Origin of the sequence: Lentzea sp. HUAS12 (assembly GCF_024125735.1) — a bacterium.
Classification (GTDB): Bacteria; Actinomycetota; Actinomycetes; order Mycobacteriales; family Pseudonocardiaceae; genus Lentzea; species Lentzea albida.
In genome coordinates this window covers 8,168,533-8,283,875 of the sequence record NZ_CP099738.1, presented here as the reverse complement: position 1 = coordinate 8,283,875, position 115,343 = coordinate 8,168,533, and the positions used below count along the sequence as shown (strand labels likewise).

100 protein-coding genes, 1 tRNA gene and 1 pseudogene (1 of these 102 running past the window's edge) are annotated in these 115,343 nt (G+C 69.2%); 45 read left to right on the top strand and 57 right to left on the bottom strand.

Translation table 11 applies throughout. From position 1 onward, the window contains the following. Positions 1–35 carry the end of a hypothetical protein gene (locus ND450_RS38800; protein WP_253323078.1) on the top strand. Its footprint begins 289 nt before the window's first position, so 35 of the gene's 324 nt are visible here — the last part of the coding sequence; its start codon lies beyond the left edge, outside the window; the stop codon is at positions 33–35. Positions 36–62: 27 nt separating this feature from the next. Here the strand turns inward: ND450_RS38800 and prmC are convergent, their stop codons facing one another. From prmC to rpmE, 5 genes are all read right to left on the bottom strand, one after another. Next, positions 63–935 carry a peptide chain release factor N(5)-glutamine methyltransferase gene (gene prmC / locus ND450_RS38795; protein WP_253328108.1) on the bottom strand — a complete coding sequence of 291 codons (873 nt, stop codon included), beginning with the start codon at positions 933–935 and terminating at the stop codon, positions 63–65. Positions 936–962: 27 nt separating this feature from the next. Further along, entirely contained in the window at positions 963–2,348 is a 1,386-nt protein-coding gene (lpdA, locus tag ND450_RS38790) for a dihydrolipoyl dehydrogenase (protein WP_089921599.1), read from the bottom strand. 9 nt (positions 2,349–2,357) lie between these two features. After that, positions 2,358–3,566: an acyl-CoA thioester hydrolase/BAAT C-terminal domain-containing protein gene (locus ND450_RS38785; protein ID WP_253323077.1), complete on the bottom strand. Its 1,209-nt coding sequence runs from the start codon at positions 3,564–3,566 to the stop codon at positions 2,358–2,360. Between the two features lie 22 nt (positions 3,567–3,588). Further along, positions 3,589–4,653: a peptide chain release factor 1 gene (prfA, locus tag ND450_RS38780; protein WP_089921601.1), complete on the bottom strand. Its 1,065-nt coding sequence runs from the start codon at positions 4,651–4,653 to the stop codon at positions 3,589–3,591. 87 nt (positions 4,654–4,740) lie between these two features. Further along, positions 4,741–4,953, bottom strand: coding sequence for a 50S ribosomal protein L31 (gene rpmE, locus ND450_RS38775; RefSeq protein ID WP_089921602.1), 213 nt, complete (start codon positions 4,951–4,953; stop codon positions 4,741–4,743). Positions 4,954–5,196: 243 nt separating this feature from the next. Between rpmE and ND450_RS38770 the strand changes: the two genes are divergently transcribed. Beyond that, on the top strand, positions 5,197–5,583 hold the full coding sequence (locus ND450_RS38770; protein WP_253323076.1) for a hypothetical protein: 387 nt from the start codon (positions 5,197–5,199) through the stop codon (positions 5,581–5,583). 110 nt (positions 5,584–5,693) lie between these two features. On the opposite strand, the gene rho is transcribed toward ND450_RS38770, so the two are convergent. The 6 genes from rho to argS all read right to left on the bottom strand — a co-directional run bounded on the left by rho (position 5,694) and on the right by argS (position 14,241). Then, a complete protein-coding gene (gene rho, locus ND450_RS38765) occupies positions 5,694–7,682 on the bottom strand; it encodes a transcription termination factor Rho (protein ID WP_253323075.1) in 1,989 nt (662 codons plus the stop codon). A 317-nt stretch (positions 7,683–7,999) separates the two neighbouring features. Then, positions 8,000–8,851, bottom strand: coding sequence for a homoserine kinase (thrB, locus tag ND450_RS38760; protein ID WP_253323074.1), 852 nt, complete (start codon positions 8,849–8,851; stop codon positions 8,000–8,002). Beyond that, the gene (thrC, locus tag ND450_RS38755; RefSeq protein WP_089921606.1) at positions 8,848–9,900 is read right to left on the bottom strand and encodes a threonine synthase; all 1,053 of its coding nucleotides are present in this window, start codon (positions 9,898–9,900) and stop codon (positions 8,848–8,850) included. The genes thrB and thrC overlap by 4 nt, the downstream gene beginning before the upstream one ends. Continuing rightward, the gene (locus ND450_RS38750) at positions 9,897–11,198 is read right to left on the bottom strand and encodes a homoserine dehydrogenase (protein ID WP_253323073.1); all 1,302 of its coding nucleotides are present in this window, start codon (positions 11,196–11,198) and stop codon (positions 9,897–9,899) included. Before ND450_RS38750 ends, thrC begins: the two co-directional genes overlap by 4 nt. Next, entirely contained in the window at positions 11,195–12,613 is a 1,419-nt protein-coding gene (lysA, locus tag ND450_RS38745; RefSeq protein ID WP_253323072.1) for a diaminopimelate decarboxylase, read from the bottom strand. The genes ND450_RS38750 and lysA overlap by 4 nt, the downstream gene beginning before the upstream one ends. Beyond that, on the bottom strand, positions 12,613–14,241 hold the full coding sequence (gene argS / locus ND450_RS38740; protein WP_253323071.1) for an arginine--tRNA ligase: 1,629 nt from the start codon (positions 14,239–14,241) through the stop codon (positions 12,613–12,615). Before argS ends, lysA begins: the two co-directional genes overlap by 1 nt. Positions 14,242–14,410: 169 nt before the next feature. On the opposite strand from argS, the gene ND450_RS38735 reads away from it, so the two are divergent. The 3 genes from ND450_RS38735 to ND450_RS38725 all read left to right on the top strand — a co-directional run bounded on the left by ND450_RS38735 (position 14,411) and on the right by ND450_RS38725 (position 18,252). After that, positions 14,411–15,235, top strand: coding sequence for a DUF3105 domain-containing protein (locus tag ND450_RS38735; RefSeq protein ID WP_253328107.1), 825 nt, complete (start codon positions 14,411–14,413; stop codon positions 15,233–15,235). Then, positions 15,235–15,936 (top strand): DUF305 domain-containing protein, encoded by a 702-nt coding sequence (locus tag ND450_RS38730; RefSeq protein WP_089921610.1) that lies wholly within the window; start codon positions 15,235–15,237, stop codon positions 15,934–15,936. The genes ND450_RS38735 and ND450_RS38730 overlap by 1 nt, the downstream gene beginning before the upstream one ends. A 441-nt stretch (positions 15,937–16,377) precedes the next feature. Continuing rightward, positions 16,378–18,252 (top strand): acyl-CoA dehydrogenase family protein, encoded by a 1,875-nt coding sequence (locus tag ND450_RS38725; RefSeq protein WP_253323070.1) that lies wholly within the window; start codon positions 16,378–16,380, stop codon positions 18,250–18,252. Between the two features lie 221 nt (positions 18,253–18,473). Here ND450_RS38725 and ND450_RS38720 read toward each other — a convergent pair whose 3' ends face one another. Further along, positions 18,474–19,598 (bottom strand): ROK family protein, encoded by a 1,125-nt coding sequence (locus ND450_RS38720; protein WP_371927805.1) that lies wholly within the window; start codon positions 19,596–19,598, stop codon positions 18,474–18,476. A gap of 189 nt (positions 19,599–19,787) precedes the next feature. On the opposite strand from ND450_RS38720, the gene ND450_RS38715 reads away from it, so the two are divergent. Continuing rightward, positions 19,788–24,020 (top strand): GH92 family glycosyl hydrolase, encoded by a 4,233-nt coding sequence (locus tag ND450_RS38715; RefSeq protein ID WP_253323068.1) that lies wholly within the window; start codon positions 19,788–19,790, stop codon positions 24,018–24,020. A gap of 259 nt (positions 24,021–24,279) precedes the next feature. Here ND450_RS38715 and ND450_RS38710 read toward each other — a convergent pair whose 3' ends face one another. Continuing rightward, the gene (locus ND450_RS38710) at positions 24,280–25,188 is read right to left on the bottom strand and encodes a cation diffusion facilitator family transporter (RefSeq protein ID WP_089921614.1); all 909 of its coding nucleotides are present in this window, start codon (positions 25,186–25,188) and stop codon (positions 24,280–24,282) included. A gap of 149 nt (positions 25,189–25,337) precedes the next feature. On the opposite strand from ND450_RS38710, the gene ND450_RS38705 reads away from it, so the two are divergent. Further along, a tRNA-Arg gene (locus tag ND450_RS38705) sits at positions 25,338–25,412 on the top strand. Between the two features lie 824 nt (positions 25,413–26,236). On the opposite strand, the pseudogene ND450_RS38700 reads toward ND450_RS38705, so the two are convergent. Together ND450_RS38700 and ND450_RS38695 are read right to left on the bottom strand one after the other, a co-directional pair. Beyond that, positions 26,237–27,112, bottom strand: a pseudogene (locus ND450_RS38700) (recombinase family protein); the annotation flags it as partial. A 218-nt stretch (positions 27,113–27,330) separates the two neighbouring features. Beyond that, positions 27,331–27,978 (bottom strand): hypothetical protein, encoded by a 648-nt coding sequence (locus ND450_RS38695; protein WP_253323067.1) that lies wholly within the window; start codon positions 27,976–27,978, stop codon positions 27,331–27,333. A gap of 535 nt (positions 27,979–28,513) precedes the next feature. Between ND450_RS38695 and cutA the strand changes: the two genes are divergently transcribed. Then, positions 28,514–28,852, top strand: a complete 339-nt coding sequence (cutA, locus tag ND450_RS38690) for a divalent-cation tolerance protein CutA (RefSeq protein ID WP_253323066.1) — start codon at positions 28,514–28,516, stop codon at positions 28,850–28,852. Here the strand turns inward: cutA and ND450_RS38685 are convergent. From ND450_RS38685 to ND450_RS38670, 4 genes are all read right to left on the bottom strand, one after another. Then, positions 28,849–30,330, bottom strand: coding sequence for a helix-turn-helix transcriptional regulator (locus tag ND450_RS38685; protein ID WP_253323065.1), 1,482 nt, complete (start codon positions 30,328–30,330; stop codon positions 28,849–28,851). The genes cutA and ND450_RS38685 overlap by 4 nt on opposite strands. A gap of 702 nt (positions 30,331–31,032) precedes the next feature. After that, a complete protein-coding gene (locus ND450_RS38680) occupies positions 31,033–32,022 on the bottom strand; it encodes a hypothetical protein (RefSeq protein ID WP_253323064.1) in 990 nt (329 codons plus the stop codon). An 855-nt stretch (positions 32,023–32,877) separates the two neighbouring features. Then, complete coding sequence (locus ND450_RS38675; RefSeq protein ID WP_253328106.1) at positions 32,878–33,534, bottom strand: response regulator transcription factor; 657 nt, start codon at positions 33,532–33,534, stop codon at positions 32,878–32,880. Next, complete coding sequence (locus ND450_RS38670) at positions 33,531–34,676, bottom strand: sensor histidine kinase (RefSeq protein ID WP_253323063.1); 1,146 nt, start codon at positions 34,674–34,676, stop codon at positions 33,531–33,533. Before ND450_RS38670 ends, ND450_RS38675 begins: the two co-directional genes overlap by 4 nt. 157 nt (positions 34,677–34,833) lie before the next feature. Here ND450_RS38670 and ND450_RS38665 point away from each other — a divergent pair, with 157 nt between their 5' ends. The 3 genes from ND450_RS38665 (at position 34,834) to ND450_RS38655 (ending at position 38,751) form a co-directional block, all read left to right on the top strand. Beyond that, positions 34,834–35,316: a DUF6326 family protein gene (locus ND450_RS38665; RefSeq protein ID WP_253323062.1), complete on the top strand. Its 483-nt coding sequence runs from the start codon at positions 34,834–34,836 to the stop codon at positions 35,314–35,316. A gap of 129 nt (positions 35,317–35,445) precedes the next feature. After that, positions 35,446–36,237 (top strand): hypothetical protein, encoded by a 792-nt coding sequence (locus tag ND450_RS38660; RefSeq protein WP_253323061.1) that lies wholly within the window; start codon positions 35,446–35,448, stop codon positions 36,235–36,237. Positions 36,238–36,327: 90 nt separating this feature from the next. Then, the gene (locus ND450_RS38655) at positions 36,328–38,751 is read left to right on the top strand and encodes an NB-ARC domain-containing protein (protein ID WP_253323060.1); all 2,424 of its coding nucleotides are present in this window, start codon (positions 36,328–36,330) and stop codon (positions 38,749–38,751) included. Between the two features lie 95 nt (positions 38,752–38,846). On the opposite strand, the gene ND450_RS38650 is transcribed toward ND450_RS38655, so the two are convergent. The 3 genes from ND450_RS38650 to ND450_RS38640 all read right to left on the bottom strand — a co-directional run bounded on the left by ND450_RS38650 (position 38,847) and on the right by ND450_RS38640 (position 42,284). Continuing rightward, positions 38,847–41,045: an SseB family protein gene (locus tag ND450_RS38650; RefSeq protein ID WP_253323059.1), complete on the bottom strand. Its 2,199-nt coding sequence runs from the start codon at positions 41,043–41,045 to the stop codon at positions 38,847–38,849. Positions 41,046–41,079: 34 nt separating this feature from the next. Then, positions 41,080–41,637, bottom strand: a complete 558-nt coding sequence (locus ND450_RS38645) for an SMI1/KNR4 family protein (RefSeq protein ID WP_253323058.1) — start codon at positions 41,635–41,637, stop codon at positions 41,080–41,082. A 257-nt stretch (positions 41,638–41,894) separates the two neighbouring features. Beyond that, entirely contained in the window at positions 41,895–42,284 is a 390-nt protein-coding gene (locus ND450_RS38640; protein ID WP_253323057.1) for a hypothetical protein, read from the bottom strand. A 1,489-nt stretch (positions 42,285–43,773) separates the two neighbouring features. On the opposite strand from ND450_RS38640, the gene ND450_RS38635 reads away from it, so the two are divergent. Genes ND450_RS38635 through ND450_RS38625 form a run of 3 tightly spaced genes read left to right on the top strand, consistent with a single transcriptional unit; the run spans position 43,774 to position 49,540 of the window. Then, a complete protein-coding gene (locus tag ND450_RS38635) occupies positions 43,774–46,431 on the top strand; it encodes a toxin glutamine deamidase domain-containing protein (protein WP_253323056.1) in 2,658 nt (885 codons plus the stop codon). Continuing rightward, positions 46,428–47,393 carry a nucleoside hydrolase gene (locus tag ND450_RS38630; protein ID WP_253323055.1) on the top strand — a complete coding sequence of 322 codons (966 nt, stop codon included), beginning with the start codon at positions 46,428–46,430 and terminating at the stop codon, positions 47,391–47,393. The genes ND450_RS38635 and ND450_RS38630 overlap by 4 nt, the downstream gene beginning before the upstream one ends. Beyond that, positions 47,390–49,540 carry a hypothetical protein gene (locus ND450_RS38625; RefSeq protein WP_253323054.1) on the top strand — a complete coding sequence of 717 codons (2,151 nt, stop codon included), beginning with the start codon at positions 47,390–47,392 and terminating at the stop codon, positions 49,538–49,540. Before ND450_RS38630 ends, ND450_RS38625 begins: the two co-directional genes overlap by 4 nt. 4 nt (positions 49,541–49,544) lie before the next feature. Here the strand turns inward: ND450_RS38625 and ND450_RS38620 are convergent, their stop codons facing one another. After that, complete coding sequence (locus tag ND450_RS38620) at positions 49,545–50,378, bottom strand: hypothetical protein (RefSeq protein ID WP_089921624.1); 834 nt, start codon at positions 50,376–50,378, stop codon at positions 49,545–49,547. 11 nt (positions 50,379–50,389) lie between these two features. Then, entirely contained in the window at positions 50,390–50,893 is a 504-nt protein-coding gene (locus tag ND450_RS38615) for a YbaB/EbfC family nucleoid-associated protein (protein WP_143091738.1), read from the bottom strand. A gap of 110 nt (positions 50,894–51,003) precedes the next feature. Here ND450_RS38615 and ND450_RS38610 point away from each other — a divergent pair, with 110 nt between their 5' ends. Then, positions 51,004–51,699, top strand: a complete 696-nt coding sequence (locus ND450_RS38610) for a hypothetical protein (RefSeq protein WP_253323053.1) — start codon at positions 51,004–51,006, stop codon at positions 51,697–51,699. On the opposite strand, the gene ND450_RS38605 is transcribed toward ND450_RS38610, so the two are convergent. Then, a complete protein-coding gene (locus ND450_RS38605; RefSeq protein WP_253323052.1) occupies positions 51,696–52,178 on the bottom strand; it encodes a MarR family winged helix-turn-helix transcriptional regulator in 483 nt (160 codons plus the stop codon). The two genes, ND450_RS38610 and ND450_RS38605, sit on opposite strands and share 4 nt — an antisense overlap. A gap of 64 nt (positions 52,179–52,242) precedes the next feature. Between ND450_RS38605 and ND450_RS38600 the strand changes: the two genes are divergently transcribed. Together ND450_RS38600 and ND450_RS38595 are read left to right on the top strand one after the other, a co-directional pair. After that, a complete protein-coding gene (locus tag ND450_RS38600) occupies positions 52,243–53,637 on the top strand; it encodes an LLM class flavin-dependent oxidoreductase (RefSeq protein ID WP_253323051.1) in 1,395 nt (464 codons plus the stop codon). 57 nt (positions 53,638–53,694) lie between these two features. Next, entirely contained in the window at positions 53,695–54,171 is a 477-nt protein-coding gene (locus tag ND450_RS38595; protein WP_253323050.1) for a hypothetical protein, read from the top strand. Here ND450_RS38595 and ND450_RS38590 read toward each other — a convergent pair. The 3 genes from ND450_RS38590 to ND450_RS38580 are packed head-to-tail and all read right to left on the bottom strand — an operon-like array spanning position 54,168 to position 58,279. After that, complete coding sequence (locus tag ND450_RS38590) at positions 54,168–56,249, bottom strand: M6 family metalloprotease domain-containing protein (RefSeq protein ID WP_253323049.1); 2,082 nt, start codon at positions 56,247–56,249, stop codon at positions 54,168–54,170. The two genes, ND450_RS38595 and ND450_RS38590, sit on opposite strands and share 4 nt — an antisense overlap. A 54-nt stretch (positions 56,250–56,303) precedes the next feature. Then, positions 56,304–57,617 carry a HAMP domain-containing sensor histidine kinase gene (locus ND450_RS38585; protein WP_253323048.1) on the bottom strand — a complete coding sequence of 438 codons (1,314 nt, stop codon included), beginning with the start codon at positions 57,615–57,617 and terminating at the stop codon, positions 56,304–56,306. Then, a complete protein-coding gene (locus tag ND450_RS38580; RefSeq protein WP_253323047.1) occupies positions 57,614–58,279 on the bottom strand; it encodes a response regulator transcription factor in 666 nt (221 codons plus the stop codon). Before ND450_RS38580 ends, ND450_RS38585 begins: the two co-directional genes overlap by 4 nt. A 151-nt stretch (positions 58,280–58,430) precedes the next feature. Between ND450_RS38580 and ND450_RS38575 the strand changes: the two genes are divergently transcribed. Both ND450_RS38575 and ND450_RS38570 read left to right on the top strand, forming a co-directional pair. After that, a complete protein-coding gene (locus ND450_RS38575) occupies positions 58,431–59,651 on the top strand; it encodes a bifunctional glycosyltransferase family 2/GtrA family protein (RefSeq protein ID WP_253323046.1) in 1,221 nt (406 codons plus the stop codon). After that, positions 59,648–61,639 (top strand): glycosyltransferase family 39 protein, encoded by a 1,992-nt coding sequence (locus ND450_RS38570; RefSeq protein ID WP_253323045.1) that lies wholly within the window; start codon positions 59,648–59,650, stop codon positions 61,637–61,639. Before ND450_RS38575 ends, ND450_RS38570 begins: the two co-directional genes overlap by 4 nt. A gap of 3 nt (positions 61,640–61,642) precedes the next feature. On the opposite strand, the gene ND450_RS38565 is transcribed toward ND450_RS38570, so the two are convergent. Then, positions 61,643–62,422: a hypothetical protein gene (locus ND450_RS38565; RefSeq protein ID WP_253323044.1), complete on the bottom strand. Its 780-nt coding sequence runs from the start codon at positions 62,420–62,422 to the stop codon at positions 61,643–61,645. Between the two features lie 245 nt (positions 62,423–62,667). On the opposite strand from ND450_RS38565, the gene ND450_RS38560 reads away from it, so the two are divergent. Then, positions 62,668–63,978, top strand: coding sequence for a DUF2252 domain-containing protein (locus ND450_RS38560; RefSeq protein ID WP_253323043.1), 1,311 nt, complete (start codon positions 62,668–62,670; stop codon positions 63,976–63,978). A 10-nt stretch (positions 63,979–63,988) separates the two neighbouring features. Here the strand turns inward: ND450_RS38560 and ND450_RS38555 are convergent, their stop codons facing one another. Together ND450_RS38555 and ND450_RS38550 are read right to left on the bottom strand one after the other, a co-directional pair. Beyond that, complete coding sequence (locus ND450_RS38555; protein ID WP_371927759.1) at positions 63,989–65,029, bottom strand: IS630 family transposase; 1,041 nt, start codon at positions 65,027–65,029, stop codon at positions 63,989–63,991. A gap of 120 nt (positions 65,030–65,149) precedes the next feature. After that, entirely contained in the window at positions 65,150–66,076 is a 927-nt protein-coding gene (locus ND450_RS38550) for a GGDEF domain-containing protein (RefSeq protein ID WP_253323041.1), read from the bottom strand. A gap of 212 nt (positions 66,077–66,288) precedes the next feature. On the opposite strand from ND450_RS38550, the gene ND450_RS38545 reads away from it, so the two are divergent. Genes ND450_RS38545 through ND450_RS38530 form a run of 4 tightly spaced genes read left to right on the top strand, consistent with a single transcriptional unit; the run spans position 66,289 to position 70,177 of the window. After that, positions 66,289–66,984 carry a hypothetical protein gene (locus tag ND450_RS38545; protein ID WP_253323040.1) on the top strand — a complete coding sequence of 232 codons (696 nt, stop codon included), beginning with the start codon at positions 66,289–66,291 and terminating at the stop codon, positions 66,982–66,984. Between the two features lie 58 nt (positions 66,985–67,042). After that, positions 67,043–67,600 carry a hypothetical protein gene (locus ND450_RS38540; protein ID WP_253323039.1) on the top strand — a complete coding sequence of 186 codons (558 nt, stop codon included), beginning with the start codon at positions 67,043–67,045 and terminating at the stop codon, positions 67,598–67,600. Continuing rightward, positions 67,587–68,804 (top strand): MAB_1171c family putative transporter, encoded by a 1,218-nt coding sequence (locus ND450_RS38535; RefSeq protein WP_253323038.1) that lies wholly within the window; start codon positions 67,587–67,589, stop codon positions 68,802–68,804. Before ND450_RS38540 ends, ND450_RS38535 begins: the two co-directional genes overlap by 14 nt. After that, a complete protein-coding gene (locus ND450_RS38530) occupies positions 68,804–70,177 on the top strand; it encodes an NAD(P)/FAD-dependent oxidoreductase (RefSeq protein ID WP_253323037.1) in 1,374 nt (457 codons plus the stop codon). The genes ND450_RS38535 and ND450_RS38530 overlap by 1 nt, the downstream gene beginning before the upstream one ends. Here ND450_RS38530 and ND450_RS38525 read toward each other — a convergent pair. Both ND450_RS38525 and ND450_RS38520 read right to left on the bottom strand, forming a co-directional pair. Then, positions 70,161–70,460, bottom strand: a complete 300-nt coding sequence (locus ND450_RS38525) for a VOC family protein (RefSeq protein ID WP_253328105.1) — start codon at positions 70,458–70,460, stop codon at positions 70,161–70,163. The genes ND450_RS38530 and ND450_RS38525 overlap by 17 nt on opposite strands. After that, positions 70,460–70,636, bottom strand: coding sequence for a hypothetical protein (locus ND450_RS38520; protein WP_253323036.1), 177 nt, complete (start codon positions 70,634–70,636; stop codon positions 70,460–70,462). Before ND450_RS38520 ends, ND450_RS38525 begins: the two co-directional genes overlap by 1 nt. 80 nt (positions 70,637–70,716) lie before the next feature. On the opposite strand from ND450_RS38520, the gene ND450_RS38515 reads away from it, so the two are divergent. Beyond that, positions 70,717–71,673 (top strand): YafY family protein, encoded by a 957-nt coding sequence (locus ND450_RS38515; RefSeq protein WP_253323035.1) that lies wholly within the window; start codon positions 70,717–70,719, stop codon positions 71,671–71,673. A gap of 204 nt (positions 71,674–71,877) precedes the next feature. Here ND450_RS38515 and ND450_RS38510 read toward each other — a convergent pair whose 3' ends face one another. Next, positions 71,878–72,357, bottom strand: a complete 480-nt coding sequence (locus tag ND450_RS38510; protein WP_253323034.1) for a DUF4262 domain-containing protein — start codon at positions 72,355–72,357, stop codon at positions 71,878–71,880. Positions 72,358–72,557: 200 nt separating this feature from the next. Here ND450_RS38510 and ND450_RS38505 point away from each other — a divergent pair, with 200 nt between their 5' ends. From ND450_RS38505 to ND450_RS38490, 4 genes are all read left to right on the top strand, one after another. Further along, a complete protein-coding gene (locus tag ND450_RS38505) occupies positions 72,558–75,620 on the top strand; it encodes a CHAT domain-containing protein (protein WP_253323033.1) in 3,063 nt (1,020 codons plus the stop codon). Positions 75,621–75,738: 118 nt separating this feature from the next. Then, positions 75,739–76,212, top strand: a complete 474-nt coding sequence (locus ND450_RS38500) for a sigma-70 family RNA polymerase sigma factor (protein WP_253323032.1) — start codon at positions 75,739–75,741, stop codon at positions 76,210–76,212. After that, a complete protein-coding gene (locus tag ND450_RS38495) occupies positions 76,205–77,239 on the top strand; it encodes a hypothetical protein (protein WP_253323031.1) in 1,035 nt (344 codons plus the stop codon). Before ND450_RS38500 ends, ND450_RS38495 begins: the two co-directional genes overlap by 8 nt. A 58-nt stretch (positions 77,240–77,297) precedes the next feature. Next, entirely contained in the window at positions 77,298–78,101 is an 804-nt protein-coding gene (locus tag ND450_RS38490) for an SAM-dependent methyltransferase (RefSeq protein ID WP_253323030.1), read from the top strand. On the opposite strand, the gene ND450_RS38485 is transcribed toward ND450_RS38490, so the two are convergent. Further along, complete coding sequence (locus tag ND450_RS38485; protein WP_253323029.1) at positions 78,098–79,705, bottom strand: ricin-type beta-trefoil lectin domain protein; 1,608 nt, start codon at positions 79,703–79,705, stop codon at positions 78,098–78,100. The two genes, ND450_RS38490 and ND450_RS38485, sit on opposite strands and share 4 nt — an antisense overlap. 162 nt (positions 79,706–79,867) lie before the next feature. Here ND450_RS38485 and ND450_RS38480 point away from each other — a divergent pair, with 162 nt between their 5' ends. From ND450_RS38480 to ND450_RS38460, 5 genes are all read left to right on the top strand, one after another. Next, the gene (locus ND450_RS38480; RefSeq protein ID WP_253323028.1) at positions 79,868–80,374 is read left to right on the top strand and encodes a SigE family RNA polymerase sigma factor; all 507 of its coding nucleotides are present in this window, start codon (positions 79,868–79,870) and stop codon (positions 80,372–80,374) included. Then, positions 80,371–81,300 (top strand): LCP family protein, encoded by a 930-nt coding sequence (locus ND450_RS38475; RefSeq protein ID WP_253323027.1) that lies wholly within the window; start codon positions 80,371–80,373, stop codon positions 81,298–81,300. Before ND450_RS38480 ends, ND450_RS38475 begins: the two co-directional genes overlap by 4 nt. Positions 81,301–81,466: 166 nt before the next feature. Beyond that, positions 81,467–81,985 carry a TetR family transcriptional regulator gene (locus ND450_RS38470; RefSeq protein WP_253323026.1) on the top strand — a complete coding sequence of 173 codons (519 nt, stop codon included), beginning with the start codon at positions 81,467–81,469 and terminating at the stop codon, positions 81,983–81,985. 9 nt (positions 81,986–81,994) lie between these two features. Continuing rightward, positions 81,995–83,068, top strand: a complete 1,074-nt coding sequence (locus ND450_RS38465; RefSeq protein WP_253323025.1) for a nucleotide disphospho-sugar-binding domain-containing protein — start codon at positions 81,995–81,997, stop codon at positions 83,066–83,068. Positions 83,069–83,103: 35 nt separating this feature from the next. Next, positions 83,104–84,249 carry a glycosyltransferase gene (locus ND450_RS38460; protein ID WP_253323024.1) on the top strand — a complete coding sequence of 382 codons (1,146 nt, stop codon included), beginning with the start codon at positions 83,104–83,106 and terminating at the stop codon, positions 84,247–84,249. Between the two features lie 18 nt (positions 84,250–84,267). On the opposite strand, the gene ND450_RS38455 is transcribed toward ND450_RS38460, so the two are convergent. Further along, positions 84,268–84,651, bottom strand: a complete 384-nt coding sequence (locus ND450_RS38455) for an STAS domain-containing protein (RefSeq protein WP_253323023.1) — start codon at positions 84,649–84,651, stop codon at positions 84,268–84,270. A 102-nt stretch (positions 84,652–84,753) separates the two neighbouring features. Next, complete coding sequence (locus ND450_RS38450) at positions 84,754–85,749, bottom strand: FAD-binding oxidoreductase (RefSeq protein ID WP_253323022.1); 996 nt, start codon at positions 85,747–85,749, stop codon at positions 84,754–84,756. Between the two features lie 70 nt (positions 85,750–85,819). On the opposite strand from ND450_RS38450, the gene ND450_RS38445 reads away from it, so the two are divergent. Further along, positions 85,820–86,689 carry a LysR family transcriptional regulator gene (locus tag ND450_RS38445; RefSeq protein WP_253323021.1) on the top strand — a complete coding sequence of 290 codons (870 nt, stop codon included), beginning with the start codon at positions 85,820–85,822 and terminating at the stop codon, positions 86,687–86,689. 71 nt (positions 86,690–86,760) lie between these two features. Here ND450_RS38445 and ND450_RS38440 read toward each other — a convergent pair whose 3' ends face one another. Beyond that, entirely contained in the window at positions 86,761–87,396 is a 636-nt protein-coding gene (locus ND450_RS38440; protein WP_253323020.1) for a bifunctional 2-polyprenyl-6-hydroxyphenol methylase/3-demethylubiquinol 3-O-methyltransferase UbiG, read from the bottom strand. An 88-nt stretch (positions 87,397–87,484) separates the two neighbouring features. Then, positions 87,485–87,934 carry a hypothetical protein gene (locus ND450_RS38435; protein WP_253323019.1) on the bottom strand — a complete coding sequence of 150 codons (450 nt, stop codon included), beginning with the start codon at positions 87,932–87,934 and terminating at the stop codon, positions 87,485–87,487. Between the two features lie 158 nt (positions 87,935–88,092). Between ND450_RS38435 and ND450_RS38430 the strand changes: the two genes are divergently transcribed. Next, positions 88,093–88,455, top strand: coding sequence for a flavoprotein (locus ND450_RS38430; protein WP_253323018.1), 363 nt, complete (start codon positions 88,093–88,095; stop codon positions 88,453–88,455). A gap of 337 nt (positions 88,456–88,792) precedes the next feature. Continuing rightward, positions 88,793–89,974 carry an elongation factor Tu gene (gene tuf, locus ND450_RS38425; RefSeq protein ID WP_253323017.1) on the top strand — a complete coding sequence of 394 codons (1,182 nt, stop codon included), beginning with the start codon at positions 88,793–88,795 and terminating at the stop codon, positions 89,972–89,974. A gap of 117 nt (positions 89,975–90,091) precedes the next feature. Here the strand turns inward: tuf and ND450_RS38420 are convergent, their stop codons facing one another. From ND450_RS38420 to ND450_RS38390, 7 genes are read right to left on the bottom strand one after another with little or no spacing between them, the layout of a single operon-like run. After that, positions 90,092–90,757, bottom strand: a complete 666-nt coding sequence (locus tag ND450_RS38420; RefSeq protein WP_253323016.1) for a DUF6766 family protein — start codon at positions 90,755–90,757, stop codon at positions 90,092–90,094. Positions 90,758–90,784: 27 nt separating this feature from the next. Beyond that, positions 90,785–91,735, bottom strand: coding sequence for a TIGR03557 family F420-dependent LLM class oxidoreductase (locus ND450_RS38415; RefSeq protein ID WP_089921666.1), 951 nt, complete (start codon positions 91,733–91,735; stop codon positions 90,785–90,787). Then, the gene (locus tag ND450_RS38410; RefSeq protein WP_253323015.1) at positions 91,732–93,489 is read right to left on the bottom strand and encodes a thiamine pyrophosphate-requiring protein; all 1,758 of its coding nucleotides are present in this window, start codon (positions 93,487–93,489) and stop codon (positions 91,732–91,734) included. Before ND450_RS38410 ends, ND450_RS38415 begins: the two co-directional genes overlap by 4 nt. Then, entirely contained in the window at positions 93,486–94,208 is a 723-nt protein-coding gene (locus ND450_RS38405) for a metallophosphoesterase (protein WP_253323014.1), read from the bottom strand. Before ND450_RS38405 ends, ND450_RS38410 begins: the two co-directional genes overlap by 4 nt. Next, complete coding sequence (locus ND450_RS38400) at positions 94,205–94,453, bottom strand: BON domain-containing protein (RefSeq protein ID WP_089921671.1); 249 nt, start codon at positions 94,451–94,453, stop codon at positions 94,205–94,207. Before ND450_RS38400 ends, ND450_RS38405 begins: the two co-directional genes overlap by 4 nt. Then, positions 94,416–95,006, bottom strand: coding sequence for a hypothetical protein (locus ND450_RS38395; RefSeq protein ID WP_089921673.1), 591 nt, complete (start codon positions 95,004–95,006; stop codon positions 94,416–94,418). Before ND450_RS38395 ends, ND450_RS38400 begins: the two co-directional genes overlap by 38 nt. 36 nt (positions 95,007–95,042) lie before the next feature. Beyond that, positions 95,043–95,543 (bottom strand): GNAT family N-acetyltransferase, encoded by a 501-nt coding sequence (locus ND450_RS38390; protein WP_253323013.1) that lies wholly within the window; start codon positions 95,541–95,543, stop codon positions 95,043–95,045. An 84-nt stretch (positions 95,544–95,627) separates the two neighbouring features. On the opposite strand from ND450_RS38390, the gene ND450_RS38385 reads away from it, so the two are divergent. Beyond that, entirely contained in the window at positions 95,628–95,852 is a 225-nt protein-coding gene (locus ND450_RS38385; RefSeq protein ID WP_089921678.1) for a zinc-ribbon domain-containing protein, read from the top strand. Between the two features lie 58 nt (positions 95,853–95,910). Here the strand turns inward: ND450_RS38385 and ND450_RS38380 are convergent, their stop codons facing one another. Further along, positions 95,911–96,495 (bottom strand): DUF998 domain-containing protein, encoded by a 585-nt coding sequence (locus ND450_RS38380; RefSeq protein WP_253323012.1) that lies wholly within the window; start codon positions 96,493–96,495, stop codon positions 95,911–95,913. 135 nt (positions 96,496–96,630) lie between these two features. On the opposite strand from ND450_RS38380, the gene ND450_RS38375 reads away from it, so the two are divergent. Further along, the gene (locus ND450_RS38375) at positions 96,631–97,314 is read left to right on the top strand and encodes an SRPBCC domain-containing protein (RefSeq protein ID WP_253323011.1); all 684 of its coding nucleotides are present in this window, start codon (positions 96,631–96,633) and stop codon (positions 97,312–97,314) included. Further along, positions 97,311–98,132: an alpha/beta fold hydrolase gene (locus tag ND450_RS38370; RefSeq protein ID WP_253323010.1), complete on the top strand. Its 822-nt coding sequence runs from the start codon at positions 97,311–97,313 to the stop codon at positions 98,130–98,132. Before ND450_RS38375 ends, ND450_RS38370 begins: the two co-directional genes overlap by 4 nt. Here ND450_RS38370 and ND450_RS38365 read toward each other — a convergent pair. The 4 genes from ND450_RS38365 to ND450_RS38350 form a co-directional block, all read right to left on the bottom strand. After that, positions 98,042–99,247 (bottom strand): MFS transporter, encoded by a 1,206-nt coding sequence (locus ND450_RS38365; protein WP_253323009.1) that lies wholly within the window; start codon positions 99,245–99,247, stop codon positions 98,042–98,044. The two genes, ND450_RS38370 and ND450_RS38365, sit on opposite strands and share 91 nt — an antisense overlap. Positions 99,248–99,299: 52 nt before the next feature. Beyond that, positions 99,300–100,193: an IS982 family transposase gene (locus tag ND450_RS38360; protein WP_253323008.1), complete on the bottom strand. Its 894-nt coding sequence runs from the start codon at positions 100,191–100,193 to the stop codon at positions 99,300–99,302. Between the two features lie 62 nt (positions 100,194–100,255). Beyond that, on the bottom strand, positions 100,256–100,834 hold the full coding sequence (locus ND450_RS38355; RefSeq protein ID WP_253323007.1) for a Pr6Pr family membrane protein: 579 nt from the start codon (positions 100,832–100,834) through the stop codon (positions 100,256–100,258). Between the two features lie 23 nt (positions 100,835–100,857). Continuing rightward, positions 100,858–101,256, bottom strand: a complete 399-nt coding sequence (locus ND450_RS38350; protein WP_253323006.1) for a DUF2000 domain-containing protein — start codon at positions 101,254–101,256, stop codon at positions 100,858–100,860. Between the two features lie 50 nt (positions 101,257–101,306). Here ND450_RS38350 and ND450_RS38345 point away from each other — a divergent pair, with 50 nt between their 5' ends. Continuing rightward, positions 101,307–102,068, top strand: a complete 762-nt coding sequence (locus tag ND450_RS38345; protein WP_253323005.1) for an AraC family transcriptional regulator — start codon at positions 101,307–101,309, stop codon at positions 102,066–102,068. Positions 102,069–102,072: 4 nt separating this feature from the next. After that, positions 102,073–104,670 (top strand): BTAD domain-containing putative transcriptional regulator, encoded by a 2,598-nt coding sequence (locus ND450_RS38340; RefSeq protein WP_253323004.1) that lies wholly within the window; start codon positions 102,073–102,075, stop codon positions 104,668–104,670. On the opposite strand, the gene ND450_RS38335 is transcribed toward ND450_RS38340, so the two are convergent. Genes ND450_RS38335 through ND450_RS38325 form a run of 3 tightly spaced genes read right to left on the bottom strand, consistent with a single transcriptional unit; the run spans position 104,639 to position 107,053 of the window. Then, the gene (locus ND450_RS38335) at positions 104,639–105,661 is read right to left on the bottom strand and encodes an FAD-dependent monooxygenase (RefSeq protein ID WP_253323003.1); all 1,023 of its coding nucleotides are present in this window, start codon (positions 105,659–105,661) and stop codon (positions 104,639–104,641) included. The two genes, ND450_RS38340 and ND450_RS38335, sit on opposite strands and share 32 nt — an antisense overlap. Before the next feature lie 35 nt (positions 105,662–105,696). Next, on the bottom strand, positions 105,697–106,293 hold the full coding sequence (locus ND450_RS38330; RefSeq protein WP_253323002.1) for a DUF305 domain-containing protein: 597 nt from the start codon (positions 106,291–106,293) through the stop codon (positions 105,697–105,699). Positions 106,294–106,297: 4 nt separating this feature from the next. Continuing rightward, positions 106,298–107,053 (bottom strand): lytic polysaccharide monooxygenase, encoded by a 756-nt coding sequence (locus ND450_RS38325; protein WP_253323001.1) that lies wholly within the window; start codon positions 107,051–107,053, stop codon positions 106,298–106,300. A 282-nt stretch (positions 107,054–107,335) separates the two neighbouring features. Between ND450_RS38325 and ND450_RS38320 the strand changes: the two genes are divergently transcribed. The 3 genes from ND450_RS38320 (at position 107,336) to pip (ending at position 109,433) form a co-directional block, all read left to right on the top strand. After that, complete coding sequence (locus tag ND450_RS38320) at positions 107,336–107,818, top strand: hypothetical protein (protein WP_253323000.1); 483 nt, start codon at positions 107,336–107,338, stop codon at positions 107,816–107,818. Between the two features lie 81 nt (positions 107,819–107,899). Continuing rightward, entirely contained in the window at positions 107,900–108,445 is a 546-nt protein-coding gene (locus ND450_RS38315) for a DUF305 domain-containing protein (RefSeq protein ID WP_253322999.1), read from the top strand. Between the two features lie 40 nt (positions 108,446–108,485). Continuing rightward, the gene (gene pip / locus ND450_RS38310) at positions 108,486–109,433 is read left to right on the top strand and encodes a prolyl aminopeptidase (RefSeq protein WP_253322998.1); all 948 of its coding nucleotides are present in this window, start codon (positions 108,486–108,488) and stop codon (positions 109,431–109,433) included. A 10-nt stretch (positions 109,434–109,443) separates the two neighbouring features. Here pip and ND450_RS38305 read toward each other — a convergent pair whose 3' ends face one another. From ND450_RS38305 to ND450_RS38295, 3 genes are read right to left on the bottom strand one after another with little or no spacing between them, the layout of a single operon-like run. Beyond that, on the bottom strand, positions 109,444–110,988 hold the full coding sequence (locus tag ND450_RS38305; protein WP_253322997.1) for a tannase/feruloyl esterase family alpha/beta hydrolase: 1,545 nt from the start codon (positions 110,986–110,988) through the stop codon (positions 109,444–109,446). A gap of 47 nt (positions 110,989–111,035) precedes the next feature. After that, a complete protein-coding gene (locus ND450_RS38300; protein WP_253322996.1) occupies positions 111,036–113,009 on the bottom strand; it encodes an amino acid transporter in 1,974 nt (657 codons plus the stop codon). Between the two features lie 24 nt (positions 113,010–113,033). After that, positions 113,034–115,166, bottom strand: a complete 2,133-nt coding sequence (locus tag ND450_RS38295; protein ID WP_253322995.1) for a diguanylate cyclase — start codon at positions 115,164–115,166, stop codon at positions 113,034–113,036. Between the last annotated feature and the right edge of the window lie 177 nt (positions 115,167–115,343).

Genomic DNA, 115,343 nt, shown 5'->3' with positions numbered 1-115,343 from the left:
AGGACCTGTCGAAGGCCTTCGACGCGCTGTTCTAGAAACGCGCTGCTCGGAAACGCGCTGTTCTAGACCTGACCGGCTCGGCGGGCGGTCGCGAACCTCGGCCGTCCCGCCAGGTCGGCGTGGTCCGCCACGTCCGTGAGCGCACGACGTGCGGCCAGCAGCGCCGGCACGGACTCGCCCTGCGTGTCGTCGTGCTCGATGCCGACGGACCCGCCGGGCTTGAGCCACCGCGCGGCCGCCCACACGACGTGCCGGATCACGTCCAGCCCGTCGGCGCCCGAGAACACCGCGTGGTGCGGGTCGTGCTCGCCGACCTCGGGCTGCACCGGGGTTCCCTCCGGCACGTAGGGCGGGTTGCACACCAGCAGGTCCACCTGACCGTCCAGGTCGGACAGCAACGTCGGGTCGGTGGCGTCCCCGGAGTGCAGGCGGATCGGCGTGTCCCCCGCGGCCACCCGCGCGTCGGCGTTGCGGCGCGTCCAGGCAAGCGCTTGCGGATCGATCTCCACGGCGTGCACCTGGGCGTCTGGACGGGCGGCCGCGATGGACAACGCCAGCGCGCCCGTGCCCGTGCACAGGTCCACGACGACCGGCGAAGACACGCCGACCAGCGCTTTGAGACCCCACTCCATCAGCAGCTCGGTCTCGGGCCGCGGCACGAACACGCCGGGCCCGACCTCGACGGAGATGGCGCCCATCGGCGCCCAGCCGAGGATGTGCTGCAACGGGATCCGCGAGGCGCGGGTCCGGACGAGCTTGTGCAGCTGGTCGACCACCGACGGGTCGACCAGCGGGATGAGCGGCAGCCGCCCGCGCTCGACGCCGAGCACGTGGGCGGCCAGGTACTCCGCGTCGACGCGCGGACTGTCCACCCCCGCCTCGGCGAGGATCTTCGCCGCCTCGGAGATCGCGAGGCGCAGCGGCTGCCGGTTCATCATCGAGGACATCGAGGAGAAGCTATCTCAGAAGTTGATCATGTGCCCGGCCAGGCCGTGCACCGCTTCCTTGACCGCCTCGGACAGCGTCGGGTGCGCGTGGACGTTGCGCGCGACCTCGTGGACGGTGAGGTCCCACTGCTGCGCCAGCGTGAGCTCGGGCAGCAACTCGGTCGCCTCGGGGCCGATGATGTGGCCGCCGAGCAGCTCGCCGTGCTTGCCGTCGCTGATCAGCTTCACGAAGCCGCCGGGCTCGGCCAGGCCGTGCGCCTTGCCGTTCGCGGTGAACGGGAACTTCGCGACCTGGACGTCGAAGCCCTTCTCGCGCGCCTGCTTCTCGGTGTAGCCGAAGGAGGCGATCTGCGGCTGGCAGAACGTCGCCCGCGGGATCATCACGTAGTCGAGCTCCATGGTCTCGGCGCCCGCGATGGTCTCCGACGCGATGATGCCCATGGACTCGGCGGTGTGCGCGAGCATCAGCTTCGCGGTGACGTCACCGATCGCGAAGATGTGCGGCACGGACGTGCGGCCGCGGCCGTCGATGTCGATCGCGCCGCGGTCGGTCAGCTTCACGCCGGTGTTCTCGAGGCCGTAGCCCTCGACGCGCGGCACGAAACCGATGGCTTGCATGACCTTGTCGGCCTCGAGGACCTCTTCGGCACCGTTCTTCGAGACGGTGACGCGGACCTTCGGGCCCGACTCGTCGATCGACTCGACGCGGGTGCCGACGCGCACGTCGACGCCCAGCTTCTTGTAGCGCTTGAGCAGCTCGGCGGAGACCTCTTCGTCCTCGAGCGGCACCATGCGGTCGAGGAACTCGACGATGGTGACCTTCACGCCGTAGTTGTGCATGACGTACGCGAACTCGACGCCGATGGCTCCCGCGCCGGCGATGATGATCGACTCGGGCAGGTCCTCGGTCATGATCTGCTCTTCGTACGTCACGACGCGGTCGGACTTCTGCGTGTTCGGCAGCATCCGGGTCGTGGCGCCCACGGCGATGATCGCGTGGCCGAAGGTGATCGTCTCGTCCCCGACGGTCAGGGTGTGGTCGTCGGTGAAGTTGGCCCAGCCGTTGTACTCGGTGATGCCGTTCTTCTTCATGAGGAAGTGCACGCCCTTGACGCGCCCGTCCGCGACCTTGCGGCTGCGCTGCCAGGCAGCGCTGTAGTCGAAGCTCACGTTGCCGTCGACCTTGATGCCGAACGTCTTCTGCTCGTGCGTGAAGATGTGCGCCAGCTCGGCGTTGCGCAGCAGCGCCTTCGACGGGATGCAGCCGACGTTCAGGCAAACGCCGCCCCAGTACTTCTCCTCGACGATGGCGGTCTTCAGCCCGAGCTGAGCCGCACGGATCGCGGCGACGTACCCGCCGGGACCCGCACCCACGACCACGACATCAAAGTGTGCGCTCATAGGCACAACCTAGCTCTTGAGCTGCACCTGCAAGAACTCAACCGTCCGTTTCCAGGCGTCCGCGCGGGCGTGCGCCGTGGCCTGCGGAGAACCGCCACCCGAGAAGGTGACACCGGGTCCCGGATACGTCACGTCCGTGGCAGGGCGGTGCGGCGGGCCCGCGATCAGGTGTCCTGCCTCGGGATACACGACGTGCTCGTACGGGAACGCGTGCTCGTGGTCCTTCAACCGCCGCATCGCGACGTCGCTCAGTTCGGTGCTCGGCCAGCTGTCGTCCTGTCCGGACGAGATGAGCAACACACCCCCGGAGATCCGCTCGACCGCGATCTGGGTGTCCTCGGGGATGCCGTCCTCGGTGCTGAAGGCGAGCCGCAGCGGCACCGGTTCGTCGTTGACGATCTTCGCGCGCAGTTCGTCGCCGATGTCGTACGGCAGGTACGGCAGCGGCTCGCCCTTGTGCGTCCACGACGCGGCCTCGTAGGAGAGCTTCTGCAGCAGGTTGCGGCCGGGCCCGACGGCCTGGGTGACCACACCGCTGCCGACGACGCTCACGACCGCGCTGACCTCGGGGAACGTGGCGCCGACCAGCAGTGCCAGCTCGCCACCGCGTGATCCCCCGACGACACCGATCTCGCCGGCGTGACCGGAGAGGAACTCGATGGCGTCGCCGAAGTACTCGAGCGGGATGTCGACGAGGTTCTCGGGGAGGCCCTTCAGGCCGAAGTAGCCGAGCGCGAGCGTGACGAACCCGTGCGCGGCCAGGAGCGCCGCGTCAGTCTCGTGGAGGCCGCCTTCGGACCCGCTGAGCACGATCACGCCCGGCAGCACCGCTCCGTCGTCCTCAGGGGCGAACAGGGTGCCCACGAGGCCGTTCTCGCGGACCTCGAGGCGCTCGACGCCTTCGGGGACCTGCTGCCGTTCGAGGACCCGGTCGCCGACGCCCTCGACGGACAGCACCGTCTCGGTGGCCTTGCCGCCTGTGCGTTCCAACGACCAGAAGAGGCCCATCGGGTCAACGCCGCGATAGCTGCCTTCGAGTGGAGCGTGCCGTGTGAGATCAACGACACCATGGTCGTCGGCCTCGAACACGGCATGAGAAGCGCGATCACCCGTGGAGAGCTGCACGGTGATCGTCTGGCCGGGTTTGAGCCCCACGACCCGCGTCTCGACCGGCTGGTCGAGGGGCGCTGTCTGAGGATCTACCAGGATCTCGGCCACAACGCGCCCCTCTCACGTCGGTCTACCCGCCTGCGAGCCGTTCTGCCCGGTCAGCGGCGGCCAGAGCCTCGACCACCGCGTCCAGGTCACCGTCGAGCACCTGGTCCAGGTTATGCGCTTTGTACCCAACCCGGTGATCGGAGATGCGTGATTCGGGGAAGTTGTAGGTCCTCACCCGTTCGCTGCGGTCGACCGTGCGGATCTGGGTGCGCCGGGCGTCCGACTGCTCCTGCGCCTTCTGCTCCTCGGCGAGGGCGACCAGGCGGCTCTGCAGCACCTGCATGGCGCGGGCCTTGTTCTGGAGCTGGCTGCGCTCGTTCTGGCAGGACGTGACGATGCCGGTGGGCAGGTGGGTGATGCGGACCGCCGAGTCGGTGGTGTTGACCGACTGACCGCCCTTGCCGCTCGACCGGTAGACGTCGATGCGGAGGTCCTTCTCGTCGATCTCGATCGCGGCGGTCTCCTCGGTCTCGGGGAAGACCAGGACGCCGGCCGCGGAGGTGTGGATGCGGCCCTGGCTCTCGGTGACGGGCACGCGCTGCACGCGGTGCACGCCGCCCTCCCACTTCAGCCGGCTCCAGACGCCGTCCGGGGTCGTCGCCTTGGCCTTGATGGCCACCGTGACGTCCTTGAACCCGCCGAGGTCGGAGTCGGTGCCGTCTAGCATCTCGACCTTCCAGCCCTGACGCTCCGCGTACCGCGTGTACATGCGCAGCAGGTCTCCGGCGAACAGCGCGGACTCCTCGCCGCCCTCACCGGACTTGATCTCCAGCAGCACGTCGTCGCCGTCGTGCGGGTCGCGCGGCAGCAGCAGCTCGGTGAGGCGCTCCTCCAGCTTGGGGAGCTGCGCCTCGATGTCGTCGACCTCGCTCTGGAACGACCTGTCCTCGGCCGCAAGCTCCTTGGCCGCCTCGAGGTCGCTCTTCGCCTGCTCGATCTCCCTCGCGGTCTTCACGATGGGCCCGAGCGCGGCGTACCGCTTGCCGAGCTTGCGCGCCCCCGCCTGGTCAGCGTGCACGGAGGGGTCCGCGAGCTTCTTCTCCAGCTCGTCGTACTCGGCGAGCAAGCTGTCCAGCGACTGCGACACGTCTCCTGCTTTCGGTTCGGGTTGCCTGGAAACGGCGACGGCGCCCGCCCCGGCCGTGAAGGCCGAGGTCAGGCGCCGTGAAAGCAGCTACTTGTTGCGCTTGCCGTAACGCGCCTCGAAGCGCGCCACGCGACCGCCGGTGTCCAGGATGCGCTGCTTGCCCGTGTAGAACGGGTGGCAGTTCGAGCACATCTCGACGCGAACCTCGGACGCCGAGGTGGTGCTGCGCGTGGTGAACGCGTTGCCGCAGCTGCAGGTCACTTCGGTGACCGTGTACTCGGGGTGGATTCCACTCTTCAAGATCTTGTCCCTTTCAAGGATGGCCGCCGGGTCCCTGTTGGTGAACGGGTGAACCGGAGCCGGACTCGACCGTTTAGTTTGCCAGACCGTTCAACACGTGCAAAAACGTGGTTGTTCCCGCCGGTCGGTCGTGGCTCATGTCACAACCGCTTAACCTCCGTGATACGCCGTTCGGCGCAAGGTGTCGCCGTTGGGCCAGATGCGGCTGCGTGTTGTTGGTGAGTGTCCATCAGACTATCCCGCGTGTTCTGCACCCTTGAGCGGCCGATGGACCAGCGCGTGTGGCTGGTCCTGCCGTTCGTGTTCTCCTCGGCCGTGTTCGGGCTGATGGGGGCTGCTGGGCTGCTCACGGCCTCCTGGAGTTCCGTGCCGTTGTCGCCCGTGGTCTCCGGGGCCGGTGTCGCCGTCGCGGCCGCCGTGTCCGGCGGGGTGCGGTGGCGGCGCTCCTGGCAGCGGACCTGGTTGCGGTGGCCCTGGCTGGCAGTCGTGTTCGGGGCCGGGGTCGTGGCCGGCGCGGTGGAGGTTCCCGCGATGGCGGCGACCGTGGTGGGGCTGCCGGTGCTGCTGGGACTGGTCTTCCAGTGCCTCGTCACCAGTGACGACAAGCGGCAGGCCGCCGACTGCCGCTGAGCGCGGGTCGCGTTCCAGACCGGATCTGCCTCGGCATTCGAGTGACAGGCATGAAAAAGCCCCCGCTGACCTGCAGCGGGGGCGATTTCACGTGAAACTCACGTCGAGCGTCAGTCCTGCTCGGCGCCCGGCGTCGTCTTCGCGACCTGCATCAGGAACTCGATGTTGGTGCGGGACTTGCGCAGGCGGTCGAGCAGCAGGTCGATGGCCTGCTGACCGTCGAGCGCGTGCAGCACGCGGCGGAGCTTGTGCGTGACCGCCATCTCGTCCGGCGAGAGCAGGAGCTCTTCCTTGCGGGTGCCGGAGCTGTCGACGTCGACCGCCGGGAACGTGCGCTTGTCGGCGATCTTGCGGTCGAGCTTGAGCTCGGCGTTGCCGGTGCCCTTGAACTCTTCGAAGATCACCGAGTCACCGGCGGAACCGGTCTCGACCAGCGCCGTCGCGATGACGGTCAGCGAACCGCCGCCCTCGATGTTGCGGGCGGCGCCGAGGAAGCGCTTCGGCGGGTAGAGGGCCGTCGAGTCGACACCACCGGACAGGATCCGGCCGGAAGCCGGGGCAGCCAGGTTGTAGGCGCGGCCCAGGCGGGTGATCGAGTCGAGCAGGACGACGACGTCGTGGCCCATCTCGACCAGGCGCTTGGCGCGCTCGATCGCGAGCTCCGAGATCGTCGTGTGGTCCGACGGCGGCCGGTCGAAGGTCGAGGCGATGACCTCGCCCTTCACCGAGCGCTGCATGTCGGTGACCTCTTCCGGACGCTCGTCCACGAGCACGACCATGAGGTGGCACTCGGGGTTGTTCTTCGTGATCGCGTTCGCGATCGACTGCAGAACCGAGGTCTTGCCGGCCTTCGGCGGCGACACGATCAGGGCGCGTTGGCCCTTGCCGATCGGCATCACCAGGTCGATGACGCGGGTGGTGAGGATGTGCGGCTCGGTCTCGAGGCGCAGGCGCTCGTTCGGGTAGAGCGGCGTCAGCTTCGTGAAGTCCGGGCGGTTGCGCGCCTCTTCCGGGTCCAGGCCGTTGATCTTGTCGACGCGGACCAGCGGGTTGAACTTCTGGCGCTGCTGCTCGCCGTCGCGCGGCTGGCGGACGGCGCCGGTGAGGGCGTCACCGCGGCGCAGGCCGTACTTGCGGACCAGCGAGAGCGAGACGTAGACGTCGTTCGAGCCCGCGAGGTAGCCCGACGTGCGGACGAACGCGTAGTTCTCCAGCACGTCCAGGATGCCCGCGACGGGGAGCAGGACGTCGTCCTCGCGCACCTCGGTCTCGCGGTCGCCACGGCCTCCGCCGTCCTGGCCCTCACCACGGCCACCACGCCTGCGGCGGTCGCGGAAGCGGCCGCGACGGCCGCCCTCGTCGTCGCCGTCGGGCTGGCCGCCACCCTGGCGGTCGCCACGGTCGCCGCGGTCGGAGCGCTCGCCCCGGTCGCGGTTGCGGTCACGGCCGCCGCGCTCGTTGCGGTCGCCGCGGTCCGAACGCTCGCCGCGCTCGGAGCGGTCGCCGCGGTCGGAACGCTCACCGCGGTCCGAACGCTCACCGCGGTCGGAGCGGTCGCCGCGGTCCTGGCGCTCGGCGCGCTCAGGGCGCTCGGCGCGCTGCTCGGACTGCTGCGGCTGGCCCTCGCCCTCGGCGTTGCCGCCACCACGGCCGGAACGGCGGCGGCGGTTTCCACGGCGCCCCCCGTCCTCGGACGAGCGGTCGTCGGCGGCCGGAGCCTCGACGGACGCGGGCTTCTCCGCTACCTCGAGCTGCTGCTGAACAGGCTTTTCCACGGGCTTCTCGACGACCTTGGCCGCAGGCTTCTCGGCCGGGGCCTCCGCCTTCGGGGCCTTCGCGGGCTTCTCGGCCTTGGCGGCCGGGGCGCCGGAGCCCTGCTTCTCCTTGATGGCCGCGATCAGGTCGCCCTTGCGCAGGCCTGCGGTTCCGGTGATGCCCATTTGGCCGGCGAGCTCGCGCAACTCAGCGAGCACCATGCCGGACAGACCCGCGCGGCGGCGCGGCGTCGTGCCGTTCGATGGGGTGGACAGAGCGTTCTCCTCGGCTCCAGAACCAGCGGCAGCTGCGACTTCGCTGCTCAGCAAATCGGTGTTGGTCACACAAGTCCTTCCTGACCAGGCCCCGCCTCCTACGCGGCCCAGCGGACCCGCCTTCCCACTTCAGCGGGGAACGGCGGTCAAGTCCGATGAAGACGGAGGCACGAAGGCCTCCCTCGAGCACGGGACTTTTCTCAGATCACGGCGATCGGGTGCCTTTTCGCGTCCGCCCCGCCCGCACGGCACAGAGCCGGAACACAAAAGGATTGCGACCCGGAACGAGTGTCCGAGCGCGACACCGGCGCCCGTGCGCGCAGTGACTGATCGCCCCCGAGGGTAGACGCCACTCTTCCACCATGCAACAACCGGGGTCGGGCGTGTCAGTCCAATGGACGAACGCGCACGCCAGCGGCGTCGACGTCGAGTCTGCGCACGTCGAAGCCGTGCGTGTCGACCTCGGCCGGAAGATCACCGAAGGCGATCACGGTGGGTCCCGCTCCGCTCACGCAGGCGGGAACTCCGAGCTTGCGAAGATCGTTGATCACCCGAACGGTGTCGGGCCATGCGGGCTCGCGGTAGTTCTGGTGGAGTCGATCCTCAGTCGCGGCAAGGAGAACCGACGGATCCCGCGTCAGCGCGTGCACCGCGAGGGCAGCGCGCCCCGCGGCGTGCGCGGCGTCGGTGTGCGGCACCTCGGCCGGGAGCAGTCCGCGCGTCGTCTTGGTGGACGACTCCTGCGACGGGATCAGGACGAACGGGCGCACCCGTGCGTCGGCGTCCGCCCGGACGGCCCGGTAGCGCTCACCTTCCGACCACGCAACGACAACACCGCCGTAGAGCGAGGCAGCCGCGTTGTCCGCGTGGCCCTCGAACTCGGCGGCGATTTGCAACGCGTCCGTGTCCAACTCGCGACCCGAGAGGGTGAACCCGGCTACGACACCCGCCACGATCGCGGCGGCCGACGAGCCCAGGCCGCGTGCGTGCGGAATGGCGTTGCGGCACTTCAGCACCAGCCCGCCGGTGTAGCCCGTGGCGCGGACGGCCCGCACGACGAGATGGGTCTCGTCGAGCGGGACGTCGGCCGATCCGGCACCCTCGACGGCGACCGAGAGGACTCCGGCCTCCGCGGAGGCCACCTCCACGTCGTCGTACAGGCCGAGCGCCATGCCCAGCGCGTCGAACCCCGAACCGAGGTTCGCGGTCGACGCGGGGACGGAGACGAGGAACTTCACGCGAGCTCCAGCGCGTGCGCGACGGCGCCGGGGTCGACCGGGACCGGCTCGACCTCGGTGGTGCCGAGCAACGCGGTGTCGGGGTCCTTCAGACCGTGACCGGTGACGGTGCACACGACCGTCGAGCCCTTGGGCAGCCTGCCGTCCTCGGCGGTCATCAGCAGACCGGCGATGGACGCGGCCGACGCGGGTTCGACGAAGATGCCCTCGGACGACGCCAGCAGGCGGTACGCGGCGAGGATCTGCTCGTCGGTGACGGCGTCGATCAGGCCACCGGACTCGTCGCGGGCCTTGACCGCGCCCGCCCACGACGCCGGCGAGCCGATCCGGATCGCGGTCGCGATGGTCTCCGGCTTCGCCACCGGCTGGCCGCTGACCAGCGGCGCGGCCCCCGCGGCCTGGAAGCCGAACATCTTCGGCAGGCCCATGTCGTACGACGTGTAGCCCTTCCAGTACGCGGTGATGTTGCCCGCGTTGCCGACCGGCAGGCAGTGCACGTCCGGCGCGTGCCCGAGCACGTCCGCGACCTCCCACGCGGCGGTCTGCTGACCGACCAGGCGCACGGGGTTGACCGAGTTCACCAGCGTGACCGGGTACTCGGCGGCGGTCTTGGAGGCGAGTTCGAGGCAGTCGTCGAAGTTGCCGTCGATCTGCAGGATCTTCGCGCCGTGCATGACGGCCTGGGCGAGCTTGCCCATCGCGATCTTGCCGCTGGGCACGAGGACGGCCGCCGTGAGACCCGCCTTGGCCGCGTAGGCCGCCGCGGACGCCGACGTGTTGCCGGTCGAGGCGCAGATCACTGCCTTGAGGCCCGAGGCGAGGGCGTACGTCATGGCCACGGTCATGCCGCGGTCCTTGAACGAGCCGGTCGGGTTCGCGCCCTCGACCTTGACCCAGACGTCCGACCCGGTGGCCGCGGAGAGGCGCTTCGCGTGCACCAGCGGCGTGCCGCCCTCGTGCAGCGTCACGACCTCGGCGCCCTCGGGGATCTCGATGCGGTCCCGGTAGGCGTTGATGAGACCGGGCCAGCCTGCTCTGACAGCGCTCACTCTTCGCCCTCCACCCTCATGACGCTGACGACGTCCCGCACCACGGGGAGGCCACCGATTTTGTCCACAGTGGACCGCAGCGCGGCGTCGGTCGCCGCGTGCGTGACGATCACCAGGCTGGCGTCCTCGGTGCGACCTTCCTGGCGCACCGCGGCGATGCTCACGTCGTGCTCGGCGAACACGGCGGCGACCTGCGAGAGCACACCCGCCTTGTCCGCGACGTCGAGGCTGATGTGGTAGCGGGTGGGCGTGTTCCCCATGGGCTGCACGGGAAGCGCGGCGTACGCGGACTCGCGCGGGCCGTGCCCGCTCGCGACCATGTTGCGCGCCACGGCGACCAGGTCGCCCACGACGGCGCTCGCCGTCGGCGCGCCACCGGCACCCTGCCCGTAGAACATCATCTCCCCCGCCGCGTCGGCCTCGACGAACACGGCGTTGAACGCGCCGTTGACGCTCGCCAGCGGATGCGTCCTGGGGATCATGGCCGGGTGCACTCGAACGGCGACTGACTCCTGGCCGGACGGGCTGACCACGCGCTCGCAGATCGCGAGCAGCTTGACCGTGCGCCCGAGGCCCTTGGCGGCCGCGATGTCCGCCGCGGACACCGCGCGGATGCCCTCGCGGTACACGTCCGAGGCCGTCACGCGGGTGTGGAACGCGAGGGACGCGAGGATCGCGGCCTTAGACGCGGCGTCGAACCCGTCGACGTCCGCGGTCGGGTCGGCCTCGGCGTAACCGAGGCGCGAGGCCTCCTCGAGCGTCTCGGCGTACCCCGCGCCCGTGGCGTCCATCGCGGACAGGATGAAGTTCGTCGTGCCGTTCACGATGCCCATGACGCGCGTGATCCGGTCTCCCGCAAGGGATTCCCGCAACGGGCGCAGCAACGGGATCGCGCCGGCGACGGCGGCCTCGAAGTAGAGGTCGGCACCGGACGCGTCGGCGGCCTCGAAGAGGTCGGGACCGTGCTCGGCCAGCAGCGCCTTGTTCGCCGTCACGACGGACTTGCCGCCCCGCAACGCCTCCAGCAGCAGGCCGCGCGTGGGGTCGATGCCGCCGATGACCTCGACGACGACGTCCACGTCGTCCGACTTCACGAGCGCCGCGGCGTCCGTGGTGAGCAGGTGCTCCGGCACTTCACGGTGTTTGTTCGGCCTGCGCACGGCGATGCCCGCGAGCTCCACCGGCGCGCCGATGCGCTGGGTGAGGTCCTCGGCCTGGTCCGTCAGCAGCCGGACTACCTCCGTGCCCACCGTGCCACAGCCGAGCAAGGCGACCCGAATCGGTTTCACGGCTTTCATACCTCCAGACGGAACAGGTCGTCCTCGGTCTCGCGACGCAGCAGCAGCCGCGCCTCCCCGTCGGTCACCGCGGCGAGCGCGGGCCTCGGGAGTCGGTTGTACCCGCTCGCCATCGAGTAGCAGTAGGCCCCTGTGGCGGCGATCGCAACCAGGTCACCCGGCGCGAGGTCGTCGGGCAGCCAGCAGTCCCGCACCACGATGTCACCGGACTCGCAGTGCTTGCCCACCACACGACACAGCACGGCCCTCGATTCGGGCTCGGACGCGCGTGAGACCAGCTTGCAGTCGTAGACCGCGTCGTACAGCGCGGTGCGGATGTTGTCGCTCATGCCGCCGTCGACGCTGACGTACCGGCGGCGCGCGCCACCGTCGAGCTCGATGTCCTTGATCGTGCCGACCTCGTACACGGTCACCGTGCCGGGGCCGACGATCGCGCGGCCGGGCTCCACCGCGATGCGAGGCATCTCCAGGCCGTTGTGCTCGCACTCCTTCTGCACGATGTTGTGCAGCTGCCGCGCGAGCTCCGCGGGCGGGGGCGGGTCGTCGTCCGGGGTGTAGGCGATGCCGAGACCGCCGCCGAGGTCGACGACGTTCAGCGACCCGACGTCGCCGTGCTCCTCGCGGATCTCGGCGAGCAGGCCGATCACGCGGCGCGCGGCGACCTCGAAGCCGGAGGCGTCGAAGATCTGCGAGCCGATGTGGCTGTGCAGGCCGACGAGTTCGAGGCCACCGGCCTTGAGCACGCGGCGCACGGCCTCGGCCGCGTCGCCGGAGGACAGCGAGAAGCCGAACTTCTGGTCCTCGTGCGCGGTCGCGATGAACTCGTGCGTGTGGGCCTCGACGCCGACCGTGACGCGGATCAGCACCTTCTGCACCACACCGCGTTCGCGCGCGATCTGGTCCAGGCGCGCGATCTCGTGGTAGGAGTCGACGACGATCCCGCCGACGCCCGCCTCGACGGCCGCGATCAGTTCGGGAACGCTCTTGTTGTTGCCGTGCAACGCGATCCGCTCGGCCGGGAAGTCGGCCCGCAGCGCGATGGCCAGCTCGCCGCCGCTGCAGACGTCGATCGAGAGGCCCTCTTCGGCCACCCACTTCGCGACCTGCACGCTCAGGAACGCCTTGGAGGCGTAGTGCACGAGCGTCGGGTCGCCGAACGCCTCGGCGTGCTCGCGGCAGCGGGCGCGGAAGTCCTGCTCGTCCATGACGAACAACGGGGTGCCGTACTGCTCGGCCAGCGACCGCACGTCGACTCCGGCGAGCTCGACCACACCGGTCTCGGTGCGCTTGGCGTTGCGGGGCCACACGTGCGGCGTCAGGTAGTCGAGCTGGTCTGCGGTGGAGGGGCGGTCGCCGGCGGTGTTGCCGGGAACCATGACGTCGGCGTGCCGGGGTCCGGCCGGGTGCGCGCGCATCACATGCGCTCCGGGGCGGTCACGCCGAGCAGGCCGAGGCCCGCGGCGAACACGCGCCTGGTCGCGTTGACGAGCTGAAGCCTGACCTGGTGCAACGGAGTCGTCTCCTCATCGCCGCGGGGAAGGACGCGGCAGTCCTGCTGGAAGCGGTGGTACGTGCCCGCGAGCTCCTCGAGGAAGCGGGCGACGCGGTGCGGTTCACGCAGCTCGGCGGCGGTGGCCACCACTCGCGGGAACTCGCCGATGGTGCGGATGAGGTCGCCCTCGCGCTCGTGGGTGAGCAGCGCGAAGTCCTCACCTGGGGTGATGCCGAGATCGGCGGCGTTGCGCAGGATCGACGACGTGCGCGCGTGGGCGTACTGCACGTAGTAGACCGGGTTCTCGTTGCTGTGCTTGCGCAGCAGGTCGAGGTCGATGTCGAGGCCGGAGTCGACGCTGGAGCGGATCATCGCGTAGCGGGCGGCGTCCACCCCGACCGCGTCGACCAGGTCCTCCATCGTGATGACGGTGCCCGCGCGCTTGCTCATCCGGACGGGCTGGCCGTCGCTGACGAGGTTCACGAGCTGGCCGATCAGCACCTCGACGCTGTCCGGGTCGTCGCCCAGCGCGGCGGCCGCGGCCTTGAGGCGCGCGATGTAGCCGTGGTGGTCGGCGCCGAGCATGTAGATGCAGAGGTCGAAGCCGCGGGCGCGCTTGTCGACGAGGTAGGCGATGTCGCCCGCGATGTACGCGGGGTTGCCGTCGCTCTTGATGACGACCCGGTCCTTGTCGTCACCGAAGTCCGTGGACCGCAGCCACCAGGCGCCGTCCTTCTCGTACAGCGAGCCGTTCGCCTTGAGCTTCTCGACGGCCTCGGCGACGCGGCCGCTGCGGTGCAGCGAGTCCTCGTGGAAGTAGACGTCGAAGTCGGTGCCGAACTCGTGCAGGCTGCGCTTGATCTCCTCGAACATGAGCCCGACGCCGACCCGGCGGACGGTCTCCGGGTCGCTCAAAGCACCTGGTTCGCGGCGCAGCACCTCGGCGGCGATGTCGCTCACGTACGTGCCCGCGTAGCCGTCCTCGGGGGCCGGTTCGCCCTTCGCGGCGGCGATCAGCGACCGGACGAACCGGTCGATCTGCGCGCCGGCGTCGTTGAAGTAGTACTCGCGGGTGACCTCGGCGCCACGGGCCTGGAGCACCCTGCCGAGCGCGTCCCCGACGGCCGCCCAGCGCGCGCCGCCCAGGTGGATGGGGCCGGTCGGGTTCGCGGAGACGAACTCGAGGTTGATCCGCTTGCCGCCGAGCTCGCCGCCGGTGCCGTAGCCGTCCTCGAGCGCCGCACGAACGATCGCTCCCTGGGCCTCGGTGGCGATGGTGAGGTTCAGGAAGCCCGGCCCGGCGACGTCGGCCTTCGCGATGGCGGCCTGGGCCAGCAGGGCCTCGGCGAGCCACGTGGCGAGCTCGCGCGGCGGCACCCCGGCCTTCTTGGCGATCTGCAGGGCGACGTTCGTGGCGTAGTCCCCGTGTTCGGGGTTCCTGGGTCGCTCGACCGTCACCTGCTCGGGGAGCGAGGTGGCGTCCAGGCCTCTGTCGGTCAGCACCTGCGCAACCGTGGACCGGACGAGATCGGCGAGCACTTCAGGGGTCACGACAGAAGAGTTTAGAGAAGCGTTGTCGCAGGTCTCGACCGGGTTACCGGGTCTCGGAGGGTGAGACGGCAAGTGTTAACGCGCACGTGGTATCGCCCTGCGCTGACAGTGACCAGACACGATGTCCCTACACTGGCGCCGGTTGACCAGGACGACATCTGAGGCGGACATGACCAGCGGCAAGAAGACGAAGGCCACGCGCAACAGCGTGGCCGCGGCCCGTTCCTCGGTGGTGGCGAGCAAGCCGAAGCCGTGGGGCACGATCATCGCGGTGATCGCCGTGCTGGGCCTCGCGGGCGGTGTTTTCGGATATGCGTACTCGCAGATCCACGCGAACAACGTCAAAGAGGCCGCCCTGGCCAAGTGGAAGCCCTCCGACACGAACAAGGACCCGTCGACCGCGCTCGCGGGCATCGTGATCAAGGAGTACAAGGGCTCCCGCCACGTCGAGCCGACGCAGCGAGTCGCCTACGACCAGACCCCGGCCTTCGGCGGCCCGCACGACGCCACGTGGGCCGACTGCACCGGCGTCGTCTACGACAAGGCGATCCGCACGGAGAACATCGTCCACGGCCTGGAGCACGGCGCGGTCTGGATCGCGTACAACCCGGACCAGATCAAGGACGAGGCCCTCAACAAGCTGAAGGTCAAGGTCGAGGGCATCCCGTACATGGCGCTGTCGCCGTTCCCGGGCCTCGACAAGCCGGTCTCGCTGCAGTCGTGGGGCCACCAGCTGAAGCTGGACAGCGTCGACGACGAGCGCGTCGACCAGTTCATCTCGTCGCTGCTGCGCAACCCGAACACCTACCCCGAGGTCGGCGCGTCCTGCGAGAACCCGCAGTTCCTGTCGAACCCGGCCCCGTTCGTGGCCGAGAAGCCGGGCGCCGACGCCGTGCCGATGGACGGTGGCAAGGACGACTCCGTCACCGAGCAGCAGCCGAACATGAGCACGCCCCCGGCCTCGAGCTCCGTCTCGACGCCCCCGTCGAGCTGATGTCCGCTCCGACCGACACCGACGAGGCGTCCGGCAACGGCCCCACGGGCCTGACCCGGACCCTCGTCATCGGCGCAGCGGTCCTGGCCGTGCTCCTGCTGGGCGCGGCCGTGGGCCTGCTGGTGAAGCTCCCCGGCTCCTCGTCGTCGTCCGCGGCCCCGGCCTCGGGCTCCGTGGACGTCGGCTTCTGCCAGGACATGTCCATGCACCACCTGCAGGGCATCCAGATGGCGAACATCGCCCGCGACCGCTCGACCGACCCGGAGATCCGCCAGCTCGCGTTCGACATCTCCTCCACCCAGCTCGAACAGGTGGGGCGGATGAAGGGCTGGCTGATGATGTGGAACGAGCACGAGCAGAACATCTCGGGCGTCTACATGAAGTGGATGGACGCGGCCGGAGTGCACGGCCACGGCGCCACCACCCCGGAGGCGGGCAAGCCGATCATGCCCGGCATGGCCACCACCGAGGAGCTGACCAAGCTCCGCACGGTGGCGGCCGGACGTGACTTCGACGTCTACTGGCTCCAGCTCATGCTCCGCCACCACCAGGGCGGCGCACCGATGGCCGAGTACGCTTCGACGGCCGCCGGCCAGCCGTTCGTGCGCACGCTGTCGGACAACATGCTGAAGTCGCAGTCCGCCGAGACCGAGCTGATGAAGGACTACCTGGCGAAGCGCGGAGCCGCCCCGCTGCCGTAGCCGGTACCGCTCGTCATCGTGTGAGGGCCGTCCCCGAGGTGTGGGGGCGGCCCTTTCGCTTGTCGCAGGGCGCAAACCGCACTCGCCCTCCCAACACGCCCCGCACGCAGGCCCGGCGCGCGGTGCCAACCGGACAGCCGAGAGCGTCAGCCAACCACCTACGAGTCCTGGCGTGGCGATGCGCAGCGAGCCGTCCGCACCTTCACACGTCGGGAACCGGTGCACGCCCCAATCGCACCCCCGAACTCGTCAAGACCCGCGCAACCAGGCCACGCAACGCGACCCGACCAACCAAACGCGACCAACCCCGCTGGAACCGGCACGTGCCCACACAACCCGACCCGCACAAGCCCCGCACCCAACGTGCCCATTCACCGCCACACCCATGGACAACCGCCTACCCCTGAGTAACGTGGGTCACACCCCTACTCGGAGGTAACCATGACCGTCGACGAGCGCGCGGCCAGGCAGGTCGCCGAACAAGCACGGGAAACCCGCTGGCAGCGACCGAGCTTCGGCAAGGAGCTCTTCCTCGGTCACTTCCGCATCGACCTCATCCACCCCCATCCGAGTGGCACCGCAGAAGACCGCACCCGAGGCGAGGCGTTCCTCGCCAAGCTCCGCGAGTTCACCGAGAAGCACATCGACAACACCGTCATCGAACGCGACGCCCAGATCCCCGACGACGTCCTGAAGGGCCTCAAGGACCTCGGTGCGTTCGGCATGAAGATCAAGCCCGAGTACGGCGGCATCGGCCTGACCCAGGTCTACTACAACAGGGCCCTCATGCTGGTCGGCTCCGCCAGCCCCGCGATCGGCGCGATGCTCAGCGCCCACCAGTCCATCGGCGTCCCGCAGCCGATCGCCATGTTCGGCAACGAGGAGCAGAAGCAGGAGTTCCTGCCGAGGTGCGCCAAGGGCGAGATCACGGCGTTCCTGCTCACCGAACCGGACGTCGGCAGCGACCCGGCCAGGCTCGGCACCACCGCGACGGTGGACGGCGACGACTACGTCCTCAACGGCGTGAAGCTCTGGACCACCAACGGAGTCGTGGCCGACCTGCTCGTCGTCATGGCGCAGGTGCCGGACAAGGGCATCACGGCGTTCGTCGTGGAAGCGGACGCCGAGGGCATCACCGTCGAGAACCGCAACGCGTTCATGGGCCTCAGAGGCCTCGAGAACGGCGTGACCAGGTTCCACGACGTCCGGGTCCCGAAGAAGAACGTGATCGGCAAGGAGGGGGCGGGCCTCAAGATCGCGCTCGCCACCCTCAACACCGGACGGCTGAGCCTGCCCGCCCTCTGCGCCGGCAGTGCCAAGTGGTGTCTCAAGATCGCCCGCGAGTGGTCCGGCGAACGCATCCAGTGGGGTCTTCCGGTCGGCAAGCACGAGGCCGTCGCGGGCAAGATCGCCTACATCGCCGCCACGGCGTACGCGCTGGAGGCGGTGCTGGACCTCAGTTCCGAGCTCGCGGACGCCGGCAGCCACGACATCCGCATCGAGGCCGCGCTGGCGAAGCTCTACGCGTCGGAGAAGGCCTGGCTGGTGGCGGACGAGCTGGTCCAGATCCGCGGCGGGCGCGGGTACGAGACGGCGGAGAGCCAGGCGGCGCGCGGGGAACGCGGGATCGCGGCCGAGCAGGTCCTGCGCGACCTGCGCATCAACCGGATCTTCGAGGGCTCCACCGAGATCATGCACCTGCTGATCGCGCGGGAGGCCGTCGACGCGCACCTCAGCGTCGCCGGGGACATCATCGACCCGGACGCCGACCGCCAGGCCAAGGTGAAGGCCGCGGCCAAGGCGGGCGGGTTCTACGCGAAGTGGTTCCCGACGCTGATCGTCGGCAAGGGCCAGACCCCGGCGGGCTACACGGAGTTCGGGCCGCTCGCCAAGCACCTGCGGTTCGTCGAACGCTCCGCGCGCAAGCTCGCACGGCAGACGTTCTACGCGATGTCGCGGTGGCAGGGGAAGATGGAGCGCAAGCAGCGGTTCCTGAGCCGGGTGGTGGACATCGGGGCCGAGCTGTTCGCGATCAGCGCCGCCTGCGTGCGCGCCGTGCAGGACGAGAACCGCAATTCCCAGGTGCTGGCCGACGCGTTCGCCAGGCAGGCGCGGATCCGGGTCGACGAGCTGTTCGAGAAGCTCTGGAAGAACACCGACGACAGCGACCAGGCGGTGGCGAGGCAGGTCCTCGCCGGCGAGTACGCCTGGCTGGAGGAGGGCATCGTCGACGCGTCCATCCCCGGGAGGTGGATCGCGGACTCGACGCACCACGAGTCGACGGCGCGCAACGTCCACCGGCCCACGCCCCGCTAGAGGCGTTGACTGCACTGGGCAGGCTGATGGTGGTGCGGGCGCGGCACCTGCCCAGTGCACGGTCGGTAGGGGGCTACGTCCCCCGCATCCCCCTACCGACTCCCCTTGCAACGGAAGGACACAACCCTCCAGGAGGAGGTGCCGGTAACGCTAAGCCACAAAACGCCGTTAACAGTTACGACAATTGAGTGAACTACCAGGTGATGGGTACTCAACTACTCTCAGAGAGTAACTTCGAAGACCAATTCACGGGCGGCTTCGAGGCCCATCGCGATGGCTCCGGAGAGCACCGCGCCGTCCCCCAGGGAGCCCGCCACGATCCGGGGCGCCAGCGGTGTCATCGACCGCAGCGCCGCCTCCAGCGGCTCGAGCATCAGGTCGACGTTCGACCCGACACCACCGCCCAGGACCACCAGTTCCGGATCGATCACCGCGGCCACGGCGGCGACGAGGAACGCGAGCCGTTCCGCCTCCACCCGCACGACCTCCAGCGCGGTGGCGTTCCCCGAACGCGCCTGCGAGAACACTTCACGGGCCGAGCGCGCCGTCAGCCCGAGCTCCCGTGCCCGTGCCACAACGGATCCCGCCGACGCCGCGTCCTCGAACTGTCCACGGCGGACGTCCGAAGAGGACTCACCGTACGGCAGGAACCCGACCTCGCCCGCCGCACCGCGCGCGCCGCGGAACAGCTCGCCGTCGACGACGATGCCCATGCCGACACCGGTGCCGACCGTGGCGCACACGAACACGCGGGCGTCCCGCGCGGCCCCGTAGACGTGCTCGCCCAGCGCCGCCAGGTTCGCGTCGTTCTCCACGACCACCGGGCCGAGCGACGACTCCAGGCCGTCCACCACGCCGAGCGACTCCCAGCCCGGCAGCTGCGGCGCGTGCCGCACCACCCGCGAGCGCTGGTCGATCACCCCGGGGCTGCCGATCACCTTGACCACGACGTCCGTGAGAGCGATCCCAGCGTCCGCCGCGGTGCGTGCGGCCAGGTCGGTCACCGTGCGCACGAGCGCCGCCGCCGACCGGCTGCGGTTGCGCTCGTCCACGCGGGCCACCACCGACCCGCCCAGGTCGGCCAGCGCCGCCCGGATCCGCTCCCGGCCGATGTCGACGCCCAGCACGTAGCCGGCGACGGGGTTCGGCTCGTAGACCACGGCTGAGCGGCCAGGACCCGCTGTGGTGCGGCCGATGGGGCGCACCAGGCCGTGGCGTTCGAGATCGGCCAGGGCCTGTCCGACCGTCGGCTTGGACAACCCGGTGTCCTTGGCGATCTGGGGGCGCGTGGCGGCCCCCAGACGGCGCAGCAGGCCGAGCACAGCGCGTTGGTTGAGCACGCGCATGCCCGCTGGTGTGCCCACCTCTGGCGGCTTGCGGTCGCTCACCACGCGATTCTAGATCTTGATCGCCGGTGCTCACGGGCAACTGTTGAGGAGACAGGTTGCACGACAATTCCCGTCTTGTCCCTTGACAACGATGTCACGTGCCGGAAACGCTCCCACCCACATGGGGCAGGCGGCGGAAGGGTTGCAATGAGGCACCTGCGCAAGAGACGAACCACGACCCTGTTGAGCGTTGCGATTGCTGCGACACTGGTGGGCGGCGTCACCAACGGCTACGCGGCCGCCGCACCAGAGGAGCCAGGAGTGGGTTTTTCATCGTCCTTTGAGGACGGTCAACCTCAGCCTTCGTGGTCGAACGCGGTCGAGACCGACTCCTCGGGCAACCCGAAGTCGTCGGGCGTGATCGGCTCGGACGGCTCGGGCATCCCCGGCAACGTGTCCGACAAGGTGCTGGAGGTCAAGGCCAACGGCGAGTTCGCGGACGCCGGCGAGGTGAAGGAGAACCTCGTCGACGGCAGCATCAACTCCAAGTGGCTGGTCTTCACCTCCACGGGCTGGGCGTCGTTCCGCTTCGGTGAGCAGCAGACGATCAGGAAGTACGCGCTCTCGTCGGCCAACGACGCCCCCGAGCGCGACCCGAAGAACTGGACGCTCCAGGGCTCGAACAACGGCACGGACTGGACCGTCGTCGACACGCGCACCGGTGAGACGTTCGCCGAGCGCTTCCAGACCAAGAGCTACGACATCGCGACGCCCCAGGCGTTCAGCCACTACAAGCTCGACGTGACGCTGAACAACGGTGGCAACAACGTCATGCAGCTCGCCGAGGTGCAGCTCTCCGACGGTTCCACCACGCCTCCCGCGCCGAACATGCGCAGCGTCGTCGGGAGCGGCCCGACGGGCGGTTACACGTCCAAGTCGCGCGCCGGCTGGACGGGCGTCAAGTCGTTCCGCACCCAGGGCAGGCACACGACCGAGGGCCGGGCGTACAGCTACAACAAGGTCTTCGACGTCGACGTGCCCGTCACGGCCAAGACCGAGCTGTCGTACATGATCTTCCCGGAGTTCATCACCGACAACCTGGACTACCCGAGCACGTACTCGGCGGTGGACCTCGCGTTCTCCGACGGCACGTACCTGAGCGACCTCAAGGCCGTCGACCAGCACGGTGCGACGCTGTCGCCGCAGGGCCAGGGCGCGGGCAAGTTCCTGTACGCCAACCAGTGGAACAAGGTGGCGTCCACGATCGGCGCCGTCGCGGCCGGCAAGACGATCAAGCGGATCCTCGTCGCCTACGACGGCCCGAAGGGCCCGACGGAGCTCGCCGCCTGGTACGACGACATCCGCATCGGCGACGTCGTCACCAAGCAGTACGCGAAGCCGTCGGACTACGTGCTGACCACGCGCGGGACGAACTCGAACGGCTCGTTCTCGCGGGGCAACAACTTCCCGGCGACCGCGGTGCCGCACGGCTTCAACTTCTGGTCCCCGATGACCAACGCGGGTTCGCAGAGCTGGCTGTACGAGTACGCGCAGCGCAACAACGCGCAGAACCTGCCGACGCTGCAGGCGTTCACGACCTCCCACGAGCCCAGCCCGTGGATGGGTGACCGCCAGACGTTCCAGGTCATGCCCTCGAACATCGCGCCGACCCAGGACCGCGCGCTGCGCGCCCTGCCGTTCCGGCACGAGAACGAGGTCGCCAAGGCGCACTACTACGGCGTCACGTTCGAGAACGGCATGAAGACCGAGATCACGCCGACGGACCACGCGGCGGTCTTCCGGTTCACGTTCGACGACGGGGCCCAGAAGAACCTCGTGTTCGACAACGTGAACAACTCCGGTGGTCTCACCCTCGACGCCGCCAACGGTGTCGTGACGGGCTACTCGGACGTCAAGAGCGGCCTGTCGACCGGCGCGACCCGCCTGTTCGTCTACGGCGAGGTCGACAAGGCCGTGACGGCGAGCGGCAAGCTCACCGGCGCGGGCCGTGACAGCGTGGGCGGCTACTTCTCGTTCGGCGACAAGACCGTCGAGCTGCGGATCGCCACCTCGCTGATCTCCGTCGACCAGGCGAAGTCGAACCTGGAGCAGGAGGTCAGCGGCTCGGACACCTTCGAGTCGGTGCGCGACAAGGCGCAGGCCGCGTGGGACAAGATCCTCGGCATCATCACGGTCGAGGGCGCGTCCGAGGACCAGCTGATCACGCTGTACTCGAACCTGTACCGCCTCTACCTCTACCCGAACTCGGGCTTCGAGAACGTCGGCGGTGTCACCAAGTACGCGTCCCCGGTGTCGCCCGCGACCGGCCAGAACACGCCGACGCAGACCGGCGCCAAGATCGTCGACGGCAAGGTATACGTCAACAACGGGTTCTGGGACACCTACCGCACGACCTGGCCCGCGTACTCGCTGTTCACGCCGTCCCAGGCGGGCGAGATGGCCGAGGGCTTCGTCCAGCAGTACAAGGACGGCGGCTGGATCTCGCGCTGGTCCTCCCCCGGTTACGCGGACCTGATGACCGGCACGAGCTCCGACGTGGCGTTCGCCGACGCGTACCTCAAGGGTGTCAGCAACTTCGACATCAAGGCCGCCTACGACGCCGCGGTGAAGAACGCGTCCGTCGTGCCTCCGAGCAACAACGTCGGCCGCAAGGGCATGGACCGGTCGATCTTCCTCGGCTGGACCGGCAACGACCAGCTGCACGAGGCGTGGTCGTGGGCGATCGAGGGCTACCTCAACGACTTCGGCATCGCGTCGATGGCGAAGGCCCTGCACGAGAAGACGGGCGAGAAGCGGTACCTGGACGAACACGAGTACTTCCTCAACCGCGCCCAGAACTACGTGCTGACGTTCGACAAGCGGATCGACTTCTTCCAGGGCCGCAACGTCGACGGGTCGTGGCGCGTCGAGGACCCGACGAAGTACAACCCGCAGGACTGGCGCTACGACTACACCGAGACGAACGGCTGGAACATGGCGTTCACGGTGCCGCACGACGGACAGGGTCTCGCGAACCTGTACGGCGGGCGGGACAAGCTGGCGCAGAAGCTCGACTCGTTCTTCACCCTGCCCGAGACCGCGAAGTTCCCCGGCGGCTACGGCGGCGTGATCCACGAGATGATCGAGGCGCGGGACGTGCGGATGGGCCAGTACGGCCACTCGAACCAGCCGTCGCACCACATCGCCTACATGTACAACTACGCCGGCAAGCCCGCGAAGACGGCGGAGAAGACGCGGGAGATCCTGTCGCGCCTGTACGTCGGCTCGCAGGAGGGCCAGGGCTACGCGGGTGACGAGGACAACGGCGAGATGTCGGCCTGGTACCTCTTCTCGTCGCTGGGCTTCTACCCGCTGCAGATGGGCAAGCCGGCCTACGCCATCGGATCGCCGCTGTTCACCAAGGCGACCGTGAAGCTCGAGAACGGCAAGAAGCTCGTCATCAACGCACCGAAGAACAGCGCGAAGAACATCTACGTGCAGGGCGTGAAGGTCAACGGCAAGGCGTGGAACAAGACGTCGCTGCCGCACGACGTGCTCGCGGCCGGCGCCACGATCGACTTCGACATGGGCCCGAAGCCGTCCGCCTGGGGCACGGGCGTCAACGACGTGCCGGACTCGATCACCAAGGGTGACGCGGTCCCGACGCCGTTGCGCGACGTCTCCTCGGGTGTCGGCACGGCCGCGTTGGTGGACAACAACTCCGCGACCAGCGCCGTGGTCCGCTCGTTCGACTTCAAGGCGGCCGACGCCAAGGAGAAGGCGGAGTTCTACACGCTGACCAACGGCAAGACGGGCACGTCGCCGTCGGCGTGGGAGCTGAAGGGCTCCTACGACGGCAAGACGTGGGCCACGGTCGACAAGCGGACCGGTGAGAACTTCCAGTGGCAGCAGTACACCCGGTCGTTCAAGATCGCCTCGCCGGGCCGGTACAACTTCTACCGGCTGGAGTTCACCGGCGACGTGACGCTGTCGGAGTTCGAGCTGCTGTCGAAGCCGCTGCCGGCCGCCACCAGCACGGTGACCGGCACGGTCAACGGCCCGCTGCAGGTCAAGGGCGTGACCTATGTGGACGGTGCCACGATCAGCGGTCCGGTGACGGTTGCTCGCGGTGCGACGCTCTACGTGTTCGGCGGCGAGATCAAGGGCCCGCTGTCGGCGGCGGACGCGTCGTCCGTCGTGCTGGTGGGCACTCGCGTCAACGGCCCGGTGACGGTGCACGGCTCCGCCACCGAGGTCGCCGTGGAGAACACCTCGGTCAGCGGCCCCGTGTCGCTGACGTCGAACAAGACCGCTTCGGTCGTGGCGTTCTCGACGGTCGGCGGACCGTTGTCCTGCACGGGCAACGACCCGGCGCCGTCGAACAACGGCTTCGCGAACGACGTGAAGGGTCCGAAGGCAGGACAGTGCGCTGGGCTGTAGCGAGTAGCCCGCAGCGCTGATGGCGAAGGCCGCGTTCCGTCACGGAACGCGGCCTTTCCCGTTCACCTGAAAGGATCTATCCCTTTCCGACATACTCCGGTGAGATCTTGTCAACTCGTGTGCGGTGACTGGGGAGGCTCTTGTGGTGCCGTTCGAGCGAGGCCGCGTGTGGGTCGCCGTTCCGCAACCCCGCCAGCCGGTCGTTCCGTCACGAACGGGCGCGCAGTCCACCAAGGACACCATGCGCGACCTGCCGCACTCACCAGCTGAGCTCCCGGCACCGCTGCGCTGACGAGCCGCCCTCGACCTGCAGGGTCGCGTGCTCGATGTGGTACTTGGCCGCCAGCAACGCCTGCGCCTCCTTCAACACGACCGCGTGATCGGCGTCCTCAGCAGTGGTGAGGTGGGCGGAAGCCACCTCCATGCCGCTGGTGAGCGTCCACACGTGCAGGTCGTGCGCCTCGGTGACACCAGGCAGCTCGGTGAGCGCCTTCTGCATCTCCGTGACGTCCAACCGCTCGGGCGCGTGCTGGAACAGGATGTGCAGCGCGTTCTTGGCCAGCGAGTACGTCCGCGGCAGCACCCACACGCCGATGAGCACACCCATGATCGGGTCCGCGTACTTCCACCCGGTCGTGATGGTGACCAGCGCCGAGATCAGCACACCGACGGACCCGATCAGGTCGGCCAGCACCTCGAGGTAGGCACCCTTGACGTTGATGCTCTCCTTGGCGCCCTCCTTGAGGACGGAGAAGGAGACCAGGTTCGCCGCCAGCCCGAGTGTCGCGGCGATGAGCACCGGCCACCCAGGCACGCTCGGCGGGTCCTGGAACCGCCCGACAGCCTCGTAGATCACGTACCCGGCGACACCGAAGAGCAACACCGCGTTGGCCAGCGCCGCCAGCACCTCGGCCCGGTAGAAACCGAACGTGCGGTTCTTCCCGGCCTTGGCCCTGCGCGCCACCATGATCGCGGCCAGCGCCATCCCGACCCCGAGCACGTCGGTGAGCATGTGGGCGGCATCGGAGATCAGGGCCAGCGAGGACGTCGCGAAGCCCACGACGAACTCCACCACCATGAAGACCGCGCCGATGCCGAACGCGACCCACAGCTTGCCGGCGTGCTGCCCGCTCGCGCTCGCCGATCCGTGCCCATGCCCGTGACCCATGGTTCGGAACATATAGCGACATGCGCATGAGTGCAATCCGGCCTATTCCCGTCCCACTCCCTGGGTGATGGACGCCACGTCTCGGGGCCACAGGGGGTAGGTGTGAAACGGGGTGGCGCGGGTGCGCTAGGATCTTCCACGTAGCTACGGCCCCCGTAGCTCAGGGGATAGAGCACCGCCCTCCGGAGGCGGGAGCGCAGGTTCGAATCCTGCCGGGGGCACCAGCACCATCCGCACAAGCGCCGGTCAGACTCTGACCAGGCGCTTGTTGCTTTTCGGCGGCCTGTTCGCTGATCATCTCCGCCGCCCTGGTGATCTCAGGAACCGTGTCGGCCGGTATCCGGATGCTGATGTTCAGGTGATCGCCGTCGTCCGTGAGCTTCACAGTGAGACTGGTTGCCTCGAACAGCTTGCGCAACAACGGCTCCGGCGCATCGGTCAGGTTCTCACTCATGAGCGGCAGGGCGTTCAACAGATCGACATCGCCTACGTCTGGCCGGGCAGGCCCGGCCTTGTCGGCAGCGTCCAGCGATGCGATGGCGGCCAGCGCTGCCGCTCGCTCGGCGTCCAGGTCGTTGTAGGTGCCACGCAGAGCCCGCGTGAAGGGGTCGTCAGGGTCCCCGTTCTGCGCTTGCCTCATGACCGAGTTCTGACGGCGCACGAGGTCCGCCAGCGTGCGCTGGAGGCGTTCCCTGTCTGCGTCCCGTGCCAGCGCTTCACGATCGTCGAACGTCGCGAGGTCAGCAGCGAGGATCGCCCGACGATCAACGCCGAACACCCGATCGCCGTAGAAGCCGGACAGGGCGTCCAGGATCGCGTCCTCACGGATGTACACGGCTTTGGGATGCCGGACGTACTTGTCCGGTCGTCCACGGTTGTTGCTCTTGGGCCAGCACATGTAATAGGCGGCGTTGTGGCGGAAGTTGCCGTTCATGCGCCGACCGCACGAGTCAAACAGCATCGCCCGCAGCACATACGTCCGTGTCGTCTCGGGATGGACGTTGAGGTCGTTGCCGTCACGCGATCCACGCCGCACTTGCCGCCGCGCATTCAGTTCGTCGAACATCCATTTCGGGATCAGCGGCTCGTGCGCGGGCACAGTCGACCACACCCACAGCGCCGGGTCGTTGACCTTTCCGTGCCGCGACCGCGAGGCGCGGCGATTGAACACCTGGTACCCGGTGTACTTCGGGTTCCTCAGGATCTCATAAACGGAAGTCTTGCCCCACGCTCCACGTGCCCGCGTCTTTCCGGGCGGCACAGGCGGCGGATACTTCACCGGGTCCGCATTGAGCCGATCTGCGATCGTGGCGTAACCGATTCCCTCGTGATACCGCCACAACGCAATTTGAGCCACCGTCTCACCACACGCACCGTCAGGCTCAAGCCGGGTTTTCGACTGCCCCTTGTCGGCCTTGACAGGGTTCGGATGCCGATACGTTTTCGCCGCGTAGCCATATGGCGGTTTTCCAATGTTCCAACCCTCACGAACGTGAGTGCACAATCCGCCCCATGACTGTTCGAGAGTGTTGAGCACTTCGTACTCAGCAACACCCTGATTGATCCGTCGTTGCAAAATTCGTTGTGCTCGACTGCCAGTAAGGGTGATTGGCTCATTGGAAGCGAACAGGGGAACACCTGCGTGTTCGAGTTCCCTCTCAATCGAGAGCCCTTCGAACGTGCGGCGCGCGACGCGCGAGACGCTCTCGCAGATCACGACGTCGAACCTGCGGTTCGGGTGAGCCGCTTCAGCCAGCAGGTCAGCGACACCGCCGTCACGAGGGATGGGAATGTCGTACTTCTCGTAGCCGGTTCGCTTGCCGCGTTCGGCGAGTTCGAGGCGTCCAGACTCCACGTCGTAGAAGTGAGCGACGATCAGCCATGATTCCGGGATCGCTGCCCGACTGTTGCTCAGCTGCCGCATTGCCGACTGTCGCGGGTCTTGATTATCGTCGGTTGACGTACGCGCGAGGAATGCAACACGGACCTCACCACGCATGAGCGCGAGAGGCGCACCCAACGGCGACACCGCGTAATCCGACAGCCCCGACGGACCTGATACAGGTACACCGCCAGCTAGCGATGCCACACGATGAACGATGCCCGGCACGGGTGGATCTGCCGCTAGATCATCAGGCTTGCTCATGCCGCCTCCCTGCCGTCGCGGTTTTCACGCTCATTGATCCACACCAGAAGATCTTTGATCGCTGCAGCGAGATCCCTCCGAATACGTTCGCCCTCAGCGCCACCCACGTAGGTCACATGGCCGGAGTAGGTTCGATCTTTCCGGCGACCTCCCTTCTGATGATACCGCCACGCCACGTCATCAATAGCCTCTTCGGGACGGGATTCACTCGAAATGACAAGACTTTTCCGCAGCGGAATTATCTGTGCACCACCGTCGTCGGGAATCGGCACAGACTTGCCGCTCGCAAAGTCGTACACTGCCAGTTGCCCAGCGCAGCGGCCAAGACTGAACGCGTTGGCCAGGTCAGGCACCACGACCGAGACGTCCAAGTGCACCCGCCCTGACTCGGGGTCGTGCCATCCGCCGAGAACTCGCCCTTGACGTGCGAGCACCCGCGCCGCAGCGCCGACGTACGCAGCAAGATCATCACCAGTCACCGGCCGGTCGAACACTTGCTCTCGCTCCGGATGGATCGAGACGGCGTAGCCGCCACTCACGTCGGCCCCAGTGACGGGATCGACGGTGAAGCCGCCGTCGGGAACGGACAGCGCTTCAGCGAGCACACTCAGTCGGTCGGCAGTCAGGCCAGGTTGGGCAGTCACTTCGGCCCCCTCAGGGATGTACGCCGGTCGCCTGTGGGAGCGACCTTGAACATCCCTGAACTCCAAATATGACGCTGTTTTGGGACACGCGACCGCGAACTTTCTTTCGGCGCGAGACGCAGGCCGACGTCCAACAAACCCTTCGGAGGCACTCAGTCGGGTGCAGCAGGGGAAGGGTCTACACGTGCCCTGAACAGTCACGACCTGACGTTCAGGGGCTTCCTGTCTAACGGGCAGCTCGATGGGTAGCTAGGCCGGCAACTCCACAGGCACCCGTGCCAGCGCCCCGATGTCTCATGACCAACCACTTGCGTGCCTATGAGTCTGGGAGACCAGAGGAACCCCTTACGTCCCCGCTCACCTGCGGTCATGCACTCGTCAAGGGATGGCGCTCTAACAGGAACCCCTGTACGAACCCCAAGCTGAGCCCCCAGAGGAAGGCCAGCGACCACAGCCGAAATCGTCCACAGAGGACAAAGAGACGGCGGTGACCAGCGCCGCTAGCAGATCACTAGCAGCCGTGCAGAGCGCAGCTATGCTGCGCCGTGTGTCTGACTACCTTCAGGTGACCGTGGTCGCCGACAGCAAAGAAGTCGCCACAAGTCTTGCTCGCTCTGCGGTCACCACGCGCCACGCCGCAAGCGCTCAGATCGTCGGTCCGATCACGTCGGTCTACTGGCACCAGGGCGAACTGGGTGAAGGCCAGGAATGGCAAGCCGTCCTGAAGACCACCACGGCTCGCTACCCCGCACTGCGTGACCACCTGCTCTCCGAGCACCCCTGGAGCAACCCGGAGATCACCGCCGTGGAGATGCTTGGTGGCACCGATGAGTACTTCGAGTGGCTCAAGCGCACCGTCGAGCCGACCGACTAAGCGCGCACCTGCTCAAGCACTCTGGCAACACCGGCAGACGCCTTGAACTCTTGGAGCCGATCCACAACCCCGTTGATGCGTTCAAGCGGCCTGACCGAACCAACTCCCTGCGCAAGCCGCGCCGACTCCTGAGTGACCAGTGCCGCACGCTCGATCTCTTTGCCATCAATCAGCGCGTGCGCCAGCGACGTCATGTAGAGCGCTTTGTCACGCGCTTGAGTGTCATCGAATCGAGCCAACGCGGAGTCGAGCGTCTCAACGGCTCGGAGCGGACGCCTCAGTTCCGCCCAACAGCGACCGGCCATGATTTCGATCTCATTGTCGTCTACCCAGAACACCCAGTCAGGTTCTGGACGATCACTTCGTACCCTGACTGCGATCTTGGCATCTTCCAGCGCCCGTTCAGTCGCCTGATAGTCGCCCGCAACCGCGTAGGTCCACGCTTTGCGCTCAAGCAACAAAGCTCGAACCCTGGGCGTCGCATCCTTCTCGGCCGCTTCAAACGACGCTTCAGCAAGGTTGATATTCGGACCACTGGTACTGATCTCTTGATACGCGAGGAAGGCAAGAGCGTTTCCCACTAGCACGCCGTCCTTAGCCTCCTTCGCCGCTTTCAGGCTGTCGCGGTAGTGCCGCGTTGCTTCAGCCTGCATGCCCGCGTCGAACGCAGCCCAGCCTGTCATCTGGGCTTGCTCCGAGATCACGCCGACAAGCGCCGTACGCATCTTCGGCGCACAACTGACCGACTTCACGTATTCCTTGGTCGCCTCCAGTTCAGACGCATAGAGGCTGTACGTGTCCCTGCCACCAAGGTAGTTGTCCAGACGGCGGAGTCGCGCCGTACGGTCGAGAAGGTATTGCCAGTCGGACTCACCTGCGCGGCGTGACAGAGCGGGACCGAACGTAGTGGTCATGCCAAGCATTGCTCCCGCAGCAGCACCTATGAACTCGCGCCGGTCCACCTGACCCCTCACCTCTCGTGTCGACTCGATCGCGACCGCCAACTCTCCGACCGTGATCCGGAGAGCTTTCGCGATCCTCGGGCGCAACCACGCTTGTGGCGCGCATTCGCCACGTTCCCATCGACCAACCGTCTGAGGCTGTACTTCGAGCTCTTCCGCTAGACCTTCTTGCGAGAAGCCAACCCGCTTTCGAGCAACCGCAAGAGCGCTGTCCGCACGCGGCGTTTTGCGCTCGCTCTTCCCCGCGTTCGTCACTGACTGCTCTGGAACGGAAAGAAGTTCCTCAATGGAGGTCTCGAAGTATCGCTCCAGCAACCGGATAGTCGGCGTGCGCAACGTATCCGCCGTCCGCTCGCCAGCACAGAGCCTCTGCACGTGCCGAAGGCCCAAAGTAGCGATCTCACCGGTCTCGCGGGCGAAGGCTTCGAGTTGCTCCACAAACTCATCGATCGCGAGTCTGCGCTGCCTGATGCGTAGTGCGAGGCCCGTCCGCGCCGCGCCCTTTGAGGTGGTCATCTGAAGCCTCCCGTCCGCAGGCCCCGACTACGCCAACGAGCCGATCGGTGACCAAGTGTAGCTCCGCAGGTCTGAGATGCGGGCAGCTGATTGGGTACACCCGCAGCCAGCGCTCGCACAACGACCTGCAAGCGACATAAGCACGACTTGCACAAACACTGTTCGATTGAACGCTCACCCATGTAGGGCTACGAGCCCTTTCCAAGCTACCGGGACACTTCTCGATAAGCGGCCCTTACGCGCTTAAGGATCAAGAAGATCGACAGGATTAGATGAACCAACAGAAGCGTGAGCACGGCCGACATCGGGCCACCCACAGGAGTGTCCTTCTTTGTAGTCATCGCCGCAATAGCCAACGCGGATGTACCTAGGATTCCAACGAGAATTGTATAGGAAATATTTGCCTCAAGCTGATCGACGAGAGCAACCGTCCTAGAGTCTCCTCTCAGTATCTGACTGTCAACGATTCTAATTCGCACTTGGAATACGTGCACTAGAAGACCGAACAGCAGGGCAGTCAGGATGGAGACGCCACTTACAACTACTTCTATGCCCTGCAACTTGAAACCTAACCACAAAGCAACTGCAGCAACCAAGACCGGCACGCCGTAGAAAGAAAGATAGTCGGATATCCTTGCCCGCCCACTCCGGGCATCCACCAAAGTCCGAAGGTGATCCCGAACTATCTCCCTTGGCGCCCATTTACTCGCCACGCGGCACTACCATCTTTGCCCCAAGCTCCTCACGTGACCACGGCGAATTCGACCAGTTGGACCCGAGTTCGAAACCTAGAGAGCTCTTCAGTATCTCTACGCGTTGGCGCATAGAGGCATAGACGACGTCATCAGAAGGGCGCTCTTCAGCGCTATCATCTGCAAGCGGGTAAACAAGACTCACCGGATCTTCTGAGCCAAGAAGCAAGCGACGCTGCTGGTTGCCGTCGTAGAGATCCAGAGTGGTCTCGTCCAGGTCCCGAACAGGAATACCAAACAGCTCGTGAGCACGAAGCTCACCATTAATCAAGGCATCCTTTACCGCGCGCGCAAACTTCTTCTGACCCCGCTTCGGACGAACAGAAAACGACGCTTTACCTACGTTTTTCGATATCACAGGATCAGCAATGTCGGAACTTACCTCATACCGATTCACGTTGACACTAAGAACGTCGGCTCGGTCGAGGTAATCGCGCCACGCGCCATGATCAAGAAGCGCCTCCACCCGCAAGGTTACGTTATCGCTAGCAAAGTGATTCTTGAAAGCGGCTCGCAACTGAGACATAACCATAGAGGCCGCACCACGGCCACCATAGCGTTCAGCGAGAAAGAGTCCAAAGTTCGAACGATCAGGCATTACAAACATATTCCGCGTTATTGATACCGGAGATTCGTCTTCATCGAAACTGTGAGTCGTTTCGCCATCGAGCGCGTTGACCAGCTCGCCGGTTGTGCCAAACCTACCATATGCAGCCAAGAAGGAGACGGTGCGACCTGAGGGGTCAATTCCACGAGTGGCAAGGATTCGCTCGTACCGGTTGTCCACTACATGCTGAGCGGCTATATCCACAAGAAACCCGTGCACCAACGGCAAGAGATCAACACCTTTGCCCGCCACGTTATCCAGTTTGTATTTGTCATCGGGCTTGTTGGCCTGATGGACTGAAACCAGGTAGGCAACGTAGGCATGCTTCGCCATCGCCACTCCTTCAGAGTCGCACCACGTGACCGGGCCTGACCACGCGGTATGCGTAATCATCGGTAGATCCACCTCCCTCGTTAACGTCGATGCCTGCCTAGTTTGCAGATCGTAACGACGCACACCGACAAGATCATTTACGCAGACCCCAGCTGACTTGCTGCCTCAGCAGGCGCACCGCCCAAGACTGGTCAGCCCGAAGTCCTGTAGCCAGCAGGTCCAACATGGACGCCGCAACCAGCCTTCGACTACGTCAGCGAGGTCCTACGTCGGCGTCGCACGACCGGAACCGTCGCGGAAATTCGCAGCTCACGACGGCTTCGCCCTCGTGCGGATGCGGTTTCAATCTCGCCGGGGGCACCGAAGTCGAAGGCGATCTGTGTTCGCGGAGTGCGCGAACCGGGTCGCCTTCGGGCGTTTTCCGGGGGCCGAGCCCCCAGACCCCAGCCGGGGGCAAGCCCCCGGACCCCCGCAGGTGGCTGGGACCGTCTGTGAGTCGCCTTGCCGGGGGGCACCATGGACACACCCGAGATCTGTTCGCGGAAAGCGCGAACCGGGTCGCCCTCGGGCGTTTTCCGGGGGCCGAGCCCCCAGACCCCAGCCGGGGGCAAGCCCCCGGACCCCCGCAGGTGGCTGGGACCGTCTGTGAGTCGCCTTGCCGGGGGGCACCATGGACACACCCGAGATCTGTTCGCGGAAAGCGCGAACCGGGTCGCCCTCGGGCGTTTTCCGGGGCCGAGCCCCAGACCCCAGCCGGGGGCAAGCCCCCGGACCCCCGCAGGTGGCTGGGACCGTCTGTGAGTCGCCCTGCCGCGGCACCATGGACAGTGGTTGTGCACGCACGTCAGGTTCGGTTCAGTTTCCCGCCCGGCCGGTGTCGTACGCCCACATCGCGATCTCGACCCTGTTACGGGCGCCGATCTTGGCCAGCAGGCTGGCTACGTGGGTCTTGGCGGTCGTCAAGCCGATGAACAGCTCGGCGGCGATCTCGGCGTTCGTGCGGCCGCGGGCGACCAGTGCCAGCACCTCCTCCTCGCGTTCGGTGAGCGGCTCGACCGGTTGGGTCCGCCGGCTCGACGGTTCCCTGGCGGCGAGGGTGGCCAGCAGTCGCCGGGTGATGTTCGGCGCGATCAGTGCGTCACCGACGGCGGCGGCGTGAACGGCCTGGACGAGCAGCTCCGGACCGGCGTCCTTGAGCAGGAAGCCCCTGGCGCCGGCCCGGAGCGCGCCGTGGACGTACTCGTCGAGGTCGAACGTCGTGATCACCACCACCGCGAGCGGATCCGGGACGTCCCTCCCCGCGAGGAGACGGGTCACCTCGATGCCGTCGAGCCCGGGCATCTGGATGTCGACCAGGCACACGTCGGGACGGAGCCGATGCGCCAGCTCGACGGCGGCGTGGCCGTCGGCGGCCTGGCCGACGACCTCGATGCCGGGCTGCGCGTCGAGGATCATCGACAGGCCGGTGCGCACCAGGTCCTGGTCGTCGGCCACCAGCACGCGCACCGTCATCGGCGTGCCGCGGTCGGCAGTTCGGCGTCGACCGTCCACCCGCCGCCCTCGGGCGCCGGGCCGGCACTCAGCGTGCCGCCGAGCAGCTGCACGCGCTCGGTCATCCCCAGCAGCCCGAAGCCGTGGTTCACCGACCGCGACGGGTCGACCTGTCCGTCGTCGGTCACACGCAGTCGCAGCCTTCCCGCGGCCTCGACGACCCGGATCTCCACACGCGAGGCGTTGCGGGCGTGCCGCAGGGCGTTGGTCAGCGCTTCCTGCGCCAGCCGGTAAACGGCCGTGTCGACCTGGAGCGAAAGTTCGTGCAGGTCATCCGGCAACTCCACGTCGACGACCGGGAGCGGGTCGCGGCGGGCGAGGGTCACCAGGTCGGCAACGCCGGGCTGGGGGACGTACCCCGCCGGCGCTCCGTCGCGCAGCACCCGGACCATCGCCCGCATCTCCGCCAGCGCCCGCGACGCTTCCCCCTCGATGACCGCCAGCGTCTCGAGCGCCGCTTCAGGTCGCTGCGCGGCGATCGCCCGGCCCGCCTGCGCCTGCACGGCGATCGCCGAGACGTGGTGGGCGACCATGTCGTGCAGCTCGCGTGCGAGGCCGACCCGCTCCTGGCTGCGGATCTGGTCCAACGTCCGGCGCCAGCTCTCGGCGCGGTAGCGGAACGCCGCCCCTCCGGCTGCCGCCGCCGTCAGGACGGCGATCCCTCCGATGAGCTCGGTCGGTCCGGCGTGGTCGGTCACACCGCCGAACACCGCGGCGACCGCCACCACCGCCAGCCCGATCACGATCTCGCGCCCCGAGCCCCAGCGGACCAGCGCGTAGACGAACACCAGGACGTAGATCATCGTGTCCAGGCCCACGCTCTGGGCCCCGCTCAGCAGGCTCGCCAGACCCAGCGCCGTCGCGGTGCCGAAGGCCACCACGACACAGGCCAACGGGTGGGTGCGCCGCCACAGCAGCACCGGCGCGAGTCCGACCGCCACGATCGTGGCGAACGGCCGCCAGGCGACGTCGTCCCGGAGGACTCCCTCCAGCAGCGCCGCCGCCACCAGCACCCCGACCAGGACCCAGTCGCGCGGCACCCGGCCGGGAGCGTCCGCGGCGCGGGGCTCGGCCCACAGCGAGCTCAGGGCGTTGGTCATCACCTGCTCAGCCTAAGGATCGCCGGGGCGTCGGGGACCGATCTAAAGAACGAGACGCCGCTCCTCCCGAAGGCGGAGGCGGGTCCGGCTTCGACGCCGATGTGCCCACCGCCGGGCTCGGCGATCGTGGATCCACCGATCCTCGACGACAACGGAGCCCATGGTGAGAACACGTCAAGCCACCACCCCATTGGACGACCAGCGGATCTCGGTGAGAGCCAAGCTCGCCGCAGCGTGGACGAGCGTCATGTTCCTGTACGCCTACGTGGACATCATCGCCTTCTTCAAGCCCGGCGTCGTCGATGACATCCTGGTCGGCGTCGTCTGGGAGTTCGACGTCAGCCAGACGTTGCTGACCGTCTTCGTCGCGCTCATGGCGATCCCGATCCTCATGGTCGTGCTGTCGATGACGCTGCCTGCCAAGGCGAACCGCGTCACGAACCTCGTCGTGGCCTCGATGCAGATCCCGTACGCGGCGTTCAACGTGGTCGGCGAGTCCTGGACGTACTTCTACGGCCTTGGTGTCGCACTGGAAGTGATCGTTCTCGCCTTCATCCTGCGGTACGCCTGGACCTGGCCCCGGACCGCTCCGTCGGCGGTCACGGCCACCAGCCCGGACCGCGACCCCGTTCGCGCCCAGTAGCGCTGAACGCCCACCGGGCCCGGCCGTCGTCGGCACGCGGTCCCGTTGCTCTGCAGCTGGCAGGATGGGGCGCAGGGGGTCGTGCTCGGCGGACGCGCGTTCCCCTTCCCGGCCCGAGGATTGGACGCAATGGGACGCTCGTCGGTGTTCACGTTCCAGTACATCGCCATCGACACGGAGGCCGGTGTCACGCCGGAGCAGTTCGAGACCTTCGTGCGCGCTGAAGGCGTTCACCTGCCCCTGTACCCGGGGTGGCGGTGGACTCTGCTGCGCGGGTTGCGCGGAGAGCGGACCGGGCAGTACCTGATGTTGTACGAGATCGAGAGCGCCGAGCAGCGCGATCTCTACGTCACGGCCCGGGGTGAGCAGACCGAGCCGGCCCGGGAGTTCTGGGCGCGGCACCCCGAGGCGGAGGCCGTGCTGGCGCGGTGGCGGCGGCTGGGCACTTACGGTGAGCTGCCCACGTTGTTCACCGACTACCGGCTGCTGGCCGACAACCCGCGGAGCACGGTCACGCCCGGTCCCCGCTACCGCGACCGCCCTGGGGAGGAGCCCGTCGCCAGGGTCGTCGGGATCCACAACCTGGCGTTGCGCGCCGGCGTGACCGAGGAGATGTTCGACCGCTTCATCGCCGAGAACCACCACCGGATCGACGACTACCCGGACTGGCGGTTCCACGTGCTCAAGGGCGAGCGGGGCAACCGGCTCGACCAGTACGTGATGATGATGGAGATCGCGAGCCTGGACGCGCTGGACGTCTTCTACCCGGAGCCCGACATCGCCACCGGTGAGGCGGCGGAGTTCGCGGCCGCCCACCGCGACACCAAGCAGATGTACGAGGAGTGGAAGCGGCTGGCCTCGTTCTCGGGCTCGCCGCAGATCTACACGGACTACCTCGCCGTCGCGGAGAACCCGGCGTAGCCACGCACGACCGGGACCGGCACGGGATCAGGGCGTTAGAGTCGTCGCCGAGCTCGGCGGCTGGTCCCGCTGCGGCGAAGGGGGATGGCCGTGGTCGTGCAGTACCGGGTCCTCGGTGCGCTGGAAGTGACGCTCGACGGCGCCGACGTGCCGGTGCCCGTGGGGCGGTGCCGGGTGTTGCTGGCGGCGTTGTTGTTGCGCCCCAACCGGTTCGTGTCCGTCGACGAGCTGGCGGAACTGGTGTGGGACGGCACTCCGCCCGCGCGGGCCAGGCAGTCGCTGCACCAGGTCGTGCGGCGGCTCCGGGTCGCGCTCGGCGAGGCGGACTGCGTGCGGACGCTCTCCGGCGGGTACGAGGCGCGCGTCGGGCCGGACGAGCTCGACCTGCTGCGGTTCCGCGAACTCGTTGCGGCGCAGGACTTGGCGGGCGCCGTCAAGCTGTGGCGCGGTCCGATGCTGACCAACGTCGTCTCCGAGTTGTTCCACCGCAACGAGGTCCGGCACGTGGCGGAGGAGTGCGCCGAGGTCGTGGCCCGGTCGAAGCGGCGTGCGCCCCGCCTGCTCCCCGCCGCCATGCCGCGCTTCGTCGGACGGGACGGGCACCTGCGCCGGCTGACCTCGCTGGCCGAGGAGACCGGCCCGGTCATCGTCACGGTCACCGGCACCGCGGGCGTCGGCAAGAGCGTGCTCGCCGTGCAGTGGGCGCACAGCACGACCGACCGCTTCCCGGACGGTCAGCTGCACGTGAACATGCGGGGGTTCGACCGGCACCGAGAGCCGATGGCACCCGGTGACGTGCTGAACCGGTTCCTCGAAGCGCTCGGGGTCCCGGTGGAGCGGATCCCGGAGGCTCTCGACGACCAGGTCGCGCTCTACCGCGAGATGACAGCGGACCGGCGCCTGCTGGTGGTGCTCGACAACGTTCGCGACGCCGACCACGTCCGCCCGCTGCTGACCGGTCCGTCGTTCGTGCTGATCACGAGCCGCGACCGGCTCACCGGCCTGGCGGGGCGGGACGTCCCGCTCGACGTGCTCAGCGCCGAGGAGGCTCGCACGCTGCTGGTCAGCAGGCTCGGCGAAAAGCGGGTGGACACCGCCGACGAGCTGGTGGCGTGGTGTGGTGGCCTGCCGCTGGCACTCGCGATCGTCGCGGCACGGGCGGCCGAGGTCCCGCACCTCCCGCTGTCCGCGCTCGCCGCCGACCTCGCCGACGAGCGGACCCGGCTCGACTCGCTCGACACCGGTGACGCGGAGACCAGCGTCCGCACCGTGTTCCAGTGGTCCTACCAGCGACTCAGCCCGCAGGCGGCGCGGATGTTCCGGCTCGTCGGCCTGCACCCGGGACCGGACCTCACGATCCCGGCGGCCACGAGCCTCGCCGGTGAGCCCGCCGACGACGCCGTGCGCGAACTGGTCGGGGCGAACCTGCTGGTCGAGCACGCCCCCGGCCGGTTCACGTGCCACGACCTGCTGCGGGTCTACGCCGCCGACCGCGCGCAGGCCGACGAACCGGAGGCGTCCCGCGCGGCGGCGGTGGAACGCATGCTCGACCACTACCTCCACACGCTCGAATGCATGAACCGCACGCATTACTGGAACCACCTCGGCACTCTTGAGGAGCCTCCCGTGCCGTCGGCCGGCACGACCCCGGAGGTGTTCGAGCGATCGGACGAGGCCGAGGCCTGGTTCCACGCGGAACGCGCGGTGATCTACGCGGTCGTCGTGCTGGCCGGCGACCAGGGGTACGACCGGCACACCTGGCAGTTGGTGTGGTTCATGACCGACCTGGTCGAGAGGTTCGGGCTCTGGCGGGAGTGGATCGGTCTGTTCGCGCGTACGACGGAGGTGGTGGAACGGCTCGGCGACCGCCTCCAGGTGAGCAGGTTCGTCTTCTTGCGCGCGGTCGGTCACGGCCGCCTCGGCGAACTGGAGAGGGGTGTGGAGCTGTTCGAGGCCGCCGACCTGGTCTGTGCGGAGATCGGCCTGGTCCCGGGTCGGGTGCGGGCGCAGGCGGGCATCGCGTGGCTGCTCGGTGAACTCGACCGGCCGCACGAGGCGGTCGAGGTGGCGCGGAAGTCGCTCGCCCTGCTGCGCGGCTTCGAAGGCCGGACGCCGACTCGGATGCGGATGGCCCTGTACCAGCTCAGCGGCGCCCTCGTGCTCGCGGGCAGGCACGCGGAGGTGCTGGAACTCAGGGCCGAATGGGAGTCCTTGGACGGCGTGGCCGACCCGCACCTGAGCGGGCAGATGGCGTCCGAACTGGCCCGCGCGTACATCGGGCTCGGCAGGCACGCCGAGGCGGTGGCGGAGCTGCTGGGCGCGCTGGAGTCGTTCGAGCAGATGGGCACGTGGGTCGACGTCGCCTACGCCGAGAACTTCCTCGGCGACGCCCACCTCGGGCTGGGTGATGCCGCGGAGGCACGCGCCTGGTGGGAGAAGGCGGCCGCCCGGTACGCGGAGCACGAGCACTCGGACGAGGCGGCGGTCAGGGCGAAGCTCGACGGCGTGAGCTGACCTCGTCGACGCGTGAGCTGACCTCGTCGACGCGTGAACCCGCACCTGGCTGTTCGGACACCGGTCGGGCGAACGGGCGCGTGGTGGCCTGGCGGTCAGCGGTCCAGCGCGGCGATCAGGTCGTCACCCGGCAGCTCCACCCCCAGCTGACCACCTGGGTTGATCAACAGCAGGGTGCCGGCCAGGACCGGGACGAGCTCGCGGCCCGTCGTCTGCATCGGGGACGCCGCGTCCTGCGGCAGGTGACCCGGTGCGGTCCACACCGCGAGGAAGCGGCGGCCGTCCTGGGTGACACCGATGCGCAGGTTGCCCTGGCCGTCGGTCTCCGCGATCAGGGTGGCGTCCAGCGTTGCCGTCAGCAGGCGGTGCTGGGGAGCCCAGCCGCACGCGACATAGCCCAGAGTCACGTCCAGGTCCGCCAGGGGTTCGGGGAAGCCTCGGCGCCGCGGGCCTGGGCGGTAGTTGGGGTTGAGGTAGGTCTCGCCCATGAACTCGCCGTCCTCCCCCACGGCGTACGCGCCGAAGAGCGTCGCGTCCGGGATGCCCTCGATGTAGTTCGGGTTGACCTCCGGGTCCGCGCACCGCAGCCAGGCGTCGGGGACCTGACGGCGGGCCTGCTCGCGCATCGCGTCCGTGAGCGGGGGCAGGCCGGGGTGCAGGGTGAAGTCGTCGATGTAGTCCGGGAACTCGGTGAACCGGTCCGGCAGGACGTAGGCGCGGACGCCTTCCGCGGTGACGGCGGTGATCAGCGTCCACGGGCCCTTGAGCCGGTAGAGGTGGTGCTCGCGGTCGGACGGGATCTCGGTCTCGTAGGCCAGGTTGCCGTCCGGATCGCCGTAGCGGTGCACCCACAGGTCTTCGACCTTGGTCAGCCGGATGCCGGTCATCGTGTCCAGCTGCGGGTCCTGCTCGGAGATCACCTGGTACGGCGACTGCCAGGCGGGCAGTTCCTCGTCGATCTCGAACCGCAGCCTGTCCTGGTTCTCGATGAGCTGGCCGGTCAGGTAGGTGACGGCGTTGCGGACGTCCGCGAACCGTTCGCGCCTCTCCTTCAGCTCGCGCTCGGCCCAGTAGACCTCGTACCAGTCCCCGTCGCGCACCAGGCACCACGCCCGGTCGCGGTGGCCGTCGAGGCTGTAGAAGCGCGGGCTGGTCTGGACGCGCGTGATCACCAGGCGGAGGGGTTCCAGCGCCTTGTGGAAGGCCGCCTCGATCTGGTTCTCGTTGAACGGCCTGCCCATCGCGAGCGCGGCCGCGCGGGCCTTCGCGTTCTCCGTGACGGCCGGGAGCTCGTAGCGGTGCTGCCGGATGTGGTCGACCAGCGCCATTGACGGCGGGATCTCGTGCTCCCGCAGGTAGTACGAGACGCTTTCCGGCCACACCCAGCGACCGTCGGTGCGGAAGGCGAGCGGCACGACCCGCTCAGCGCCGCTGTAAAGGTCGTTCGCCGAGCCGCGCGACGACAGGACGACGGGAGCGCTCTCCAGGTAGCGCAACAGCAGATCGTGTTCTCTGGCACCGACCATCGGCCGGTACCAGACTCCCCTGCCGTCCTCGACCACGTCGAAGGCACGCACCAGTTCCAACTCCGGCGGCGTCTCCGGCAGGGGATCCCAGGACTTGACGCGCCCCCACTGCTGGATCTTGCCCGCCGCCTGCCACATCCAGTCCGGTACCGCCTCCGGCCGCCTCGGCAGCAACCGCAGTTCATCAGCCGCGTGCTGAACCACGTCCGTCTCGACCAGCCACTCCGGCCGGCCCTCGATCAGGAACCGGCGCGTGGTCTCTCCACCGGAGACGAACGTGAAGCTCGCCGTGAACCACGTGCCGAGGCTGTTGCGGAAGTCGCGCAGCCGTTGCCGGTGAAGCCATTGGCTGACCATCACCGGAGGCGCCCACGCACGGGTGGTGCCGTCGACGGTGACCGTGGCCTCGACCTCCATGTGGCGTCCGAGTGCGCGGCAGTGGAGGTCGATCTGCTGCAGGCCCTCCGGTGCGAGGGCGACGAGGGCCTCCTCGACCTGACCGGCGATCGAGGTGTTGGTGCGCGGCATCATGTCACCGAGCCCGAGCGAGGGGTACTGCGGCCACGCGCCGGGAAGCGGTGGCAACTCGCGGAGGAGCACCAGTCGCTCGTCACTCACGTGGCCCTGCAACGGATCCAGGTCGGTCGGCTCCGCGCCGTCCGCGGTGACGCGCCAGACCTCGGCGCCCAGCACCGTCTCGTACGGCCCGGTCGCGCCGGGCTCGATCCGGAACGCCTCGTTGCCGTCGATGGCGATGTCGAACTGCACGTGCTTCACTCCTTGCCGCACAAGCGAAAACCGGTCACGACTGCCGTGTTTCGACGAACTCGGCCCACTTCGGCGGCTGCTTGCCCATCTCCTCCATCATCTCCAGCACGTCGCGGAGGTCGGCGACGTTCGGCGCGGTGCCCGCGAACCAGTCGCTGACGCTGTTCCACGCCTTGCGCGCGCCCTCGCCCTCGACGACGTCCCAGACGGGCGGGTCGTCCTGGTCGAGGTCCGCACCGTCGACGACGTGGTAGGCGTAGCCCTGGTGCGCGGTGAGCGCGAGCAGGCCACGCGGGTCGGTCAGCTCGTGGTCGAGACCGTTGAGGGTGGCGACGGCGTGGCGCTTGCGTTCCGCGGTCATCGCGTCGACCCCGAACGCCGTGCCGGCCAGCCACAGTCCTGATCGGACACCCATGATGCGCAGGACCTCGCGCACCGCCTCGGGAACGCGGTCCACTCCTTGGTCCGCGGCCATCTGGTCGATCTGGTCGTCTGACGCGCCCGCCACGGACCCACGACGCAGGCCGTTCGCGCACACGCTGTCGAAGATCGCGTCGATGCGCTCGCTCGGGTTGCCGGTCGGTTGGTTCACAGTCGCTCTTCGGGTGCCTTTGCCTCTACTCGGATCACGCTCGACCGTACGGCCAGCGGAGTGCAGCGGCGCGACCAGGCGGTGCTCGGGGTTTCGCGGGTGCGACTCGGCCGGATGTGGCATTCTGCCCAGCAGGCAAGATGCATCTGGGGGAACAAAGGTGTCAGCTCAGCCGGACGACCTGGCGATGAGCATCGCATGACCGGGCGTCAGCGGGGGTCGTCGTCCTCTTCGCGCCACGGCAACAGCGGCGGTGATCACCGCAGCAGCGCGCCGCCACCGTCGTCATCCTCGTCGCCGGGTGGCGTCGGTGGTCGTGGTACCCGGATGGATCCCGACGCGGTCGAGAGCCTGGGCGGGAAGATCGCGAGCCGCGGTGACCAGGTCCGCAACAGCGTGTCGAGCAAGCTCAACATCAACGCCAGCGGTGGCAGCGCAGGAGTGTTCGGCCAGGTCGCCATGCAGCACGCGGACCGCGCCATCAGCACCGCCCGCACCTCGGCGGAGATGGCCGCGACGGCCGCGGACAACGCCGGTGCCAAGACGAGGGCCACCGCGCAGACCACCCGTGACACCGAGCGGTCCGTGGGCGACTCGATGCGGAAGATCGACTCCTCCGCGCCGGTCACCAACCGGGGCAGTTCCACCGGCTCCTCTCCGCAAGCCACGTCTCCGTCGTCCACGGGGAGCCGGGCAGCGGCGCCGCCCCCTCTGCAAGGCGGGCCTTCCGCTCCCGTTCGCCCGACCACTCCGGCCGCCGCGGGTGGACCGGTCTCGCGCACTCCGGACCTGGGTGGCACCGGACGGCCCGGTGGTCCTGGAGGTACGACGACGCCGGGCGGCAGCAGCGCTCCTGCGGTGAAGTCCTCGCCCGGACCTGCAGGTGGCTCCAGCCCTGGAACCACCACCCCCGGCGGCGCGCAGACCGGTAAGGGCGTCACGGGCCCGATGGCCGGTGCGTCGCCGACGAACTCTCCGCCAGCCGGCCGAGGACCTGCCGGTACCGCACCAGCAAGCAGCCCACCGGCTGGCAGGGGACCTGCCGGTGCCACCCCTTCAGGCGGCCCACCGGCTGGTAGAGGGGCCGCTGGTACCACCCCCGCGGGCGGCCCACCATCAGGAAGGGGGGTCGCCGGTGGTCCGATGGCCGGTGGCTCCCCGGCAGGAGGTCCATCGAGCGGGCGAGGCCTCACCGGCCCGATGGCCGCTGGGTCCGCACCCGGTGCGGGCCCTGCGGGTGGTCTGCCGGGCGGCCGGAACCCCGGCGGCCCTCCGTCGGGCAGCCCACCGCCGGGCGGCGCCCCTCACCCTGGGCGAGGCCCCGGCGGTCAGCCGGTCGGCGGGCCTCCGGGAAACGCACCTGCTCCCAGGCCGTCCGCCGCGGCCGGCGGCCCCACGCCGGGTGGTGGCCAAGCGGGTTCCAGGCCTTCAGCCGGGTCGGCTCCTGGGCCCGGCTTCCACACCTCCGGCACCGCACCGGTCGGCCGAGGCCCCGGTGGCCCGGCGGCGGGTGTTCATCCCGGCGGCTCCGGACCGGGTACCAGGAATGCGGGCGGGCCCCCTCACGGTGGTCCTCCGGTGGGCCGTGCTCCGATGGCACCGCCCGGTGCCGGTGGGCACCCTCAGGGTGGTCAGCGACCAGGTGGTGTCGGCCAGGGGCCGCGCCACGGCGGCCAACCGTCGTTCGGACCGCCAGGCACGCCTTCAGCCTCCCCGAACGGGCCTGTGCGTCATCCCGGCTTCGGACAGGGGCATCCTCCGGCCGGACAGCACGGCGGGCCCGCGCCGCGTCCCTTCGGCGGTCACGGTCCGAACGGCCACCCACCTCAGGGCGGCCTGCGCCATCCCGGTCAGGGCGAACCGCGCCCGGCGGGGCGAGGCCCCTTCCCGGACGGTGGCGCGTCCCACGGCACACGGGATTTCGGGCCTCCCGGTGCGCGCGGACCTGTCGCTCCGCAAGCAGCGCACCCTCACTCCGTCGACCCGCGCACGTCACAAACCCAGAACACCCACCCGCAGACGGCACCGCCTCGCGGGCCGATAGCGCCTGGGAATCCGCAGCAAGTACCTGGACCGCACCCCCAGCGACACGGGGACGGCCTGCCGGGTGGCGGACAGCGCCGGCACGACCAGGGGATGCCGCCGAGCCCCCACGACGGCAGGCCCGTCCGCGGCACAGCACCTCAGGACGGACAGCCGCAGCGCGCTCCCGCCAGGCCCCACGCCGTGCCGGACGGCGCGCCCGCGCACCGGCAGGACGACCGGCCGCCTCGGCAGGACGGGCCGGCACAGAACCGGACCACCGATCTGCCCCCGGTCGCGCTGGTGAGCAGCGACCTGTCCCAGTACGACGACTGGAGGATCGCGCGCCGGAAGGTCGACGACTTCCTGTCCGACGACAACGTCCTGCTGCGCGGAGACACGCGGTCGCCGGAGGAGATCCGCCGGGACGGCGGGTTCAGGCCACACGCGGCAGAGGGTCAGGAGGATCCCCTCTACCAGCACGTCAAGGGCGACATGAACACGCTCGTCAGCACCTCGACGGACATCCGCACCGCGATGTCGTTCACGAAGGAAGGCAGCCACGTCTACCGGGTCAAGGTGCCCGGCGGCATCCTGTCCGCCCCCACCCAGCAGCGGCTGGGATACGCGGGGGAACCGCTGCCCGAGAGCGAGGTCCTGCACGCCGGCGGCATCGACTGGCGGTACGTGGAGGGATGGCACGAGAAGTTCTACGAGGGCGGCGGGAAGTGGACCCTCGGGCCGTTCGTGCCGAACCCCGACTTCATCGGTGGCGCACGCGAAACGCAGCCCCACCTCCCCGACGACCTCAAGTACGTGCCGCCGCCCGGCCCCCCGGACATCGACCTGCGGGCCTCGTGGAGGATCGAGGAGGACGAGGCGCGCGAAGCCGCGGAACGCGGTGAGGTGCCGCCTCACAAGGAGGAACCGGAGCCTCCCAAAGAGTCGAAGCCCATGCAGCCATTGCCGACGAACGTCGACATCAAGGCACGGCTGCTCGGTGAACCCCCACGGCCACCAGAACCGGCGGCGTTGCATGCGGGGCATGGTGACGAGGCGACCCAGCAGCGGGTGTTGCAGGAGCGGTTCCCCGGCATCGACCAGGTCAACGCGAACAGGCTCGACGAGGACGGCCACCGGACGAACTGCGTCGAGGCGATGATCGCCGACGAGCGGCGCTACCACGGTGAGCAGGTGGAAGCACGGCCGACGAGGCCGGAGGACGTGGCCGAGCAAGGCAGGCTGAGCCGGGTCCGGGACGCGCTCGGCGGCGAATGGACCAGCCACCGCGACTTCGACAGCGTCACGAGGGCGATGGCGAGCACTCCGGAGGACTCCCGGGGCGCGCTCGCCTACAGGTACACGGACGAGGACGGCCGCACCCAAGGCCATGTCGTGAGGGTGGTGAACACGCCGGACGGCGTCGCGTACGCCGATCCGCAGACAGGTCGGCTGGCCGAACTGCCGGACAACGCGACGGACGTGCGTCTTCTCTCGGAGGACTACACCGACGACACCGCGCACTCGCACGTCGAGGACGACGGCGGCTACGGCGCGACGCCCGAGGAACAGCGCGCCGAGGCCGTCGACCAGGTCGCGGACGACCTGGGCATCACCGACCCGGAGAAACGGCAGGCGCTCGCCGACACCTACGACACCGCGCGGGAGTACACGGCGCCGATCATCGTGGACGTCGCCGCGCGCATCCAGGACGACCTCAGGGTGCTCACCGACGCGGATCCGGACCACCGCGTGGTCTACCTCGGTCGCGACGGGCACAGCCTCGCCCTCGCGAGCAGGGAACTCGACCCGGAGTTCTTCGACCGGCACGCGAGCGAGGTGGTGCTGTCACGCGCGGTCGTCGAGGCGGCGTTGCGGGACATCGAGCGTTCCGACCCGGACCGCGACCTCAGCGCCATCGACGAGTTCCGGCTGCACAAGAAGGTCGCGGACGAGGACGTGCCAGGCGCGTACGACCGGTTGTCGGAATACCTCGACTCGGCAGGCGTGCCCATCCACGGTGACGGCGGCATCAGTCTCGTCGACACCAGTTACAAGGGCACCGTGCAGGAGATGTTGACCGCGGCGTACCCGGATCCGGAGTTCCAGGGCCACTACGCCTTCCACGGCCAGTCGCCCGGCGACCCGCACCCGGACGCGAAGAAGGGCTACCTCGTCGACCTCGAACCGGAGGACGGCGGCGGCAAACCGTTGCGAGAACTGTCCGACGACCCCGGTCGCACGTTCGCCCACCAGGACGCGATCGGCGTCATCGAGGAAACGTTGCACGGTACGATGTCCAGTCCGCGCCGGATCGACGAGGACGGTCCTGTGCAACAGCCGCAACGCTTCGAGCCCGATCCCACGGCGGGCATCAACCCGTTGAAGGTGGCCGAGCCGTTCCAGGACCCGGTGGTGCGCGAGGGCGCCAAGGCGATGAGCCTGCGCGCCGTCGTCGACGTGGCGCGGGAGATGGCCGAACTCAGAGCCGGGGGCGGCGCGTGGCGCGACGAGTTGTCCGCACGGGCCGAACACGGCAGGGACCAGGTGCGCTCGTGGGTGGCCGAAGACGCGAGCGGCGACCCGAGGTTCCGCGAAGTGATGGACTCACTGGTGCGGCGCGGCGACAAGGGCGCGGTTCTGGCGGTCGAGGCCGCCGTGCGCGACCTGCCGCCTGACGAGCAGCGTCGCGTGTGGACGGAGTTCGGCGCGCTGCCGAGCATCGCGGAACGGGACGAGTACGCGCGAGGACTGCGGGAAGGGAAGCGATGAGCGAGCAGCTGAACCGGGAACGCCAGGAACTGGCCGGCCTGGCGCAGCGCTTCGGGCTGCCCCAGACGGTGAGCGGCGATCCGTTCCCACCGTCGCAGGAGGGCGCACCCCTGATCATCGACACGGATGCGGGTGGTGATCCCGACGACGCCATCGCCCTCGTCGCCGCCGCTGCCGAACCCACACTCGCTCTTGTGTCCACTGTGGATGAGCTTGGTGGACGCAGGGCGCGGTTCGTCCGGCACCTGCTGGACCTGCTCGGCCGCGGCGACGTGCCCGTGGTGGCGGGTGCGGATCTCGGCGACCGGAGGATGGACTGCATCGCGGGTCTGGTCCCGGACTCCGTCGAGCCGCAACGCACCGATCTCGCCGACGCCGTCGCTCAGGTCGTCGCCAGCACGGACGGCCTGGTCCGGTGGGTGGGCATGGGTCCCGTGACGAACCTCGCCGCGTTGCTCACCGACGACCCCGCTCTCGCGGAACGACTGGTCGTGACGCAGATGGGCGGCGCGCTGAACTACCGCGATCCCGAACGCGCGGAGCACAACTTCCGGCTGGATCCGTCCGCCGCTAACACCCTGCTCACCAAGGGGAAGCTGCCGAAACTGGTGCTCTCGGACACGACCTTCACACCGGAGCTGGAGATCACCAAGGACTCGGAGTTCCACCGAAGGCTGGCCGAGGCGGAGCCCGCGTGGGCGAAGCTCGTGGCCGCGCACATGGCCCAGTGGTTCGACCGCTTCCACCCCGGCACGATCCAGCACGACGGTATAGCGCTTGCCGCAGGCCTCCAACTCCCCTACGTGGCACTGCGGCGGGAACGCGTGGTGCTCGACGAGATCGGCCGGATGACCAAGGCACCGGACGGCAACCTGGCGCGGATCAGCGTCAAGGCGGACTACCGCGCATTTTTTGCCTGGCTTTCCAAGAGGTTGGACCAGGCGCTGGAGGGAACTCGATGAACCGCGACGAAGTGATCCGTTCCGCCTGGGACTGGATCGTTCGCACGCACGGCCCGAGGTCCGCGAACCTGAGGATCCTCACCAACGACGTGGTGCTGGTGCGCGGCCAGTGGCACGTTCCCTATGACGCGATCGACGACGTCCTCGTGCCGCTTCCTGCGGTGGAGGTGCCCGACGACGGGGGTGAGCCGCGCGCGTACGTGCCCGCTCCGCCCTCACCATGGCGACGCGGAGTTCCCAGGGGTCAGAGGGGTCCTGATCTCTCGATCGTCGACCCGGAGTGGGACCTGGACACCTTCGGGCACCTGGGCGTGCCGAACGTCGCGATCCTGGGCTGGTTGCGGGAGGAGGGCTCGGACGAGTTCCGCTACAACGCGGGACACACGCCCGGTCCAGGGGCCCGCGGCTGGCCGCTGCCGCAGACGCCGGCGGACAAGATGGCCGCCTACTACCAGTGCAACTGGCTCGACGAAGATCCGGTCTTCCTCTCCGGTTTCCTCGACGTGGTGCTGTGCACGACGGATGAGATCGGGCAGGACGAGGACGGCCGCACCTGGCTCGCCACCTACTCGTCCGACCGGTTCCTCCCGGTGGGAACCCGCCGCTGGCGCGAGGTCGCCGTCCGAGAACTGCTGACCACGACCACCGCGGACGAAGTGCGGATCAACCCCGGTCTCCTGTTGCGAGCGACGCTCGGCAGGCCGATGCCCCTCGACCGCTGGCCCGCACCGTTCGCCCAGCCGGCAGCGGTCGAAAGGCAGGAGGAGGGGAGTCCCGCCCTGCTCGACCGAGTGGACGAGGCGAGGGCCTGCGACTTCACGTTCACCGCGCAGGAACGCGAGATGATCGAGGAATGCCTGCGGTGGCAGGAGAACGGGTGGCAAGGCCCGCCTCCCCGCGGGGCACAGCCGACGTGGGACACGTCCGGCGCACCGGTCTGGCAGGTGCCGACGTTCGGCAAGGCGAGCGGCCACCGCACGTCGCAACCGAACGCCTGGCCGTGGGTGGCCGGCGTCTACGCGGGGTTCGCGCGCAACAGGGATCAGAACACGGCGGGCCTGTTCAAGCTCACCGACGACCTCGTCCGCTCGATAGCGCGGACATCACCGGCACTGGCCGCCGACCATCCCTGGCTGCCACGTGACGAGGGGTGGCTGCCGGACGCGCCACCACCGCCGCGCGAAGTGCTGGCAATGGTCGCCGGTCTCGGCGCCGGCAACCCCGTGATCAGGAACATCGGCTGGGACGACGAGATAAGCCCGGTGTTCGCTCGCGCGGTGTCGCGCGACGCGCTTTGCCGCGGACCGCAGTACATCCTCCAGGAACTCGGTCTGCCCCAGCCGAATCCCGACACCGTGTGGGGCCAGGCCGTGTCGATCGTGCGCTCGCTCGGTCACCACCCGCCCACCGCACTAGCCGTGTCTCGCGTCCCTCTGGTGACGGCGCTGGTCGGCGCGCTGCTCGGGGCGTGGCACGGCATCCCCGGACTGCCGGGTGGCGTCGACGCCGAACTGGCCGAATGCGTTGCCACAGAAGCGTTCCTGGCGTTCGACCCCAAGTACGCACCGGCCGAGACCATGCATCCGGGCCTGCCTCCGATCAGCGACGCGATGCGAGCGGAGGCGGCGAGGACGCCTGGGGGCTGGATCTACTGCGCGGATCCCGACATCGATCCGCGCTACATCGAGGGCGCGCCGCTGGTCACGTTGCTCGGCGCCTACGAGGTCGGGCCTGACGGGCAGTTCACCGGCAAGACGTGGGTGAACGACGAGTACAAGCCGAGCCCGGCGCGGCTGGGCCTGCCCGAACCGCAGTCCGAGTTCGAGGTGGTGCTCAACTACGTGACGGCGGGCTGGCTGCCGTACGAGGCGGTCATGTCGGCCGCGCTGGAGTCGACGCTGCTGGCCCAGCCCGGCCCGGACGGCAACCTCCTCATCGCCCGCGACGTGCACGGCAACGACGTGCTCGCGCTCTACTCGTCCCCGCGCCATCTCCCTCCAGGCGACTACCGTCCGGGCGGGATCGTCCTCAAGAACCTGCTGTCGACGCTGCCGGGGCTGCTCGTGCTGATCAACCCCGGTGGTGCGGTGGGGGTGGACCTCAGGGGTGACGACCTGGCGCGGATGCTCACCGGCCAGCCCAGCTGAGGCGTCAGGCGTTGGCGGGAGGCATGTCATAGGGCTTGACCGCGTCGTAGGCGGTCTTCGCGTAGCCGCCGTACTCGGCGAACCGTTCGAGCCCCTTGACCAGGCCCTGCATCTTCTCCGCCAGCTTGGCCATGCGGCCGCCGAAGCGCGCCATCGCCGACGCCAGCTTCGAGAGGCGGCCGGCGATCTTGGTCGCCATCATGGCGGCGCGCGTGCCTGCGTACCCGGCGAAGGCGGCGATGGAGCTGCCCAGCGTCACCACGGCGGACGCGGCGGCGATGAGCGCGCTCGCGATCAGTTCGCCGATGAGGTCCGAGATCCAGCCGAACACCAGTGACCGCAGCTCGCAGACGAGCGCGCCGGACAAGGCGTAGATCGCCGCGGTGCCGTCCATGGTCTTGCCGAGCGCCTCGTACTCGCCCGCCATCTGCTCCATCTCGCGCTTGAACGCGTCCCCCGACGCGCCCTCCCAGTCGGAGACGGCGCGCATGTCCTCGCGGTGCTCCTGGGCGACCATCTTCATCTGCAGCGCGGCCTGCTTGAGCTGGTCGGTGTTCGCGTTGATCTCGTCCGGGTTGCCGAGCAACGCGTCCAGCGGCTCGCGCAGGAAGTCGACGTGCTCCAGCAGCCAGCCGACACCGGCGGACGCGAGCATTCCCAACGGGTTCGCCATGGTGGCGACGACGTCCACCACCATGCCGGCGCCGCCGAGCGCGACGTCGATGACGTCCGGCCCCTCACCTTCGGACTCCGACGTCAGCGAGTCGACGAAACCGGCGACGCTGTCCACCACGCCCGCACCGGTCGACCACGTGGTCGTGCTGTTCTCCTCGGACACCCCAGACCGCCCTACTGCTTCTTGAAGATCGAGTCGCCGCCGAAGTCGTCGTCGTCATCGCTCGGCCGCGGCGCGGGACGACGGACGGGCGGAGGCGGAGGCGCTGTGGCAGCGCGCTCCTCGTACTCCTCGTTGAACGCGTAGCCCGGCGCCTTCGGCTGCTCTTCTTCCTCCGGCGGGGGCAGGTACTCGGTGATCATGCGGTAGGTCTCGGACCCCTCGCCCTCGACCTCGGCGAACGTCTCGGCGACCTTCACCGCGGCACCGCGTTGCGCCTTGCGCGCGATCTCGAGGATCTCGGCGGACAGCTGGCCGTGCGACTTGCGCATGGCGTCCGCGGTCAGGTCGAGGCCGGTCAGGGCGCCGTTGGGCGCCACGCTGACCGTGATCGTGCCGTCGTTCGACGACGCCGAACCGCCTGCCTGTGCGAGGCCTTCCTGCACCGCGGCGGCCTTCGCCTGCGCGTCGGCGATCTTCGCCTCGAAGTCCCGCATCCACTCTTCGGGCGTCTTCACCCTGTCCCCCAGCTCACCCTCGATCGAACGACCCAAAGGATTCCACAGCCGCGCCCGGCGCGTCGGCCGAACGGCCGTATCGTCGAATCTCACACCTGGAGAAGGAAGCGATGGCCGAGGAGTTGGACCGGGATCGCCGGGAACTCGCCGCCCTGGCGCAGCGGTTCGGGCTGCCCCAGACGGTGTCGGGAGCTGACTTCCCACCGTCGCAGACAGGTGCGCCTCTGATCGTCGACACGGGCTTCGGGGACGATTCGGACGCGGTCATCGCGCTCGTCGCAGCCGAGCCGTCGCTCACTCTCGTGTCCACAGTGGATGAGCAGGACGTGCGACGCCTTCGGCTTCTGCTCGACCTGCACGACCGCACCGACGTGCCGGTGGTCGCGGGTGACGAGCTCGACGAGGCGGTGACGCGGGTCGTGACGAGCACGAACGGCCTGGTCCGCTGGGCGGGTCTGGGCCCGGCCACGAACGCCGCCCTGGTCGTCGGGAAGCCCGCTTTCGCGGAGCGGCTGGTGATCACGCAGACCGCCGCCGCTGCGGAGCTCCGACGCGACCTGACCGCGGCGAGACTCCTGCTCACCAGGGCGGAGCTGCCGAAACTCGTCCGGCTCGACACGGTCCGGCACCACGGCCTCGTGGTCTCCACCGCGCTTCAACTGCCGTTCGTGGCACTGCGCCGCGCGCACGTCGCACTTGACGAGAGCGGCCGGCTGGTCGAGGCATCCGGCGGTGCGCTCGCACGAGTCAGCGTCAAGGCGGACGAGCGCGCGTTCCTGGGCTGGCTCTCCAGGGTGCTGGGCTAGGACGCGCCGGCCGCGATGTCCTGGACCACCGCGCACGCGCTCGGCACCGGGTCCTGGTCGTTGACGTGCCCGGCCAGCCGGCGGAGCAGCCCCTTGAACGTCTCGCGGTCGCCCTCCGACAGCCCGGACAGGACGTGCGCCTCGGCGTGGGCCAGGCGCAGGTCCAGCTCCTCCAGGCGCTTGCGGCCCACGTCCGTCGCCACGACGAGGCGGGTGCGGCGGTCGGTGGGGGCCGGCTTGCGGACGACCAGGGAGGCTCGCTCCAGGTCGTCGAGCAGGTAGGTCATGACCGTGCGGTCCACGCCGAGCTGCTGGCACAGGGCGGACTGGCTTTCCGGCTGGTCACGGGTGGCGGCGGTGAGGACCTGGTAGCCGCGGTGGCCGCCGGGGAGGTCGCCCACGGCCGCGTTCGTGGCCTTGACGAGGGCGCGGAACACCACGCCCAGGGTCCAGCCGAAGTCGTCCTCCAGAGCGGTCACGCAGTCAATGATAGCCGCGACAGAACGTCTGTCATGCAGAACATCTGCGTGGCATACTTTCGGCATGACAGATTACGGTCACCCGCTGGAGTTCGGGGTGTTCCTGCCACCCGGCGCCGAGGACTTCGCCACGACGTTGCGGCTCGCGCGGATCGCTGACGAGCTCGGGCTGGAGCTCGTCAGCATCCAGGACCACCCCTACAACGCGGCGAACCTCGACACGTGGACGTCGTTGTCGGTCATCGCCGCGTCGACCACCAACGTGCGGGTGTTCCCCAACGTGGCGAACTTGCCTCTCAGGCCGCCGGCTGTGCTTGCGCGCGCTGCGGCCAGTCTTGACGTCATCAGCGGTGGGCGTGTTGAGCTCGGGCTTGGCGCTGGGGCGTTTTGGGACGCCATCGCTGCCATGGGCGGGCCTCATCGCACTGCTCCGGAGTCGATCGAGGCGCTCGAGGAGGCCATCGCGGTGATCCGGGCACTGTGGACGCCGGGGCGCGGGGTTCGCTTGCAGGGCAAGCACTACTCACTCAGCGGGGCGCGGCCCGGGCCGTTTCCGGCGCACGACATCGGCATCTGGCTGGGCGCCTACAAGAAGCGGATGCTCCAGCTCACCGGGCGGAAGGCGGACGGGTGGCTGCCGTCGAGCCCGTACGCGCCGCCGCCGCAGCTCAAGGCGATGAACGCCATCATCGACGACGCCGCGCGCGAGGCAGGCCGCGATCCCAAGGACATCCGCAGGCTCTACAACATCACGACCGAACTCAACGCCGAGCAGCTCGCTGAGGTGGCGCTGAACGACGGCATGAGCGGGTTCGTGCTGATGGTCAACACAGACGACGAGGTGCGCGTGTTCGCGGAAGAGGTCGCACCTGCCGTGCGCGAGTTGGTGCAGAAGGAACGCGGTGACAAGAGGTTGTGGGACGAGTCGACGCGCCCAAAAGGCCCGGCGCCTGAAGCGGGCGCCGTCTACACCGCTTCGGGCAGGGCGTTGGGGCGTCAGCTGATCGGGGTGCACAACCACCTGCGGGAGGAGCTCACCAAGGTCCGTTCGATCGTCCAGCAGGTCGCGGACGGGATCATCCAGGTCGGCGACGCGCGGTCCGAGATCAACGCGATGACCATGCGCCAGAACAACTGGGCGATGGGCGCGTACTGCGAGAGCTACTGCCGTCTCGTCACCATCCACCACACCCTCGAGGACACGAGCCTCTACCCGCAGCTCAGGCAGGGGGATCCGCGACTGGGGCCGGTGCTCGACCGGCTGACCGAGGAGCACCAGGTCATTCACCACGTGCTCGAACGGCTCGACGCCGCGCTGGTGGCCGCGGTCGCGGAGCCGGAGAAGGTCACCGAGGTGCAGGAGGCGGTCGACCTGCTCGCGGACGCGTTGCTGTCGCACCTGTCCTACGAGGAGGGTGAACTGGTCGAGCCGATGGCCCGCATCGCGTACCACCACTGAGTGCACTTGGGCGTGTGGCGCGGCGCGGGAGCGGACGTTGCCAACAGACTGGGGTGCGTGGACACCAGGAAGCGAGTCGATCCCGTCCGGCGCGGTCGTACCATCCTGGGGGCGTCGCTGCTGCTCACAGCCGTCGCCGCGGGAACGAGAGCCGCCGTCGGGTTCACCTACGCGGCCGAGGCCGAGGCCGCGATCCGGGCCGAGGACGGTCTGGACGTCACGATCGCGCTGCACCACGGGATGACGTACGCGTGGCTCGTGTTCGCCGTGCTGACCGGCATCGCCGCGGTCCCGTTGCTGCTCAACGGTTCGGGCCGGACGTTCGCGGCGGGCGTCTGCTACGCGCTCGGCATGCCGTTGCTGCTGTTCAGCATCGGCGTGATCGCGCCGATCGGCACGGTCCAGACGCTGACGTGGCTGGCGTGCGGAACGATCCTGCTGCTGGCGTGCTTCGTGATGCTGACGTCGGGTCCGGTCCCCCCTCGGCGAGTGGCTCCGGACCGGCGCAGGCCGGTCCGGAGCCGTCACCGCTAGCGGCCGGTCACCGTGCAGGTGGCGGTCGCGGACCTGCCGGGGTTGCTCTCCGACACGGCCGTCAGCGTCACCTTGGACATCGCCGAACCACCGCTCCGCTGCGCGTGCACCGGCACGTCGACCTTGCCGCCGAACTCGGCCGTGGCCAACGCGTTCGGCACCGAGACGGTCCAGCCGTTCGACGCCGTCGCGGTCACGCGGTAGACGTCACCGTCGAGGTACTGGTCGACGGGCTCCGGGTGCTGTCCGCCCGGCACCGCCGCACGACCGGTGTTGGTGAGCGGGAACCTGCACGTCGCCACGCCCGAGGAGTCGGTCCGGGCCGCGGTCGGGGTGACGCGCACGCCGCGCTGCTGCGGGCCGGCGCCGTCGAGCGACCGGATCGCCACCGTGTAGGACAGCACGCCGCGCGAGTCGCGTTGCAGGTCCAGCACGTAGAAGTGCAGGCGGTTGGCCGTGTCGACGAACTCGAACTCGCTGCCGGAGCCGGTGCCCGCGTGGAACAGCGCGTCCGAGAGCTGGCGGTAGTCGCCGATCGTGATCGGGACCCTCGTGCCGTCGGGCAGGACGTAGTCGGTCATGCCGATGTCCTGCGGGTTGGCGTCGACCACCCACGTGAACGGTGCGGCGTCGACGTTCTTGGTCTTGGCGAGCAGCACGCCGGAGTCCGGGGTGAACGAGTCGGCGCCCATCCGGTCCACGACCTCGAGCGTGTAGTTGTTGTAACCGCCGCCGTCGCAGAACGGGTCGGTGGACACGTTGCAGGACGGCGTCTTGTCGCCCGTGCCCAGGGCCAGGTTGATGCCCGTCAGGCCGGTGGCGCCGGGGTTCACCTCACGTGCGGTGATCTTCGCGATGACCGTGCCGGACCCGGCCAGCGCCTCGCGGGACAGCCGAAGGACGTTCTTCTCGTCGATGATGCCGAGCTTGATCTTGTTGCGCAGGGTCTGTTGCGCGCCAAGGGACGCACCACCGGTCGCCGGGATCGTCCAGCGCGAGTGCGGGCCGCCCGGGCCGTTGAACGAGCCGCGCGACAGCATGTCCCACGGGCCGCTGTAGTCACGGCGCGGCGGGCTGCCGTACGGGTTGTTGTAGTTGTCGCCGATGCCGAGGATGTGGCTCAGCTCGTGCGCGTAGACGCCCTGGCCGGAGCTCTCGGCCTGGGTGGACGAGCCACCGCCCGCGTTCGGCCAGATCGACGAGCCCGCGGCCCACGACGTCCAGTCGACGTACCGGGTGCGCGACCAGTTCGGCAGCGCCGGGTCCGGCGGGCCGAAGTCGTCGGTCACGTCCTCCTTGGTCCGGAACTTCATCATCCCGAACTCCTGCCAGGTGCCGGACTCGTCCTGGCCCGCCGACAGGTAGTAGATGAAGTCGTACCCCGCGGGCACCTCGGCGCCGACGTCGGCCACCCACGCGGCACGGCCGTCGGTGCGGATGTTGCGGTTGCAGGAGTCGCCCGCGGGACACCCGGTCCCGCCCTGGAACTCCATGGCGTACTCGTGGTCCTTGCCCGGCATCTGGTACGGGCCGAACGCCTTCAGCTCGACGCCGTAGCGCCCGCCGGAGGTCTCCATCCAGTACTCGTGCACGGTGTGACCGCGGTTCAGGCCGTTCGGCTTGTTGAGGAAGTCCTGGTAGAACTGGCCGACCTCGGCGCGCGGCACCCCGGAGGCCTCGGCGCTCGGGTTGCCGAACACCGTGGAGTTCTTGGGCTGCGTGACGACGAACGGCTGGTTCGGGTAGTCCAGCAGGACCAGCGCGCCCTTGAAGTTGCGCACCGACCCCTTGACCGCCGGATCGGCCCAGTTCGTGCCGGGGATCTTCTTGTAGTCCCGTTCCCACGTCATGTGGTCGGGGTTGACCCAGTTCTGCGGGTCGATCGGGCCCGGGAACCCGGCCTGCGCCAGCACTCGGGCGGAGTCCCTCGTCTGCTGCCACGGCTGTTGCTGCGGCCAGTGGTCGTACTGCCAGTGGTTGGCCGGTTCAGGAGCGGCCGCCGAGTTGCCGACGTTGACCATCGCGATCGAGAGGAGCGCGGTGATCAGCAGGGCAGGGCGCCGGTGTGTGCGCTTCATGCGCTAACCGTGGTGCAGGAAGGCCCTCGCCAACCACCGTCGATCGTCTGCCGCTCAACGGAATTCCGGTAGATCGACGCGAACGGACGCACCGCGCGGTCTCGGCACGAACCGCACGCTGCCGGAGTGCGCGGCCACGGTGTCCGCCACGATCGCCAGTCCCAGCCCCGATCCCGGCAGGCCGCGGGCGTCCGGGGCGCGCCAGAACCGCTCGAACGCCGAGGTCCTGTGCTCGAACGGCACGCCGGGTCCCTCGTCGCTGACGGTGAGCCAGCCGGGCTTCGAGCGGACCGTGATCGCGGAGCCCGCCGGGGAGAACTTCACGGCGTTGTCGAGCAGGTTGAGCACGCTGCGTTCCAGCGCGCCCGCGTCGCCGACGATCGACCACTCGGCGCGGTCGACGTCGAAGACGTGGTCGTGGGCGCGGCTGCGGGCTCGTTCGACGGCCCTGTCGATCACGCCGGCCACGTCGACGGAGTCGCTGGCCAGTTCCCGGTCGTCACGCGCCAGCACGACCAGTTCGGTGACGAGGTCGCTGAACTCCTGGCTCTGGGCCTGCAGGCGGTCGAGGACCTCGGCGCGCTGGGGCAGTTCGCGGCCCGTGCGTTCGGCGCGGACCAGCAGGTCGATGTTGGTGCGCAGGCTCGTCAACGGGGTGCGCAGCTCGTGGGCGGCATCGTTGACCAGGTCTTTCTGGCGGCGGCGGGACTCGGCCAGCGCCGCCGTCATCGACGTGAACGCGCGGCCCAGGCGGCCCACCTCGTCCTGGCCGCCGACGGTGACGGGGGTGGTCAGGTCCTCGGTGCGCGCGATGTGTTCGGCGGTCTCGGTGAGGAGTTCCATGGGGGCGAGGGCGCGGCGGGTGAGCCACAGCCCGGCTCCGGCCACGAGCAGCGCGCCGAAGACCGACACGGCGGTCAGGACACCGGCGAGCGTGGTCAGCGTGCTGTTGATCTCGGCCTTGCTGCGGCTCAGGATCAGCACCTCGCCGGGGGCGATCGGCTGCAGCAGAACGCGTGCCTCGGCGCCCGACTCGGTGACGCCGTCGCGGAACGTCGGTGTGGCGACGACGTCCTCGGCAGAGGTGACGACGGGATCGACGCCGGGTGGCGCGCAGCTCAGGCCGTCGGCGGTCAGCGTCTGGATGCCCTGCAGGACCTGCCGCAGCCCTTCGGCGGGAACGCCTTCGTCGCACCGGATCTTGATGCGCGGCGGTGGAGTGCTGGCCAGCAACGACTTGTCGAGCTGCGAGCTCAGGTTGTGCTCGGTGGCGAGCCAGGTCACGACGCTGATCCCGGCGATCGCGACCGCCACGACGAACGCGGTGATCAACGCGAGCTTGCTGCGCAACAGGACCGGGCGGCTCATGGTGACTCGCGCAGGATGAAACCCATGCCGCGCACGGTGTGCAGCAGGCGCGGGCGGCCTCCCGACTCGGTCTTGCGCCGCAGGTAGCCGATGTACACGTCGAGCAGGTTGGTGCCCTGGTCCTTGCCCCACACGGCGTGCCGGAGGTGCTTCTTCGTCAGCAAGCGGTCCGGGTCGCGCAGGAAGACCGCGAGCAGGTCGAACTCCGTCGGGGTCAGGTCGAGCAGCTCGCCGCCGCGCACGACCTCGTGCGCCTGCGGGTCCATCCGCAGGTCGGCGAACTGGAGCAGCTGCGACGGCGTGCGGCGCCGGTTCTGCTTCAGCAAAGCCCTGACGCGAGCCAGCAGCTCCTCCAGTGCGAAGGGTTTGACCAGGTAGTCGTCGGCGCCGGCGTCCAGTCCGGTGACCTTGTCGCCCAGCGCGTCGCGGGCGGTGAGCATCAGCACGGGCAGCCGTTCCCCGGCCGCGCGCAGGCGCCGGCAGGCCTCCGAACCGTCGAGAACGGGCATCATCAGGTCGAGGATGGCCAGGTCGGCGCGGTGCACGAGCGGGAGCGCCTCGGCGCCGTCCGCGGCGGTCGTGACCTCGTAGCCCTCGAACTCGAGGCTGCGCCGCAGACTGTCCCGCACATCCGGGTCGTCGTCCACCACGAGCAGTCTCATGCCGAGGACGGTAGAGCCGTTCGCTGTGAGCCAGCTGTGCATCCGCGCTCTCACGATTCTCTCAGCGGAAGCCAAGGACGTTCTCACAACTCCGTCAGCAGGCTCGATCTCGGAACGAGCGAGTCGTGTCCACAGTGGAACGGAGAGAGCCATGACGGCGGTGAGCACCGCACAGGCCACGGGGACGGTGGACATCATGATCCCCGTCTACAACGAGGAACGCGCGCTGCCCGGCTGCGTCGAGGTCCTGCACGGCTTCCTGACCGAGCAGTTCCCGTTCGACTGGTCGATCGTCGTGGTCGACAACGCCAGCACGGACGGGACCCTGGACGTCGCCCGCGAGCTGGAGCGCAAGTACGAGCGGGTGCGCGTGCACCACCTCGACCGCAAGGGTCGCGGGCTGGCGCTGCGGGAGTCCTGGGGTTCCAGCGAGGCGGCGGTCGTCGTCTACATGGACGTCGACCTGTCGACGGGGCTGGACGGGCTGCTGCCGCTGGTCGCGCCGCTGCTCAACGGGCACTCGGACCTCGCGATCGGCTCGCGCCTCGCGCCTGGATCGCGGACGGTGCGCGGGCCGCGGAGAGAGCTGGTGTCGCGCGCCTACAACGCGTTGATCAGGCTGACGCACGGCGCGCGGTTCAGCGACGCGCAGTGCGGGTTCAAGGCCGCGCGCACGGAGGTCGTCCGGCCGCTGCTCGGCCAGGCGCGCGACGAGGCGTGGTTCTTCGACACCGAACTGCTGCTCCTGGCCGAGCACAACGGTCTGCGCGTGCACGAGGTGCCGGTGGACTGGGTCGAGGACGTGGACAGCCGGGTCGACGTGGTCGGGACCGCGATCGACGACATCAAGGGGTTGATCCGCGTTGCCCGTGCCAAGGCCAACGGGACGGCGCTCGTGACCGGGTTGCCGCGCCGACCGCAGCCCCGGGCCATCCACCCGGACGCCGTGCTGAGCCGCAGCGAGGGCGGCCTCTCCTGGCAGGTGCTGTCGTTCGCGGTCATCGGCGTGATCTCCACGCTCGCGAACCTGGCCCTGTACGGCGCTTTCCGGCTCTGGTGGCCGGTGCTGGTGGCGAACCTCGCCGCGCTGGTGATCACCACGTTGTTCAACACGGAGGCCAACCGGCGCTTCACCTTCACGGCCCGCAACGCCTCCCGCGGCAAGACGCACCTGCAGGGGTTCGTGGTGTTCGGGCTCTACTACGCGTTCACGTCGGCCGCGTTGCTCGTGTTGTACGCGGTCTCCCCCGACCCGCCGCGCACCCTGGAACTGGTGGTGCTGCTCGGTTCCTCGGCACTGGGCACGGTGGGTCGCTTCTTCCTGCTGCGGAGCTGGGTGTTCCGCCGCAACGACCGAAAGGACGACGCATGACCGCCACTGCCGAAGTGGCAGCCCCTGCTGGCGAACCCGTTGAAGCACGACCTTCCCGTTGGCACGTCTGGGCTCTCGTCGCGATCTGCGTGCTGGCCGGCGGCCTGTACGCGTGGGCGATCGGCGCGGGACAGATCGGCAACTCCTACTACTCGGCCGCCGCGAAGTCGATGTCGACGTCGTTCACCAACTTCCTGTTCGGCTCGTTCGACCCGGCCGGCGTGGTGACCGTCGACAAGCCGCCGATGGCGTTGTGGCCGCAGGCGATCTCCGTGTGGCTCTTCGGCTTCCACGGCTGGGCGGTGTTGCTGCCCCAGGTGGTCGAGGGCGTCGCGGCGGTGTTCCTGCTGCACCGCACCGTCCGGCTGTGGGCCGGCGAACAGGTCGCGCTGCTCGCGGCGTTGATCTTCGCCCTCACGCCGATCACCGTCGCGATCAACCGCGACAACAACCCGGACACGTTGCTGGTGCTGCTGCTCGTCGCGTCCGCCTACGCCTTCACGCGGTCGTTCAAGGCCGCGGACAGCCGGTCGCGCACGAAGTGGTTGCTGTGGTGCGCCTTCTTCATCGGATGCGGGTTCCTGACGAAGATGCTGCAGGCGTGGATCGTGGTCCCCGGCTTCGCCCTGGCCTACCTGGTCGGGACTTCGGGGTCGGTGAAACGGCGGATCCTCGACCTGCTCGCCGCCGGCGCGGTGCTGGTGGCGTCGTCGTTCTGGTGGGTGGCGCTGCACGCGTTCTGGCCCGGTTCCAAGCCGTACATCGGCGGGAGCACGGACGGCGGCGCGTGGGACCTGATCATCGGCTACAACGGGCTGGGCCGGGTGTTCGGCGGGAGCGGCAACCGGGGTGGCGGCAGCATGCCGGTGCCCAGTGGCGCGGCGCCGACCGGGCAGGGGCCGATGGAGTTCGGCGGACCCGGTGGCGGGGCGATGTTCGGCGGTCAGCCGGGCATCACGCGCATGTTCGACGCGTCGGTCGGCGGGCAGATCTCGTGGCTGCTGCCGTTGTGCCTGCTGGTCTTGGGAACCGTTTCGGTGGCGGGTGTGCTGCGGTGGCGGCGCGGGGTTCCCGGCGACGCGGCCGAGCGTGCGGGCTGGTTCCTGTGGGGCAGCTGGCTGCTCGTCACGGCGTTGGTGTTCAGCCTCGCGCAGGGCATCTTCCACCCGTACTACACGACGATGCTGGCGCCGGCCGTCGCCGCGATCAGCGCCGCCGGGATGGTGATGTTCTGGCGTGCCAAGAGCTTCGTGCGGTTCCTGCTGCCGTTGTCGGTCGTGCTCACGGCCGGGTGGGCGTTCGTGGTGGTCTCGCGCGACACGTCCTGGCACGGCTGGACGCGGTGGGCCGTGCTCGGCGTGGCCGCTGTCGCCGTCGTCGTGCTGGTGCTGGGACTGCGCCGGGCCGGACTCGTGGCCGCGGTGGTCGCCGTCCTGCTGGTGCCCGCGGTGTGGTCGACGGCCACGGCGGCGACGGCGAGCTCGAACGGCACAATCCCTGCGGCCGGACCGGCGGAACGCGGTGGTGGTGGTTTCCAGGTCTTCGGCGGGCAGAGGCCGGGCAACGGCAGGCCCGCGCGGCCGCAGATCGGCACGATGCCCGGCCCCGGCGGTGGTGGCCGGGGTGAGCTGACCGACGAGCAGAAGCGGATCCTGGCCTACGCCAGGGAGAACAGCGGTGGCGCGGAGATCACGCTCGCGGTCGCCGGGTCGTCGCAGATGGCCTCGCCGTTCATCATGGGTTCCGACGAGGTCGTGATCGGCATGGGCGGGTTCTCCGGCTCCGACGACGCGCCGTCGGTCGACCAGCTCCAGACGTGGGTGAGCGAGGGCAGGCTGAAGTTCGTGCTCGGCGGTGGCGACCGGATGGGCGGTCCTGGCGGCCGTGACGACCACGGCCGCCAGGCGTGGATCTCCCAGCACTGCTCGGCGGTGGACCCGAACCTCTACGGCGGTGGGTCCGAGCAGCTCCTGGAGTGCCGGGCGTGACGGTCAGGGCACCAGCGCCCACGCCTGCTGCGCACTCGCCTTGCAGAAGGCGAGCCAGCGGCTCTGCGTGGTGATCACGCCGTCGGAACCGGCGCGGACGAGGGCGGCTGAGGAGTCCCGCTGCGTCTGCGGGCCCCAGTCGCCGTCGATTCCGGTGGAGTAGCCCCAGATGTACTGGCAGGCGGCCTGGACGAAGTACGTCTGGGTCGTCGAGGAGGTGGCGAAGCTGGAGTCGCCGCTGCCCGAGATCGCGTTGTCGATGTGGGCGTGGTTGTGGTGCTCGGCGTCGTCCAGGTACGACAGGACGTGCCGGAAGTGGTGGTGCAGTGACGCCATCGTTCCCCAGTAACGGATCCGGGCCGTGCGCAGGGCGTCACCCGTCGTGTTCCGCCACTGGTCGTAACGGGCGTTGAAGGCGGTGAACGTGGCGCCCGTGTCGCGGTTCGTGATGAGCATGCGGGCGAGGTCGAACGCCCTGCCGTCGCCGTGCATGCCGGGCTTGTCCACGTACGCGCCGTACGAGTAGATCTTGTGCGGCGCGGTCCAGTGGTACGGCGTCCAGTTGCGCCAGTGCACGTGCCACGCCTCCAGCCGCGCGTAGAACGCGGGCTCGTAGCGGAACGACGTCGCGGCGCCGTTCACCTCGTAGAAGGTCGGCTGCGAGTTGATCTCGGAGTGGGTGACGAGGGCCGCCGCGGAGGCGTTCGGGGTGCCGAGCAGAACCGCCGCCGACCCCGCCACCCCCGCGGCGAGGATGCTCCGGCGTGACACAGATCCGTCCATGCCCGGAAGTGTTCTGCCGGGCATGGACGCGATCCCTAGTCCCGCGACCAGTTCTCGACCGCCGGTACGTCCTCTTCGTCCGCCTCGTCCGCCTGGTCCTCGAGTACGCGGCGGACCTGTTCCTCGCTCGCACCGAACATGAAGCACATGGTCCTGACGCTAGGCGCCTCCCGCGGGGCCGGGCTTCTCGATTCCTGCTCGCTGTCGCCCCTTCTCGTTCCGGCCGCGACGTGTTGGGATGCACCATGACCGATCGCGCCGAACGCATCGTGAGCGTGCTGGAAGAGGCCTTCTCGGGGCTGATGACCGCCGACCCCGCCGCGTTCCGGCACAAGTTCCGCAAGATGGCGGCCGAGCCGTTCGCGTTCTACCGCGGCAGCGCGTGCCTGTTCTACGCCGACATGGCCGAAATGCCCGACGAGTGGGCCGACGACCGCACCGGCCGCATCTGGATCCAGGGCGACCTGCACGCGCAGAACTTCGGGACCTACATGGACTCCGAGGGCACGCTGGTGTTCGACGTCAACGACTTCGACGAGGCCTACCTCGGCGCGTTCACGTGGGACCTCCGCCGCTTCGCCGCCTCGATGGCCCTCCTCGGCTGGCGCAAGGCGCTGCCCGACAGCGCGATCACCGAACTGATCCGCACCTACGTCCTCTCGTACGTCGCGCAGGTCCGCTCGTTCGTCGAGCACCCGAACGACGAGCTCTTCAGTCTGCGCCTCGACAGCACCGAGGGCGTGCTGCACCGCGTCCTGCAACGGGCCCGCCTGGCCACCAGGATCGGCCTGCTGGAGGAGAAGACGGTGGTCGTCGACTACGAGCGCCGCTTCCGCCGCGACCGCGAGGGCACCCACGAACTCCCGCCGGAGGTCCACGACGACGTCCTGCGGGCCTACGAGTCCTACCTGGACACCATCCCGACCGGCAAACGGGCGTCGAGCCGCACCTACGCCGTCAAGGACGTGGTGGGCCGCAGCGGTTTCGGCATCGGCTCGGCCGGCCTGCACGCGTACAACATCCTGGTCGAGGGCCGCTCGCAGGCGTTGGAGAACGACGTCGTGCTGTCGATGAAGCAGGCCAACGTCGCCGCGCCGAGCCGCATCGTCGCCGACCCCGGGATCCGCGAGTACTTCACCGACCACGGCCACCGCACCGCCGTCTCCCAGCGGGCCCTGCAGGCCCACGCCGACCCGTGGCTCGGCCACACGCAGATCAACGGCGTCGGCTACGTCGTCGCCGAACTCTCCCCGTACGAGGCGGACCTCGACTGGTCCGACCTCACCGAGCCCGCGGACATGCTCCCGGTGCTCGACCACCTGGGCCGGGCCACCGCGAAGATGCACTGCGTGGCCGACTCGGACTCCTCGCAGACCCTGGTCGACTTCCAGTGCGAGGAGGCGATCGCGGCCGTGATCGGGGACCGCGACGCCGACTTCTGCGACTCGATCGTCGAGTTCGCTCTGGGGTACGCGCGGCAGACCCGGGAGGACCACCGGCTGTTCGTGGACGCGTTCCGGGACGGCCGGATCAAGGGTGTCGGCTCGACGGCGTGAGGCCGGTGTTCTAAGCACCTGGCCATAAGTCTTGTCCGAAACCTTCAGGTAGCCAGGGGCTTGTCCAGGGTGCGGCGGTGGTGAGGTTCTGTTCGGTGGTGCGGTCGCGGAAGTAGGCGTGTGCCTGGCGGACGCGGCCGGCCATCGTGGTGGGGGCGGTGTTGGCGATGTGGTGTTTGAGGCCTGCCCAGATGCGTTCGACGGGGTTGTCCTGGGGGCTGTATTTCGCGCCCTCGATCAGCATCAGGCGCGGATGTTCGGTCAGCCAGCGCTTGGTGATTCCACTGTGGTGTGTGCCGCCGTTGTCGCAGATCACCGCAACGATCGGTGCGTCGGGGTAGGCGTCGAGCAGCATCTGCAGGAAGTAGCAGAACACCACGGAGACGTTCTTGACCGAGACGTGGTGGTGCCAGGTTCCGGTGGCGAGGTTGACCGCGCCGTGCAGGGTGCGGCGGATGTTGCTGCCGGGAGTGAGGATCCGGTGGCGCAGGCCGGTGGGCATCCAGCACGACCGGACCCGTGCGAGCAGGTCGAGGTGGGTTTCGTCCTCGGCCAGGACAACAGACCCGGCCGGGAGTGCGGCGATGCGGGTCCGGATCGTGTGGCAGGTGGCGTCGTGGTCGGGGTCGCCTTTGGCGATCAGGCGAGGTCTTCGCCAGCTGCCGTGCTCACGGAGCCGCCGGTAGAAGGTGTGCAGGCTCATCTCTGGCCGTCGGGCGGCGTTCCAGAGTCGTGCGGTGGTCCAGGCTTTCGGTGTCAGCAGCAGGGTGTGGATACGTTGCCCGAGTGTGGTGCTGCCCAGACGAGGGCGTCCGCTGCGGGGCCGGTCGGGCAGTCCGTGAATGCCGTCGCGGGTGTGCCGGGCGATCCAGCGGCGCACCGTGACGGGCTCGTAGTGCAGAAGTTCGGCGATCTCGGGTGCGCTCATGCCGGACGCAGACAGCAGGACGATGACGATGCGGGCGGCGACTCGCCAGGGTCCGTGCAAGGCGGCGACCAGCTCATCGTGCTGGACGGGGGTCAGATCTGCGTAGACATGCGCGGGGCGCATACTTGTGGAGGCCTCGTCGGGTCGATTCTGTGTGGTAACCGAATCCAACCCGACGGGGCTCTTCACGTTCGCGGCAAGGTCAACTCACGCGAGTTACGAACAGAACTTCTGGTCAGGTGCTTAGTGCACCAGGCCGTGGTGGCGGTTCGTCCACGCGGCGACGGCCGGCAGCACGTCCGTGATCCACTCGCGGGCCGCGGCCGTCAGCTCATAGCGGGACGCGCGGCGGAGCACGAAACCGTTGTCCTGCAGCCGTTCCAGGGTGAGGATCACCCTCGGGCCGAGGAGCGAGACCAGGTCCTCGGTGGCCTTGGGGCCGTCGGACAGCGACACGAGGACCTGCGGTAGCTGGTCGCTGCTCATCAGGTCCTGCAACGCGAGCAGGTGGTGCAGGGCCGAGGTGTCGGTGCGCTCGGCGGCGAACGTGCTCGGGTCGTGCAGGTGGACCCTGGCCCGGCCGGTCCGCTTGGCCCGTTGCAGGGCCGCGTCGGTGTCTCGGACCAGGTCGATCAGCGCGTCCTCGCCGCTCGGCACGTGGGAGGCGACGCCGATGGACGCCGTCTGGCCGTGCAGGGTGAGGTGGTGGCCGTCGTTCGTGGTGATCTCGGTCTGCAACGTGCGGATGCCGCGCAGGATCCGTTCGGCCACAGTGGCCGCTTCCCGGCCCGTGGTGTGCTGGAGCAGCACCAGGAACTCGTCGCCGCCGTAGCGGCACACGAGGTCTGTCGGGCGCGTATGTGCTTTGAGGACCGCGGCCACGTCGGCGAGGACCACGTCGCCGGCCGGGTGGCCGTACTCGTCGTTGATCTTCTTGAAGCGGTCGAGGTCGACCATGAGCAGTGCGACCTGTTCCCACCGGCGCTGGGCGCGGCGGTACGCCGCGGGCGCCTGGTCGTCCCAGCCCCAGCGGCCGAGGAGGCCCGTCAGGCGGTCCGTCGCCCAGGCACCGAACGGTTGTGCGCACGAGCCGCAACGCGAGGGAGCGCTCTCGTCGTGCAGGCGCAGGGAACTGTGGTCGACGGACAACCCCGTCCGCGCAGTCGCCACGAGTCCCCCCGGATGCTCTGACCGGCCCGATCTGCCCCTTTCAACTGACGTGACGTCGTTCGGATCAAACGCGACACATCAGTGCAAGCGGCGGAGTGTGATCATAGGGCTGCGGAGTGGATGGATTCAACCCCTGTGATGCCATATGCTCGCGTGGTTCCACAGCAGTGGAACGATTTCCTGGCCGCGAGTCGCTCCAGCGGAGGTGTGGCGTGAGGCCGTTCGCCGTGGTCCTCAACGAGCTGTGCACCACCCCGCCCGACGGCTGGGGCAAGGTCACCAACGTAGCGCTCTCCGCCGCGGTGAAGGCGCGAGGCGGGGACATCGGGCACGGCTACATCTCGCAGCTGCGGCTCGGCGTGAAGGACAACCCGACGTGCCAGGCCATCGTCGACCTCGCCGGCGCGCTCGGCGTGCACCCCGCCGTGTTCCTGGGTGGCCGTCGTGAGCTGCGCACGGCAGAACAGCCCGGATGGCGTCCCACGGCGTTGAGCACGCTCTTCGAAGCCGTGCACCCACCGGACCGCGGCCCGTGGTCGCCCGAGGAGGTCGCGACCGCGATCAGCTCGTCCGGGCAGTTCGGCAGCATCTCCGCGAGCTACATCCGCGAGCTCCTCGGCAACACGAGCGACAACCCGCGGCTCAAGCACATCCTCGGCCTGGCCGACCACTTCGGCGCCGACCCCGCGTACTTCTTCGACGACGAGCTGGCGGCGCGCGTCGACTCGGAGCTGACGGACTTCCTGGCGTTGCGCGAGCTCGGCGTCGTCGAATTCGTCACCCGTCTGGCCGAACGCACGGGCGATCTCTCCCCGCAGGCCAGGGCTGCTGCGGTAGAAGGGTTCCGGCAGGCCCTCGAAGTCGGTGAGGGGTGGTCGTTCCCGTTGAACGGCCGCCGCCCCACGTGACGACGACGGCGTGAAGATCTCGGCCTGGACCGCAGACGACATCGAGAGGAGGCGGCGGGTGAACCGCAGGAAACTGCGCAAGCTGGTCGACGAGGTCGCCCGGGACCTCGCGCTGCCGCCCGACGCCACGCACCAGGAGGCGAGCCGCCGCGTCTGCGAGCTCATGAGCGAACGGCTCGGGCGCCAGGTCGACGTCCGGTTCGCCGCCATCACGAACGCGGTGTGCCTGAGCGGCGCGACGGCGTTGCTCGAGAACGGCACGTACCTCGTCATCTGCGCCGACTCGCCGTCCTGGTACCACCGCCTGCACGTGCTGCTGCACGAGTTCGCCCACGTGCTGCTCCAGCACCAGCCCGTCGCGCTCGGCCGCGACGAGGGTCTGCGCAGGCTCGCGCCGCACCTGCTGCCGCGGATGGCGAAGATCATCGCCGGCCGCACGACGCTCACCGAGGACGAGGAGCGCGAGGCCGAGAACCTCGCCGACCACCTGCTGGAGAGGCTGACGGAACACCGGGTGTGGGCCGACACCGCCGCCACCGAGGAGCCCGCGCACGTGCGCCGGGTCGCCGAGTCGCTCGAGGGAAGATCTCGCTGGGTGCGTCGTGGCGATCTTTAACCTGATCTACCTCTCGTGCGGTGTCGTCGGACTGCTCCTCCTCGTTTACAAGATCCGCTCGTTGCGCTCCAGCTGGGGCAGCCCCCGCGTCGTGGCGCTGATCTCCACCGTGTTCTTCTCGGCGTTCGCCATCCTCTTCGCGGCTCCCGCGAACATCACCTGGGTCAACCGGGTGACCGGCGTGCCGAACTTCGCCGCGCTGCTCGTCTACGGCCTCGTGGTCTGCTTCGCGGGGTCGGCGTTCGCGCTGGTGCTGTACTGGCGCTACCCGGCGGCCCAGGCGTGGCAACGAGTGCGGCTGATCGTCGTCAGCTACGCCACCGTCGTGGCCGCGATGGTCGTGCTGTTCGCCAAGTCCGAGGTGGGCGAGGAACGCCAGGTCGACTTCGACACTTACTACGCCACGCAGCCGACGATCGCGGTCTTCCTGTTCATCTACCTCGTCGCCACCCTGATCGGCTGCGGTGGTCAGGCGTACCACTGCTGGCAGGGCTCGCGGGACGAGGCGATCTCCGCGCGGCCGTGGTTGCGCCTCGGGCTGCGCTGGTACTGCGCGGCGGCGTTGTTCCCCATGGCGTTCGCGGTCGTCAAGCTGTTCGTGCTGCTGATGGACTGGGCCGGTGAGCGCAGCTTCGACGTCCTGAGCACGACGGCGCCGTTGATGGCGTCGCTGTCGATGATCCCGCTGGTGATCGCGATGGCGTTGCCGGTGTTCGGGCCGCGCCGCCCGTCACCGTCGCAGTGGGTGCGGCGCTGGCGCACGTACTTCGCGCTGCGGCCGTTGCACCGCGCGCTGGTGCACGTGAACCCCGGCATCGTGCTGGTGGCACCGGGCAAGTTCCTCAACCCGCACCACCGCGTGCGCCGGCAGATCATCGAGCTCAACGACTGGCGCTGGGCGTTGACGCCGTACTTCGACCTGTCGGTCGGCGAGGCGGCCGCTTCGCTGGCGCAGCAGGCTTCGCTGTCCAAGGACGAGGTGGCCGCGGTCGTGGAAGCCGCCCAGCTGCGCGCCGCGGGCTCGTCCCGCGGCCGCGCGCGGACGCCCCAGCGCCGTCCCGCCGCGGAGATCGTCGACGGCACCGACCTCGCCGCCGAGCACGACAGGTGGGTCCGGATCTCGCGTGCCTACCAGCACTCGCCGATGGTCGAGGCCGCCGTCGCCGGCACGGCACGGGTGGAAGCAGCAGGGGGAATGGACTGATGGCACCCACACACGCCGTTGTGCTCGGAGGCGGGCTCGCGGGCGTGCTCGCGGCGTCCGTGCTCGTCCGGCACGTCGACGAGGTCACCGTGGTGGAGCGGGACAAGCTGCCCGAGGGGCCCACGCCGCGCTCCGGCGTGCCGCAGGCCCGGCACGCGCACCTGCTGATGTCCGGTGGCGCGCGGGCGATCGAGTCGTTGCTGCCGGGCACGCTGGACGCGTTGTTCGCGGCCGGGGCGCACCGGATCGGGGTGCCGAACGACCTGGTGTCGCTGAGCGCCCAGGGCTGGGTGCCGCGGTTCCCGGAGATGCAGTTCATCGTCACGTGCAGCCGATCGCTGCTCGACTGGGTGGTGCGCTCGCAGGCGTTGCGGGACAACAAGATCTCCGTGCTGACCGGGACCGAGCCGGTGTCGTTGCTCGGGTCCGCCGACGCCGTGACCGGGGTGCTGGTCGAGGACCGGATCTCCCGTGACCAGGTCTCGCTGGAGGCGGACCTCGTCGTGGACGCCACCGGGCGCGGGTCCCGGCTGCCCGCCTGGCTGGCCGGGTTCGGGCTGCCCGAGGTGGAGTCGGAGAGCGTCGACTCCGGACTCGCCTACGCCACGAGGATCTTCCAGGCTCCCCCGACGGCCGCCTCCGGGTTCCCGCTCGTCAACGTGCAGGCGAACCCGCGCGACCCGTTCCCGGGGTGCACCGCGACCCTGCTGCCCATCGAGGACGGCAAGTGGCTCGTGACGCTGTCCGGGACGCGCGGCGGTGAGCCGTCGACCGACGAGTCGGAGTTCGTCTCGTTCGCGCGGTCGGTGCGCAACCCGGTCGTGGGTGAGCTGATCGAGTCCGCCGAGCCGCTGTCGCCGGTGTACGGGTCGCACAGCACCGCGAACCGGCGGATGTACTTCGAGCGCTTGAAGTCGTGGCCGTCGGGGTTGCTGGCGCTGGGCGACTCGGTGGCGACGTACAACCCCGTCTACGGGCACGGCATGTCGATCGCGGCGCAGAGCGCACAGGTGCTGGACTCGGGCCTCGCGGACGGGCGTTCCGCTCAGCAGATCCAGCGCGGCATCGGCAAGGTGGTCGACGGGGCGTGGGCGATGGCGACCAACCAGGACATCCTGTATCCGGGCGCGGTCGGGAAGCCGCTGCCGCTGGCCGGGCGGGTGCTCCAGCGTTACGTCGACCGTTTGGTGCGCACGGCGACCACGGAGCCACCGGTGACGCGGGCGTTCCTGGAGGCGTTCACCCTGTCCGCGCCGATGGCGAACCTGCTCAGCCCGCGGATGGTGTGGGCGACGCTGCGCGGGCCGCGGTCGGCGTCGCCGGAACCGACGCTGACCGCGGACGAGCGCGAGCGGGTCACGTCCGCGGAGTGAAGTCCGCGCTCTGCACGTAGGCCATGGCTTCGAGGAACGCCGGGTCGTTCATCCTGGCGTTCAGCTCCTCCCCGGTGGGCTCGGCGACGCGCTGGTGCAGCCACCAGAGGTTGCCGAACGGGTCTGCGAACCTGCTGACCCTGTCGCCCCAGAACAGCTCGGTGGGTTCGGTGACGACCCGGCTGCCCAGCTTCCGGGCCTTGTCGAGCGTGGCCGCGTCGTCGGCGACGTAGAGGCGCAGGAACGCGGGCGTGGACGGCCAGTTCGGCACGTCGAACAGCATCACGACGGAGTCGCCGATGCGGACCTCGGCGTGTGGCCGATCTCCGGCGCCTCGCCGACCCGTCCGAGCTCGGTCGCGTCGAACACCTCGGTGATGAAGTCGATCAGCTCGGCCGTGCGGCCCCGGCTGATCAGCCACGGCGTCACGGTGTGGTAGCCCTCGGGCACGACCTTCATGGTGGTCTCCCCTTTCGTCGGGGCGACCGTATTTCGCATGTAGGACGGGATCGGTCCTAGTTGTGTCCTAGGTTTGCCGGATGAGCGATGCGGCCCGGTTGTTGCGCCTGTTGTCGTTGCTGCAGACGCCGCGCGAGTGGCCCGGCAGCGAACTCGCGGCACGGCTCGGGGTCACCCCGCGCACGGTGCGGCGCGACGTCGACCGGTTGCGCGACCTGGGCTATCCCGTCGAGGCGTCGATGGGCGTGCTCGGCGGGTACCGCCTGGGCGCGGGCGCGGCGATGCCCCCGCTGCTGGTCGACGACGAGGAGGCCGTCGCCATCGCGGTCGGGTTGCGGGTCGCCGCCCGCCAGCCGGTGGCGGGCATCGCCGAGGCGTCCGTGCGCGCCCTCGCGAAACTGCAGCAGGTGCTGCCGTCCCGGCTGGCCCGACGGGTTTCTTCGTTGACCTCGGCGACTTCCGCCCCGGTGTCACACGACTCTGCGGTCGATCCCGGCCAGCTGACCGTGCTCGCCGGCGCGGTCGCCGCTCGTGAACGCGTGCGGTTCGCCTACGTGGCCAATGAGAACGTGGTCTCGAAGCGGCACGTGGAGCCTGTTCAGTTGGTAGCGCTCGGCCGGCGCTGGTACCTCCTCGCTTTCGACGTGGAGCGGGACGACTGGCGGACGTTCCGGCTGGACCGGGTGTCGTCGGCGGTGGCCACCGGGGCCCGGTTCGCGCCTCGGGTGCCGCCTGGCGGGGATGCGGTGGCGTTCGTGACGCAGCAGATGTACGACACGGCTCCCACGTTCCAGGCGCGAGCGACCCTGAGGCTGCCGGTGGAGCTTGCTCGGGCCCGGTTGGCGGACTTCTGCGGTGAGTTGAGGGTGGTTGATGACGGGTGGTGTTCTTGGCTCAGTCCTGAGGACACCGTTGAGTACCTGGGGTTTCGGCTCACCTCGTTGGGGTGTGAGTTCGTGGTGGAGGGGCCGGGGGAGCTGGTGGAGCACCTTCGGGGGGTGGGGGAACGGATCGGGCGGGCTGTGGGGTGGCCGTGATGGGGGCGGTGGCAGTGGTGGGTGAGGTGGGCGGCGAGTGAAGTGGGTGACGTCGGGCGGTCGGCGGGTCGCGTGCGGCGGGGCCAGACGTGAGGCGGGGCCAGACGTGAGGCAGGGGCGAGTCGCAGCGGCGCCGGCGAGGCAGCAGCAAGGCCAAGCCCGACCAGCCCCACCGCGCCCCCACCCGCACGGCCCCGCCGCCCCTCACCCGCCTGGCGGCCCCGCTCTCAACCCCAGCACCGGCTGCCCTCCCACCACCCCGTCGTAGGAGCTGTCCCACGGCCAGCGCCCGGCCTCGTCGGCGTGCACGAGCTGCAGGGCCTCGATGCCCTCGCCGTACAGCCGCGCGGACACCAGCAGGTGCGCCCACGGGCGGGCCACGCGGACCACCTCCAGCAGGGGGCCGCCGGGCACCGTGAAGCGCTTTCCCGGGGGTGGGAGGCAGCTGTGCGCGAGGTGTTCCGCCATGTCGTCGAGGAGGCGGCCCGCTTCGAGGACGGGCATGCCCGTCACGACCAGTTCCGGTAGGCCGCGGGGGCTCAGGCCGACCGTGTAGGCCCAGGGCGGGTGGGCCCGGTCCCGTTCCACGGCCTGGACGGCCCAGCCCCGTGCGGCTATGCAGCGGCGCAGCGTGGCCAGGTGTTCTTCCATCCGGTCGGCGGGGTGGTCGCAGTCCCAGCACATGGTGGTCTCCTCGGATCGGTGGTGGATCCAGTGTGCCGAGGAGCACCGACAAGATCGTTTGAGCGATTCGTTGACAGAAAGTTGACAAACGATCTGTGGGCCGTCTGGATCGTTAATCTGCGACGCACGGAGGAACGTGCATGCGCCAACGAACGCTTCAACCCGAAGTAGCACAAGGGCACCACCCAGCTGGGGACTGAATGCGCATCGAACCCGGCAGCCCACTCGCGGACGCGGTCAAGGCCGCGCGGTCCGCCGCACTGCGCGGAAACGTGCTCGGTGTCGACCTCGCCTACGAGAAGGCCGCGAAGATCAGTCCCGCCGTCGCCCACGACCACTGCTCGACGTTGCTCAACCTCGGTGCGATCGCCAAGGCCGCACAGCGCTGCGACGAGTACCTGCAGGCGGGCAACGACACCACGTTGCGCGTCGTCAGAGCCCAGATCCGCAGTGCCGCAACGGATCACATCGCTGCCGAGCACGACGTGCGCGAGTTGCGGCGGTTGAAGCTCACCGAGCTGGAACAGGCTCGGCTCGCGCGGGTCGCCGCGCTGGCGGCTGCGGACTTCTACGACTACCCCACGGCCGAGAGCGAGCTCGACGCCGCCGAACGGCACTTCCGCCGCGCCGGAAGGCCCGAGTACCTGGAACACGTCGGGCGCGACCGGCTCCTGCTGGACGTGCGCAGGGGCACGCGCGTCGCGAAGCTCGGCGACCGGACTCCCCGCACTCCCATGGAGTTCCTCCAACGGGCCGCCGCGCTGCGCCGGGAGGTCCGGTACGAGGAAGCGCTGGCGTTGATGACGCGGTGCGTCACCAGCTACCAGATCGAGGCCGCGCTGCGGTTCGCCGTCCTGTACGAGCTGACGGTGCTGCTGGTCATGACCCGGCAGGCAGGTGCGGCGCGCAAGCTCTTCCCGTTGCTGGTCGCGGCCGCCGGGCCGGAGGTGGTCTCGCGGCTCCCCGACGCCACGCAGGCGCTCAGCCCGGAGCGCAGGCTCTCCCACGTGCGCCGCCTGATCGCCGAGGACGAGCTGCTCAAGGCGGAGGGCATGCTGGGCGAGGGGAACTCCCCGCTGTGGCACCTGACCGCCGCCGAACTGGCTCACGCGCGGGGACGGCTCGACCAGGCCGTGCTGCACTTCGAGGTCGCGAGCCGGTCCGGTCACGCGGAGCTCACCGCGCTGGCGTTGCGCGAGCTCGGCGACACGTTCGCCGACGCGGGCGACGAGGACCTGGCCGCCCAGCACTGGGCCGAGTCGCACCGCATCGAGGACACCATCGCCGACCACCGCGACAGCCCCAGCGTCAAGCTGCGGATGCTGCGCACGGCCCCCGGCGTGCAGGACGGACGGGTGCGCGCGGCGGCTCGCCGCGTCCGCCGCGAGGGCGACAGGGCGCTCGCGGGACTGGTGGTCGCGGTCGAGACGGCCAGGGGCACGTCGATCCTCCCCGAACCGCGCGAGCTGCCGAGCTTCACCGACCTGCGGGCGGCCCGGCGCTGGCTCGCCGGCATCACGCGGCACCTGCCGAGGGACCAGGTCGTGTGGATGATGCACGCGACACCGGACCGGCTGCACCACCTGGTGATCGGCCGCGGGATCACGCACGTGACGACCGACGTCCACATCGGTGACCTCACCGACACGGTCCGCCGCCTCAAAGCGTGGAAACCCAAGTACGACAAAGCCATCCTCGGCGCCCTGCTGGTCGAGCTGGCCGATCTGATCGCGTTGGACGACGTCGTGAAGGCCCTGCCGCCCAAGGCTTCCAGGATCGTCGTGGTGGCGGGGGACGTCCTCGCCGACGTCCCGCTGGCGGGCCTGCCGCTCACCGGCACGACCCGTTTCCTCGGCCTGACGCACGCGCTGTCCAGCCTGCCGTGCCTGTCCGCGCTGCGGCCGCTGCAACGCCGGTCCCGCCGGCGCAGGGGTGACGACGCGGTGGTCGTCGGGGAGGCCTCCGAGCTGCACCGAGCCGTCCGGGCGGGCCGGTTCCACCGCCTCCGCGTCAACGCCCACGGCATGCACGACCGCATGAACCCCGACCAGTCGTGGCTCCAGTTCGGCGACGGACAGGTGACCGTGGAGGCGTTGGCGCAGATGGACTTCAGCGCGTTCGGCACCGTCGTGCTCGGCGCCTGCGAGTCCGGCATGACCCAGCAGCGCGGCCGCGACGAACGGGCCGGGTTCGTCCGCGCGGCCATCACCGCGGGTGCGGCGTCGGTCGTCGCCGCCCGCTGGAGGTCCGACGGCGAGGCCGCGCGGAAGGTGCTCGACGCGTTCGACCGCAACCTCGCGAGCCTGCCCCGGGATCGCGCTCTGCAGCACGCGCTGGGAGAAGTCGCCGACCGGCACCCGGCGGACTGGGCGTGCTGGTCCCTGCACGGCGACGCGGGCGTGCAGACCTCAGCGGGCCCGCTGCGCAGACGACTCAGGAAGAACGGAGACCCCGTGCCGCTCGAGACCCGCCCCAAGGTGTTCCTGTCGTTCGCGGGCAAGGACCGCGAGCACGCCGAGCGGCTGCGCGCCGATCTGGAGGCCCGCAACGTCAACGCCTACCTGGACGAGAACGCGGGCGCACCCGGTGGCGACGTCGCCGCCGGGATCGACGAGGCACTGGCGACCTCGGACTACTACGTCCTGCTGTGGTCGGCGAACACCCCTCAACGCGAGTGGGCCGCCACGGAGTGGACACCGGCGTTCACGCTGGAGATGACCCGCCGGCGCGCCTTCCTGTTCGTCGTGCGGCTGGACGAGGAACCGCTGCCGCCACTCCTCGCACCGCGCAAGCACATCGACCTCCGGGACGCCGCCGACCGCCTCGTCGCGGTCTGGCGCTCCGACCGCAAGTCGGAGCTCCCCGTGTTCCCGCAACCCGTTCCGCCGACGCCGCAGGGCCCGACCACCGCGATCTCGGTGCGCAGCCACGACCTCGGCACCACGCACGTCGTGATGACACCGCTGCACCTCACCGGCACCGCGCTGTACCGGGCGGTGTTCGACGCGCTGCAGCTCCCGACCGAGCAGGCCACGTTCGACGGCACGGTCGGGATGCGGTTCAGCTACGAGCTGTACCAGCAGAACGAGCCGATCCCGGACGACGAGTCCACTGTGGAGCTGGCCTCCGACGTCGTGGACATCGCGGTCCGCGTCGAGTCGTTCGGCAGCCCCTCCGGACGGGGCGAGGACGTCGACGAGGGCTTGGAGGTCGACCAACAGCGCATGTTGCTGGTCGCGGCCTTCCGCCACCTGCTCCCCTAGGCAACCGATCGGGTGAATTCCCTTCCCGCTGTCAGCCTTCGCTGGTTTCAACGCCTGTAACCGGTGAAGGTCGCCGTCGGGCGGTGAACGACACGAGCGGACGCTGAAGGGAAGGCCGTTGAGCGCACCGGATCAGGGCTTCGCGGAGTTCTTCCGCGAGTGCCGGCCCGTGCTGACCAGGACGCTGACGGCGCTGAGCGGTGACACCCGCGTGGTCGAGGACATCGCGCAGGACGCGCTGCTGATCGCACAACACCGGTGGGGCGACATCCACGCGTACGACAAGCCTGAGGCGTGGGTGCTCAAGGTCGCGATACGCCTCCTGCGGCGCTGGGAGCAGAAGTACGCGCGAGAAACCCCTCTGGCCGAGGTGCCGGAGGGCGTCCAACCGGCGCACGACGTGGAGGCGTTGCACTCGGCGTTGCGCGAGCTCTCCCCCAGGCACCGCGAGACCGTGGCCCTGCACCACCTGCTCGGTTACTCGGTCAGCGAGATCGCCGCGGTGCTGGTGGTCGGCGAGTCGACCGTGCGCACGCACCTCACCCGCGGCCGGGCCGAGCTGCGGCGGATCCTCGGAGGCAGTGATGAGTGAGCTGCTGGACCGGTTCGAGTTCGACGACGCGGTCGAACGGATGTACCGCGCGGGCGAGGCCGCCGAACGGGCCGGTCGCCTGCGCGAGGCGGCCGTGCACTTCCGGGTCGCCGCCGACCAGCACCTCGGTGACGCGGCCGTGCGGCTGGCCCGCGTGCTTTTCGCGCTCGGCGAGGAGAACGAGGCCGCGCAGTGGTGTGCGGCCGCCGTGCAGGACGGGTTTCCCGAGGCCGAGGAGTTGGTCCTCGAGAACTCCCTGAAGCGGCAACGGTTCCTGGAGCACGCGGCCCGGATCATGGTGGGCGCGCCCACGTTCGACTGGCTGCCGTCGGGCATGCCGTCCCGCCACATCGCCGCCCCGGAGATCGCGAGGCGCACTGCGGCGTTGCGCGCGCTGGACGAGCGCTATGGCGGGATCGCCTGCCACACAGCGGTTCTGGAGCACCTGGCCGACGTCGAACCGATGGTCGTCGTGGGCGACGTCCCGACGTGGACCGCCGTCGCCGAGGTCTACGAGCTGGCGGGCTGGACGGCGTTCGACAGCGGGCAGCCGGGCACCGCCATCCCCCACTTCGCCCACGCCCTGACGCTGGCGAGGCAGGCCGAGGACGAGTCGCTGATCGCGTCCGTCCTGACCCGCGCCGGCCGGATGTTCCTGCACCACAACGCACCCGAGGACGCGTTGAAGGCCTTCCAGCTCGGTTTCGTGGCGGCGCACAACGCGTGGGCCGACCGCCGCGTGCTGGACGATCCCCCGCAGGCCATCGCCTCACTCACCACCAAGGTCCGCACCTATGACGAAGGCAGGTCCCGCACCCTCGCGTTGACGGCGTTGGCCCGCAACCACCTCGCACTCGGTGACGTGGCCGCGGCGACCGGGTTCGCGGCGGAGGCCGTGGCGTCCGCGCGGAACCTGCGGTCGACCCGCGCCGAGGACCACCTGCACTGGCTCGACCAGGAAGCGCGGGTCGCCGGGGCATTCGTGCTGGCAGAGCAGATCTCGGCCCGTTCCGCCCGCCCGGACTGACGCTTTCACCCGATCCGGGCCGATACACGCGTGCGTGCATGCGGGTAGGTTCTCCGTCATGGCCGAGCCTTTCTCCTGGGTGCCCGCGGGGATCAACACGGACGTGCCGAGCGCAGCGCGCGTCTACGACTTCCTGCTGGGAGGTGGCCACAACTTCGCGTCGGACCGCATGGTCGGCGACAAGGTGCTGCAGATCCTGCGCGACGGCCGCGCCATCGCCGCGTCGAACCGCTCGTTCATGCGCCGTGCCGTCCTGCTGATGATGGAGCAGGGCATCACGCAGTTCCTCGACCTCGGCTCCGGCATCCCCACGGTCGGCAACGTCCACGAGATCGTGCAACAGGAGAATCCGGACGCACGGGTCGTGTACGTCGACTACGACGAGGTGGCGGTCTCGCACAGCCAGCTCATCCTGGAGGGCAACGCCAACGCGGGCGTCGTGCAGGCGGACATGTGCCGCCCCGACGACGTGCTGTCCGACCCGGTCGTGAAGGACCTGATCGACTTCTCGAAGCCCGTCGGCCTGCTCATGGTCGCCGTGCTGCACTTCGTCTCGGACGACAAGGGCCCGGCCGAGGTCGTCGCCCGCTACCGCGACGCCGTGCCCGAGGGCAGCCTGATCGCGCTGTCGCACCTCACCGCCGACTTCAAGCCGGACGAGATGGGCGGCGTCGTCGAGGCCATGAAGCACAGCCGCGACCCGATGTACTTCCGCGGGCTCACGGAGTTCGAGCCGATGTTCGCCGGCATGGAGGTCCTCCAGCCGGGCGTCGTCCCGGCGCCGCAGTGGCACCCGGAACTCGGCCCGGCCGGAGAGGGCGGCCCGGAGGACGTCTACGTGGGCGTGGGCCGCAAGCTCTAGCGGAACTTCCAGGTCTGGGCCGCGGAACCGTTGCAGGTCCACAGGTTCAGGCGGGTGCCCGGCGTGGTCGACGCACCGGGGTTGTCCAGGCACAGCCCCGACTGCGGGTTCTGCACCGAGCCGTCCGACCGCACGCGCCACTGCTGCGCGCCCGTGCCGTTGCACTGCCACAGCCGGACGGCGGTGCCGTTGGTGGTGCCGCCGTTGTCGACGTCGAGGCACCTGCCGGCGATGGCGATGGTGCCGTCGGCGACGACGCGCCACTTCTGCGCGTAGGTGTTGTTGCAGGTCCAGATCTGGACCGGGTTGCCGTTGGCGGTGCCGCCCTTGTCGTTGTCCAGGCACAGGCCCGAGGGCAGCTCGACGGACCCGGCGCCGGACGGGTGGCGCAGAGCCGGGAGTGACGGCGTGTTCAGGTGGTAGAAGTCGACGGCCAGGTAGTTCGGGGTCTTGCGGGCGGCCGGCTCGCAGAAGCGCTGGGCGCGGTCGGCGGTCTTCGCGTTGTCGGTGCTGACGGTGCCCTGCATCGGGACGTCGCGGAAGTGGTTCATCACGTACAGCGGGCGGAAGTCGGCTTCCGTCGCGGTCAGGGGCTTGTCGGACCAGCGGGAGTAGCAGGACCAGTCGCTGTTGCCGAGGCCCGCGCCCATGGACCAGTAGTTCTCGACGGTCCAGTCGCGCTGGTAGAGGACACCCGTGTCCTCGCGGCCGTCACGGCCGTGCGAGGTGAAGATGAGCAGCCGCTTGCCGGTGGCCCTCATCTGCGACAACGTCGGCCAGCCGTGCTCGCGCACGCCCTCGGCGCGGAACAGGACGTCGTTCAGGCCTCGGACGCGGGCCAGTTCGGAGCGCAGGACGTCGGCGGAGACGTAGTCCTCCAGGAAGACCGTGACGACCTCGGTGGGGCGTGACTTCAGGAAGTCGACCATGCGCTGGAGGTCGACGTTCAGGGCGACCGGCTTGCTGACGGCCGTGCAGCTGTTGTGGCAGAGGATCGCGCCGTCGGGGGTCTGGTGGATGTCGAGCATGAAGCCGCGGACGCCGTCGTTGAGCTGCTGCACGATGCCGCGGGACTGGTTCGGGGCGATGTTGGCGAACATGAACCCGCCGTCGACGCCGTTCGCGTACGCGTTGTGGGAGGTCAGGAACGTCATCTCGTCCAGGCGCGGGTCGGCCGGGGTCTGGACGCGGACGGGGTTCACGGGCGTCAGGAACCACGTGTCGTCGCCCGTGCCGACGCGGACCTGGTCGGTGCCGGACGCGATCAGGTAGCGGTCGGCGCCGGGGTCCTTGAAGCGGTATCTGTCCTGGTCGTCGAGCAGGCCGACCCACTGGGCCGCGGCGCTCGAGCAGCTGACCATCTGGGTGGCGTCACCGTTGCGGCCGAGGCACAGGCCGCCTTCGGAGAGCGTGCTGCCGTTCCAGGAGAACTGCTGGCGGTCCTCGTTGCCCTTGGGGCGGTGCTGCTGCACCGAGGAGCCGGAGACGGCCGCGTTCTGGCCGGTCACGGCGCTTTGCAGGTAGTAGTTGCCGGTGGGGGCGGCGGCCGCGTCGACGGGGACGAGCAGCAGCGGCAACAGTGCCAGTGCAGGGATGATGCGCATGAGGTGAAGGCTGGCGCACAGGCGTGAACATGAAAAGGATTCACACCGAAATCCGGCCGAACCGAGATCTCTGTGGCCCGGACCACAGAATCCGATGCAGCGGACGGAGCAGCGAAGGGGGTTTCCCACTCCGCAAACGACCGAGGACGAGAAGGGGGCGGCGTGGGGTTCGACCAGTTCGTGACTGATCGGCTGGACCGGCTGCTGGGGTACGCCACCGCGATCACCTGCGACAAACACCTGGCGCAGGACATCGTGCAGAACGTGCTCCTGCGCGCGCAGGGCAAGTGGGAGCGCATCGGGGCCATGGACGCGCCCTACCTGTACGTGAAGCGCATGGTGACCAACGACTACCTGTCGTGGCGGCACCGGAAGGCGGCACGCGAGATCGCCGTGGAACGCGGTGAGCTCGCCAGGCACGCGCCGGCGATGGCGGATCCGGCTGACGCGCACGCCGAACGGGACGCCATGCGCGCACGCATCGCCGTCCTGCCGCGCAAGCAACGTGCCGCGTTGGTGCTGCGGTTCTACGAGGACTGCAGCGACACCGAGATCGCACAGGTGCTCGGATGCACGGAATCCACCGTGCGCAGTCAACTCTCTCGCGCGCTGCAGACGTTGCGCACTCACGAACTCGCCCGGTCCGCCACCCTGGGGGTGCACTCATGAACGACCTGATCCGCCAGGCCATCGCCGCCGAGGCCGACGAGCGCGTCGACTCGCGGACCGTGCTGGCCAACCTGCACAAGGCCAGGAAGGCCAAGCCGTTCGGCATGATCATCGGGGTCGCCGCGCTGACCGTCGCGGCGGCGGCAGCGGCCGTCGTCATCCCGACGACGATCAAGAAGACCGAGGCCGCGCCACCGGCGAACGCACCGGCCTCCGCAGCGCAGAACGTCCTGCTGATCGGCACCGACGACGACCGCCGCGCGGACGCGATCGTGCTCGCGCGTTTCGAGACCGACGGATCCGCGTCGATCATCTCGCTGCCCCGCGACATCCACGCCGGCACCGGCCAGGACAGGCTCAGCGGCCTGTTCAAGGACGACCCGCGCAAGCTGACCGCGGCCGTCGAGGAGCTGACCGGGACGAAGGTCGACCACTACGCCGCGGTCGCGATGTCCGAGTTCGGCCGAGTCGCCACGGCCGTGGGCGGCATCGACGTGTGCTTGAACAACTACGTGATGGACGAGTACAGCGGCGCGCACTTCATGGCGGGCAAGAACACGCTCGTCGGAGAGCAGGCGCTGCAGTTCCTGAGGCAGCGCCACGGTCTCCCCGAGGGTGACCTGGACCGGGTCAAGCGCCAGCAGGCGTTCCTCAGCTCCTTCGCGGCGAAGATCACGAAGGACAAGGCCCCGGAACTGCTGCAGTTGCTCGAACGGTCGATCGAGTTCGACGAGGGCTGGGACCTGCTGCAGTTCGCGACGCGGTTCCAGGGGCCGGTGAAGGTCCGGAGCGCGACGCTGCCCGTCGGCGAGGAGGTGCAGCGCGACGGCATCCGGGTGTACGCACCGGATCCGGACCGGTCGAAGAGGTTCGTCGAGGACCAGTTCGGCGGCGGGGGTGCGACCGAGACCGGGTGCGTGAACTGACGATCACTCGGATGGAGCATCAAGGAGCTCTTCGGCGTGGCCGATGAGCTTCAGGTACCGGTTGAGCGGTGACGATTCCCGCGGCCGGACCGATCTCCGACTCGAGCTTCCGACCGAGGGCCGCATCCCCTTCTGGGGGTGCGGCCCTCGGCCTAGCCTGGACCTCATGCAGGACCGCGATCAGGAACGCACCCGCCGCCGGTTGCTGGACGCCGCGTTCGTCGAGTTCGCCGCCCACGGCATCGCCGGGGCCCGGATGGAACGCATCGCGCGCATAGCCCGGTGCTCCGCGGGCCTCGCCTACAACTACTACGGCGGCAAGGACGAGCTGTTCGACGCCGTGCAGTCCGACGTGGCGGGCGCGACGGCGCTGGAGTTCGACGTGCTCGACCTGCCGGGGTACGCGGGCCGGTTGTACGACCTGCAGCACCAGCACCCCGAGTTCGCCCGGCTCGCGACCTGGCAACGGCTGGAGCGGCGCTCTCCCGCGAGCCGGACCGCCGACGTCGAGGCGATCCGGTCCGCCCAGGAGTCGGGGCTGGTGTCGTCGCGCTTCCCGGCGGAGCAGGTGTTGCAGCTGGTGCTGGCGGTCGCGTCGATGTGGGCGGCGGCCCCGTCGAGTTCGGACCACGGGGTGCGGCGGCGGACCGTCGAGGACGCCGTGCGCCGGCTGGTGGAGCCGTAGCCTGGAGATATGCGTGTTCTCGTCGTCGCCGCTCCCCTGCTGGGCCACGTCTTCCCGTTGATGCCGCTCGCGCTGCGGTTGCGCGAGGCCGGCCACGAGGTCGTGGTCGCCACGGGCGGGGAGGCGTTGCGGGTCGGCGAGTCCGGGCTGCGGGTCGAGGACGTCGTCCCCTCGAACGTCCGCTTCGGACCGATCGCGGTGCGGATCATGCTGGCGCATCCGCTGGTGGCCAAGCGGGAGATGAGGGGCAGCGGGCGGCTCGACTTCGTGTCGCGGTTGTTCGGCAGGGTCGGTGACGCGATGACCGCGCCGTTGCGGGAGTTCGCGGAGGGCTGGCGACCGGACGTCGTGGTGCACGAGCCGCTGGCGGCGGCCGGGTCGGCGCTGGGGGTGCCGTCGGTCGTGCACGACGTGTCGTTGTTCGACGGGCTGGAGCTGACGGCCGCGGTCGGCGCGCGGATGAAGGCGGAGGTGCGGTCGCCCACGACGGTCCTGCGCACCGCTCCGCCCTCGCTCGCGGAGTTCCCCGGCGGCGAACGGGTGCGGTTCGTGCCCTACAGCGGTGACGGCGAGGTGCCGCCGTGGCTCGCGGAGCCGTCCGGCAAGCCGCGGATCCTGGTCAGCAGGAGCACCGCGCCCGGTCCCGGCTCCGGCCGGATGATGGCGGCCGTGGTCAGGGCTGCCGAGCGGGTGGACGCCGAGTTCGTGCTGGTGCGTCCTGACCGGACGGACGGCCTGCCGGGCAACGTGCGGGCGGTCGGGTGGGTGCCGATCCCGCGCGTGCTGCCGTTCTGCGACGGGATCGTGCACCACGGTGGCGCGGGGACGTTGCTCGGCGCGCTCGCGGCCGGGGTGCCGCAGCTGGTCGAGCCCGGGCCCGGTGACAGGACCGTCCACGCGGACGCGATCACCCGGCGCGGGGCGGGACTGAAGGCCGAGCCGCGCGAGGTCACGCCGGACCTGCTCACGCGCCTGATCGAGGATTCGAGGCTCCAGCGGGCCGCCGGTGAGGTGCGTGCGGAGATCGCCTCGGCGCCCTCGCCCGCCGAGGTCGCGGAGCGCTGGGAAAGCTGGGTGAATTGACCCCGTCGTAATAGGGGAGCACCTAATCTGGCCCGGTGCGCATTCTCTTCTCGAGCTTAGGCTCCCACGGACACGTTTACCCGATACTTCCGCTCGCGACCGCCGCGCGAGCGCAAGGCCATGACGTTCTCTACGCCGTTGACGCAGGATTCCACGCGACCGTGGAAAAACTCGGACTCACGGTGGTCGACGCGGGCATCAGCATCTGGGCCGCGTTCCGCCAGGCGAACGAGTTGCACGGCACGGACGGGTTCCGGCGGGACATGCTGCGCCAGACCGCCGTCGACGCGTTCGGATCACTGCTGCCCAGGGCCTACGTGACCGATCTGGAGCCGGTGCTCGAACGGGACAAGCCGGACCTCGTCGTCTTCGAGCTCATGAACCCCGGCGCGGGTCTCGCCGCCCTGCGGGCAGGCATTCCGGCCGTGTGCCACGGGTTCGGCAGGATGGACGAATCCCTTGTTCCGGAAGCGATGAGCGACCTGCTCCTCGAGTACGTCGACGAACTCGGGATCACGCTCCCGAATGGGCAACATTACGGGCTCGGATCGACTTATCTCGACGTCTTCCCGCCCTCACTGCAGGATCTCGACTTTCTTTCGGACGTGGAGCGCATTCCGATGCGCCCGGTCCCGTTCACCGAGCCGGGCGAATTGCCCGGTTGGGTCGTGGAGCACGAAAGGCCGCTGGTCTACCTCACGTTCGGCACGGCGTTCTCGAACCAGGACGTGCTGAGGACCGCGATCACCGGGCTGTCCGGTGTGGACGCCGAACTGCTGGTCGCGACCGGGCCGCAGGTCGACCCGGCGCTGCTGACCGACGTACCGGACCACGTCCACCTGCTGCCGTGGGTGCCCCAGGCGGATCTGCTCGCGCACGCAGATCTCGTCGTGCACCACGGCGGCGCCGGCACCACCATCGCCGCGATGACGCACGGCCTGCCGCAGCTCGTGCTGCCGCAGGGCGCCGACCACTTCCGCAACGCCGGGATCGTGGCGGGCACCGGCCTGGGCGCCCAGCTCGTCGGCGCGGACTTCACCGCGGACGCGGTCCAGGAGACAGCACGGAAGTTGTTGGCGGACAACGACGTCCGCGTCGCCAACGTCGCCATGGCCGCGGAGATCGCCGCGATGCCGCACCCCGACGATGTCGTACCCAGGCTGGTCGAGCTGGCCGGCTGAGAACGGGCGGACCGGTGCCTACTCGCTGGGCACCGGTTTCAACGCCGTCAGCACCTCGTCGACGGAGTCGTAGAGCGGCAGGACGTCGGCCACGCCCGTGACCTGCAGAGGACGCCTCACGGCCCGTTGCGGCGCCACGACGTGCAGCTTCCTGCCGTGCTCGTCGGCGATCTCGTGAGCCGAGATCAGCGTGGAGATGCCGGTCGAGCCGAAGAAGGTGACCAGGGTCAGGTCGGCGATCAGCGCGGGCCCGGTCGTGGTCAGGGCGAGGCGGACGGCGTCCAGCACGAGATCCGCCGTGTCGACGTCGATCTCGCCTTCCACCGCTACGACCACCACACCCGCCACCTCGGTGGCACGGACCGTGAGCAGCGGTGATTCCTCAAACTGTTCTTCGTTCACCAGCACTCCCCGGTGGCCGAAGCGCACGAGACCCTGACTCCGAGCACGCTGCTGAACCCGGTTACGTCTCCGACGTTACGACCGTTGCTTCCCCACCACAACCTATCCCACGGCGTAGCGGAAGTTCCGCGAACGTCCGACCACGAACGGTCGGACCGCCTCGAACACCTCTTCGTGCTGCTCCTGGACACCCAGTCGCGGCGAGATGAGTTTCAGCAGGTGGGTGGCCTCCGAGCCGAGGGCGGCGCCGAGCGGGAGCAGGCCCAGGAAGATCTCGGCGGTGGAGCGCGCGGCGATCTCCCTGGCGCGGTGGAGCGCCTCCAACGGCAGGTCCCGGAGCAGCACGTTGTCACCCTGGTAGGTGTGCGGCGGCAGCGGCCTGCCGGCGGCCTCGGCGAACGGCTTCAGGCCGAAGTCCTCTTTGAGCACGGGCGCGACGCGGAGGTGGCCGACGTCGAACGGCTTCGTGCTCGCGAAGGTGATGCGCACGACGTCGCCGAGGGTGGTGAGCGCCGGGGTGACGTGATCGGGCAGGTCCCAGGTGTGGAACGCCTCGACCACCTCGCGCTCGTACCGGGCCTCGAAGAACAGCTCGCCCGCGTGCACCCGCTCGACGGGCAGGAGCTCGAACTCCAGCGCGGTGACGACCTCGCCGACCTTCTCCGTCCTGGTGACGCGCTCGCTCGCGAAGCCGAACTCCCTGGCCAGCACGCTGAAGCCGCCGCCGAGGGTGTAGCCGACGACGCCCACGTCGCTCGCGTCGCCGCTGAGCGGGGCGAGACCGTGCGGAGCGGCCTTCTCGATCACCTGCTGCCAGACGGCGCCCGCCTCGGCCCTGGCCGTGCCGGTCGCGGGGTCGACCTCGACGGCGTTCAGGCGCCTGGTGGAGATCAGGACGCCGGTCGTGGCGGTGGTCAGGCCGTGACCGGTGGTCTGGATCGCGTACTCGAGGCCGTGGGACTCGGCGTGGCCGACGGCGTCCTCGACGTCCTGGACGTTCTCCACGGCGAAGACCACCTGCGGTTCGTGGCGGAGCCCGGTCTGGAAACCGCTGCGTTCCTCGTCGTAGCCGACGTCTCCGGGATAGAAGATCTGCATGTCTCCAGGGTTGCCGACCTGCGTCTATATGTCCAAGATCTAGATGCACTGCCGTCTATAATCATTGGTTATGGAGCTTCGGCAGCTGGAGTACTTCGTCGCGGTCGTGGAAGAGGGCTCGTTCACGCGCGCGGCGGAACGGGTGCACGTCGCCCAGCCCGGGATCAGCGCGCAGATCCGGCGGCTGGAGCGGGAACTCGGGCACGACCTGCTCGACCGGTCGGGACGCACCGTCACGCTGACCGGCGTGGGCGCGGCGGTGTTGCCGCTGGCGCGCGCGGCACTGGGGTCGGTGGAGTCGGCCCGGCGGACCGTGGAGGAGATGGCCGGGCTGGTGCGCGGGTCCGTGCGGGTCGGGATGGTCGTGTCGTGCGGGATCATGGACCTCCCCGAACTGCTGTCGGCGTTCCACACGTCGTTCCCCGAAGTCGAGATCACGTTGTCGGAGGCCAACTCCGACACGTTGATCGCGTCACTTGTGGACGGTCGACTGGACTTCGCACTCGTCGGCTACGCGGGCGCGCAGCCGGAGGGCTTGTCCGTCCGGGTGCTGGCCGACGAACCGCTCGTGGCCGCGGTCTCGGCCTCGGATCCCTGGTACGGCAGGGAATCCGTGCCGCTGGAGGAGTTGCTGGAGCGCGGGCTGATCTGCCTGCCGCCGGGCACCGGACTGCGCGGGGCGCTGGACGCGGCCTGCGGTGCGCGCCGGCCGCGGATCGCGTTCGAGGCGTCCGCGCCCCCGATGGTGATCACGCTGGCGCAGCGCGGACTGGGGCCGGCGGTCCTGGCGCGGTCGATGGCAGGTGACCTGCACGCCGTTCGGATCACCGATCCCGTGCCGCACAGCAGACTCGCGTTCGCGTGGCGCGCGGAAGGTCCGCACAGCCCGGCCGCGCGCACGTTGATCGGGCTGGCGGAAAATGAGATGACACCGGCCTAGACCGCTGTCGCGATCACCGCATGTTCCTGATGCACCCATCCGGCCTGAACAGAGGCTTCTAGCCGCTCGACCTAAGCGACATGTGCGCGCAGGAGCACTGTCCCAGGATTGCCGGGCTCAGGGGCATTGATGATCTCTGCCTCGATCTCGTGGAAGCCAGCAGCGACAAGGTGCTCGATCCAACGCTCGTTGGACAGGTGCCGCTGTTGAACGACCTGACCGGGCTTGGCATCTTGCTGAGTGGCAGGCGGGTGCGAGAAGGCAAGCACGCCACCAGCCGTCATCCGCTTGCGCACCAGAGGAAGAAGCTCCTCAGGATCACTGAACCAGACTGCGCCGAAGATCGAGTAGACGATGTCGAACGATTCGCCGGCGGTAGCCAGGTAGTCGATCGCGTCGGCGCTGATGAAGTCCAGTTCGCCGAGATGTCCCCATGCCTTCAACGCCAGGTCGGCTCGACTGGGCGCGATGTCGACACCTGTGCAGACAGCGCCCAAGGTCGCGAGATGAGCCAGGTTCGCACCAGCCCCAGAGCCCAGCTCCAAGACTCTCTTGCCACGGAGCTCACCGAGCACGGTCTCGTCAGGGCCGTGATCTGGGTACTGAGTCCAGTTGAGCCAGGTCGTCGCCCCCGCTGCGTTCGTCGCCCGACGCGGCTTGTACTTCGCCGCGTACCGTTCCCAGATCTCTGCCTTCGGGCTGCTCACCCAATGTTTCCTTCCTGCGGGGAATCCCTCGTTCCGCGGTCGGAAACACGGAACGAGGGACGGTATCAGCGGCTACGCCCGGCGCGTGCTACTTCTTGGGGCTGTCGTGGCAGCCCGCGTAGCACTGGTTGCAATCGGCGGACTTCGCGTTCCAGAGTTCGGCGTCGAGCGGGAACCCTGCCGCGCGGATGGCCTGGATCGTGCTGCTGAGCACGAAGGGCCCTTCCTGGTCGTCCTCGGGCAGGTGCGGGATGTGGTGGATGTAGCGGCCGTCGTTGTTCTCGTCGCAGAACGTGAAGTAGTTCGGCGTGTCCAACAAGAAGCTGTGCACGCCCTCGTCGACGATCGGCGTCGGCCCCATCGGGATGTTCGGGTTCTCGCCCGCGACCACGAGGTAGGCGACGGCCTGTTCGAAGATGCGCTCCGCCATGTCGCGATCCCGGTTGTGGTCACGCATGATCAGCCGGACTTCGCGGTCCCACACCTCGGCCGACACGCACGTTCGCGGGTCACGCAAGGACACTGAAGTGGTAGTCATGTCGATTCTCCTTCTGTAGTGCGGTTTTCAGTGGGCGAGAGGTAAGGGATACGCCTGGCAGCGGGGAGAGGCTTCGGTCAAGTGAGTGTCTGGCAACACCAGCAGCTGTCGAACACTTCCTCGACCTCGACGCGCTTGAGGCCCTCAGCGGCCATCCGGTGCGAACGAGCCATCAGCGCGCGGGACAACCCGCCCTGCCCAAAGCAGCTGCCGTCGTTGTCGCGCCCGCGACGTACAACACGATCAACAAGTGGGCAGCTGGCATCGCTGATACCTATGTGCTTACACAACTTGCGGAGCTGACGGGCCTCGGTGTGCCCATCGCCGTGTTGCCGTTCGTCAACACGGCCCTTGCCAACAACCGTCCCTTTCACCGGAGCGTTGAAGAGCTGCGGCAGTCAGGAGTGATGGTCCTGTTCGGCGAAGGGGCCTTCGTTCCCCATCCGCCTCGGACAGGCGGACAGGTCATGGACTCATACCCGTGGGAAGCAGCGCTGAAGGCACTCGAGCAGTACCGGTAGGCACCGAGCAGTGAGCGTGAGGCCATGCACGGAGTCGACGGTGTCAGCGCCTCCGCTCCCCTCCTGGTCCGTCCTTCGCCGGCGGCGCCGGCGTTGACCAGACCGGCGGAAAACCAGGTGACAGCGGTCCAGCACGCCTGTCACGATCACCGCATGTTCCTGACGGCTGAGCTCAACACGTGCGCGGGTGTGCCCGCGGACGCGCTCGCCGTCGCCTCGGCAGCGCTGGCCGGCGCCCGACTCTGACCCTTCTCCAGTCCATCCTTCAGGACCGCTGGAGGAGGGTTGTGGCGGTCCATCGGTTCTGAGCCACCGTTTCGCACCGAGGAACAGGAAGATGAAGCAAGAGTTCGTGCGCGCCAAGCCGCACCTCAACATCGGCACGATGGGCCACGTCGACCACGGCAAGACCACGCTCACCGCGGCGATCACCAAGGTTCTGTCCGAAAAGGACCCGACGGGCACGACCTTCACGGCGTTCGACCGGATCGACCGGGCGCCGGAGGAGCTGGCCCGCGGCATCACGATCAACATCGCGCACGTCGAGTACGAGACGCCGACGCGGCACTACGCGCACGTCGACATGCCCGGCCACGCCGACTACGTGAAGAACATGATCACGGGGGCGGCGCAGCTCGACGGCGCGATCCTCGTGGTGTCCGCCGAGGACGGCACGATGCCGCAGACGCGGGAGCACGTGGTGCTGGCTCACCGGGTGGGCGTGCCGCACGTGGTGGTGGCGCTGAACAAGGCCGACGCGGTGAGCGACCCGGAGCTGCTCGACCTGGTGGAGCTGGAGATCCGCGACCTGCTGTCCCGGTACGGCTTCGACGGCGACGCCACGCCGGTCGTGCGGGTGTCCGGCCTGCGCGCGCTGCAGGGCGACCCGCGGTGGGTGCAGTCGGTGGTCGACCTGCTCGACGCCGTGGACTCCCACGTCCCGGTGCCGGAGCGGGACGTCACCGGGCCGTTCCTGATGCCGATCGAGAACGTCCTGACCATCACCGGCCGCGGCACGGTCGTGACCGGCGCGGTGGAACGGGGCGTGCTCGGCGTCGGCGACCAGGTCGAGGTGCTCGGTCTCGGCTCGGCGGTGACCTCGGTCGCCACCGGCATCGAGACGTTCGGCAAGCCGATGCGGCAGGCGCAGGCGGGAGACAACGCCGCGATCCTGCTGCGCGGCGTGAAGCGCGGTGACGTCCGGCGCGGCCAGGTGCTGGCCCTGCCGGGCAGCGTCGCGCCGCACACCCGGTTCCGCGCGTCGGTGTACCTGCTCACGCACGCCGAGGGCGGCAGGCACACCGGTATCGCGTCGAACTACCGCCCGCAGTTCCACTTCCGCACCGGCGACGTCGTCGGGGTGGTGGAGCTCGACAGGACGCTGGCGCTGCCAGGGGACACCGTCGAGGTCGTGGTGGAGCTGGGCAAGGCGGTGGCGATGGACACCGGGCTGGGCTTCGCGATCCGCGAGGGCGGCAAGACCGTGGGTGCCGGCACGGTCGGTGAGATCCTCGCCTGAGGCGGCGGTCGACGGCCCGAGAAGGTGGTCGCGTCGCCTGGTGGCGCGGTGGGGCTCAGGTTCCTCCGCACCGCCATGGGAAGCGCGGTGGGACAACGAGTTCCGCCGCGCTTTCCGCTAACCGGACCTGTCGCTCACCGAGTGCGGCGCCCCGACCGGCTTCGACTCGGGCGACCCGCGCTGGCGCAGGTAGACGCTGAGGATCGCCATCGACGCGATCGCGAGGAACTCCGACTGCCAGTTCTGCAGCGACCGGTTCCAGAAGTCGGCGCTCAGGAAGTAGTCGAACAGGCCCATCTTCTCCGCCAGCGGGTCGGAGTTGTTGGCGTACCAGCCCGCGACCCACTGCATGGACCACGAGAACAGGAACAGCACCAGCATCGCGAGGCCCAGCGACCGCGAGTAGAACGCCGTGCGCCAGCCACCTGCCCGCGCCCACTTCGGCGAGTCCGGCTTCACGTACGCGCCGACCTGCTGCTCCTCGTCGGTCTCGCGGCCCGCCTTCTTAGCGGGTTTCGACTCCGTCGAACCGCTCTGGATGAGCCAGACGGTGGCGGTGACGTACAGGAACAACTGCAGGTACTCGGACTGCCAGTTCTCCACGACGTCGACGAGGAAGTCGGCGGAGAACAGGTACGACCCCAGGGACAGCACCGGCTGCCCCAACGCGGCCTGACGCTCGTTGTGATCGGCGTGGCCGGCGAAGAACTGGCCGACCAGCGCCGTGAGGAACAGTCCCCCGAAAACGAGCGTCAGACTGTGCTCGCGCAGGAATCTCCTCATGGGAGCGGATGCCCTGCGCCCCTCTCATCAAACATCGATCAGCGGCACGACCTGCTTGGCCCAGAATTCGAAGAAACCCTGCTGGTCAGGCCCGATCTGCTGCACGTAGACCTCGTCGAACCCGGCGTCGGCGAACTCCTTGATCTTCTCCGCGTACTTCTCGGGGTCGGGGCCGCACGGGACCGCTTCCCTGATCATGTCCGGAGTGACGAGTTCGGACGCCTGCTCGAAGTGCTTGGGCGTCGGCAGCACCTGAGCCAGTTCGCCGGGCAGGCCGTCGTTGGGCCACAGGCGGTGTGCGGTCGCCACGGCGTCCTCTTCGGACTCCGCCCAGCAGACCTTCAGGCCGCTCTGCGCCGGGCCGCGGCCGCCCTCGGCGCGGTACTTCTCCACCAGGTCGCCGGCGGGGCCGACCGACACGTAGCCGTCGCCGCAGCGGGCCGCGAGCTTGACCGCCTTCGGGCCGAACGCCGAGACGTAGATCGGCACCGGGCGTTCGGGCACGGTGTAGATGCGGGCGTTCTCGACGGTGTAGTGCTTGCCGTGGTGCGTGACCTCGTCACCCTGGTGCAGGGTGCGGATGAGGCCGATCGCCTCCTCCAGCATCTCCAGGCGCACGTCCGCGGACGGCCAGCGGTCGCCCAGGACGTGCTCGTTCAACGCCTCGCCGCTGCCGACGCCGAGGACGAACCTGCCCTCGGTCTGCACGGCGGCGGTGGCGGCGGCCTGCGCGATGACGGCCGGGTGGATGCGGACGATCGGGCACGTCACGGCCGTGGTGATGGGCAGCGTCACGGCCTCCGACAGCGCGCCGATCGTGCCCCAGACGAACGGCGACTGGCCCTGTTCGTCGTTCCACGGGTGGAAGTGGTCGGAGATCCACAGCGCCTCGAAGCCCTGCTCCTGGGCCATGCGTGCGTTGCGGACCAGCTCGCGCGGCCCGTGTTCTTCCGAGGAAAGGAAATAGCCCAGTTTCACGGCAGCAACTCCTGGATCTTGGTTTGCACTCCGCGGCGCAACACGCCCCACGCGTCGGGGTCGCCTCGCAGCACCGCCTCGGTCATGTCCTTGATCTGCTCGAACGTCGCGTGCGGCGGGATCGGCGGCACGTCCGGGTCGCAGCGCACGTCGAGCACGGTCGACCCGTCGAACGCGAGCGCGGTCTCCCACGCCGTGCCGAGCTGCGCCGGGTCGTTGATCTCGATGCCCTGCAGGCCGATGGACCGCGCGAACGCGGCGTAGGAGATGTCCGGAAGCGACTGCGACTCCTCGAACTTCGGCGCTCCACCCATCGCGCGCAGCTCCCACGTGACCTGGTTGAGGTCGTTGTTGTGGAAGACGCAGACCACGCAACGGATGCCGTACCGGCGCAGCGTCAACAGCTCCGCCATGCCGTTCATCTGCATCGCGCCGTCGCCGACCAGCGCGATCAACGGCCTGTCGGGCTGCGCGAAAGCGGCGCCCAGCGCGTACGGGACGGCACAGCCCATCGTGGCGAGCGTGCCGGACAGCGACGACCGGACGTTCCCGCGGATCTTCAGCAGCCGCGCGTACCAGTTCGTCGCCGAGCCCGAGTCGGCGGTGACGATCGCGTTGTGCGGCAAGCGCTTCGAGAGCTCCGAGACGATCCGCATCGGGTTGACGGGATCGGCAGGCACCTGCGCCTGCCGATCGACGACCTCCCACCAGCGCTCGACGTTCTTCTCGATCGTCTCCCGCCACGAGCGGTCGGTCTTCTCCTCCAGCAACGGGATCAGCGCGCGCAACGTCTCCCGCGCGTCGCCGACGAGGTTGACCTCGGTCGGGTAGCGCATGCCGATCGACCGGCCGTCGACGTCGACCTGCACCCCGCGCGCCTTGCCGTACTGCGGCAGGTACTGGGAATACGGGAAGTTCGAGCCGACGATCAGCAACCGGTCGCAGTCGCGCATCATCTCGTACGACGGCCGGGTGCCGAGCAACCCGATCGAGCCCGTCACGTACGGCAGGTCGTCGGGCAGCACGTCCTTGCCCAGCAACGCCTTCGCGACGCCGGCACCGAGCAGGTCGGCGACCGCGCGCACCTCCTCGGCTGCCTCGCGGGCGCCCTGGCCGATCAGGATCGCGACCTTCTCGCCGCTGTTCAGCACCTCGGCCGCACGGCGGACGTCGTCCAGGGCGGGCACCACGGACGACGAGGGACGCGACGGCGGGCTCGACGGGATGTACTTGAACTCGTGCTTGGGCGGCGAGTACTCCTGCTCCTGCACGTCGTTCGGGATGATCAGCACGGCCGGCGCGCGCTCGGCCTGGGCCGTGCGCATCGCCCGGTCCAGCGCGTTCGGCAGCTGCTCGGGCACCGTCACGTCGACCAGGAACGAGGCGACGTCGCGGAACAGCGAGTGGAGGTCGACCTCCTGCTGGTAGCTGCCGCCCATCGCGGTGCGGGCGGTCTGGCCGACGATCGCGACGACCGGCACGTGGTCGAGCTTCGCGTCGTACAGGCCGTTGAGCAGGTGGATCGCGCCCGGCCCCGAGGTCGCGAGGCAGACGCCGACGTCGCCGCTGAACTTGGCGAAGCCGACCGCGGCGAAAGCGGCCATCTCCTCGTGCCGGGTCTGGACGAACTTCGGGTCGTTGTCCGCCTTGCCGAACGCCGCGACGATCCCGTTGATGCCGTCGCCGGGGTAGGCGAAGACCTGCTTGACGCCCCAGTCGCGCAGGCGCTGGACGACGAAGTCCCCGACCGTCATGAGGCGTTCCCCTCCAGCACGTAGACCGTGTAGGCGGAACGGATGACCGGCTGCGCGACGTTGCGAACCCGCACCCCGCCCGGCGTCAGGCCGTGCTCGGTGCCGAAGTGCGCGTGGCCGTGCACGGCGAGATCCGTCCCGGTCGCGTCGATGGCCTCACCGAGCAGGTACGAGCCGAGGAACGGGTAGATCTCCGGCGGCTCCCCGCGCAACGTGTCGGGCACCGGCGCGTAGTGCGTCAGCGCCACCTTGATGTCGGTGTCCAGTTCGGACAGTGCGCCCTTCAGGTTCTCCGCGATGTCACAGGTGTGCTGGATGAACGCCTTCATCTCGCGCTCACCGAACGCGCTGCCGCACTTGCCGGCGAATCCGCCGCCGAACCCCTTCACACCCGCGATGCCGATCGAACAGCCGCCCACCCGGTGGGTGAACGTCGTGCCCTCCAGCACGTGGATGCCCTTGTCCTCCAAGGTCTTGGTGACCTCGAGGGGCTTGTCGTCCTGGTGGTCGTGGTTGCCGAGCACGGCGACGACGGGCACCGGCAGGTCCGCGAACTCGTCCGCGACCACCTCGGCCTCGACGACCGTGCCGTGCCGGGTCAGGTCACCGGCCAGGAGCAGGACGTCGGCGTGCTCGCCGACCTTCTCCAACGCCGGACGCAGGTGCCCGCGCATGTCCTCGCCGAGGTGGATGTCCCCGACCGCAGCGACTCGGATCATCGCAGGTCCTCCTCACCCTCCGGTTCGCCCGCAGGTGTCACGCGCACGTCGTTGAGGATCTTCAGCTCCGGGGCGGCCTCGTGCAGGACCTCCTCCAGGGCGGCCCTCCGGTCGGCGCACGCCACGTCGCCGGAGAGCATCACGTTGTCGCCGCGCACGGTGACGCGCACGCCGAGCTCGGCGGTCCGCGGGTCCTCGGCCACCGCCCTACGCAGATTTGCCGCCAGGTACTGCTCGGAACTCATGGCCCCTCCCGATGATGTCCAGGCGTTCGATGAGCACCAGGAACGCTTCCGCATAAGGGGAGTGCTTGGTCTCCTCGCGCACCTGGTCCCAGTCGATCTGTTCGCGCAACGCCCGTGCGAACGGCAGCAGCTCGCTGAAGTCGCAGCGGTGCCCGTCCAGCACGAGCAGCTTGCTGCTCAGGACGAACGTCGCCGGCATCACCGGCAGCATCACCGAACCGACGGGCATCTCCTCGGCCATCGCGAGGGTCTCGTCGGTCACCGGGCGTTCGTTCGGCCGGAAGAGCAGGTCCACCAGCGAATCGCCGTCGTAGACCTTCAGCAGCCAGTCCTCCGGCGGTTCCGCACCGCGCAGTCCCGCCTCCACGAGCACCCGCACCGCTTCGTTGACGTCCTCTTCCTTCACCAGGAGGTCGACGTCGTGCTCACTCACGGGCCCGCCTCGCGCGTAACCGGCACAACCACCGGTCAGGGCGAACGGGATCTCCGCTCCACGTAAGACCTTGGCGACCTTGGTCAAGGTCATCAGCAGTTCGGCCTGCACGTCGCTCATGCACTCCGGGCTACCCGCCGACGCGCGGAGTGAACCTCAGTCCGTGGCGAGACGCGCGTGCGTTTCCGTGTCGTAGCGAACGCCGTCGTAGAGCAGCCGGGCGCGTTCGACGCCCTCGACCGCGAACCCCGCTCCCGTGGCGACGCGGCACGAGGCGGGGTTGTCCAGGCGGTGGGCGAGCTCCAGCCGGAACAGGCCGAGCTCGGAGAAGGCGAACTCGCTGACGGCCTTGCAGGCCTCGGTCGCGAGGCCCTTGCCCCGCGCCTCCTCCCGCATCCAGTAGGAGATCCACCCGGTGAGGTGACGGCGTTCGACGCTCGACACCGCCGCGTTGCCCACGGGCACCCCTTCGTGCAGCACGGCGAACGAGTAGGCGGTGTCCTCCTCACGACGGGCCATGAGCAGCGCGATCCAGTCCTGCGCGGCGGTGAGCGAGTCGATCGGGAGGGTGAACTGGCGGGCCATCGCCTCCTCGCCGGCCGCGGCCAGGATCACCGGCGCGTCGTCGAGCGTCCAGGGCCTCAGCAGGGTGTCCACCCCTCCACCTTCCGAATTCGGGCGTCGCCCTGCAACTCAGGGGGCATCCCGCACGTCAGAAGAACGACGGCAAAGGGAGAGCAGATGGTCATTTTCGGCTGGCGGACGACGATCGAGCAGCTGCGGATGCTGCAGCTGGTGTGCGGGCACTGCCACCACCAGTCGGCGCACAACCTGTTCCGGCGCTACACGAAGCCGACCATCTTCTTCATCCCGCTGTTCACGATCAGCAGCAAGTACGGGCTGCAGTGCACGTTCTGCGGTGTCTCCTACGACATCAGCAAGATGCACGCGCATCAGCTCGTCTGACAGGCCTCGCAGCCGGGCGCGTGCACGTCGGTGGTGACGCGCCCGCACTCCGGGCAGATCAGCTCGAGAAGGCAGGACGGCTCAGCCTCAGGGACACGAGCGACGTCCACACCCAGCCGATCGTCGCGACCGCGTAGAGCAGCACCGTGCCTCCGGGGTCGCCCAGGAACGCCGTCGGCACCACCAGCAGCAGGCCCGTCAGGCCGCTCATCACCGCCAGCCATCCCCCGAGCCTACGCGCGAACACGAAGCACGCCCCGATCCAGCCGATCATCGCGACGCCGAACGCGACGGCGTGCAACGCGCCGTGCCACGACAGGGACGCGGGCGGACCGTCCGGTGTGCCGAGCGGGAACCCCATCGCGGGATCGGCGACGAACACCCCGCCGAGGACCATCCCCGCCCCCATGAGGCCGATGAGCCGCGCGCCCCACTTCGTGTGCTTCGCCATGCCGGTGGCCGCGACCAGGAACAACGCGCCGCTGACCACGAAGTTCGCGATCTGGATCCACCCGAGTGAGCCGAGGCTCAGCATGCTGAACGGGTGGCGCGAAAGGTCGAAGCCCTCGCGGGTGAACGCCTGGGCGTACCCGACGACGAGGTAGAGCGGACCGGCGACGACGCCACAGGCGATGCGGGACATGGGTTCCTCCTGGACTCGGTGTGGCGAGAACGGAACCACCGACAAGATTTTTTGTCAAGACGAGTCTCGCTTTCTTGACGAAGAGAATCGTCGGTAGCAGGATGGCACCATTCCACGCACCGGAGAGGGAGACCGATGGGCCACGAGTTCACGAGTGCCGACGAGATAGAGGTACCGGCGTCCGTCGAGGACGTCTGGACGGCCATCGCGACGGGGCCGGGCATCGACTCGTGGTTCATGGGCCGCAACGAGGTCGCGAACGGCCAGGTCAAGATGGCCTTCGGCGGGTACGCGCCGACGAGCGCGATCACCGCCTCCGAGCCCGGCCGCCACTTCGCGCACCACAGCGGCGAGGCACCCGACGGCCGGTTCATCGCCTACGAGTTCCTCGTCGAGGCCCGCGAGCAGAGCAGCACCGTGCTGCGGATGGTCACGAGCGGCTTCCTGCCCGGCGACGACTGGGCCGACGAGTTCGAGGCGATGACGCTGGGCGGCGCGCTGTTCCGGCGCACGCTGCTCGAGTACCTGACGCACTTCCCCGGCCGCACGGCCCGTCCGCTCACGGTCTTCGGACCCGTGATCACCGACTGGGACGAGGCCTGGAAGCGGCTCGACGCCGCGCTGGCCGAGAAGCTGCCGGACGCCGTCGAGTTCCACCGCAACGCCCACACGCTCGCCCTGCGCACCGACCGCGGCATGTACCGGTTCATGCGGGGCTTCCGCGGCCCGATGATCGCCGCACACCACGTCTTCTCCGGCGACGAGTCCGAACAGGACTGGCAGGGCTTCCTCGACACCACCCTGGGAGAGAACCGATGACCCGCTTCACGACTTCCGCCGACGGCACCGGGATCGCCTACTCGGTCACCGGCTCCGGGCCCGCGCTGGTCCTCGTGGACGGCGCGATGTGCCACCGGATGTTCGGGCCGTCCACCGAACTGGCGTCCGTGCTGGACAAGAACTTCACCGTGTACACCTACGACCGGCGCGGCCGCGGCGAGACCGGGGACGGCGCCACGCCGTGGTCGCTGGAGCGCGAGGTCGAGGACGTCGACGCCGTGATCAGGGAGGCCGGCGGCAGCGCGTTCGTCTTCGGCGTCTCCTCGGGCGCGGTGCTGGCTCTCGAAGCGGCCTCACGCCTGCCGTCCATCTCCCGGCTCGCGATCTACGAGGCGCCGTTCGTCGTGGACGGCACGTACGAGCCGCGCCCGGCGGACATCGTCGAGCGGATGAACGACATGCTCGCGCGCGGTGACCGGTCCGGGATGCTCTCGACGTTCATGAAACTGGTCGGCGTGCCGGCCTTCGGTCTGGCGATCATGAAGCTGACGCCCGTGTGGAAGAAGCTCAAGCTCGTCGCGCACACGCTGCCGTGGGACCTCACGATCCTCGGCGACGACGGCCGCGGGGCGCCTCTGCCCACCGACCGGTGGAAGGTCGAGGTGCCGACGCTCGCGATGGACGGCGGCAAGAGCCCCGAGTACCTCCGCAACGCCATGAAGAACGTCGCGGAGGTCGTGGGAGCGGACCACAGGACGCTGCCCGGTCAGACGCACATGTACAAGTCGTCGGTCATGGCGCCGGAACTCGTGGAGTTCTTTTCGCGGGCCCAGCGCACCGCCGGTCCCATCGCGTAACCGGCCACGACGAACAGCCCGCCGACCAGCACCCAGCCGATCGCACCCCAGCCGAGCACGACGGTCGTGAGCAGGGCGGGGCCGACCATGCGCGCGACGGCCGTGCCCGTCGCGAAGAAGCCCTGGTACTGGCCCTGCCGGTCGGCGGGCGCGAGGGTGAAGCTGATCTCCCACGCACCGGAGGCGAGCATCATCTCGCCGAGCACCTGCAGCGCGGCGGCCGCGACGAGCAACGCCGCCGCGGGCCAGGCGCCGACGCCGAACGCCGTCACGGCGAACACCGCGCAGGACGCGAGCATGACCAGTCCGGCGTGCCGCACGAGCTTCGAGGCAGCACCGAGTCCCGTGGCACGGCGGGCGATCCGGACCTGGAAGAGGACGACGGCCGCGGTGTTGAGCACCAGCAACGCGGCCGCGAGCCACGTCGGAGCCTCGGTGCGCTGCACGATCCACAACGGGATGATCAGGCTCAGCAGCGGCATGTAGAGCAGCATCACGGCGTTGATCAGCGTGATCAGCGCGTACGGGCGGTCTTTCAGGACGTCGAACCTGCCCTTCGCCCTGGACATGACCGTCTCCGGCAACGTGCAGAGGACGACCGCGGCGATGAGGAACGCGACGACGTCGAGCACGAACACGGCCGTGTAGGCGGCCTCGGTGCCCAGGTGCAGCGCGAACCCGCCCGCGGCCGCACCGATCGCGATGCCGGCGTTGGCCGTGGACTGGATCCGCGCACGGGCCCGCGTGCGTTCCTCGGGCGTGGTCAGTCCGGCGAGCAGCGCCTGCCGGGACGCCTGCAGCCCGCTCTGGAAGCTCGCGTACAGGCACATGACCAGCACGAACGCGGCGAAGTTCCGGGTGAGCAGCAGGACGGCGATGCTGGCGGCCGTGGCGGCGGCGAGCACGACGGCGGTGGTGCGCGGTCCCCACCGGTCGGCGAGGTGGCCCAGCCCGACACCGGCGACGGCGCCAACGCCCCACGCGACGGTGAGCGCGAGGCCGACCCTCGCCGCGCTCAGGCCGACGACCTGCGTGAAGTAGAGGGCCGACACGACGAGGAAGCCGCCGTCGCCGATGGAGTTCGTCAGCTGTGCGTACGCGAGTCGCCTGGTCATGCCACTGACCGTAGGACGGTGATTGGCCCTAGACGAGTAATGCGTAAGTCGGTTAGTGGTCGTAGGCGGTCAGGGATCGGGTGATGGGCTGGCCGGTGGCGCGGTTGTGCCAGATGGCAGCGATCAGGGCCAGGATGCGTTGGGCGACACGGACTCCGACTCCCTCGATGGTGCGTCCGCCATGTTGTTCGAGGTTGAGCTGGCCTTTGAGTGTGTCGTTGACCGACTCGATGAGTTGCCGGATGGACTTGAGCAGATGTTCGCCGGGATGCGGTGCGTGGTTGCGGTAGGACGGCCTGATCAACCGGACATGGCGGTCTGCCAGGAACCGATCGAGTTCCCGGGAGACGTAGCCTTTGTCGGCGATGATCAGCAGGGCAGGTCGGGTGGCGAGCAGCTGGGGTTCGTGATCGCAGATCGCCATGAGCACCTGCCGCTCGTCGATCTTCGGGTCGGCCAGCGCCCAGGTGACGGGAAGTCCGGCGGGTGTGCAGATCAGGTGCAGGCGCAGGCCCCAGAACCAGCGGGAGTGGGAGCGGCAGTAGCCGTATTTGGCCCAGCCGGCCAGTTCCGAGCGTTTCGCGGTTGGCCGGGAGCGGCCGCATTCGACCGGGGTGGAGTCCACGATCCAGGTGGTGTCGGTCCACAGGTCGGTGTCGGCGGCCAGCCAGCGTGCCACTTGCTTGATCAGCGGTAACGCGGCGCGGAGGCGGCGGTTGTAGCCGGGCTGGCCGGGCAGGTAGGGGAACGCGCCGGGCATGCGGGCGGGCAGGAATCGCAGCCAGCGGGCTTCGGAGGTGAACCCGAGCAGGGCTTGGGCCACGGCGAGGGTGACCAGTTCGGCGTCGGTGAGTTTCGGCGGTCTTCCGATGCGGGTCCTGCCCGCGAGCCGGTCGTCGATCTTGACGTAGAGTGCGGTGAGAAGGGTGTTCAGATCGGTCGTCACAAACTGATCTTGGACACCCTTCGTCCGTCTTCGGCTACCGCCTCGACTTACGCATTACTCGTCTAGCTCTGGGACAACGACGCACTGCGTTTCTGGGCCAATTTGGTGCCTACCCACGACACCCCGAACGCCAGCACGACGAAGACCACCGCGACGAACAGGCAGGTCATCAGCACGCCGCCGTACCCCTGCTGGCGCGGGTCGAGGAACGGGTACGGGTACCAGCCGACGATCGGCCCCCTGACCAGCGAGTACACCAGGTAGGCCAGCGGGAACGCGAGCCAGGTCCACCACCTGCGGGTCCGCTCCGGTGCGAGCAACCACTCCACGACGACGAGGACCGGCACGATGATGTGCAGCACCCAGTTCGCGTACGCCGGCGTCTGCACGTCGATGCCTTGGAGCAGGAACGAGTAGACGAGTCCCGTCGTCGCCATGTAGACCACGGCCGCGCCCCTGATCTGCGCCGACACCGGCCTGAACACGCCCAGCAGCATCACCACCGCCGCGAAGAGGTTCGACAGGATGGTGAAGAAGCTGTAGTGGTTCGCCGGCTGGAACCGATCCCCCAGCACGACCACCAGGTAGATCTCCGCCGAAAGCACCAGCAGGAACACGGCCATCCGGAGCAGCTTGATCACCGGAGCATTAGAACTCGGTTTCGTCAGGGGTGCATCCGGGCGCCCTTGAAGATCTTGTCCACGGCGTTCTTCTGGCCGTGCACGGCCATGCCGACCAGGTCGAGGTCCTGCGTGTGCACCTTGCGGACGGCCGCGCGGTTGTCGGCGTCGTTGCCGGTCGCGAACAGGTCCGCGGTGAAGATCGTCATCGTCTGGTCGCGGTTCAGGGCCCTGCCGTGGGCCTTCTTCAGCAGCTCCGCGTCGCCCTGCAGCACCACCACGGGCTGGCCGAACATCGGCAGGTACTTCACGCCGTCGGCGTCGACGTAGGGCTCGCCCTTGAGCATCTCGGGCAGGCCGCTGACGAGGAAGGCGGTGACGTTCAGCGCCTGCCAGCCGGCCAGGTCGTCCCGCAGCAGCACAGCGATCTTGGTGTCGAACATGGACACCACGATCGCGGGCATCGGCGCGTGCGGTCTTGTACGTTCCTGACATGAGCACGGCCGCGTGGAAGCCCGCGGTGGAAGGCATCAAGGAGGTCTTCCACGCCTCCTTCACCACGCACGTCTACCCGGCGCACACGCACGACGCGTGGACGTTGATGGTGCTCGACACCGGGGCCGTGCGGTACGAACTGGACCGTCACGAGCACGGCGCTCTCGTGGACGGCGTCACGCTGTTGCCACCGCACGTGCCGCACGACGGCCGGTCCGCGCTGCCGACGGGCTTCCGCAAGCGCGTGCTGTACCTCGACGACGCGGCGCTGCCGTCCGACCTGATCGGCAAGGCCGTCGACACGCCGATGCTGCCCGACCCGTTGCTGCGCCAGCGGGTGCACCAGCTGCACCTCGCGCTGGACGACCCGTTCGAGGCGTCGTCACGGCTCGCGCTGATCACCGAACGGCTGGCGCACCACTTCGCCGGCACCACCCCCGTCGTGCACGCGGACCCGACGCTGGCCGACCGGTTGCGGCAGCTGCTGGACGCCTCGCTGCCGGCGGGGATCACCCTGGCCGAGGCCGCCGCGGAGCTGCAGAGCAGTCCCACGCACCTCGTGCGGGCGTTCAGCCGCCGGTTCGGGCTGCCGCCGCACCGGTACCTGACCGGTCGCCGGGTGGACATCGCCCGCGGCCACCTCGTCGGGGGACGGCCTGCGGCGGAGGCCGCGGTGCTGGCCGGGTTCCACGACCAGTCGCACCTCACGCGCCACTTTCGCCGTGTGCTGGGTACGAGTCCTGGTCGCTTCGTACGCTGACACCGTGCACGTCGGCATCCTCGGGCCCGTTGAGGCGCATTCCCCGCAAGGCAAGATCGCGGTGGGTGGGCCGCGGCCGCGCACCCTGCTGGCGTTGCTGGCGCTCCGGGTGGGCGAGATCGTCCCGCTCGACCGGCTGGTCGACGAGCTCTACGGCGCCGAACCGCCGTCGGACGCGGCGAACGCCCTGCAGGGCCAGGTCTCGCGGCTGCGCCGGGCGCTCGGGGACGCGTCGCTGGTCGAGTTCCACCCGGCCGGGTATCGCCTGGTGCTGCCATCGTCCCAAGTGGACACTCACCGGTTCGCCGTGCTGGCGGCGGACGGCCGCAAGGCCTTGGATCAGGGTGATGCGCAGGCGGCGGAATCCCTTTTGTCCGAAGCGATGCGGCTCTGGCGCGGACCGGCGCTCGCCGACGTCCCTCTGGCGGATCACGCGACACGCCTGGAACAGCAACGGACTTCCGCGGCGGGATCGCTCGTCGCCGCGCGGATCCGGCTCGGCAAGGCCGACGTCGCGGAGATCCAGGAGCTGGTGCGGCAGAACCCGTTGGACGAACGGCTGCGCGGCTACCTCGTGCAGGCGCTCAACCAGCAGGGCAGGCAGGCCGAGGCGTTGCAGGCGTTCGAGGACGCCCGCATCCTGCTCGCCGAGGAGCTCGGCACCGACCCGTCCCCCGAACTGCGTGCCGTGCACCTCCAGGTCCTGCGCGGCCAGACCCACCGCGAACCGCCCGCGCAGCTCACGACCTTCGTCGGCAGGCAGGAAGAACTCGCGCGCATCGCCTCGCTGACGTCCCGGCTCGTCACGCTCACCGGCCCCGGTGGTGCGGGCAAGACCCGGCTCGCGCTGCGGGCGGCCGGTCCGGGCGCGGTCTTCGTCGACCTGGCACCGGCCAAGGACGTCGCGGCGGCGACGCTGCAGGCGTTGGGGCTCAAGGAGACCGCGCTGGATCCCGTGGAACGCCTGACGCTGGCGTTGCGCGAACGGTCGGCGTTGCTCGTCCTCGACAACTGCGAGCACCTGGTCGTGCAGGCCGCGCGGCTGGCCGGGCACCTGCTCAGCGCCTGCCCGTCGTTGCGGATCCTCGCCACGAGCCGGGAACCGCTCGGCATCACCGGGGAGACGCTGTGCCCGGTGCCGCCGCTCGACCCCGAGCAGAGCGTCATCCTGTTCACCGACCGCGCCCGTCTCGTCAACCCGTCCTTCGTGCGGGATCAGCACACCGCGGACATCTGCCGGGAGCTCGACGGCCTGCCGCTCGCGATCGAACTGGCCGCCGCCCGCACCCGCACGCTCACCACCGAGGAGATCTCGGACCGGTTGAACGACCGCTTCCGGTTGCTCGCCAAGGGAAACCGCGCCGCCGCACCGCGGCACCAGACGCTGCGCGCCGTCGTGGAGTGGAGCTGGGACCTGTTGTCGCAGGACGAGCGCGACCTGGCCGCGTGCCTCGCGACGTTCGGCGGCGGGGCGACCCTGGAGGCCGTCGAGGAGGTGTGCGGGCACGACGTCGAGGTGCTGGAAGCGTTGGTGGACAAGTCGTTGGTGGAGGCCGCGGACGGCCGCTACCGGATGCTGGAGACCATCCGCGAGTTCTGCTCGGAGCACAAGCGCGTCGACGCCGCCCACGCCGAGTACTTCCACGCGCTCGCTCGTCGTGCGGATCCCGAACTGCGGCGGCGGGACCAGCTCCGCTGGTTCGCCCGCCTGACCGCCGAGCACGCGAACCTGATGCAGGCCGTCGGGTGGGCGGTGCGGCACGACCCGCGCCGGGCGCTGCGGTTCGTGAGCGACCTGTCCTGGTACTGGTACGTGAAGGGCAGCCGCGTCGAGGTCCAGGGCCTGGCGGAGGAACTGCTCTCCGTCGTGGACGAGGAGGTCAGCGAGCAGTACGCGATCCTGCTGGCCCTCGCGGCTCCGGAACGCGTGCACGCCGTGTTGAAGCGGCTGGAAGGGCCGATCACGCAACCGTTCGTGCTCATCGCGTGGGCCATGCTGACCGGCCCGCCGGACCCCGGCGCGCCCCGCACGCCGTTGCAGGACGAGGTCGAGCACAGCGACGACCCGTGGATCCAGGGGCTGATCGCGTTCAGCAACTCCTACACGGGCTGGGCCGCGCGCGGCGACCGCGCCCAGGCGGTCGCACAGTCCCGCGAGGCCCTGCGGCGGTTCCAGGAACTGGGCGAACGGTGGGGTTCGGCCCAGGTCCTCGACGTGCTGGCGACGCTGACCGAGGACCCGGCCGAAGCGCTCGCGCTGACGGACCAGGCCCTGGAGGTCGTCGCCGAGCTGGGCGCTCAGGAGGAGCTCGCCGAGCTCAGAGGCCGGCGTGCGGACCGGTTGCTCGACATCGACGAGGAGCAGGCCGAGCGCGACTACCGGCAGGCGTTGCGGATGGCGACGCGGGCGGGCCTGGCCGCGACCCGCGCGCTCGCCAACGCGGGCCTCGCCCGGATCGCCCACCGCAGAGGCGATGTCACGCGGGCAGAAGAGCTGCTCCGCGAGGCCCAGCAGGAGCTCGGGTTCGGGTGGATGCACGCGGCGGCCAAGCAGCAGGTGGAAGAGGTGTTCACCGAACTGGCGCGTACTCGGGGAGCTTGATCGCGGTCGCCGCCTTCACGTCGAACCGCGCGACCATCGGCATCTTGGGCAGCAGCCCGAACATCCGGTCCCGCACCCACATCCCGAGCCTGGTGCCCGGCGCGAGGAACGGTCCCGGGTTGCCCTGGCAGCCCCGTGCGTACGGGCCGATCAGCGCCTCGTAACGGGCGAACGCGTCCCCGCCCGCCGCCAACTCGCCCGCCAGCACGTAGGCGGAGACGACCGCGAGTCCGGTTCCCATGCCGCCCAGCGTGGAGCCGTAGCCGGCGTCGCCGATCAGCGTGACGCGGCCGGAGCTCACCGAGGGCATCCGGACCTGGCTGATCGAGTCGAAGTAGATCCCCGGCGCCACCAGTTCCTCGGGCATCAGCTCGGGCGGCACGGAGGACTTGTACATCAGCCACCCCGGCGCGCTCAGCACGCCCGGCGAGCACGTCAGGTCGTGGTCGTCGCCCTCGGCGTCCCAGATCGCGAAGTAGTAGCCCTGGAACTTCGGCCGGTACGAAGGGAAGACCAGCCGCCGCACCCCGGACCGCATGCCGTCGGCACCGATCACGAAGTCGAACCGCCGCGGCCGTCCGTGCGTGAACGTCACGTCCACACCGGCACCGTCGTCGTGCAGCGCCGTGATGCTGTCGCCGAACACGTACTCCACGTCGGCGGCGGTCAGGTCGTGCAGCAGGCGGGAGAGGTCACCGCGGAGGATCTCGACGTCCCCCGCGGTGAACGACCCGGGCAGCCGCGCCCGCTCCCGTCCGTCGACACCGCGGAACACCATGTCGCGCGGTGTGGTCCGCGCGGCCAGCACCGCGTCGAGCACGCCCATCCGCCGCAGCACGGACAGGTGGGCCTCGCCGCGGAAGTCCACGGCCTGGCCACCCGCGCGGGGCGACGGCGCGCGTTCGACCACCGTCGCGGTGAAGCCGAAGCGCGTCAACCAGTGGGCCAGTGCGGGCCCGGCGATTCCCGCTCCCGAGATGAGTACGTCCATGCCCGGGATGCAACGCCGGCCCGCTGACCGAACGCCTACGGTCCGCTGATGATCTTCAGCATCTGCTCGATCTGGCCCTGGCGGCTCGTCACCACGCGCTCTGCGTAGGCGGTCGCCTCCGGGTTCTGGCCGTCCTTCTTCTCGGCGAGGGCCATCTCCACGCCCGCGCCCTGGTGCCCGGTCATCAGGTTGAGGAAGTTCATGTCGAACTCCGCGCCGCTCTTCTCCTTGGTCTCGTTGATGACCTTGTCGTCGAGCAGCGGCTGACCGCCGTGCGAGGCGTGCAGGCTCGCGCCGTCACCCTCCGGCTTGTCCCAGAGCTTCAGCCACGACTTGAGCATCGTGAGCTCCTCGCGCTGGGTCACGTCGATCGCGCCCGCGAGGTCCTTCGCCTGCTGGCTGGTCGCCTTCGCCAGCCCCACCTGCGACAGGCTGATGCCGAGCTGCAGGTGGTCCACCATCATCTGCACGAACATCACGTCCGCGTCGTTGAACCTCGCACTGGCACCCGGAACGGGTGGTGCGGCGGAAGACGCGCCGTGGCCGTGGGCTTCCTGGCCCGCCGGCACGACCGCTTCTCCGCCGCACCCCGCCAGCGCCAGGACCGCGACAGCGATCACCAGGCGCTTCATCGGATCAGATCTTCTCCCACAGCGCCGCCACGTTCGGCGGTTCCCAGCCGGTCAGCGAGGTGTGCGCCTGGCGGCAGCGGTAGGTCGAGCCGCCGTAGGTGACGGTCTGGCCGACCGCGTAGGAGGTGTTCGCCGCCCACGTGCCGCCACCGGCGGGCGGAGGCGTCGTGGTGCTGGTCGTCGGATTGGGAGGAGGGGTCGTCGTCGTGGTGGTGGGCGGCGGGGTCGTGCCGCCACCACCACCGCTGATGTTGAGGTCGATGCACGAGTAGAACGCGTTCACCGTGTCGCTGATGTTCCAGATCGCGTAGAGCTTCTGGCGACCGGAGAACCCGCCGAGGTTGATCGTGTGCGTGGTCGGGTTGTTCGGCTGCTGGTTGTTGCCCGAGAAGTAGCCGACGCGCGTGTTCCCGATGAAGTACTCGTAGTCGCGCGTGGCGTGCCGTGCGGTGAAGGTCCAGGTCAGAGACAGGGTCTGGCCGGTGTTGGTGACCTTCCAGGGAAGGCTGTCGTTGTCGAGCGGGGCGAACGCACCGTTGTCACCGCTGCAGTTCTTCTTGCCCTTCACGCCCTCGGCGCTCTGGGGCTCGTACTTCGCCTGGCCGCAGAGGTCGACGGAGATGTCGCCCCGCGCACACTGCGCGGACCGGCTGGCCGGCGACGACACGTAGCCGTGCGCGCTGGCGGAACCGACCGGCGTGATGAGCACGATGGCAGGGACAGCGGCCATCAGGAGGGCCGCTTTGCGCATGATCTTCATTCGTCCGAACTCCTTGGATCGTTCCCAAACGGGGTGACCCGTAGGCAGGGGGCGGGAACCGGGAGCGCATCCGAGCGCTCACCGATCCAGTTTCGGTCAGTGGTCCAGACCATAAACCGGTGTTCGGAAAGCGGTCAAGCGATCACCGGCCGGGAACGGGAAAGTTGTTCTCTGCCAACAAGTCCACGTGCGCGAGTGGTCTTGTCATCCGCCATTCGGGCCACAGGTTCGGACCAATCAGCCCACTGGTGCAAACGCGCTGTGACTGGGTAACCCGGTGACATGCGCGAATTCGACGAGCCCAGCAGGGCTGCCGGTCCCGGTGTCGTCGCCGACGGACCCGTGGGCAACCCCACGGTGCTCGTGATCGATCCAGCCGGCGAAGCCCTGCACGACGCGATTCCCGCCACGTGGCGGGACCTCACGGACCGGTTGCGGATCGTGTGGCTGCGCGTCCCCGCGGCGCCGGGCTGGCAGTCCACAGTGGACGCGGTGCTGACCAGGCACCGCGACGACGTCCAGCCCGTGCTCGACGTCGTCACCAGCGGCCCGATCGCGGCGGACGTGGTCGACCTGGTGCGCCGGCACGAGAGCCTGGTCCGCTCGGTGCTGCTGGTGGACCCCGAGGTGGACGTCGACGACGACTTCGTCAGGGTGGTCGTGCGCAGCCACGACGCGGCGGACGACCGCATCCCGCCACCCCTGCCGCTGGGCCACCCCGACGTCGTCTTCGGCGTGGTCGAGGAGCTCAATCGGCTGGGATGAAACTTAGGCTCGGAAACTTTCGCTGAACCGGACAGATCGGCCACCCGTATCCCTCGTCAGGGAACCGAGACGGGAGGCTTCATGCGAGCGCGTCTGCTCATCATCGTGCTAGGGCTGCTTGCGCTGGCGGGTTGTTCATCGGTCGGCGGTGGCGGCGGCTCGGGTGAGCCGGCGGCCAACGAGGCGGACGCGACGTTCTCGTTGCAGATGATCCCCCACCACCGCCAGACGATCCAGATCGCCAAGGCGGCGATCGAGAAGTCCAAGGACGAGTTCGTGATCAACGTGGCGGAGAAGATCGCCACCGCCGAAGCGGGCGAGATCGAGCAGATGTCCACCTACCTGCGCAGCTGGAACATCCAGGTGCCGGGCGACGACGCCAACGCCACGCACAAGATGGCGGGCATGATGACCGTCAAGGACGTCGAGGCGCTCAAGGCCGCCACCGGCAAGCAGTACGACGACCTGTTCCTCGCCACCCTCTCCCGCCACCTCCGCAGCGGCGTGGACATGGCGAAGAACGCGCAGGCCAAGGGCGAGCACATCGGCTCGAAGGCGTTGGCCGGCAAGATCGTCGTGTCGCAGACCGAAGTGCTGGACCAGATCGCCGCCAAGCAGAAGTCCTGACGCCCCAGCGGAACGTGTCCGGGCGAATACGCTCGCCCGCATGTACCCACAGGTGGAGCCCTACGCCCAGGGCGTGCTCGACGTAGGCGACGGCCAGCGGATCCATTGGGAGGCCAGCGGCAACCCGTCCGGCAAACCTGCCTGCGTCTTCCACGGCGGCCCCGGCTCCGGTTCCAGCCCTAGGTGGCGCGAGGACTTCGACCCCGACCACTGGAACCTGGTCCTCTGGGACCAGCGCGGAGCCGGCCGGAGCACCCCGTCGGCCGCGGACCCGGCCACGGACATGAAACACAACACCACCCAGCACCTGATCGACGATGCCGAGAAGCTCCGCGAGCACCTCGGCATCGACAGGTGGTTGCTGATCGGCGGTTCCTGGGGCTCGACCCTCGTCCTCGCCTACGCCATCCAGCACCCCGACCGGGTCAGCGAGATCATCATCCCGGCGGTGACGACGAGCCGTCCGGAAGAGCACGCGTGGATCACCCGCGGCCTCGGCCTCTTCTACCCCGACCACTTCGACGCGTTCGTCGAAGGCGTCCCGGAGGAGGACCGCGACGGCAACCTGGCGCTGGCCTACAACAAGCTCCTCGAATCTCCGGATCCCGCGACGCGCGAGAAGGCCGCGTGGGACTGGAGCAAGTGGGACCTGTCCACGATCACGGGCGGCGACAACGACTTCGCGGGCACGAGGTACGAGGACCCGGAGACGCGCTACCGGCTCGCCCGGACCGTCAGCCACTACTGGGGCAACGAGGCGTTCCTCGATCCCGAGCACATCTTCGACAACCTCCACAGGCTCAAGGGCATCCCCGGCGTCCTCATCCACGGCCGCAACGACTTCGGCGGGCCGCTGCGCACCGCGTGGGAGGTGGCGAAGAGGTGGCCCGACGCCGAACTGGTCATCCTGAACGACGCCGGCCACGTCATCATGGAGGGCAACAGCATGGACAGGGCCATCACCGCCGCCGTCGAGAAGTTCCGCTAGTGCCGCGGCGCTAGGGAGCCACAGGTCCGGACTTGTAGAGGTCCTCGCCCGCCCAGCGGATCCGGTCGCGGAACCCGAACCCCGGTGCGGCCACGAAGTTCGCGGCGTCGTCGATGGAGCCCGAGCCGTCGTACATCGCCCGCAACGGGTACGGGAACACCGGGCGGGTGCGCACCACGTTGCCGTCACCGTCCCGGCCCTCGGCGATGACCCGGTCCGGCGCCCGCCCGCCCTCGACCCACGACACGAGCGCGCGGAACGGGTCGAAGTTCGTCAACCCGTCACCGCCCTCGCAGTGCCACATCGACGGCACGACGAAGAGCTTGGCCCAGTCGGCGTTCCTGCCGCCGGTGAGGCGCTGCCAGTAGTCGAGCGTGCCCTCGAACGGGATGCCCTGATCCCCCGCGCCGTGCCAGAGGATCAGCTTGCCGCCGGCGCGCCGGAACTCGCGCAGGTCCAGCGAGAGCGAGTTCGCCTTCACCGTTTCGGGCACCAGCTCGCGGAACCCGCGGACCGTGAACTCGAACGCCTCCAGCGACGAGTGCGGCGCGCCGATCGGATAGACGAGGTGCTTCAACGCGTTGTCCGCCAGCTCCGGCGCGATGCCGCGGCCCAGCCCGGGAGTCGGGTTCAGCCAGAACGTCCAGGAGATCTCCGACCCGTACGGCTGGCCGCCGGGGTACAGGCGTATCCCCTGGTCGGACGGCCCGGCGTACAGGCGGCGGACGCGGGCGACCTCGTCCTCCGTCAGCCGGCCGGACAGCGTTCCCGGGTCGAACCGGCACAGGCGCGGGTCGTCGATCTGGCCGTCGACCAGGCCGTCGAGGCCGTCGCACGCGGCCATCACGGCGTTGTGCAGCAGGAAGATCTTGTCGTTCGGGATGGTGTTGCGCGCGATCCACGCCTGGTAGCCGATCAGCGCGGTGTAGTACGCGCCCGGCGCGGCGGCGATGACGCCGTCGAAGTCGCGCGGGTAGCGCTGGGCCAGCAGCAGGCCTTCGCGGCCGCCGTTGGAGCAGCCGTTGAAGTACGACTTCACCGGCGCCTTGCCGTAGAACGCCTTGATGATGTGCTTGGACACCTTCGACAACGCGTGCGGCGCGCGGAAGAAGTAGTCGTCGCGGGCCTTCTGGCCGGACGCGGCCCACGTCGTGTCGAACGGGTTCTCCGGCGACACCTGGTGCCCGTCGTCGGTCGCCGCCACCGCCGCGTCACCGAACGCGGGACCGCAGCCGGACGGGAAGTCCGGGTCGTCGATGATCCCGCAGAACCCGCCGCAGCCGTACTGGAGGTAGCGACCCTGGTAGCCGCGCATCGGCAGCTTCAACTGGAACCCGACGGCCGGCTCGATCGTGCCGCGCACGTCGCAGAACTCCGTGGAACCGGCCACGACCTCGGCCGACGTCACCCGCGTACGGGCGTCCGGCACGTCGAACGAGCGCACCAGATCTGCGCAGGAACGCACCGGTCGTGTTCCCGGAGCGGCCACGGCGGGAGCGGTCCCCGCCGCCACCGTCCCCAGAACGAGCAGAGATACCAACACCTTGCGGAACATTCGAGCGTCCTTCCCCCTTAGTCGGACGTACGGGGGAAGTGTTCCAGCTAACCCACGTGCACGCGTGGGCGTCGGGTCGGATCCTCTTCAGCCGAGCGGATGATCTCCCGTACGACTGGAGGCGTATCACCGCGGCCGAGGATCAGGTAGCGGAACAGGTGCCCCAGCGGGTTGCCTTCCGACCACTCGAAGTGCGCGTGCGGGATCACGCCGGTCGAGTCGCGCAACGCCAGCAGGATCGCCGCGATCGCGTTGGGGGCGGCGGGAGCGGACGCGCGCAGCACGCGGTGGCCGTCCACCTCGACGCCGCGCACGCACAGCACGTGGCTGAACGCCGACGGGTCGACGATGTCGATCTCCAGGAAGATCACGTCGGCCGTGCCCGGCACCGGGTTCATGCCGCGCTGCTCGGTCTCCTTCTCGTCGTACTCCGCCTTGTCGCCCGCCTGGCGGCGGTTCGCGATCAACGTGATCCTCCCGTCGTTCGCGATCGTGTCGGTGACGAACCTCCGCGCGTTCTCATCGAACTTGATCTTGTCGACGCGCAGCTCGGTCGTGCGGGAGACGCGCGACACCAGGGAGATCACGACGATGCCGAGGATGAAGCCGAACGAGATGGTGATGCCGTCCGGCTTCTCGATCACGTTCTCCACCAGCGCGTACAGCAGCACCAGCGTCAGCACGGTGAAGCCGGTCGTCGCGCCGCGCTGCCTCTTGCGCCACGCCGAGACCGTCACCGCGAACGAGCCGGAGACCATCATCGCCAGGATGCCGGTCGCGTAGGCACCGGCCTGCGCGTTGACGTCGGCGTTGAAGATGATCGTGATGATGATGCAGATGACCGTGTAGACGATCACGACGGGACGGACCGCACGTCCCCATTCCGGTGCCATGCCGTACGAGGGCAGGTACCGCGGCACGATGTTGATCAGGCCGGCCATCGCCGACGCGCCGGCGAACCACAGGATCAGGATGCTGCTGATGTCGTAGACCGTGCCGAACGCCTCACCGAGCAGCTCGTGCGCGAGGTACGCGAGCGCCCGGCCGTTCGCGGGACCGCCTGCCTCGAACTTCTCCTGCGGCACCAGCACGGTGCTGATGAACGACGTGGCGACCAGGTACACCGACATGATCAGCGCGGCGGTCGTCAGCAGCTTGCGCGTGTTGCGCACCCGGCTCTCGAGGCGTTCCTCCGGCGTCTTCCCCGAGGCCTCGACGAGCGGCATCATGCTCACGCCGGTCTCGAAGCCGGACAACCCGAGCACCAGCAAGGGGAACGCCAGGACCGCGGGTCCGACCACGCCGAAGAACCCGTCGCCGTGCGCCCCCAGCGCCGACACCCAGCGATCAAGGGCGTCCGGCGTCGCGAAGACGTCCACGAGGCCCACCACGACCACGACGGCGTTCAGGGTGAGGAACACCGCCACCAACGGGATCGCGACGCCCACGGCCTCGCTGAAGCCCATCAGGAACACGCCGCCGAGGACCAGCAGCAGCACGATCGTCAGCCACAGCTCGGTGCCGTGCAGCGCCTCCGGCACGTACGGGTTCTCCAGCGCGTGCACCGAGGCGTCGGCGGCGGACAGCGTGATCGTGATGATCCACGACGTCGCCACGAACCCCAGCAGCACCAGCACGAAGATCTTGCCGCGCCAGAACGGCAGCAGGTTCTCGAGCATCGCCACGGACCCCTGGCCGTTCGGGCTCTCCTTCGCCACCCGGCGGTACATCGGCAGCATGCCGAGCAGCGTCAGGGCCACGATGAGCAACGTCGCCAGCGGGGACAGCGCGCCGGCGGCCAGCGCGGCGATGCCGGGCAGGTACGACAGGGTCGAGAAGTAGTCGACGCCCGTGAGCGTCATGACCTTCCACCACGCGTGCGGCTTGGCGTGCGACTCGTGACTCTCCGGGCCCGAGGGCGCCACCCGGTCCGCGAGCAACCACCTGCCCAGCGGTCCGCCGGGGGGTGCCGGGCGTTCCGGGCTCGGGACCTCGGCGGGGATGGCGTACTCCGTGCTCATGGCGCGAAGCATGGCACGGCCGGATCACTGGGGTCGGAAGTCCGCCGGGAAACCCGCTTCCTGAATGGACAAACCGGACGGGCGCAACATTCCGATGCTGCCCTGCGCGTGCAGGTCGAGGAACATGTCCACAACGTCCGGATCGAACTGTTCGCCCCGCCCTGCCCAGAGTTCTCGCCGGGCGCGGTTCTCGTCCAGTGCGGTCTGATGTGGACGGTTCGACCGCATCGCGGCCCACGCCACGCACACGGACAGGATCCTCGCCTCGGAGCGGATGTCCGCGCCGCGCAGCCCGTCCGGGTACCCGGCGCCGTCGTAGCGCTCGTGCTGCTGCCTGATCACGTGCGCCACGCCCGCGAAACCCGGCACCATCCGGGCGAGCCGGTAGCCGAAATCGGGGTGCTGGCGCAACAACCGCCACTCCTCCTCGGACAGCGCACCGGGTTTGGTCAGCACGACCTCGGGGATGATGACCTTGCCGATGTCGTGCAGGCGCCCGGCCAGCTGGGTGATCCTGATCGTGGGCGCGTCGAGCCCGAACTCCCCCGCCGCCACACCGGCCCAGCGCGACACCGAACGGCTGTGGTCGTAGCGGTGCAGCCACCCGTCCACCCGGTCGGCCACCTGGCAGAGGAACTCCGCCATCGCGCCGTCGGTGTCCGGGTCGACCGCGGGCAGCGGCTCCGGGCCGACCGCGATCCTGTTGCGCCCGGCCGCTTTCGCCGCGTACAGCGCGCGGTCCGCGATCACCACGATGTCGTCGGGGCCGTCGCCGTGCGTCGGGAAGCTCGCCGAGCCCACCGACACCGTGACGGACAGCGGGATGTCGTCGTTGCCCGCGTTGACCGGGATCGGCTTCTCCGCCACGCGTTCGCGCAGCCGGTTCGCGATCACCGACAGGCGGCCGGGGCCCGCGTCCGGCACGAGCAGCGCGAACTCCTCGCCGCCGTACCGGGCGAGCACCTCACCGGAGCGCGACGCGGCGCGCAGCCGTGCCGCGACCTCCATCAGCACGTCGTCGCCCGCGGGGTGGCCGTAGTTGTCGTTGATCGACTTGAAGCGGTCGACGTCGATGATGAACACCGCCACCGACCCGTCGCTGCGCCTCGCGCGCGAGATCTCCAAGGGCAGCTGGGCCTCGAAGAACCGCCGGGTGTGCAGGCCGGTGAGACTGTCGGTGATCGCGAGCTTGCGCTGGTCCGCGACGAGCCCCGCGAGCCGCGCGATGATCAGCAGCGACAGCAGCGCGCTGCCCCCGGCGATCACCAGGACGTCCTGCGACGACTGGCCCACGTCGTGCACCAGCATCAGCACCGGGGCGGCGAGCGCGGCCGAGCACAGCGCGATGATCCGGCCGCGGCTCAGGCCGACGTCCTTGACGTGCGCGCGGTCGACGAGGCGCGCCATCGTCGGGTGCAGCGCCGCCGCGCCCATGCACAGGTTCGCCGACAGCCAGATGGCGTCGAGGAAGTTGCCCGCGTGGTAGCTGCCGTCGAGGCGTTGCAGCACGTAGATCGTGTCCGCCGTCAGGATGCCCAGCAGGTTGCACGTCAGCAGGACGAACGCGCGCGGGCGGGGACCCGCCCCGAAGATCAGCCGCAGCGCCACCACGAACAGCGCCAGGTCCATCATCGGGAAACCGAGCGACGCGATCTTGGCGAGGACCGGCGAGGTGAGCCGCGCCTGCGGGCCTATCACGTAGAGCCAGGACGCCATGCCCGCGACGACGGCGAGCACCGCGGCGTCGAGCAGGCTCGGCAGGTCGAGACCCGGCGTGCGGCGGCGGATCAGCAGGATCACGCCCGCGACCATCAACGGGTAATGGCCCAGGTAGAAGATGTCCGCGTAGGACGGGTAATCCTTGTGGTCGAAGATGTAGTGCGATGCGTAGAACGTGAGGTCGGCGATCGCGTAAACGACCTGACTGAGTGCGAGGAACACCCATGGCCGCCTCCATTGGGGGCGGTTGCGCTTGACACCGGCGAATGTCGCGATCGCCGCCGACGCGCTGATCGTGCAGTAGAGCACCACGCGCACGGTTTGGCCTGTCGTCCCCGCGGGGCTGACCGGAATCAGGTAGTAGACGCCCAGCAGCAGGTGACCCGCCACCAGGTACATCCACCACGCTCCGGTGCTGCCGGCACGGAAGACGGTCACACGAGACCCCTCGTTCTACGACTGTGGTCGAGCCAGGTGATGATGCCCGACTTGGGATGATCGCGGCACCGTCGTTACTCCAATGAGGTGACCCACCATTACTGACGTTACCGCAAATCCCGGTTCTGTTTTCCACCGCTGCGGCGACGTTGATCTCCCGTGTCGCCGATCCGTGCC

Bases quoted from the DNA above. Each gene is read 5' to 3' on its own strand.
- ND450_RS38525 (WP_253328105.1), bottom strand. From the start codon at position 70,460: ATGCTGTTCGACGTGCCGAACTGGCCGTCCACGCCCGCGTTCCTGCGC.
- ND450_RS38590 (WP_253323049.1), bottom strand. From the start codon at position 56,249: ATGAAGCGCACACACCGGCGCCCTGCCCTGCTGATCACCGCGCTCCTC.
- ND450_RS38420 (WP_253323016.1), bottom strand. From the start codon at position 90,757: ATGAGGAGATTCCTGCGCGAGCACAGTCTGACGCTCGTTTTCGGGGGA.
- prmC (WP_253328108.1), bottom strand. From the start codon at position 935: ATGAACCGGCAGCCGCTGCGCCTCGCGATCTCCGAGGCGGCGAAGATC.
- ND450_RS38385 (WP_089921678.1), top strand. From the start codon at position 95,628: ATGGTCATTTTCGGCTGGCGGACGACGATCGAGCAGCTGCGGATGCTG.
- ND450_RS38680 (WP_253323064.1), bottom strand. From the start codon at position 32,022: ATGGCGAAGCATGCCTACGTTGCCTACCTGGTTTCAGTCCATCAGGCC.
- cutA (WP_253323066.1), top strand. From the start codon at position 28,514: ATGCTGCGCCGTGTGTCTGACTACCTTCAGGTGACCGTGGTCGCCGAC.
- ND450_RS38330 (WP_253323002.1), bottom strand. From the start codon at position 106,293: ATGAAGCGCCTGGTGATCGCTGTCGCGGTCCTGGCGCTGGCGGGGTGC.
- ND450_RS38495 (WP_253323031.1), top strand. From the start codon at position 76,205: ATGAGTGAGCTGCTGGACCGGTTCGAGTTCGACGACGCGGTCGAACGG.
- ND450_RS38715 (WP_253323068.1), top strand. From the start codon at position 19,788: ATGAGGCACCTGCGCAAGAGACGAACCACGACCCTGTTGAGCGTTGCG.
- ND450_RS38315 (WP_253322999.1), top strand. From the start codon at position 107,900: ATGCGAGCGCGTCTGCTCATCATCGTGCTAGGGCTGCTTGCGCTGGCG.
- ND450_RS38365 (WP_253323009.1), bottom strand. From the start codon at position 99,247: ATGACCAGGCGACTCGCGTACGCACAGCTGACGAACTCCATCGGCGAC.
- ND450_RS38530 (WP_253323037.1), top strand. From the start codon at position 68,804: ATGGCACCCACACACGCCGTTGTGCTCGGAGGCGGGCTCGCGGGCGTG.
- ND450_RS38475 (WP_253323027.1), top strand. From the start codon at position 80,371: ATGAACGACCTGATCCGCCAGGCCATCGCCGCCGAGGCCGACGAGCGC.
- ND450_RS38380 (WP_253323012.1), bottom strand. From the start codon at position 96,495: ATGTCCCGCATCGCCTGTGGCGTCGTCGCCGGTCCGCTCTACCTCGTC.
- ND450_RS38490 (WP_253323030.1), top strand. From the start codon at position 77,298: ATGGCCGAGCCTTTCTCCTGGGTGCCCGCGGGGATCAACACGGACGTG.
- lysA (WP_253323072.1), bottom strand. From the start codon at position 12,613: ATGCGCGCGCACCCGGCCGGACCCCGGCACGCCGACGTCATGGTTCCC.
- ND450_RS38485 (WP_253323029.1), bottom strand. From the start codon at position 79,705: ATGCGCATCATCCCTGCACTGGCACTGTTGCCGCTGCTGCTCGTCCCC.
- ND450_RS38520 (WP_253323036.1), bottom strand. From the start codon at position 70,636: ATGAAGGTCGTGCCCGAGGGCTACCACACCGTGACGCCGTGGCTGATC.
- ND450_RS38610 (WP_253323053.1), top strand. From the start codon at position 51,004: ATGGCCGAGGAGTTGGACCGGGATCGCCGGGAACTCGCCGCCCTGGCG.
- ND450_RS38710 (WP_089921614.1), bottom strand. From the start codon at position 25,188: ATGGGTCACGGGCATGGGCACGGATCGGCGAGCGCGAGCGGGCAGCAC.
- ND450_RS38465 (WP_253323025.1), top strand. From the start codon at position 81,995: ATGCGTGTTCTCGTCGTCGCCGCTCCCCTGCTGGGCCACGTCTTCCCG.
- ND450_RS38405 (WP_253323014.1), bottom strand. From the start codon at position 94,208: ATGATCCGAGTCGCTGCGGTCGGGGACATCCACCTCGGCGAGGACATG.
- lpdA (WP_089921599.1), bottom strand. From the start codon at position 2,348: ATGAGCGCACACTTTGATGTCGTGGTCGTGGGTGCGGGTCCCGGCGGG.
- ND450_RS38400 (WP_089921671.1), bottom strand. From the start codon at position 94,453: ATGAGTTCCGAGCAGTACCTGGCGGCAAATCTGCGTAGGGCGGTGGCC.
- ND450_RS38570 (WP_253323045.1), top strand. From the start codon at position 59,648: ATGACCGCCACTGCCGAAGTGGCAGCCCCTGCTGGCGAACCCGTTGAA.
- ND450_RS38395 (WP_089921673.1), bottom strand. From the start codon at position 95,006: ATGAGCGACGTGCAGGCCGAACTGCTGATGACCTTGACCAAGGTCGCC.
- ND450_RS38600 (WP_253323051.1), top strand. From the start codon at position 52,243: ATGACAGATTACGGTCACCCGCTGGAGTTCGGGGTGTTCCTGCCACCC.
- ND450_RS38635 (WP_253323056.1), top strand. From the start codon at position 43,774: ATGCCGCCGAGCCCCCACGACGGCAGGCCCGTCCGCGGCACAGCACCT.
- tuf (WP_253323017.1), top strand. From the start codon at position 88,793: ATGAAGCAAGAGTTCGTGCGCGCCAAGCCGCACCTCAACATCGGCACG.
- ND450_RS38675 (WP_253328106.1), bottom strand. From the start codon at position 33,534: ATGACGGTGCGCGTGCTGGTGGCCGACGACCAGGACCTGGTGCGCACC.
- ND450_RS38665 (WP_253323062.1), top strand. From the start codon at position 34,834: ATGGTGAGAACACGTCAAGCCACCACCCCATTGGACGACCAGCGGATC.
- ND450_RS38350 (WP_253323006.1), bottom strand. From the start codon at position 101,256: ATGTTCGACACCAAGATCGCTGTGCTGCTGCGGGACGACCTGGCCGGC.
- ND450_RS38505 (WP_253323033.1), top strand. From the start codon at position 72,558: ATGCGCATCGAACCCGGCAGCCCACTCGCGGACGCGGTCAAGGCCGCG.
- ND450_RS38630 (WP_253323055.1), top strand. From the start codon at position 46,428: ATGAGCGAGCAGCTGAACCGGGAACGCCAGGAACTGGCCGGCCTGGCG.
- ND450_RS38660 (WP_253323061.1), top strand. From the start codon at position 35,446: ATGGGACGCTCGTCGGTGTTCACGTTCCAGTACATCGCCATCGACACG.
- ND450_RS38335 (WP_253323003.1), bottom strand. From the start codon at position 105,661: ATGGACGTACTCATCTCGGGAGCGGGAATCGCCGGGCCCGCACTGGCC.
- pip (WP_253322998.1), top strand. From the start codon at position 108,486: ATGTACCCACAGGTGGAGCCCTACGCCCAGGGCGTGCTCGACGTAGGC.
- ND450_RS38585 (WP_253323048.1), bottom strand. From the start codon at position 57,617: ATGAGCCGCCCGGTCCTGTTGCGCAGCAAGCTCGCGTTGATCACCGCG.
- ND450_RS38515 (WP_253323035.1), top strand. From the start codon at position 70,717: ATGAGCGATGCGGCCCGGTTGTTGCGCCTGTTGTCGTTGCTGCAGACG.
- ND450_RS38730 (WP_089921610.1), top strand. From the start codon at position 15,235: ATGTCCGCTCCGACCGACACCGACGAGGCGTCCGGCAACGGCCCCACG.
- ND450_RS38560 (WP_253323043.1), top strand. From the start codon at position 62,668: ATGACCGATCGCGCCGAACGCATCGTGAGCGTGCTGGAAGAGGCCTTC.
- ND450_RS38750 (WP_253323073.1), bottom strand. From the start codon at position 11,198: ATGAAAGCCGTGAAACCGATTCGGGTCGCCTTGCTCGGCTGTGGCACG.
- ND450_RS38575 (WP_253323046.1), top strand. From the start codon at position 58,431: ATGACGGCGGTGAGCACCGCACAGGCCACGGGGACGGTGGACATCATG.
- ND450_RS38320 (WP_253323000.1), top strand. From the start codon at position 107,336: ATGCGCGAATTCGACGAGCCCAGCAGGGCTGCCGGTCCCGGTGTCGTC.
- ND450_RS38565 (WP_253323044.1), bottom strand. From the start codon at position 62,422: ATGGACGGATCTGTGTCACGCCGGAGCATCCTCGCCGCGGGGGTGGCG.
- ND450_RS38435 (WP_253323019.1), bottom strand. From the start codon at position 87,934: ATGACTACCACTTCAGTGTCCTTGCGTGACCCGCGAACGTGCGTGTCG.
- ND450_RS38555 (WP_371927759.1), bottom strand. From the start codon at position 65,029: ATGCGCCCCGCGCATGTCTACGCAGATCTGACCCCCGTCCAGCACGAT.
- ND450_RS38410 (WP_253323015.1), bottom strand. From the start codon at position 93,489: ATGACGGTCGGGGACTTCGTCGTCCAGCGCCTGCGCGACTGGGGCGTC.
- ND450_RS38300 (WP_253322996.1), bottom strand. From the start codon at position 113,009: ATGAGCACGGAGTACGCCATCCCCGCCGAGGTCCCGAGCCCGGAACGC.
- ND450_RS38625 (WP_253323054.1), top strand. From the start codon at position 47,390: ATGAACCGCGACGAAGTGATCCGTTCCGCCTGGGACTGGATCGTTCGC.
- ND450_RS38685 (WP_253323065.1), bottom strand. From the start codon at position 30,330: ATGACCACCTCAAAGGGCGCGGCGCGGACGGGCCTCGCACTACGCATC.
- ND450_RS38345 (WP_253323005.1), top strand. From the start codon at position 101,307: ATGAGCACGGCCGCGTGGAAGCCCGCGGTGGAAGGCATCAAGGAGGTC.
- ND450_RS38325 (WP_253323001.1), bottom strand. From the start codon at position 107,053: ATGAAGATCATGCGCAAAGCGGCCCTCCTGATGGCCGCTGTCCCTGCC.
- ND450_RS38470 (WP_253323026.1), top strand. From the start codon at position 81,467: ATGCAGGACCGCGATCAGGAACGCACCCGCCGCCGGTTGCTGGACGCC.
- ND450_RS38450 (WP_253323022.1), bottom strand. From the start codon at position 85,749: ATGCAGATCTTCTATCCCGGAGACGTCGGCTACGACGAGGAACGCAGC.
- ND450_RS38510 (WP_253323034.1), bottom strand. From the start codon at position 72,357: ATGTGCTGGGACTGCGACCACCCCGCCGACCGGATGGAAGAACACCTG.
- ND450_RS38580 (WP_253323047.1), bottom strand. From the start codon at position 58,279: ATGAGACTGCTCGTGGTGGACGACGACCCGGATGTGCGGGACAGTCTG.
- ND450_RS38370 (WP_253323010.1), top strand. From the start codon at position 97,311: ATGACCCGCTTCACGACTTCCGCCGACGGCACCGGGATCGCCTACTCG.
- ND450_RS38445 (WP_253323021.1), top strand. From the start codon at position 85,820: ATGGAGCTTCGGCAGCTGGAGTACTTCGTCGCGGTCGTGGAAGAGGGC.
- ND450_RS38305 (WP_253322997.1), bottom strand. From the start codon at position 110,988: ATGTTCCGCAAGGTGTTGGTATCTCTGCTCGTTCTGGGGACGGTGGCG.
- ND450_RS38725 (WP_253323070.1), top strand. From the start codon at position 16,378: ATGACCGTCGACGAGCGCGCGGCCAGGCAGGTCGCCGAACAAGCACGG.
- ND450_RS38735 (WP_253328107.1), top strand. From the start codon at position 14,411: ATGACCAGCGGCAAGAAGACGAAGGCCACGCGCAACAGCGTGGCCGCG.
- ND450_RS38375 (WP_253323011.1), top strand. From the start codon at position 96,631: ATGGGCCACGAGTTCACGAGTGCCGACGAGATAGAGGTACCGGCGTCC.
- ND450_RS38720 (WP_371927805.1), bottom strand. From the start codon at position 19,598: ATGCGCGTGCTCAACCAACGCGCTGTGCTCGGCCTGCTGCGCCGTCTG.